The following is an 81651-nucleotide window of genomic DNA, read 5'->3' on the forward strand; positions in this document are numbered from 1 at the left end:
GTCAATGGCCAGCTTGCGGTCCTTCTGATCCTTGTCGCCGTGCAGCACGAAGGCCTTGTAGTCGGCGGCGACCAGATGGCCATACAGGCGGTCGGCCTGCACCCGCGTATTGGTGAAGACGATGGCCTTGCGATAGGTCTCGTTGCTCAGCAGCCAGTGCACCAGGCGTTCCTTGTGGCCCGGATCGTCGGCGGTAATGATCTGCTGGCGGGTGGTCTCGCTCATCTGGTCGATGCTGTTGAGCTTGAGGTGCACCGGTTCACGCAGCACCTTGCCGATCATCTCGCGCAGTACCTTGCCACCGCCGGTCGCGGAGAACAGCAGGGTCTGCTCACGCTTGGCGCACTCGCCGGTGATGCGCTCGATATCCTCGGCAAAACCCATGTCGAGCATGCGGTCGGCTTCGTCCAGCACCAGCACCTGCACCGGCTTGAGATCGACGGTGCCGGAGTTGAGGTGTTCGATCAGCCGCCCCGGGGTCGCCACCAGGATGTCCGGCATGCGCCGCAGCTCGGCGGCCTGCACCTTGAAGTCCTCGCCGCCGGTGACCAGCGCCGACTTGATGAAGGTGTACTGGGCGAAGCGCTCGATCTCCTTGAGCGTCTGCTGCGCCAGCTCGCGGGTCGGCAACAGGATCAGTGCGCGAATTTCCACCCGCGGCTTGGCCTCACCGATCAGGCGATGCAGCAGCGGCAGCAGGAAGGCCGCAGTCTTGCCGCTGCCGGTCTGCGCCGTCACTCGCAGGTCACGCCCCTCCAGCGCCGGCGGAATTGCAGCCGCCTGCACCGGCGTCGGCTCGGTGAAATTGAGCTCGGCCACGGCCTTGAGCAGGCGTTCATGCAGGGCGAATTGGGTGAACACGGGGGAGTTACCTCGGCACAATCGAAAAAACAGCTGCATAGGTTACCCGCTCGCCCGTCGCACCGCACTGTCGGCGTCTGTCGCTGCTCAAGCTTTGCACAAAGTTGACCCAGAAGTTAGAATGCGCGCCGCCGCCAATCCCGGACGGCATGGGTTCCCTAACCCCATCCATCAAAAAGGTGTCTGCGCATGCTTTCCCTTGCTCGACCACAACAGCGCCTGGCGCTCGCCCTGCTGATCGCCTTCCACATTCTGGTGATCATCGCCAGCAACTACCTGGTACAGCTGCCCATCACGCTGCTGGGCTGGCACACCACCTGGGGCGCGTTCAGTTTTCCCTTCATTTTCCTGGCCACCGACCTGACCGTGCGCCTGCTCGGCAAGAGTTCCGCGCGCCAGGTGATCGCCCGCGTGATGCTGCCTGCGCTCGTGGCCTCCTACGCGATTTCGGTGCTGTTCCAGGAAGGCGCCTTCCGCGGTCTGGGCGCGCTGGGCGAATACAACGAGTTCGTCCTGCGCATCTCGCTGGCCAGCTTCCTCGCCTACGTGCTGGGTCAGGTGCTGGATATTCAGGTGTTCGACCGCCTGCGCCAGCTGCGCCAGTGGTGGATCGCCCCGGTCGCCTCGACCGTGCTGGGCAACCTGCTGGACACCTTCGCCTTCTTCTCGGTGGCCTTCTGGCACAGCGACAACCCCTTCATGGCCGAACACTGGGTGGAAATCGCCACGGTGGATTACGGAGTCAAACTGGCGGTGAGCATTCTGCTGTTCGTGCCACTGTACGGCGTGCTGCTCAATGCCATACTTCGCCTCATGCCCACCTCCACGGCGCGTGCGGCCTGAGGAACATTCGGCGGCTGGCGGGCCTCTCAACACTATCTGCATGCGGAGTTCTGCCATGTCCCGTTCTCTTCCCATGTTTCTCGCCGGCCTCGGCCTGGCTCTCAGTCTGACTGGGGTTGATGCCGCCCCCAAGCACGATAAACCGGACAAGGGTCATGGCGGGGGGAGCGACAGCGACGTGCGGGTCGACCTGCGCGGGCCGAGCATCGATATCGGCCGGGTACGCATCATCCTCGGCGACAACCGCGACCTGATCGGCCCCGCCCAGTCCCTGCCACCGGGCATCCGCAAGAATCTGGCGCGCGGCAAGCCGCTACCGCCGGGTATCGCCAAGCGCTTCGACAGTCGCCTGCTGGGCAAGCTGCCCCATTACGACGGCTACGAGTGGCGCCAGGTCGGCACCGACGTGGTGCTGGTGGCCCTGGCCACCGGTCTGATCTACGAAGTGCTCGATCACGTGCTCGACTGAGCCAAGGAAACTTCGCCCCACCGGGCGACTCCAACCTGTGATGGCCGGATCGATGCGCCATCGCGGGGGCTCATGAAACCGACATTGATCTACTGCGTGGCCGCCAGCCTGGACGGCTACATCGCCCGCCCGGACGGCAGCAGCGACTGGCTGACCGGCGATGACGAGGCGCCACCCTGCGATGGCCTGCTATTGGGGCGTGCCACCTACGACGCGCTGAGCGAACACTGGCCACGTTCCGACAAACCCACCCTGCTGCTCACCCGCCACCTGCCCATGCACCTGCCGCCCCAGGTACGCGCACGCCATTGCACGCCCAGCGAAGCACTCGACGAGTTGGCCGCCCTCGGCTGTCAGCGCGTGCGTCTGCTGGGCGGCAGCAGCCTGGCCGGCAACTGCTTCGCCGCCGGGCTACTGGACGAGCTGGTGGTCAAGCTGATGCCGCACCTGCTCGGTGCGGGCGTGCCGCTGTTCGCCAGCGGCATGGAGGGACGCCTGCAGCTGCTCGACTCCTACAACGTCAGCGGAGGCGGCATCCACCTGCACTATCGGGTGCTGCCGGAAGCCGTCCACGCCAGCACCGAGCCAGGCTAAAGGCCGCGCCGGGCCTGCTTGCGCAGCAACCGCGCGCTGTCCCAGCCGATCAGCACGATCGCCAGCCAGATCGGCCCGTAGGTCCACAGCTGCTGTGGATCGAAGACCTCACCCAGCACCAGCACCGCCACGCCGAACAGCAGCACCGGTTCCACGTAGCTGAGAATGCCGAACAGGCCCAGCGGCAACAGGCGGCTGGCCGCCATCATTGCGCCAAAGGCCAATGCGCTGAGCAGCCCAAGCCCCGGCAGCAGCCACCACAGTTGCGGTACCTGGTCGAACACGCCCACCGGGCCATGGGCCTGGATCAGCCAGATCGCCAACGGCGCCAGCACCAGCATCTCCAGCACGAAACCGGACAAGGCATCCAGGCGCATCCAGCGGCGCAGCATGAAATACGGGGGATACCCCAGCGCGGCGACCAGGGTCACCCAGGAGAACGCCTGGGTCAGCCAGAGCTCATGAGCCACCCCAACCAGGGCGCAGAGCACGGCAATGCGCTGCAGCGGGCGCAGGCGCTCGCCATAGAACAGCCGCCCGACCAGCACCATGGCCAGCGGCAACAGGAAGTAGCCGAGCGAAACATCCAGCATGCGCCCGGCCAGCGGCGCCCAGACGAACAGCAGCCACTGCACGCCCATCAGAGCCGCAGCCAGCAGCAGCGCGGGCAACAACAGGGTCTCATGCCGCAGGCGCACGAACGCCGCGCCGAGCACGCGCCACTGGCGAGCCAGAGTCACCATCAGCAGCACCGCCGGGATCGACCAGAGCACGCGCTGGGCGAACACCTGCAAGCCATCCAGCGGCGCCAGCTCGCGCACATAGCCGGGAATCAGCACGAACAGCACCGAGGCAGTCACCGACAGCACCACACCACGACCCGACAACTGCACGGCCGCCTCCAGATAGGCAGATTCAAAGGCGGCTATGGCAACACACAGCGTTCAATATTTCAAACACAGTCACTGAGCGGATCAACCATACAGACGGCGCCAAGGGCGCCATGACAGCCGCCTCTGTACATTCGACGCTACGGCAAGCCACCCTATTGACGATTTCACTGAACGGCCAGGAGCGCATACGACGTGCCGCAACCCCCAACGCCAGCAGCAAACGCCGTGTTCTGGCGCGACCCGGCCATGCCTTATGTCGAGAGCCGCCGAGCCTGTCACAGCCGCGCCTGCTACAAACCGCACAGCCACCCGACAGCCTCGATTGGTGCCGTGGACCAGGGCACCAGCCTCTTCACCGGTGCCGGCGACGCTCCGGTTGCCCTGCACGCCGGCACCCTGGTGTTCGTGCCGGCATCACGGGTGCATGCCTGCAACCCGGCCAGCGGCACGGCCTGGAGTTATCAGATGGTGTACCTGGACCCGGACTGGCTGCACGCCGTACGCCGGGAATATGCCCAATCGCCAGGCGCTGACCTCACCACCGAGCCCGTCAGAATCACTGCCGAACCCGGGCTCTATGCACGTTTCTGCCGCCTGAATACCCTACTGTTTTCAAGCGCCGAGACGAGCGACAAGGAAGCAGCGCTTATCGAGTTCATCGGCGATTGCGACACCGAGCAGGAACAGTGCCTGGAGCTACCCAACCCTGCGCTCGACCTCACCCGGCAGCTGCAACCCATCCTCGAACACCTGCAAGGTACGGCCGCGGTTGGCACTTCGCTGAGCGAGCTGGCCAAGCTGTCCGGCATGAGCCGCTACCAGCTGATCCGCACGTTTCGCGCGGGTACGGGCATGACGCCCCACGCCTGGCAGTTGAACCTGCGGATCAATCTGGCAAAGCCACGAATCCTGGCGGGTGACGCCATCGCGGGAGTGGCCCACGACCTGGGCTTCGCCGATCAGGCGCATTTTCAGCGGGTGTTCAAGGCCCACACGGGCATCACGCCGGGGCGTTTCCGCGCTTAGGCCTGCAATTTTCTTCAATACCCGACGAGGCCTGGCTGACACGCTGCGAAAAATTCGAGCGAGTCGCCATGCAACAGTTTCTCTTCATCGCTGCAGCGCATTTCCTGGCGCTGCTCTCCCCCGGCCCCGACTTCTTTCTGCTCGCCCGAACCTCGCTGGCACACGGTTGGCGAGTCGCCAGTGGTGCCTGCCTGGGCATCGCCGCGGCCAACGGCGTATTCATCATGACGGCCTTCGCCGGCACGGCCGCGCTGCAACCGGACAGCATCGGGTTCATCGCCCTGCAGCTGGCCGGCTGTGCCTACCTGCTCTATCTCGGCCAGCTGTTCATGCGTCACGCCGGGCGCAACAGCCTGACGGTTGCCAGCGCGGAACAACGCCACGCAACCACGGCAACGCCGACAATCCACGCCTGGTGGCGCGCCGCCGGCATGGGCTTTATCTCCGGCATCCTCAATCCGAAGAATGCTCTGTTCTATACCAGCCTTGCCGCCATGCTCAGTGGCCCGCATGCCAGCCTGGGCTGGAAGATTCTTTATGGCAGCTGGATGTTCAGCATCGTGCTGCTGTGGGATGTACTGGTCGCCATGTTGATCGGCAATCGTGCCGTGCTGCAGCGCTTCACGCAGGTACTGCCCTGGCTGGAACGGGCTTCCGGCGGCGTGCTGATCCTGCTCGCGCTAGGCGTCGCCGCCATGCTCTGGATGCGCTGAGCGCAAGGCTCGACAGCAACGTTGTACGGGCACAAAAAACCGGCCTGCCGGGAGGAGCACCCTTGCAGACCGGTGGAGGGGCCGAAAGCATCGGCCCAGGGGGAAGAGTCGATGAATCAGGCGACCTGAGTCAGTTGCTCACGAGCCTTGGCCAGGCCCTTCTCGAGAAACTCGCCGCCCATGTTCAGGCCTTCGGCATGGATGAACTGCACATCGTGGATGCCGACGAAGGCCAGGGCCTGACGCAGGTAGGGCTCCTGATGATCCAGCGCACTGCCGGCGTAGATGCCGCCACGGGCGGTCAGCACATAGGCGCGTTTGCCGGTGAGCAGGCCCTGCGGACCGGTTTCGGTGTACTTGAAGGTGACGCCGGCGCGCAGCACATGGTCCAGCCAGGACTTGAGAGTGCTGGGAATGGCGAAGTTGTACATCGGCGCAGCCAGCACCAGCACATCGGCGGCCAGCAGTTCATCGGTGAGCTGGTTGGAGCGTGCGGCTGCAGCCTGCTCTGCAGCGCTCTGCTGATCGGCGGGCTTCATCCAGCCGGCCAGCAGGGTCTCGTCCAGGTGCGGTACCGGCTCCTTGGCCAGGTCACGAACCTGGACTTCATCCTGCGGGTGGGCGGCCTGCCAGCGGGCGATGAAATCGCTGGTGAGCTGACGGGAAACGGAACCTTGCTGGCGGGCGCTGCTTTCGATTACGAGGACACGGGACATTGGGCTGACTCCATCGGTATTGAGTGGCGATGGAGCAGAGGTTATGGTCAGCCAATAAGATAAAAAAGCGCAAATATCCGCTTCAAATAATCAATAAAATTGATTTATATAGATCCCGGCCCTAGGCTCCACTCTGTTCGCAGGTCAGATCGACACGCAGCTTGATGATGTTGCGGGCGAACCTGATGGTCAGCAGCGTTCTCTCACCGGCCTTCAGTTCGGCGGAACGGGTACGCGGCGCCTCGGGGCCATTGCGGAACCGTGCCTTGCACTTGGCGTCCATTTGCCCGTAGTTGTACAGGATGAGGCCGCCGATATTGGTGTCGATATCCTGGATTTCGGCAGCCACCTCGGCGCCATTCAGCTGCTTCTCCAGCTCGCTCGGGTAGGCGAAGGCAGTCAACGGCAGCAGCAGGGTGGCCAGGGCCAGGCAGGTTTTTTTCATCGGCACTCTCCTTTTTGAAGGTGCCCAGAGTAGAGAAGAGGAAGCGGCGATGAAAGCGCCCCGTGTCACCTTGGAGCAATGGCGCACCCTGCAGGCGGTGGTCGACCACGGTGGTTTTGCCCAGGCCGCCGAGGCCATGCACCGCTCGCAGTCGTCGGTGAGCTACACCGTGGCGCGCATGCAGGAGCAGCTGGGCGCTCCGCTGTTGCGCATCGACGGACGCAAGGCCGTGCTCACCGAAGCCGGCGAGGTGCTGCTGCGCCGCTCGCGGCAACTGGTCAAGCAGGCCAGCCAACTGGAGGAGTTGGCCCACCACATGGAGCAGGGCTGGGAGGCGGAGGTGCGCCTGGTGGTGGACGCCGCCTACCCCACCGCCAACATCGTGCGCGCCCTCAGCGCCTTCATGCCGCAGAGTCGTGGCTGCCGTGTGCGCCTGCGCGAGGAAGTGCTGTCCGGGGTCGAGGAAGTGCTTCAGGAAGGTACCGCCGACCTGGCCATCAGCGCCCTCAATATCACCGGCTACCTGCCCATCGAACTGGGCGAGGTGGAGTTCATCGCCGTGGCCCATCCCGAGCACCCGCTGCACCGCTTACAGCGCGACATCACCTTCCAGGACCTGGAAGGCCAGATGCAGGTGGTGACCCGCGACTCGGGCCGTACCCAGCCGCGTGACGTCGGCTGGCTCGGTGCCGAACAGCGCTGGACGGTGGGCAGCCTGCCCACCGCACGCACCTTCGTCTGCAGCGGCCTGGGCTTTGCCTGGCTGCCGCATCACCTGATCGCCAGGGAGCTGGCCGAGGGTCTGCTCAAGCCGCTGCCAATGGAGCAGGGAGGCACCCGTCAACCGCGCTTCTACCTCTACAGCAACAAGGACAAGGTGCTCGGCCCGGCCAGCCAGATCCTCGTCGAGCTGATCAAGGGCTTCGATGCCGCGCCGCTTGAAGCGCCCTACGCCGCCCCCCTCGCCTCCAGCTGAGAACCGCCCCATGTCCTACTTCGAACATGCCGACTGCCAGTTGCACTATGAAGACCGTGGCCAGGGCGAGCCTGTGCTGCTGGTACACGGCCTGGGTTCGAGCATCCAGGACTGGGAGTACCAGATTCCGCACCTGCTGCAGACTCGCCGCGTGCTGGCCATCGACCTGCGCGGTCATGGTCGTTCCGGCAAGCCGCGCCAGCGCTACAGCATGAGCCTGTTCGCTGGCGACGTAGCGGCGCTGATCGAGCACCTGGGCCTGCAGCGAGTGCATCTGGTGGGCATCTCCATGGGCGGCATGGTCGGCTTCCAGCTGGGTGTCGAGCGCCCGGAACTGCTGCGCAGCCTGACCATAGTCAACAGCGCCCCGGAGGTGAAGGTGAAGAAAGCCGCCGACCTCTGGCAACTGGCCAAGCGCTGGAGCCTGTCGCGCCTGCTGAGCCTGGAGACCATAGGCCGCGGCCTCGGCCGCATCCTCTTTCCCTATCCCGAGCAGGCCGAACTGCGCGCCAAGGTCGAACAGCGCTGGGCGCAGAACGACAAGCGCGCCTACCTGGCTAGCCTGGATGCCATCATCGGCTGGGGCGTGCGGGAACGCCTGAGTGCAATCACCTGTCCTACGCTGGTCATCAGCGGTGACCGCGATTACACCCCGGTCAGCCTGAAGGAAGCCTACGTGGCGGAGCTGGCCGATGCCCGCCTGCTGGTGATCGAACGCTCGCGCCATGCCACGCCTATGGACCAGCCGCAACGCTTCAATGCCGCCCTGGATGATTTCCTCGCCCAGGTCGAGCGCAACCAACCACAATCCCCAAACAAGGACCCACAACCATGCTGAAGCAACTTCTCCTCGCTGCCTGTGGCCTGCTGCTGAGTACCAGCCTGCTGGCCGCGGAAAATCCCCATGTGCTGCTGACCACCAGCTACGGCGATATCGAGCTGGAGCTGAATGCCGAGAAGGCGCCGATCAGCACGCAGAACTTCCTCGGCTATGTCGAATCCGGTTTCTACAACGGCACCCAGTTCCATCGGGTCATCCCCAACTTCATGATTCAGGGCGGCGGCTTCGATGCCGACATGCGCGAGAAGGACACCTTCAAGCCGATCAAGAACGAGGCCGACAACGGCCTGCGCAACGACCGTGGCACCATCGCCATGGCCCGCACCCAGGTGGTCGACTCGGCCACCAGCCAGTTCTTCATCAACCACAAGGACAATGATTTCCTCAATCACGGCGGCCGTGACTTCGGCTACGCGGTGTTCGGCAAGGTGGTGCGCGGCATGGATGTGGTCGACCGCATCGCCAAGGTGCGCACCGGCAACCGCGGCATGCACCAGAACGTGCCGGTGGAGCCGGTGCTGATCCTCAACGCGAAGAAGCTCTAAGCGCGCTCGCCCTGGGACTGCAGAAGTTCCAGGGCTGTTTCGCCATCACCGCGAGCCAGGCGCAGCAGTTCCATACGCCGCGCCAGCTCCTCGGCGGACAGGCCGTAGTTTCCGGCAACGCCGCATGGCAGCCGGCCAGCGCCAGCGACATGCGCACACCCCGCACCTGCGGCTGGCGTCCCTCCCGATACAGCCAGCCGACCATCTCGTTCGACGCCACGCGTACCAGCCCGAAACCGGCCACATCATCCCAGCGCACGGAGTGCGCGCGGAACAGCGAACAGAAGGTAAAACCCTCCTGCTCCAGACGCAGATAATTGGCGCCCGGCAGCAGCGCGATGGCCGCGATCAGACTGCCCAGGCCGAACACCGTCAGGCACAACCAGCCCAGCGCGCGACCGTCGCGCAGCATCAGCACGGCGATCACGCAGAAACCCAGGCACAGCAGCAGGATACCCAGCCACTTCCAGGGCCTGGGGCGCAGCGTGCGGCTCATCGCAGATAGCCCCCGACCTTGCGTTGCAGCAGCTCGACCAGCTCGGGCTGCATGTACTGGTAGTCATCGGGAATGCCCAGGCAGACCACCCGCCGCCCCTTGAGCAGCGCCCCGAAACGTTGTTGCAGGCGGCGCTGGTGTACCCGCTCCATGACGAAGATCAGCTCGGCCCACTCGACTTGTTCGCTGGACAGCGTCACCTCGGCATCCGTGGCCAGGCCGGCTGAATCGGTTTCCACGCCAGGCCAGCCGGCGAACAGCTGCTCGGCCGTGGGGCTGCGCAAGCGGTTGCGGCTGCAGATAAACAGTGCACGCATCTCAGACCCCGTCGCAGCGATACGGCAATAGGCTGCGCGCCTCTTCCATATAGGCCCGCACGCCTGCCCGCTCCTGCTCCAGAAAGTCGGCCACCGCCGCGCGCAAGCCGGGGTGCAGCAGGTAGTGCCAGGAGCGCGTCAGCACCGGCTCGAAACCGCGGATCAGCTTGTGCTCGCCCTGAGCGCCAGCGTCGAAACGCTGCAGACCGGCACCGATGGCGAACTCGATGCCCTGGTAGAAGCAGGTCTCGAAGTGCAGGCGATCGAAGTCATCGAGGCAGCCCCAGTAGCGACCATAGAAAGTGTCGCCGTCGACCAGACTGAAGGCCATGGCCAGCGGCTGGCCGGCGGCACGGGCAAACACCAGGCGAATCGCCTCGGGCATGCGCGCGGCCAGCAGGCTGAAGAACTCCCGCGTCAGATAGGGCGCCCGACCGCGCACATGGTAGGTGTTGGCGTAGCAGGCATAGACGAAGTCCCAGTCCGCTTCCGTCAGCTCGCTGCCCTGGTGCCAGGTGAATTCGATGCCCTGCCCGGCCACCTGCTCGCGTTCCTTGCGCAGCTGCTTGCGCTTGCGCGAGGTCAGGGCATCGAGAAAGTCCTGAAAGTCGCGGTAGCCACGGTTGAACCAGTGGAACTGGCAACCATCGCGCGCCAGCCAGCCCTGGCGCTGCGCCAGCACGGCATCATCTCCCGCCTCGGTGAAATTGATATGCAGGCCCGACAGGCTCTGCGCCGCCAGCTCGACTTCAAGCTCGGCCAGCAGCAGATTGGCCGCTGCTGCATTGCCCAGCAGGCGCGGCCCCGCCACCGGACTGAACGGCACGGCGCCAAGCAGCTTGGGGTAGTAGGCGATACCGGCGCGATGGCAGGCATCGGCCCAGGCCATGTCGAACACGTATTCGCCGTAGGAGTGCTGCTTGCGGTAGGTAGGCAGCGCGGCCAGCGCCCTGCCCTGCGCGTCGCATAGAACGCGATGCGCCGCCTGCCAGCCGGATCCCTCGCCCAGGCTGCCGCTGTCTTCCAGGCTGCTCAGAAAAGCATGACGCAGGAAAGGCTGCTGACGGGGCAACAGAGCGTCCCAGGCGGCGGGAGCGATCTCGTGCAGCGAGTTCAGGCACAACAGGGACATCGGCGCGGCTCGGGCGTGGGCAAAGCGGCACTATATCGCCCGCATGGGCTCGCGGCGAAGCGGCAATGAAAAAGCCCCGCACAGAGGCGGGGCCAAGAAGGAGCAGCGAAGAACTTGTAGTTAGAAGACGTACTGAGCGCGGAAAACCATGCCGTCGCCATCGTCGTCGCCAGCAGTGTTCTCTGCATTGTCGACGCTGGACTTGACGTACACACCGCTCAGCTTGACCGAGTCGTTGACGTACCAGTTCACGCCGATGTTGTGCACCTTGCCTTCGACGTCGTCGCTCGGGTCGATACCCACGCTGTCGTCTTCCATGGTCAGGTAGTCGTAGCGGTAGAAGACTTCCCAGGCGCCAATGGCCTTGTCGGCCGGCTTGATGCTGTCGAACTTGCCCAGCTTGTAGCCGCGAGCTTCGCCGGTCAGGGTGTAGGCCACCTGAGCGTAGTAGCCGTCGCCTTCCAGGTCGTCCACGCCAGCGTCCTTGGAATCGAGGGTACGGCTGATGTACTCACCCTGGATGGAGAACGGGCCGAAGGCGGCAGCGGCTTCCAGGCCGAAGGCTTTGTCGTCGCCCCAGTTGCCTTTGTGGCCACCGAGCACCAGACGGTTGCCGTTGGTACCGGCATCGTTACCACCGTTGGTGACCACGCCACGGATGCCCAGGCGGCTCTTCACGGAGGAGTCGTAGTTCTCGACGTCGTTCAGGTCACGCTGGGCGTAGTTGACGCCGAAGTGCAGTACGTTGCCGGCTTCGTGCATCGGGGCGAACACGCCGCGCAGGTTGAACTGCTTGACGCTCTCACCGTCTTCGTCGTTGGTGTCCTTGGCGAATACACCGGCGGAACCGTACAGGGAATCCATGGCACTGCCGGAAACCTGCAGACCCATGCCATTCTCGCTACCGTTGGCCCAGCCAACCATGTCGTAGGCGGCGTTACGCTCCTGGGCAGTCACCCACTTGGAGCTGGTGGCCTTTTCCAGACCGAATTCCGGGTCGAAACGACCGACCTTGATCTGTACCGGGGAGAAGCCGTTGTAGGCGATGGAGGCTTCGTCGAAGTAGCCGTCGCTCTCGCTGCCAGCGTTGTGCGAGAAGTCGTAGTTGATCTGCCAGGCCCAGTCGCCGTAGGCGACACCGCCCAGCTCGAGGAAGGCGCGGCGGAAGTAGGCGGCGTCGGCGTTATCGCCATCCTTGGTGTAGAAGCCGTCGAAGGTGCTGTAGTCGGCCTGCAGACGGCCGCCGACTTTGAAGCTGAACTGTTTGTCGGTGGTGCCGACTTCCAGGCCACCCTTGGTCTTGATCATGAGATCGGCGCCGTCGGTGGTAACGGTACCGGCGAAAGCCTGGGCGGAAACGGCCAGGGCCAGGGCGCTGGCGACGAAACCGGCAAGGTGCTTACGGATCATTGAAGGATTCCCCTATTGGTCTTTAGAAAACACTGGGCACTGGCCCTTGGTGTTGGGGGGGAATCTTGGCGGGGGGTTATTTCAGACCAGTTTCTTTAGCATGAAAGTTTAATTACAGAGGAACTTTTTACTTCTATTTGAAATAAGCCGTCAGCCCTTGCCGGAGCTGGGCTGACGGCTGTCTGCAGCCTCAGCGTCGACGCCAGACACGCGCCAGCCAGTGATCGATGCTCAACCAGCGCCCGGCACCGACGAAGAACAGGGTCACCAGCATGATCAGATAGGTGGCGGCGAATTCGATGCCGTTGTTGAGCACCACGAACTTGCCGCTGGCGGTCAGCCAGTCGTAGTTGCCGTGCTCCTTGAGAATCTCCCGCGCCCGCTCGATCTTCTCCGCCGAGGCCAGCACCCGCTCGTTGGCAAAGGGCGCGGAGGGATCGGCAATCGCCTGCCAACCATAGGGCCAGTGCACGGCGGCGATGGCCACCAGCATGGTGACGATCAGCGGAATGCTGATCCAGCGTACGGCCAGGCCGAACAGCAGCAGGATCGCCCCGCCCGCCTCGGTCAGCGCCGCCAGCCAGGCCAGCAGGGCCGGGAATGGCAGGCCAAGACCCCAGTCCGGATTGCCGAACCAGGCGATGGTCGACTCCATATCGGCCAGCTTGTGCGTGCCGGCCATCCAGAAAATCGGCACCAGATACAGGCGCAACAGCAACGGGCCGATGAAGTCGAGACGGCGAGTGGCGTCCAGGCAGTCCTGGAGGCGGTTGAACAGGGTCAGCATGGGAGTCTCCATGTGCGGCGAAGCGTCAGGTTGCGGGGGGAAACCAGATGTCCTGGCGCTGCCAGTCATCCAGCAGCGCGCGGGCATTGGCGAAGTAGTGTTTGTCGGCGGCCAGGCCATTACTCTCGGCCAGGTCGAGCAGCGCCTCGCAGCTCGCCTCGCCGGCCTGCAGGCGCAGCGCCAGGTGATAGGCGAAGGCGGACAGCTGCTGGAAGCGCACCTTGTCCGTGCGATCACGCCAGACCAGCAGGCAGGTCGGTTCGGCCGGTGCAACGGCAGGCTGGAAATCCGCAGCGATGCGCTGCACCGGCCAGGCATAGGCCAGTGGCCAGGCCAGCGGTGACCAACCAAGCTCGGGCAGCTCGTCGACCGCCACCTCCAAGGCCAGTTCGACCCGCTCGTAATGCGCCAGCTCGGCAAGAAACGCCGGGTCGCCCGGTTCGGCGACGAAAGCCTCCGCCAGCCAGTCGACGAACTCCGCGCCGATCTGCAAAAAGTACGGTGTGCGGCAGCGATGCTGGCTCAAGAAGGCACGCACCAGCCGCTGCCAGCGCGCGTCCTTAAACAGACTGCGCAACACCGGAAAGCCGCCGCTGAGAAACCCCTCCAGATTGTTGAAGAACAGCGTCTCGTAGACCGCCATCCGCGCAGTGCTGACGCCAGGTAGCAGCTCCACGCCCTGTGGATCGCGAATACGTGCGGCGAAGCGCGTCTGATCGGCACGACTCATTGCCCGGCCTCCTGCTGCAGGCCGCGAATGCGTGCAACCTCGGCGTACAGTTCGGCCACCGGAGGGAAGTTGAAGTCGCGCTCCAGCAGGGTCGGACGCACGCCGTGCCGCTCGTAGCAGTGCGCCAGCAGCGCCCACACCGGGTCGCACACCGGCGCGCCGTGGGTGTCGATCTTCAGCTCGGCGCTCTCGTCGAAGTGCCCGGCCATGTGCAGGTAGGCGATGCGCTCGCCCGGCATGGCCGCGACATAGTCCTTCGCGTCGAAGCCGAAGTTGTGCGCGTTGACGAAGACATTGTTGAGGTCCAGCAACAGCCGGCAATCGGCCTCCTCCAGCACGGCGCGAACGAACTGCACCTCGTCCAGCGCACCGGGCAGGCGCGCATAGGCGGAAACGTTCTCGATGATCAGCGGCCGCTCCAGCACTTGCTCGACGGTACGGATGCGCGCGGCCACCCGGCGCACCGTCTCGTCGTCGAAGGGCAACGGCATCAGGTCGTAGAGCTGGCCGTCGTCGGCGCAGGCCGACAGGTGCTCGCTGTAGCCACGAATGCCGTGCTCGTCGAGAAAGCCCTTGATGGCGCCCAGCAACTCGAAGTCGAGCGGCGCGGTGCCACCCAGATTGAGCGACAGGCCATGACAGAGAAACGGCATGTGCTCGCTCAGCTCGCGCAGCTGGCGACCGAAACGGCCACCTACACCGATCCAGTTCTCCGGGGCGATCTCGAGGAAATCCAGCCGAGCCTCGGGCGGGTCATCACGCAGTGCCGCCAGCAGGCCGCGACGCAGGCCAAGGCCCGCGCCCTCGACGAAGTTCGTGAGCATGGCCGACCTTACTCGGTCTTGTCCGCGCCACACTTGCCTTCGCCGCACTTGCCCTCGGCGACCTTGTCGGTGCCGCTTGCCTCGGCACCGCATTTACCTTCGGCAGCCTTGGCTTCGCCCTTCATCTCGGCACCGCACTTTCCTTCGCCGCAGGAGCCTTCGTGATCCTTTTCGTGAGCCGCCAGGCTGTAGCCGCTGCTCAGCTCCTGGGCCGCGAAGGGATTGCTGCCAGCCTGGACAGCAAAGGCACTGCTCAGCAGGGCGGCACCGAGGGTAATGGCTAGAGTATTGCGTTGTTTCATGGAGTTTCTCCGGTTGTGATTGGCAATCCAGGGGCTTTTCGGCCCCTATGCCTCACTAGACGGAGAAGGTCGCGCGGCGTTACAGCACAGGTGGGATTTTTCTCGCTCAGCCTTCGCGACGCTGCTGCGCCAGGCGCTCGGCCAAGGCGTCCAGCTCTGGCACCGGCCGCTCCGGCAGTTGGCGCAACACCGCCTGGCTCAGCTTCATCTGGCGGATGAAACGTCGGCAATGGCGACACATCGCCAGATGGGCGCGCACGCTGATGCGCTCGCGCAGGCGCAACTGGCCGTCGAGATAATCGCTGGAATGGGCTACCAGTTCCTTACAACTCAGCATTGGCCGGTCTCCTCGAAATGCTCCAGGGTGGCGAACACCTTGAGCCGGGCACGGTGCAAGAGCACCCGGACATTGGAGAGCGAGATGTCGAGAAGATTACAAATCTCCTCCAATTCCAGGCCCTGACGCTCGCGCAGTAGCAACACGCTGGACTGCAGCTCCGACAGGCTGGCGATGGTCTTTTCCAGACACTCGCGCAACTCTTCCTCGGCCAGCAGGGCCTCGGGAGTGTCCTGTTCCCACTGACTGGGCGGGGTCTGCCAGTGGCCATCCTCGGCAAAGCGTTCGGTACCGACACTGCCGTGCGGCGCCGGCAGGTCGTCCAGCAGCGGCTCGCGACGCTGCTGCTTGAGCCGGCTCTTGGCAGTGTTGGCGGTGATGGTCAGCAGCCAGGTCTTCAGGCTGGAACGCTGCTGGAAACCGGCCAGGTTGCGCACCACGGCCAGCCAGGCGTCCTGCACCACCTCATCGGCATTGCGGCTGCCGACGATGGCATAGGCCACCGCGCGCATCGCGCCTTGATAGGTGCCGACCAGCAGGCGGAAGGCCTGCTGGTCACCGGCCAGCAGGCGGGCCAGCAGCTGCTGTTCATCCATGTGGAGCTCCAGGCAAGGCTCGGGCGCCGTGATGGCGCCCGCGTATCAGGCTTTTCGGCGCAGGATCACGCTACCGATCGAGTAACCGGCGCCAAACGAACTGAGCACGCCCAGCGCGCCGCTCGGCAAGTCGTCCTGGTGCTTGTGGAAGGCGATCACCGAACCGGCCGAACTGGTGTTGGCGTAGGTGTCGAGGATCACCGGCGCCTCGTGCGCTTCGGCATCGCGGCCCAGCAGCTTGCGGGCGATCAGCAGGTTCATGTTGAGGTTGGCCTGGTGCAGCCAGAAGCGCTTCACGTCACCGACATTGAGCTGGTTCTCGGCCAGGTGCGCGCCGATCAGCTCGGCCACCATCGGGCACACGTCGCGGAAGACCTTGCGGCCTTCCTGAACGAACAGCTTGTCCTTGGCACCGATGCCCTCTTCCGCCGCGCGGTTGAGGAAGCCGAAGTTGTTGCGGATGTTGTTGGAGAACTGGGTCAGCAGCTTGGTGCCGACGATGTCCCACTGGTGCGCCGAAGTGGCCTGGTCGGCACGTTCGATGATCACCGCGGTGGCGGCATCGCCGAAGATGAAATGGCTGTCGCGGTCACGGAAGTTGAGGTGGCCGGTGCAGATCTCCGGGTTGACCATCAGCACGGTGCGCGCCTGGCCGGTAGCAATGGCGTTGGTCGCGGCCTGGATACCGAAGGTGGCAGAGGAACAGGCCACGTTCATGTCGTAGCCCCAGCCATTGATGCCGAGGGCCGCCTGCACTTCGATGGCCACGGCCGGGTAGGCACGCTGCAGGTTGGAACAGGCGACGATCACCCCATCGATGTCCTCGACCGTACGCCCGGCGCACTGCAGAGCCTGTTTGGCCGCCGCGACCGACATCTCGCAGAGGATGCCCCACTCGTCGTTGGAGCGCTCGGGGATTCGCGGCGTCATGCGCCGAGGGTCGAGGATGCCGTCCTTGTCGGTGACGAAGCGGCTCTTGATGCCGGACGCTTTCTCGATGAAGGCGACACTCGACTCGCTCAGGGCCTCGACTTCACCACGCTCGATGGCGTCGGCATTTTCGGCGTTGAACAGCTGAACGTAGGCGTTGTAGGAAGCCACCAGCTCTTCGTTGGAGATGCTGTTAGCCGGGGTATACAGGCCAGTGCCACTGATTACGGCGTTGTGCACGGGACATTCCTCTTCTTGTATCGCCGCAGGCGGCTGACGGATCGACGGCACCCGGCAGCGAGGCCAGGGCACAAATTCGGTTGCAGGTGCGGCTAGAGAATCAGGCAGCTTGGCACCGTGCAGCAAGGCGCAGAGTTTGCCACAGCCAGACATCTGGTGCTGCCATCACAAACAGGCAGCGGATTGGCGGCATGGACACTTGCGCTCCTGTAAAGATGCTCGTAAAAGCAGCAAAGACACAGGTTTATTACAGTAAAAATCGGCAAACAGGCCGATATCGAACAATAAAGTCGACTCTCGGACAGCGCCGAACAGGCCCGCGCTTTTGTCGACTCAGAATAGCCAGCCCAGGCAATTTTTGACCGACCATTCCAGAACCAGCAGAATCGCCACTCTCACGGCAAGGAGCCCACCATGCTTGGCACCCACGATCTCGCCCTGTTCGTCGTTTCCGGCCTGTTGCTGAACATGGCTCCCGGCCCGGACTCACTGCTGATCATGGCGCGCAGCGCCACCCAGGGTTGGCGCGCCGGCTCGGCGGCGGCGCTGGGCATAGGGGCCGGCACCTGCGTGCACATAGTCGCCGCCGCGCTGGGCATGTCCGCCCTGCTCGCCACCTCGGCCACGGCGTTCATGCTGGTCAAGCTGATCGGCGCCGCCTACCTGCTGTATATCGGCATCGGCATGCTGCTGGCCAAGCGCAAGGAGACGGTCGAGCCAAGCGCGCCCGCGCTGCCGGCCCTGCCCTACGGGCGCATTTTCGTCCAGGGCTTCCTGACCAACGTGCTCAATCCCAAGGTTGCGCTGTTCTTCCTCGCCTTCGTGCCGCAGTTCATCAGCCCGGACGCCGAACACAAGGCGCTGGCCTTCCTCCTGCTGGGCGCCATCTTCAATCTCAACGGCATGCTCTGGTGCCACCTGCTGGCACTGTCCACCACCTTCGCCCAGCAACGCCTGCAGGTCGGCCGGCGCGTCGGCTTGTGGCTGGAGCGCTGCACCGGCGGCCTGTTTACCTTGCTCGGCGTGAAGCTGGCATTGGCCGAGCGGGTCTGAGACTTGTGACATCCATCGACCAGCCGTTAGCGTCGATCCATCCATAAACCGAGAAAAGCACCATGGCCCTGCACACCTGGCTGATCTACCTCACCGCAGTTATCGGCCTGGCCCTGACCCCAGGCCCCAACGGCCTGCTCGCCCTGACTCACGGCGCGCTGTACGGTCACCGCCGTACCCTGTGGACGGTGAGTGGCGGCGTGCTCGGCTTCGTCTTGCTAATGGCGCTGTCGATGTTCGGCCTGGCCGCCCTGCTCAAGGCCTCGGCCCATGCCCTGCTGGTACTCAAGTGGCTCGGCGGCGCCTACCTGATCTGGCTCGGCATCCAGCTGTGGCGCTCGCCGGCGCTGCAACTCACACCCCTGCAGGCGAGCGACCCGCGTCCGGCCGCACAACTGTTTCGCCAGGGCCTGCTGTCGGCCGTGTCCAACCCCAAGGTGATCCTGTTCTACGGTGCCTTCCTGCCGCAGTTTCTCGACCCGGCGCGCAGCCTCTGGCTACAGTTCGCGATCATGGCCACCACCTTCGCCCTGGTCGAAGGCCTGGTGGAGTACCTGCTGGCCCGCACCGCACAGCGCACCCGGCCGTGGCTGGAGCGTGCCGGGCGCAGCTTCAACCGCTGCTGCGGCGGGCTGTTCGCCGCCATGGGCGCTGCACTGCCACTAACCCGCTGAACCGACGAAAGCCAGACGCCGCACGCCGGCACAGGCCAACAGCGCGCCACACTGGCGCGCACTGGCCTCCGACTCATCCAGCCACAACAACCAGCGTCCGCCCTGCGCCTCCAGCCGCCATTCGCGGGGTGCATCCGGCGCCCCGAGGCACCGACGCAGAGCGGGCTCGTCCAGGTTCGTTTCGATCAGCACGGCATGCAGCATGGCGACCTCCCACAGGTAAACGGACAATGACGTGAGGCCATTCCTCACTTCGTCGGCTGCATGGCGAAGCCGACACCGAAGCGATTCCAGGCGTTGATGGTGGCGATGGCCAGGGTCAGCTCGGCGATTTCGCCCTGATCGAACTGCGCGGCCACCTGTTCGTACACGGCATCCGGAGCATGCCGTTCGGCCAGCAGGGTCAGGCTGTCGGTCCACAACAGGGCGGCACGCTCGCGCTCGCTGAAGAACGGCGCATCTTCCCAGGCACCCGGCGCCAGCAGGCGGCGGGCGGACTCGCCGTGGTTCAGCGCCTCGGCGCCGTGCATGTCCAGGCACAGGGCGCAGCCGTTGAGTTGCGAGGCGCGAACCTTAACCAGCTCGCGCAGCGAGGTCTCAAGGGAGAAGGCGGCCTGGGTCTGCTCCAGGGCATACAGGGCCTTGAACACGTGGGGGGCGGTCTGGTGATAGTTGTTGCGCTGGCTGGTCATCATGGCGATTTCTCCGCAAGTGGCCCGATGTCGTATCGGGAATGGTTGCCACTGTATTGATCAGCCATTGCAAGATAAATTAGCCAGCAACGTAAACATTGTGCGGAGAAACGGACAATGGCCTTCGACCGCCTGGAAGCGATGCGCGCCTTCTGCCGTATCGTCGAACTCGGTAGCTTCACCCGCGCGGCAGAGGCCCTGGGCCTGGCCAAGACCACGGTGTCCGGTCAAGTGGCGGCCCTGGAAGCACAGCTCGGGGTCAAGCTGCTGCACCGCACCACCCGCCGCGTGTCGCCGACCACCGATGGCAGTGCCTACTACGAACGCGCGCGCGCCGTCCTGGACGACCTCGACGAGCTGGAAACCACGATGTCGCAGAACCGCGGCCTGGCCCGGGGCCGGGTGCGGGTGGAAATGCCCACTCCGGTCGGCCGCTTCCTGGTCATCCCCGCCCTGCCCGATTTCGTCGCCCACTACCCGCAGATCCGCCTGGACGTCGGCTGCAGCGAGCGGGTCGTCGACCTGGTGCAGGAAGGAGTGGACTGTGCCATCCGCGGTGGCCCGGTGCACGACCCGGACCTGGTCTGCAAACCCATCGGGCAGATGCGTTTCACCGTCTGCGCCTCGGCCGCCTACATGGCGGACAAACCGCCGCTGCAGCACCCGCGCGACCTCGCTGCGCTGCGTTACCTGGCCTTCATCTACCCCGCCAGCGGGCGACAGAAGGTCAATGTGCTGCGACGCGGCGAGGAGCGCTTCGTCATCGAGCAGGAACCGGCCATGCGCTTCAACAGCGGCGGCACCTATGTGGCTGCGGCTGAGGCCGGCCTGGGCTTCGTCACCGTGCCCAGCGCCGAGGCACAGCAACCGCTGGCCGAAGGCCGGCTGGTGGAGCTGCTACCGGATTGGCGCCTGGAGAGCATGAACATGAGCCTGGTCTACCCCTACTCGCGCCACCTGTCGGCGCGGGTACGTGCCTTCGTCGACTGGGCCGCCGCGCTGATGGCCGAAGACCCGCTGTGGCGGACAGCGCCTTGAAAGCGCCCGCATCGCAGCAAGCCGAGGGCGACGTTCTTGGGTAAGCTGTGCACGCCCTGCCCACCCGCTGTACCACCCGGTCCTTGCATGCGCCTATTCGCCGCCATCCTGCTGTTGCTGTGCCACCCGACCTTCGCCGCCGAGCGTGCGCTGCGCTTCTCGGTCACCGAGAGCTGGGCCATGCCGCTGATGCGCTACGAACAGGGACAGGCCGCCGGCGGCATCCTCTACGACCTGCACAAACGCCTGGCGCAGAAGGTCGGCCGACGTGCCGAACAACTCGTGCTGCCGCGCCAGCGCGTGCAGCAGATACTGGAGCGCGGCGAGATCGACGTGCGCTGCTACGTCAACCCGGCCTGGGTCAAGGAGTCCCATTACCAGTACATCTGGAGCCTGCCGTTCATGGTGCAGCGCGACCTGATCGTCACCCGCCAGAGCGAAAACACCCTGCCCGGCAGCCATAGCGGCGAGCGCATCGGCACGGTACTGGGCTTCATCTACCCCACGCTGGAGCCGCAGATCGCCAGCGGCCTGGTGCAGCGCGACGATGCCCGCACCCAGGAACAGGTGCTGGAAAAGCTCGAAGCCGGACGCTACCGCTTCGCCGTGAGCAATCAACTGACCCTGGACTGGTTCAATCGCCGCCAGCAGCAGGAACAGCGCCTGCGTCCGCTCGGCGAGCTCGCCGCCGACCTGGTTTCCTGCCTGGTGCGCGACGAACCGGACGTCCCCACCCAGAAGCTGCTGCGGGCCATGGTGCAGATGCGTCAGGACGGCGAGTTCGATGCCATCCTGGCCCGCTACCGCTGAGCGCCGAACTCCCCCAGGCACTGCTGGGAAACCTGCTGCAGGCGCTTGACCAGCCCCTCGGGCAGCTGCGGTTTCTCCAGCTCGGCGATTTCCGCCGTACTGAAGTCGCGCGCGATGCGCTGCACCGTGCAGTCGCAATAGAGCAAGGCGCGCTGCTTGCCCAGCGGCTTGCTGGCGCTGTCGATGCAGCTCTGGCGAAAGGTGTTCTTGACCTCTGGCGGCCACTCCCCGGCCTTGGCAGTTAGACAGGGCAATAGCAAGGCCCAGAGAACCAATCGCTGGAAGCGCTGCATATGAATATTCCTCGCTATGCGCAATTGGCCAGCAGGGCCAAGCACGCGGCTGCTCGTCACTGCGCCAGAACCTGCGGCGGCTTGTCATCCGGACGCAGATCGAAACCGACCCGGTTTTCGCTGACCACATGGAAGTAATGCACGCTGCCGGGTTCCACCTTCACCGCCAGCTCCTTGTGCAAGCGCCCCATGCCGCACAGGGTGTCGTCCAGCGGGTCGAGGGTCAGGCCCAGCACGCGGGTGCCGGCCGGCACCTGGAAGCTGGCCACCTCGGCCATGCCGATGCGCGCGGCGAGCTTGCGATCCACTTCGATGGCGACATAGCAGCCACCGCCCATCAGGCCCATGTCACGGTTGACGATCAGCTGGCCACCGTTCTGGCGTTCTTCCTGGTAGGCCAGCAAACGGTCGCTGGGGACCGCGGTGATGTTCTCGGGGTCGGGACGGAACGAGGAGCAACCAGCCAGTAGAACCAGGGGAAGTACGGCGAGGAACGAACGCATGGAAGCCCTCCTTGGGCGTGCGTGGGGTCGCTGCAGTATTGGCGCTAAGAAGCCGGTGCTCAAGCCCTGCCAACTTTTGCGTGCGCCAAGCTGCCGCGCAGGTGTAACGGCATATATCGACCGCAGCGATAGCCAATAGCAGGGGCCTCAATTTCTGCGCGCCGCGCCCCAATGGTTTGATTGGCCCCGTGAGAGCGATTCGGGCCGAAGCCCTGCCGCAGCGTCCCGCCCGTCGTCACGACCGGCACATCCGCCGCCAGCTTCCCCGCCTCCCTTGCCCAACCACTGACAGGAGAAATGAGCATGAAAACCACCGCAATCCTTTCCGCCGTAATCGCCAGCCTCTCGCCTTTGGCCTTCGCCGACCAAGCCGCCCCAGTCGGCGCCGGCGTTCCGGTGGTGGACTACCACTACGGCCTGCACCTGGACATCGCCCAGGTATTGCAACGCACCGACAACTCGGCCAAGACCGGCGTGGTAGAGACGGTAATGACCTACCGCGACAGCCAGGGCGAAGTGCACAAGTTGCGCTACCTGGAGCTGGGCGGTCAGTCCAACCAGAATGGCTGACACACCTATCAACGAGGCCGGGGCTGTGCAAGCGACCCCGGCCTCGTTGCGTGTGGGCGTCACGCAACCTGCGCCGACATCGACGCGGTTGATGCCTATTAGCAGAACCATCGATTTCTTCGGCACCGGCGAGCGGTGGTTTGATTAGCCCCGTAGAGCGAATCGCAGAACGCTGCCGCAGCGCCCCGCACCCCGTCCGAGTGTGTACACAGGCTGCAGAGCTTCGCGTTGACCTCATCCAGACAATTGACGGGAGAACACTCGTATGAAAATCGCATCCATCGTTTCCGCCGTGATTTCCAGCCTCGCCCCGCAGGTCTTCGCCGATCCCGTCAAGGACATTGGCGCGCACATTCCGGCCGTGGACTACCACTATGGCATGCAACTGGACATTGCCAGCGTGCTGCAGCGTACCGACAACTCGGACAAGACTGGCGTGGTGCCGACCATCGTGATCTACCGCGACAGCCTCGGTGAGGTGCACAAGCTGCGCTATCTGGAATGGGGCGGCAAGACCAACCAGAACGGCTGAAACCCGCCAGACCAGCAGGCCAGGGCCGCAGCCGCGCCCCTGGCCTGATTGCCTTCAGGCGCCGCGAAAACTGTGGCGCCAGGCGCTGGGCGAGACGCCGAAGGCGCGACCGAAGTGGTGGCGCAGCGAAACCGGCGAGCCGAACCCGGCCAGCGCGGCGATCGCCTCCACGCTCTGCTCGGTGCCTTCCAGCAGGCGCTGGCTCAAGGCCAGACGCTCGGCCAGCAGCCAGTCGCCCAGGGTGCTGCCGGTGAGCTGGCGAAAGTGTCGGGTGAAGGTGCGCCGACTCATCAGCACCCGCTCGGCCAGGCTGTCGAGGCTATGGGCCTGATCGAGATGAGCTCGCACCCAGTCGAGCAGGTCGGCCAGGCGGCCATCCCGCGCGGTGGCCGGCAGCGGCTGCTCGACGAACTGCGCCTGGCCACCCTGACGATGTGGCGGCACCACCAGGCGGCGCGCCACCCGGTTCGCCACTTCGGCGCCCTGCTGCTGACGTAGCAGGTGCAGGCAACAATCGATGCCGGCGGCGGTGCCTGCCGAGGTCAGCAGCCCGTCGTCATCCAGATAGAGCACATCGGCGTCCACCGTCACCCGGGCAAAGCGCTCGGCAAATTCGCGTGCCCAGGCCCAGTGCGTCGTGGCCCGGCGGCCATCGAGCAGGCCGGCCTCGGCCAGCACGTACGCGCCCAGACACAGGCCGACCAGGCGCGCACCACGCCCATGGGCACGCACCAGGGCATCGAGCAACGGCTGCGGCGGGCGCTCGGCCGGGTCATGCCAGCTCGGCACTATCACCGTCTGCGCCCACTCCAGGGCCTCCAGGCCATGCGCCACCTGCAGATCGAAGCCGGCCGTGGTGCCCAGCCTGCCCGGCGTTGCCGCACACACCCGCAACTCGTACAGATCGGCGCCCGGGCCCAACTCGCCGAATACCAGGCACGGCACGGACAGGTGGAAAGGCGTGATCTGCTCGAAAGCGACCACGGCGATACGGTGAGCGGGCATGGCATTGCTCCGGGCCAATGACTTGGCCCGATCTTAGCGCAAGCTGGCGTACGGGCCACTCACACCGAACACCGCGGCGGGCGAACAATCGCTGCCAACGCCAACCCGCACCGAGGAACCCAGCATGCAAGCTCAACCCAAACGCGCCCTGATCGTCATCGACGTGCAGAACGAATACGTCACCGGCAACCTGCGCATCGAATACCCGCCCATCGAACAGTCCCTGGCCAATATCGCCGCCGCCATGGATGCCGCCCACGCCGCCGGCATCCCGGTGATCGTGGTGCAACATCTGCTGCCGGCGAGTGCGCCGCTCTTCGCCAGTGGCGGCCCCGGCGCCGAGCTGCACCCCGTGGTGGTCGAGCGCCCGCGCGACCACTTCATCCGCAAGCAGATGGCCAGCTCCTTCGCCGGCACCGACCTGGCCGCCTACCTGCAGCAACAGAGAATCGACACCCTCAGCGTGGTCGGTTACATGACCCACAACTGCAACGACTCCACCGTGCGCCAGGCCCATCACCAAGGTTGGAAGGTCGAGTTCCTGCACGATGCCGCCGGCTCACCGTCCTACCGCAACGCCATCGGCGCGGCCAGCGCCGAGGAGATCCACCGGGTGTTCAGCGTGGTCATGCACACCGGCTTCGCCGCCGTGCTGAGTACCGCCGACTGGCTCAAGGCCCTGCACACCGGCGAGGTGCCGCAGCCAGACAACATCTATCTGTCCAATCGCCGCGCCCTGGAAACCCGCTGAACCGGGAAGCCCGCACGCACTCGCCGTGCGGGCTTCATCACATTTGCACATTTGCTCCACATCCTGTCACCGCCCTTTAACCTGCCCTCCGTAAGGTCGCCTTGCTCCACCCTTTCCGGGGCCAGGCAAGAGACGCTGGCGTAGTCCCGAACGCACCCACAACCACCTGCACAGGGACTATCCGCATGAGCACCCGTTATCCGCTGGCTCTTTCCATCGCCATCTCCACCGCCATCCTCGGCAGCGCCGCTCCGGCCTTCGCCGACGACGCGCGCGAAGCCAAGGCCTTGATGAACCGTGAAGCCCGTGGCGACATCACCCAGTTCGGCGGCGCCAGCCGCGTGCGCGCCGAGCTGACCGACGCCCTGCGTGCCCAGCTGATCGACAAGACCGCCAAGAACGTGATCCTGCTGATCGGTGATGGCATGGGCGACTCCGAGATCACCATCGCGCGCAACTATGCGCTGGGTGCCGGTGGTTTCTTCAAGGGCATCGACGCCCTGCCGGTCACCGGTCAGTACACTCACTACGCCCTGCACAAGGACAGCGGCCTGCCGGACTACGTGACCGACTCGGCCGCCTCTGGCACCGCCTGGTCCAGCGGCGTGAAGACCTACAACGGCGCCCTCGGCGTGGATATCCACGAGAAACCGCACAAGACCCTGCTGGAGATTGCCAAGCAGATGGGCAAGGCCACCGGCAACGTCTCCACCGCGGAAATCCAGGACGCCACCCCGGCGGCGCAGATGTCCCACGTCACCGGCCGCAAGTGCTACGGCCCGAAGGCCACCAGCGTGCAGTGCCCGAGCAATGCGCTGGAGAACGGCGGCCTCGGCTCGATCACCGAGCAGATGCTCAACGTGCGTCCCGACGTAGTTCTCGGCGGCGGCGCCGCGACCTTCGCCGAAACCGCCACCGCCGGCAAATGGGCTGGCAAGACCCTGCGCGAGCAGGCACAGCTGCGCGGCTTCACGATTGTCGAAGACCTGAGCCAGCTGAAGGCGGTACGCAAGGCCAACCAGAAGCAACCCGTGCTCGGCCTGTTCGCCCAGGGCAACATGCCGGTGCGCTGGCTCGGCCCAAAGGCCAGCTACCACGGCAACCTCGACCTGCCGGCCGTGACCTGCGAAAGCAATCCGGCACGTAGTGCGGACGTACCGACCCTAGCCGACATGACCGGCAAGGCCATCGAACTGTTGAAAGGCAACTCCAAGGGCTTCTTCCTGCAGGTCGAAGGCGCGTCCATCGACAAGCAGGACCACGCCGCCAACCCGTGCGGGCAGATCGGCGAGACCGTCGATCTCGACGAAGCCGTGCAGAAGGCTCTGGCCTTCGCCAAGGCCGATGGCCACACCCTGGTGATCGTCACCGCCGACCACGCGCACTCCAGCCAGATCGTCGCGCCGGATACCGCAGCGCCCGGCCTGACCCAACTGCTGACCACCAAGGATGGTGCGCCGATGGCCATCAGCTACGGCAACTCGGAAGGCTCCTCCCAGGAGCACACCGGTAGCCAGCTGCGCATCGCCGCATACGGCCCGCAAGCCGCCAATGTCACCGGCCTGACCGACCAGACCGACCTGTTCTTCACCATTCGCAATGCGATGAACAGCAAGAACTGATCGGCCCGTGCTAGGCAGGGCTCCCTCCCCTGGCCCTGCCCTCGCACATGAAAAACGCCGCGCCCCTGACGGGACGCGGCGTTGTTGTTTCTGCCGCGACGGCGCTTAGCCGGCGATACGCTTGACCAACCGCGCCTGCAGCGCCTGCAGCTGCTCGGCGTCCGCCTGGTGGGCAGCGTGGATGCCGAGCTGCTCACCGTCATAGCGCGGCACGATGTGCACGTGGATGTGATAGACCGTCTGCCCCGCCGGTGCGCCGTTGAACTGCGCCACCTGCACTCCGGCTGGCTCCAGCTCGTCCACCACGGCCTGGGTCAGCTTGCGCACCACGGCCATCACCTTGGCCAGGTTGGCGTCGTCGATCTCCAGGATATTGCGGGCCTCGGCATGCTTGGGAATCACCAGGCAATGGCCGTAGGACTGCGGAAACAGGTCGAGGAAGGCCAGCACGTCCTCGTCTTCGTACAGCTTGTAGCAGGGCGCTTCACCACGAATGATCTTGGCGAAGATGTTCTGGGGGTCATAGCTGCCATGCAGGCTCATCGGGTGTCTCCAGTGACCTTGGTTCGATGCAGCGCACCATACCGGCTTCTGCCGGCGGGCAGAATCCCGACGCGCGCGAAGAGTGCACTTCAGTCGCCGATATAGCGCCGCACGATCTGCGCATAGCTACCGTCGGCGACGACCTCACCCAGGGCCTTGGCATAGCGCTGGACGAAGTTCGGCTGCGTGCTCTTCTTGCTGAAGGCCACCTCCGCCGCCTCGCTGGAAACCACCACCTCGGTGGGTTCGATCAGCTTGTCCAGGCCCAACTGGCGCAGCTCGTAACGGCCGCTGTGCTCGTCGGCGATCAGCCCGTCGATACGGCGATGCTCGATCATTCGCCACAGGTTGAGACGCTGACTGTTGAACGAAACCCGCTCGGCGAACTGCGGGTCGCGCATCAGTTGCTGGTAGTCCTCGCCGTAGGCCACATCGATCTGCGCGCCCAGACGGAACTCACCGTGGCGCAGCTCCAGCAGGCTGCGCACCGGCCAGCGCTGGTGCGCCTCGCGGCGCATGAACAGGATGTTGCGCGAGGGCGGTAGCACCGCGCCGGAGAAGTAGGCATAGCGCTCGCGTTCGGGCTTCCTGAAAGCTCCGGGGAGAATGTCCAGGCGCCCCAGCTCCAGCTCCTTCAGGGCCCGCGCCCAGGGCAGCTTGCGCAGGTGCGTGGTGCAGCCCAAGCGCCGCAGCACTTCGCGATTGAGGTCGACATCGATGCCGTGCACCGTGCCATCGTCGCTGGCCATGCTGAAGGGCGGATCGCTATCCCAGCGCAGGGACTTTTCACAAGCCAGGGCCATGCCGGGCAAACCGAGCAATAGCAGCGCCAGCATGCGCAAATGCGTCAGCCTGGCGGAACGGCATACAGCGGCTATCTGCAAGATCGGTACTCATCACGGCCCCGGGTCGGAGCTGATTCTAGTGCGCAGAGCAGGAAATGCCATGCGCCAATTGGCGCACTCATGCGGCGCGGCAACCTGCGACGCAGAGCCTGCGCCGCCAGCCCGGCACATGACCTGGCCGGCAATGCCGGCTATCCTGACCGCCCAGCCAGCTCCCGGGAGTTCACATGCCAGACCTGTCCGCCTTCCCCATCACCGGCAAATGGCCGGCTCAGCACCCCGAACGCCTGCAGCTCTATTCGCTGCCCACGCCCAACGGCGTCAAGGTGTCGATCATGCTCGAAGAGCTGGGCCTGGCCTACGAACCGCACCTGGTCAGCTTCGACAGCAACGACCAGATGTCGCCGGAATTCCTCTCCCTCAGCCCGAACAACAAGATCCCCGCGATCCTCGACCCCAACGGCCCGAATGGCGAGCCGCTGGCGCTGTTCGAGTCCGGCGCCATCCTCATCTACCTGGCCGAGAAGACCGGCCGGTTGCTGCCGCAGGACGCCGCCGCGCGTTACCAGTGCATCCAGTGGCTGATGTTCCAGATGGGCAGCATCGGCCCGATGTTCGGCCAGCTCGGTTTCTTCCACAGGTTCGCCGGCAAGGACTACGAGGACAAACGCCCGCGTGACCGCTACGTGGCCGAATCGGCGCGCCTGCTCGGCGTGCTCGACAAGCACCTCGCAGGCCGCGACTGGATCATGGGCAGCGAATACAGCATCGCCGACATTGCCACCTTCCCCTGGGTTCGCAACCTGATCGGCTTCTACGAAGCTGGCGAGCTGGTGCGGTTCGAGCGTTTCGCCAATGTGCAGCGCGTGCTGGCCAGCTTCGTGGCCCGTCCGGCGGTGCAACGCGGCCTAGGTATCCCCGCCCGTGGCTGAAGTCCGCTGGCACAGACTGCTGGCAGCCTCTGTGCTGCTGGCCACGGCCAGCGCCAGCGGGGCCCCGACGGACGCGCTGCAGGCCAGGGTAGATGCGGTGATCCAGCCCCTGCTGGCCGCCCACGACATCCCGGGCATGGCCGTCGCCATCCATCGCGATGGCCAGGCGCACTACTTCAGCTACGGCGTCGCCTCCCGCGAGAGCGGGCAGGCGGTCACCCTACACACGCTGTTCGAGATCGGCTCGCTGAGCAAGACCTTCACCGCCACCCTCGCCGCCTACGCTCAGGCGCAGGGCGCGTTGAGCCTGGACGACCCGGCCAGTCGCCATCTGCCGGCTCTGCGCGGCAGCCAGTTCGATCACATCAGCCTGCTGCAACTGGGCACCTACAGCGCCAGCGGCCTGCCACTGCAGTTCCCTGACGAGGTCAGCGACGAGCCTCGCATGCTCGCTTACTACCGCAACTGGCAGGTGCCGCACGGCGCCGCCGGTCAGCGCCGCTACTCCAACCCGAGTATCGGCCTGCTCGGCCTGCTCAGCGCACGCAGCCTCGGTCAGCCCTTTGCGCAACTGCTGGAACAAACCCTGTTTCCCAAGCTCGGCCTGATGCACAGCTACATCGAGGTGCCCGCCGCGCAAATGGCGCAGTACGCCCAAGGCTACGACCGCGACAACCGCCCGGTACGGGTCAACCCCGGCATGCTGGCCGCCGAGGCCTACGGGGTGAAGACCGATGCCAGCGACATGCTCCACTTCGTCGCCGCCAACCTCGACGCCAGCGCCCTGGAGCCGGCCCTGCGCCAGGCTATCGACACGACCCAGCACGGCTACTACCAGATCGGCGAAATGACCCAGGGCCTGGGCTGGGAGCGCTACCCCTACCCGGTCACGGAGCAACGCCTGCTGGCCGGCAACTCGTCCAGCATGGCCCTGGAGCCGCACAACGCCCGGCGCCTCGAACCGCCACTGGCGCCGACCGAGCAGATGCTGCTGAACAAAACCGGCTCCACCAACGGTTTCGGCGCCTACGCGCTGTTCGTCCCGGCGCGCCAGGTCGGCATCGTGCTGCTGGCCAACCGCAACTACCCCAACGCGGCACGGGTGCGCGCGGCGCTGCAGATACTCGACGGCCTGTGAGACCCGCGCCCTTGTGCCACGCCACCGCGCTGGTTAAGGTCAGCCCCTCGGCAGGAAGCCCACCGCAACAGCAAGGAACCCCAATGCGCCTCGCCCTAGCTCTCACCATCAGCCTCCTCGGCCTGCAGGCGCAGGCGGCCGATTGCCCGCCCCTCACCGATTTCGACGACCTGCACCAGCTCGGCCAGCGGGCCGAACAGGGCGACAGCTGTACCAGCCGCGATCTGGCCCGCTACTACGACAGTCAGGGGGTCGATACCTTCGCCCGCTACTACTACCAGATGGCCGCCAGCCAGGGGGACCGCAGCGTCGACGCACGCCTGCTGGAGATGTACCTCGCCACCGCCGATGCCGGCGAACGCTCCCTGTACCGCGACTGGCTGGAGCAGGCCGCCGTGGCTGGCGTGGCCGCGGCCCAACGCGAGATGGGCAGCTACCTGCTGGCGCGCGACCCGGATGAAGAACAGCGCATGGACGCCATGCACTGGTTCGAACTGGCTGCCAAACAGGCTGACCGGCAAGCCCAGTTCCTCCTCGCCGAGCAGTACTGGAGCGACCAGCGCGGTGGCGAGGACCTGGCCGGAGGCGACGAGCGCGGCGCCCACTTCGCCAGCGACGACAACAAAGCCCTGAGCTGGCTGTGCAAGTCGGCCCTGGCCGGCTACCCCCGCGCCCAGTTCGTCCTCAGCGAGGCCTACAGTTATGGTCGCGGTATGCCCAGCGATCAGGAGCAGCGCCACCTGTGGCTGGAAAAGGCCGCGGCGGGCGGCGATGCAGACGCCATCGTCTGGCTCGACGACAGCGACCGCGCCTGGTACACCCGTGCCGAGAACTGGCTCAAACGGCAACTGAGCGACGCCGAGGCCCGCTGCCCAGACAGTGTCGCCCAGGTGGAACAATGACCCGCCGTATCCAGTAGATGCACACGGGCGCCGCTGCAGGTATCTTCAGCGGCCATCGAGCCCCCAGCCAGAACCACCCGCACCATGAGTAGTACCCTCCTGCGCAGCGCCCTGCTCTGCCTCGGCATCCTCTGCGCCAGCCCCGGCTTCGCCAAGGTCGAAGTCGAAGCCGGCGAACAGAAGCCCCTCGGCCGCGTCCTTGTCGCCAAGATTTCCGAAGACATCGCCCCCGGCGACTACGAAGCCCTGCTCAAGGGCCTGCGCGGCCAGCCCGGCCAGTTCGCCCGCAAGATCGTGCTGCTCGACAGCATCGGCGGCAGCACCGCCGAGGCCATCCGCATGGGCCGCCTACTGCGCGAAACCGGCTTCGATGCCCTGGTGCCCTCGACCGGCGTTTGCCAGGGCAGCTGCGTCTACCTGCTGGCCGCCGGGCGCAAGAAGACCGTGCGCGGCTATGTCGGCATCCATCGCCCGCACTACCCTGCCGGCGAATCGGCCCAGGCCAGCCGCGCCGGCATGCCCTACAACCCGGCCGGCTACCTGCGCGAGATGGGCGTGGCACCCAACCTCGCCGCCGACATGCAGGCCATCGAACCGCAACGCATGAAGGTGCTCAGCGCCCAGGAACTGGCGCGCTACCGCCTCAACTGAACACCCGGGCAAGGAGGCCCGAACATGCATAGAACCCTGCTGGCACTGGCCCTGCTGCCTCTGCTCGGTGGCTGCGAGGTACTCATCCTCGGCTCCTGCCTGCTGCGCCAGGACCCGGTCCTGCTGCCCGAGAGCCTGCCCGCCGGGCAGGTCGGCCAGCCCTATGCCGAAGGTGTCGAACTGCTCGGCGCCACCGCCCCGCCCTATGTGATAGGCGTGGCAGACGAAGGCGCGCTGCCGCCGGGGCTGAGCCTGAGCTACGAGCCGCGTGATCGCCACGCCTTCATCACCGGCACACCGCAACAGCCAGGCCACTACGAGCTGCTGATCCAGGCCCGCACCTACGGCACCCAGTGCACTGGCCAGCAAGCGCAGCGCCGCTACCGGATCGACATCAAGCCCTGACGCACTATCACCGCCACAAGAAAGGATTCCCAATGCGCCTACTGCTCCGCACTGGCGAGGAAAAGAGTGATTAGCTTTTCCATTTTCTGACGATCATTCTGTTGACGCTTGTGGTGGCTGCCCTGAGGGCATTCTTGTCTTCTGCAAAGCGTGCGATCAGCTTTGCTAACGCAATTGAGAGGGTAATCGTGAGAGCAGAGATGGCTAGCGATCTTGGTAGCGAGCCATAGATGTATAGCTGTGATACCCCAAGAACGAACAGCATGATTGGGAAATGTATTACGTACAGCGTGTACGAGTAGCTTGCCTGACCATGAAACCACGCCGGAAACCTGGTCGCCCCGCCCATGATCATCGCTAGGTAGCACGCGAACCATAAGCCAGAGGAGAGACGGAAATAATTGAGCGGATCACTCCACACGTGTTTTGGTGGTGAGCTCTGCAGCCATACCCAGACGACAGTCACCGCCATGACGCCTGTCATGAGGATGAATAGGCGGCTAAACAATCGGTTGTTCATCTCTGGCTTGCTCTGATGGATGAATGCAAGCGCAAAGCCTGCAAACCATACGGGCGCTAGGATGTAAAACAGCGAGACTTTGCGAGTGACGGATAGCGTGACTAGCAACAGAGCAACCGCAAGCCATTTCCGAGTGGGCCATATCGCCAGCGCTCCTGCCAAAACGTAGTACCAGGCTTCGTAAGACAAGCTCCAGAGCGGGCCGTTGACAGTGGGCGTATTGGTTTTGAATCCGTTAAGGAATGCCAGTGCACCGAACAGTTCTTTGGCGACTACCGTGTACTCGGAACGCACGAATGTGACGCCTGGGATGGACAGTAGAGAACGGGTTCCCGATGGAAAGAACAGTGGTACAACGGCCGCGATCAGGACCATCAGTGCCAACGCCGCGATAAGCGGAGGGTACAGCCTGAGCGCTCGGTCTCGACCATACCGCACGATATCAAAAGCGCCGTTCTTGGCTGAATTGTTGTAGACCGATTTCCCGATGAGGAAGCCGCTCAGAACAAAGAAGACCATAACCGAAAGCTGAGTGAAGTAACCAACGACGGTCGCCCCCTTCTGGAGTGTAGGTAGCAGTAACGTCTGATTTGTATGACCGAACAGCACGATGAGGGCAGAGAAAGCCCGGATGGAGTCAAGCTGAAGGGATTGGTCTCGTGTGATGCGTACCACGGTGAGCATCCTCTGCCCATTATTGAGGTGCGCAATGGTCGCACTTTGCCGTCAACCGCGCATCCCTTGATAGGTCAATAGGGGACAGACCACTTTTTTGGCGACCAGTAATCAACTCTTAATCGCCGCACTTTCCTCGGCCCTACCTACAGACTTCGCCTTGCACGGCGAGTTACTTTCTATTTGCACGCGCAAATAGAAAGTAACCAAAGAGAAAGCGCGCCCGGCATCCGGGTCTGGCCGTGCCAGACTTCCCTCCCTCCGGTGCTGCTCCGAGGGTCGTCACGATGGGGTTTGGGCTCCGAGGTGCTTGGGAGCTTGTTCGGAGATGGCAAAGCACAGCTGTAGGAGGGGCCTTGGCCGGGACTGCTGGCAACTGCGGGGCTTGTGTAGCGGCCAAGGCTCCTCCTACCAGAAGCGCTGGCGTCGAGTATTTCTGGCTGTTCGGCAATGGTGCTGGCCTTATCGCGGCTGGAGCCGCTCCCACGAAATCACGCGAGACTGTCAGGCAACTCCAAACGCCCCCTTCAGAAGGGTGAGCAGAATCGTTGTGTAAGGGGCCGGCCGGGCAGGCTTGAGCCGCATGGATGCCGCAAAAGCGACGATGGGCCATGGATGGCCCTTCGACGCGGGGCCCTGGAACATCGATGGAGTGAAACGTAGCGAAGCGGAGTAACAGCCGCAGGCTGGCCCGAAGGGCGAGCGAAGCGAGTAACGCACCCGGAGCGAAGCGCAGGGCCGAATGCAGGGGCAAGCCCTTTTGGTTCCTTTTGGCGGGGCCGGCCATCCGGGCGACTGCCAAAAGGAGCACGCCCAGCAGGGCGGAACTGAAGCAGCCAGCAACTAGGTAAATAGCAGCGGCACGAAGCCCTCAAACAAAGCTCGCGACCCGCTCCACTCCCGAAAATGCCAGAGGGGAGTTACAGTGCCGCCCAATTCCGCACAACCCCGAGCCAAACCCGATGAGCAACGACCCCCTCCACGGCCTAACCCTGAAGGCCATCCTCCAGGCCCTGGTCGACAAACACGGTTGGGAGCGCCTCGGCCAGCTCATTGCCATCCGCTGCTTCACGCACGAGCCCAGTGTCGAATCCAGCCTCAAGTTCCTGCGCAAGACGCCCTGGGCGCGGGAGAAGGTGGAAGCGCTCTACATCAAGGACATCGCCGGCCGCTGAACCTTGGGAACAGACCAGGGTTTGAGCCTTGGCCGTGAAGCAGGCCAGCCCGGCGCTGCTGGTTATCGCGACTGAAGTCGCTCCCACGGAAAGCAGATTTCCTCAGAACGCGGGCGCTCACGGTAAGCAGGAGCCGGGCCCTGCACAAATGTTCTAAACACGCCTCTGGCAAACCCGTTAACGTCGCCTTTGGGCGAACGAACTTTCTCCGGGGCACTCAGTGACGACGCGCAATTGGATCGACCTGACGCAGGATGCCGACACCGGCATCGAGTCGATCCGTGCCCACTTCGAGGGCCACGCCTACGACCCGCACTGGCACGACAGCTACCTGGTGGGCGTCACCGAGCAGGGCGTGCAGCAGTTCAACTGCCGGCGCGAGAAGCACCTGAGCACGCCGGGCAAGGTAATACTGCTGGAGCCGGGCGAGATTCACGACGGCCATGCGCCGACCGCGGAAGGCTTCACCTATTCGATGCTCTACCTCGACCCGCAGTGGCTGGAGCGCGAGCTGCATGCGTTGTTCGAGCACGCGCCGGCGGACAGTACGCCGAGCTTCGCCAATATCCTGAATAACGACAGCCGCCTGGCCGGCGCCATAGTCCGGGCCTTCCAGAGCCTGCATGAGGGCGACCTGCGTATCGTGCGGCAGACCGCCATCGACGATCTGCTCGGCACCATGACCAGCCGCCTGCAGTGGCGCAAACGCGAGAACCCGGACCCGCGCCTGCCGCTGGTGGCGCAGCGAGCGCGCGACTTCCTGCATGCGCATTTCGATCAGGACATCGGCCTGGACGACACCGCCGCGGCCTGCGGGGTGGATCGCTTCCGCCTCAGCCGCGCCTTCAAGAGCGCCTTCGGCGTCGCCCCGCACGCCTACCTGATCCAGCTGCGCCTGGCCAAGGCGCGCCAGCGGCTGGCCCGTGGTGACACGCCGGCCGAGGTGGCCAGCTCCCTGGGCTTCGCCGACCAGAGCCACCTGGGCCGCTGGTTCCGCCGCGCCTACCAGCTCACCCCCGCCGATTACCGTCGCCGCTGCTCAAAGCTTCCAGACTGATTCTCCGCCGCGCCGCAGCATGGGCCTTCCTTATTACGGAGAGCCGCCGGCATGCGCCATCGCAACCCACCACAACGCAGCACAGGGAACTGAATCATGCAGTCCCTGCTGCCCTTCCTGCTGTTCGCCTTCGTCGCCACCATCACACCGGGGCCGAGCAATATCCTGGTGCTCAGCCATGGCGCACGTTTCGGCCTGCGCGCCACCCTGCCGCTGGTACTGGGCGCCTGCCTGGCCGCGGCGCTGATCGTGCTGCTGGTCGGCCTCGGCCTGGGTGAGACGCTGCTGCGCTACCCGCGCGTGCAGCAGGTGATGAGCTGGGGCGGCGCCCTGTGGCTGAGCTGGCTGGCCTGGCAGCTGCTGCGCAGCGCGGCCACACCATTGGGCGCTGCCGGCGACCAGCGCGAACTGGGGCCGCTGGGCGCGGCGCTGCTGCAACTGGTCAATCCCAAGGTGTGGATGATGGCGGTCGCGGTGGTCAGCGTGTTCGCCGCCGGCAGCGCGGACAAGGCCGGGCGGGTGCTGCAGTTGTCGCTGATCTTCCTGCTCATGGCCCTGCCCTGCATGAGCGCCTGGGCCCTGCTCGGCGCCGGTAGCAACCGCCTGTTGCAGTCGCCCCGGCGAATGCAGCGCTTCAACCAGCTGCTGGCCGTGCTGCTGTTCGTTTCGACCTGGCTGGCGGTGCTGCTCTAGCCCGCCGTCATTTCCGCGCTTGCGGGAAACCGGAACCCGTAGCACCTGGGCTCCCGCCTGCGCGGGAGCGTCGGGCGTGGGAGTTCGGGGTCGTCTTAGGACTTGAAAGCCTTCACCGCTTCCAGCCACTCGGCCTCGAGGCGGTTCTGTTCCACCTCCAGCCCCTGCGCCAGCATCGCCTCGCGGTGCGCGTCGATCTCGCGGACCATCTGGCTGAGGTCGCTGCTGTTACCGTCCAGCTGGTGCATCTGGCTTACGCCCAGGTGATAGAAGCGCAGCAGCCGCATGGCGCTGGCATCGCCCGCCGCCACGCCAGCCTTGACCTGGTGCATGACGTTGGTAACGCGCATCAGGCTGCGCTTGAGGCGCCAGCCGTACACCGCCGCCGCCATGAACGGCCGCGCCCAGAGTTGCTGGCGCACCAGCAGCACGCTCAAGGCCAAGCCGAGCAGCACGCCGAGCAGGTTCCACTTGAAGTTATCACCGCCGGGCGTGCCGAACAGCTGGGTGCTGGCAGTGGCACAGAGCATGGCCAGCACCAGGAAGATGGCGGCGAGCACGAAGGTGCTGCGCCGGGTCTGCTGGCGGTACAGCTCGGGGTTCATGGGCTGGATTTCGAACAGGCTGGTCATGGCGATCACGCTGGGCAACGAAAGGTCGCCACCTTGCCTGATCGGCCCTGAGAGGTCGAGCCCGAGGTTGTGGCAAGACGTGCTGCATCCTTTCTGGCCTGCGGGCCGGTACGAGCTGCGGCGCCGCCGCGCCAATGCAGCTAAAGTGCGCAGAACCTTCCCAGGAGGATCCGCGTGAACACCAGGCTATTGCGGCTCGCCTTGCTCGGCGCGGCGCTGCTCGGCGCGCCCGCGCAGGCGGCGACAGACACCGACTACAGCATCACATTCGCCACCCTGCAGGGCAGCCAGCTGCATCTGTTGATTAGCGAGGAGACGGTACGCTCCACCTGCTACTGGGGTCGCCATAGCTGCAAGCAGAAACCCCTCGGTGCCAAGCTGTATCGCCTGGTGCTGCCGGTGGAAAGCCACTGGATCGGCTTTGCCGAGGCACGCCGCAAGTGGCAGAAAATCCGTGAGGCCCGCCGTGCCGATAGCTTCTGGGGCAACGAACTGGCAGGCGATGCGCTAATTCTGTTCGACCAGGAGGGCGCTGCGGTCTGTCCCCTGTCAGCGCAGCCCAGCACCTGCAGCGCCGCGCAGGATATCCCCGCCCCCCTTCAGCAGCGCCGCCCGGCCCGGCACGATCCGCGCCTGCTGGCCGGTGACAAGGTGTATCGACTGCCCAACGCGCAGGTGGAGCACGACCTGCACGGCCGCGAGGGTTACCGCCAATTCCGTGAGGCGATAAGTCGCGACATGCGCCACGACGGCCAGAGCGCCCAGCTCGTCGGGCCGGTCGGGGCGCGTTATCTGGTCGGCATGGAGCAATATGCCGCGGCGGGCGAATCCCCGCTGTTGGCGCAGCTCTACGACATCGCCGATGACAGCACGCGGCCCGTGCGCATCAAAGGCCTGCCGGCCGATGTCACCGTCAGTTCGCTGGATGTGGTGAGCAAGGACGACGATGTGCTGTTTCTGCTCAATCTGTTCCGCTATTCGAAAGACAGCCACGAGCTGGAGTACACGCAGGACATCATCTATTCCGCCCGGAACAACGACTGGATCAAGATCACTGCGATCGAACGCCCGCTACCCCGCCACCTGCTGTGGGACGCCGACCACGCGCGCTTCATTCAGGTGCAGTGGAACCACCAGCGCGATGGCATCGAGATCCTCCCGCGCGCTTACTGAGCTGTTCCGCGCCCAGCCCCTCAGAGCACTTCGATGCGGTCGCGGCCGTTGGCCTTGGCCAGATAAAGCGCGCGGTCGGCACGATCGAGCATGCTCTGGGCGCTGTCGTCGACGCAGAACTCGGTGACGCCGAAGCTGGCCGTCTTGTGCCGCACCGTCTTGAACTCGCACTCGCGCACCAGGCGTTGCAGGGTTTTCGCCACGGCCAGGGCCTGCTGCTGGTCGGCCTCGGGCAGGATCACCAGAAACTCTTCGCCACCCAGACGGCCAACCTGATCGACGACGCGCACGCTGTTGCTCAGCAGCTTGGCGAACTGGCGCAATACGCTGTCACCCACGGCATGCCCATGGCTGTCGTTGACCTGCTTGAAGTGGTCGATATCGATCAGGATCACCGAGAAACGGGTGTCGTAGCGCTGCGCCCGGGCAATCTCGTCGCTGAACAGCTGGTCGATATGGGTACGGTTCCACAGCCCGGTAAGGCCGTCCAGGCTGGCACTCAGTGCCAGCTGGCGCTGATGCAGGAACATGATCTTGTGCGCCTTCTCCAGCACGAAGGCGCAGACGAAGCCGAAGGACAAGGAGGCCAATATCCAGCCCAGGTGCAGCCACTGCAGGCCGTCTTGCAGTTCCGCGCCCAGGCTCACCACCACCAACGCCACGGTGGAAATACTGGCAGTCAGGGTCGCCTGGCGCAGGTTCAGGCCGGAGACGGTGAAGGTCCACATCAGGTTGAGGTAGATCTCCGGCAGGAAGTAGGCGAAATCGGAGTTGCCGCTGTTGAATGCCAGGTTGGCCAGCACCGCACTGATCGGCGCCGCGCACAGCAGCAGGATCATGCGTTGGCGCCAGGCCTCGCTGTAGCTCATCAGGCCGACGGCCAGCAGCACTGCAGGCACCAGGAGGCCATGCACCAACAGGCGCAGCTGTTGGTGATCCTGCGCCACATGCTGCTCGATGGCGGTGTAGACGAAATACAGCAGCATGGTCAGGAAGGCGCCGGAGCGGATCTGCGGCAGCTTGGCCTGGCGATACCAGTGCGCGAACTCCTCGCGCGTGGCAACCGGCGTGCCGCGCAAGGGGTCCAGCGACTGCTTCAGCCTGTCGATCAAGCTCACTGACAACTCCTGTTGATGGTCGAGCACGGCATGCACCGGCGCCGGCCATCCCGAAGCCGACGCACTGTGTGTCGGCCGAGCTTAGGCTGGCATGAGATCAAAATGCCATCAAGTTTCGACTTGACTCCACTGCTTGCTCAGGCGCTTGTCCGACACAGCCATTTTTGTGCCCAGTTGCTGGGCGAACAGCGAGACGCGGTATTCCTCCAGCATCCAGCGGTACAGCACCAGCTCGGGGTCGCGCTTGCCTTCCTGAGCGTGCTTGGCGGTACGCGCCTGGTACTGCTCCCAGGCGGCGCTGAGCTCGCCAGTCCATACGCGGTCGCGCTGCACCTGGGCGCCGACCTTGTCCAGGCGCTGCTCGATGGCCTTGAGGTAGCGCGGGATTTCCTTCAACCACTCGCCCGGCGTCTCGCGCACGAAGCCGGGATAGACCAGGTTGGCCAGCTGCTGCTTGATATCGTTGAGGGCCATGGCCTGGGCCAGGTCGATCTTGCCCTTGAAGCGTTTCTGCAGGCCGTGGGTGAGCTTGAGAATATCCAGGGTGAGCCTGGCGATACGCTCGGCGTGGGCGGTCCAGTCGCCACGCTTTTTCTCGGCCAGGGCTGCCAGCGCTGCGCCATCGCGGGGCAGGCTGGCTTCGCCTTCAAGCACGCAGGCGTCGAGGCTGGCCAGCAGGATGTCCTCGACCAGCGCCTCGGGGCGGCCCAGCTCACGGTACAGCAGGCCCAGCTCGGTCAGCCCCGGCAGCTTGCCGCGCAGGTACTTGGCCGGCTCGGCCAGTTGCTGCAGCAACAGTTTCTGCAGGGCGCGGCGGTGCTGGAAATCGGCCTCGGCCTGGGTCGGGAAGCGTCCTTCCTTGACCACCCCGCCCTCTTCCACCAGTGCCGGGAACACGGTCATGGAGAGTCCGGCGATCTTCTGCTGGGTCTTCTCGGCGACCTGGGCGAAGGCCTTGGCCTCGACCGGCTTCTGTTCCTGCTTCTGCTGCGGAATGGCCAGGGCGGCCTGGCTGGCCTCGGCGAAGCGCGCGGTCAGCTCAGCCAGGTCGCGGCCTTCGCCAAGGAACTTGCCACGGGCGTCGACCACTTCCAGGTTCATCTTCAGATGGCTTTCCAGCTGCTGCGCCGCCTCTTCCCAGGCCTCGTCGGCAACGCGGGCGCCGGTCATGCGGGTCAGCTCACGGCCGAGGGACTCCGGCAGGCTGCCCTGGCCGAAGGCGATCTTGGCCAGCGCGGCGCCGACGAAGTCCGGCACCGGCACGAAGTTCTTGCGCAGGGCCTTGGGCAGGTTGCGCACCAGGGCGATGGCCTTGGCCTCGATCAGCCCCGGCACCAGCCATTCCAAACGCTCGGGGGGTAGCTGCGGCAACAGCGGCGCCGGCACGCGCAGGGTCACGCCGTCGCGTGGGTGGTTGGGCTCGAAGTGGTAGCTCAGCGGCAGCTGCAGTTCGCCGAGCTGGAGAATGTCCGGGTACTGGGCGGCGGTAACCTCCTTGGCATCGCGGGCCAGCACGTCTTCCTCGCGCATGATCAGCAGCTGCGGATTCTTCGCGCTCTCGGCCTTGTACCAGCTCTCGAAGGTGGCGGCCTGATGGATCTCCTGCGGGATGCGCGCCTCGTAGAAGGCGAACAGGGTTTCCTCGTCGGCCAGGATGTCGCGGCGGCGGGCCTTGGCCTCCAGCTCGTCGAGGCGCTCCAGCAGCTCGCGGTTGGCCGCCAGGCACTTGGCGCGGCTGTTGATCTCGCCGCGCACCAGGCCTTCGCGGATAAACAGCTCGCGCGACACCGCCGGATCGACCGGGCCGAAGTGCACCGGGCGGCGGCCGACCACGATCAGGCCGTACAGGGTGACCTGCTCGAAGGCCACGACCTGGCCGCGGCGCTTCTCCCAGTGCGGCTCGAAGTGGTTTTTCTTGATCAGATGGCCGGCCAGCGGCTCGATCCAGTCCGGCTCGATCTTGGCGACCATGCGGGCGAACAGCTTGGTGGTTTCCACCAGCTCGGCGGCCATCACCCAGGTCGGCTTCTTGCGGCCGATCACGCTGGACGGGTGAATCCAGAAGCGCCGCTGGCGGGCGCCGAGGTAGTCGCCGTCCTCGCTCTTCTGGCCGATCTGACTGAGCAGGCCGGACAGGATCGCCTTGTGCACGGCGGCGTAGCTCTTGGCACGCTGCGCCGCTTCGCTGGCCTCGGCCTGCTCGCGGGCGATGACGTTGACCTTGGTGTCCTTGGTTGGTTGCGGGCGCGCATCGCTCTTGTGGGAGGAACCTTGGCCGCGACCAGAGCCCTGCGCAGAAGCATCGCGACTGAAGTCGCTCCCACGAGCATTGCCGAGTTGCAGTTCGCGGGCGATCAGCACCAGCTGGCGGTGGGCATCACGCCATTCGCGCAGGCGCATGTAGTTGAGGAAGTTCTTCTTGCACCAGTTGCGCAGCGGGTTGCTGCCCAGTTCCTGGCGTTTTTCCTCGAAGCCGCGCCACAGGTTGATCAGCGCGGCGAAGTCGGAATCCACGTCCTTCCACTGCGCGTGGGCCTGGTCGGCGGCCTGCTGACGATCCATCGGCCGCTCGCGCGGGTCCTGCACGGACAGCGCCGAGGCGACGATGAGAATCTCGTCCAGCGAGCCGAGCTTGGCCGCCTCCAGCACCATGCGCCCCAGGCGCGGGTCGATGGGTAGGCGCGCCAGCTGGCGGCCGATAGGGGTCAACTGGCTCTCGCGGTTGACCGCCGAGAGCTCCTGCAGCAGGTTGAAACCGTCGCTGATGGCCTTGCCATCCGGCGGCTCGATAAAGGGGAAGTCCTCGATGCTGCCCAGGCGCAGATGGAGCATCTGCAGGATCACCGCCGCCAGGTTGGTGCGCAGGATCTCCGGGTCGGTGAACTCGGGGCGGCCGAGGAAATCCTCCTCGCTGTACAGGCGGATGCAGATGCCCGGCTCGACCCGCCCGCAACGGCCCTTGCGCTGGTTGGCGCTGGCCTGGGACACCGCCTCGATGGGCAGGCGCTGCACCTTGGCGCGGTAGCTGTAGCGGCTGATGCGCGCCGTACCCGAGTCAATCACGTAGCGAATGCCCGGCACGGTCAGCGAGGTTTCCGCGACGTTGGTGGCCAGCACGATCTTGCGCCCGGCCATGGGCGCGAAGATCTTCTGCTGCTCGGCCGGGGTCAGCCGCGCGTACAGCGGCAGCACCTCGGTGAAGCGCAGGTTGGCCTTGCGCAGCACCTCGGCGGCCTCGCGAATCTCGCGCTCGCCGGGGAGGAACACCAGCACATCGCCGGGACGCTTGCCTTCGGCGCGCTCGTGGACGGCGATCTCGTCCAGCGCGGCGAGAATGCCCTGGTCGACGGTGAGGTCGTCGAGCAGGCTCTCGCCCTCCTCGTCCACCTCGGCGGCCAGCGGGCGGTACCAGGTCTCTACCGGGTAGGTGCGGCCAGAGACCTCGATGATCGGGGCGTTATTGAAGTGCTTGCTGAACCGCTCCAAGTCGATGGTCGCCGACGTGATGATCAGCTTCAGATCGGGGCGGCGCGGCAGCAGGGTCTTCAGGTAGCCGAGGAGGAAGTCGATGTTGAGGCTGCGTTCGTGCGCCTCGTCGACGATGATGGTGTCGTACTTCTCCAGGAAGCGGTCGTGCTGGGTTTCGGCGAGCAGGATACCGTCGGTCATCAGCTTGATCAGCGTGCTGTCCTTGCTCTGATCCTCGAAACGCACCTGATAGCCGACCAGCTCGCCCAGCGGCGTGCTGATTTCCTCGGCCACGCGGGTCGCCACGCTACGCGCGGCCAGGCGGCGCGGCTGGGTGTGGCCGATCAGGCCATGCACGCCGCGACCGATATCCAGGCAGATCTTCGGCAGCTGGGTGGTCTTGCCCGAGCCGGTTTCGCCGGCGATCACCAGCACCTGGTGCTCCTGCAATGCCTTCTTGATCTCGTCGCGCTTGGCGGCGATCGGCAGCGCGTCGTCGAAGCGAATGCTCGGGATGCTGCGCTGGCGCGCCTCGACCTTGGCACAGGAAGCCTGGAAACGCTCCAGCCACTGGGCCTGCTTGGCTTCGTCCGGTTTCTTCTGCAGCTCGTGCAACTGGCGGCGCAGGCGATGACGGTCGGCCAGCAGGGCCTGGTCTAGATTCTTCAGCAGGGGGTCACGGGTGTCGGTCATCGGGAGGGCGCGGCGGCTACGGCAAGGCCGGCGATTGTCGCAGCCAGACCGGGGCTTGCCCAGCCCGAAGGGAGCGACGGACGGCTGACGCCAGAATGAGAACCCTTGATCCCGATCAATCCGGGGCGCCATCGTCGCCGGCAGGATATGGCCAAATGCCAGTTAACTCGCGTGCAGAAAAACCATCATGAAAAGCTGGATCCTCGATCTCTCACTGAAATACAAGTTCTGGGCCGTCAATCTGGTGGCTTTCGCCACCACCCTGCTGCTGGTGCTGTTCGCCATGCAGCAGGAGCAGCAGGGCCGCGCCACGGTGGCGCACGAGGCCGCCCAGGCCCAGGCCACACTGTTGGCAGCCTGGCCGGCCGAGGCCGCTCTGCCCACCGGTAGCCAGGCGCAGCGCTTTGCGACCGATGCACAGCCGCCATTTGGCCTGCCGCGCAATGCACGGGGCTGGACGCCCCTGCAGCACGACGAGCTGTGGGGCGACTCCCCGCTGATCGGCGCCTGGGTGCAGGACGGCAGCAATGGCCAGCGGCTGGCCGTGCCGGCAAAGGCAGCCAGCCTATGGCAGGTCTTCACGGAGCGCGCCGGTGCCTATGCCCTCGCCGTGGCCTTATTGATGCTGTTGTTGCTGGGCGCCTCGCAGCTGCTGATCCGTTTCATCCTCGGCCACCTCAACCAGCTGAAGGATGTGATGCTGCACGTGGAGCGCAGCGGCGACCTGGCGGCCCGCGCCGAACTGAGCAGCCGTGACGAAGTGGGCCAGATGGCCGGTGCCTTCAACGCCATGCAGGCCGGCTATCAGCGGGTGGTAGGCACCGTCGCCCAGGCCGCCGCCAGCCTCGATGAAGGTGCGCGACGCCTGGCCGCGAGCATGGAGCAGGTACGCGGCGGCATGCTCGGCCAGCAGGCCGAGACCGACCAGGCCGCTACCGCGATCAACGAGATGTCCGCCACCGTGCACGAGATCGCCCGCCACGCCAGCGACACCCGCGACCAGTCCGCCGAAGCCGACCGCCTCAGCGGCGTCGGCCAGCAGGTGGTGGCACGCGCCGGCAGCGCCATCGCCAGCCTTTCCAGCGGCGTGCAGCAGACTGCCGAGATGATCCAGAAGCTGGCCGAGGACAGCCGCACCATCGGCGGCATGGTCGAGACCATCCACGGCATCGCCGAACAGACCAACCTGCTCGCCCTAAACGCCGCCATCGAAGCGGCACGCGCCGGCGAGATGGGCCGCGGCTTCGCCGTGGTGGCCGACGAGGTGCGCAACCTGGCCAAGCGCGTGCAGGACTCCACCGACGAGATCACCAAAATGATCGGCAATCTGCAGGCGGCCAGCCGCGATGCCGTGGAGTTCATGCAGGAAAGCTCGCTCAAGGCCGATCAATGCGTGCAGGAGGCCAACGCCACCGGCGAGGCCCTGGGTGACATCGCCCAGGCCGTGGCCCTGATGCGCGACAGCAACACGCAGATCGCCGTGGCCGCCGAGCAGCAGACCCAGGTGGCCGAGGAGATGACCCGCTCGGTGGTGGGCATCCGCGACGTCACCGAACAGACCGTGCAGCAGACCCTGGCCTCGGCCAGTACCAGTGCCGAACTGGTGGGCCTGGCCGACGACCTGGGCAAGGCGATTCGCAAGCTCAAGCTCTAGCACCTGGCCATCCGCGGGGCCGCCAGGCAGAATCGGGCTCTACCGACCGATACGAGCCGACCATGACCGCACGCTGGCAATGGGTTCTCGCACAAATCGGCAGGCGCCTGTGGTTCCGCGCCAGCCTGTTTTCCCTGCTCGGCGTGGTCAGCGCGCTGCTGGCACTGGCCTTCAAGGACTATGTGCCGGAAAGCCTGGCCAACAGCGTCGGCGCCGATGCGGTGGACAAGATCCTCAACATCATCGCCACCAGTATGCTCACGGTCACCACCTTCTCCCTGAGCATCATGGTCGCCGCCTACTCCTCGGCCACCAGCACCGTCACCCCGCGCGCCACCCCGCTGGTGATGGAAGACAACATCACCCAGAACGCCCTGGGCACCTTTATCGGTTCCTTCCTGTTCAGCGTGGTCGGCATCATCGCCCTGAGCACGGGCGCCTATGGCAACAAGGGCCGGGTGCTGATGTTCGTGGTCACCATCGCCGTGATCGCCCTGATCGTCCTCGCCCTGCTGCGCTGGATCGACCACCTGGCCCAACTCGGCCGCGTCGGCGAAACCAGCGACCGCGTGGAGCACGCCACCTGCGAAGCCCTGCGCGACCGTCTGCGGCTGCCGAACCTGGGCGGCAACCGCCTGGTCTCACGCGAAGCCATCCCGGCAAACGCGCGCGCGATCCACCCGCACTACATCGGCTATGTGCAACACATCGACATGCCCGCGCTGGCCGAGCTGAGCGCCAGCCCGGACAGCGCTATCTATCTGCTGGCCATGCCGGGCAGCTTCATCACCCCTGGCGAGCCACTAGCAGCGGTACTGGGAATCGACCCCGCCGAGGACGACCGACTGCGCGCCGCCTTCAGCGTCGGCAAGTGCCGCTCCTTCGAGCAGGACCCCCGCTTCGGTGCCGCCGTGCTGGCAGAAATCGCCTCGCGCGCCCTGTCGCCCGCCGTCAACGACCCCGGCACGGCCATCGACATCCTCGGCCGCGGCGTACGTGTGCTGGCCCTGTGGACACAGGTCGACGGCGAAACACCGGACGGGCTCGACTGCAGCCGCATCCACGCACCGGACCTGCTGCTGAGCGACCTGTTCGATGACCTGTTCACCCCGATCGCCCGCGATGGCGCGGCCCTGATCGAGGTCGGCATTCGCCTGCAGAAGGACCTGCTCAACCTGGCCCTGCTCGACCCGCGCTACCGGGCCGACGCCCGGCGCCACTCCAGCCTGGCGCTCAAGCGCGCCGAAGCGGTACTGACGCTGGAGGAAGACAAGCAGCGCCTGCGCGAACTCTCGGCCGAGGTGCTGGCCCTCTAGTCAGCACTCGCAGCAAACTCATACGGGAACCCCGCGGCCCGATACACCTCATCGCCACCAAGCAGAGTCCACAGCACCTTGGCCTGGCCTATCTGCGCTGGCGATAACGTGAAGATGTCTCGGTCCAGCACCAGCAGGTCGGCCTGCTTGCCCACCTCCAGCGAGCCAGTCTGCTTCTCCTGGCGCAGGGTGTAGGCGGCATCCAGCGTGTAGGCGCGGATCGCCGCCTCCAAACTGGGCAAGCTACGTGCGCCGAGGCTAAGGGCGTTTTGCATGATCCCAAGCGGCGACAGCGGATTCACATCCCAATCCGAACTGAGCGTGACCCGTGCCCCGCTGTCATACAACGCACGCAGCGGCAGCAACTGGTAGGCACGCTCACCGATCAGCGGCTGGTTGTCCTTGAGGAAGGACGGGGCGAAATAGCGGCTGGGCTGGAAGTCGGCAATCACGCCCAACTGGCGAAAGCGCGGCAGATCTACCTGGTCGACCAGCTCAACATGGGTCAGACGATGGCGACCGAGTCCAGTCTGCTCGATCACATCAAGCGCATCGCGTACCGCCTGGTCGCCGATGGTGTGAATGTGCAGGTCGAAGCCCACCGCCGACAGCTCACGGGCGTAGCGCGCCAAGCGCTGTGGCGTGAAGTAGTACAGGCCGCGCGGATCGACGCCCGCCAGGCTGTGTTGGTAGGGCTGGCGCAGGCGCGCGGTGGTGTTGTGCACGATACCGTCGACATACAGCTTGATCTGGGTGATATGCAGCAGATCGTCATCATCGCCCGGCTGGTACAGCGCCTTGAGCTGGGCCAGCTGCTCGCCATCGTCCAGCTGCGGGTAGGCCCACAGGCCGAGGCTGGTGCGCGCCTTGAGGCGATTCTCACGCGCCGCCTTCTGCCAGGCCTCTAGGTGGCCACGACGCCAAAACACCCGCGCATCGGCCACCGAGGTGATGCCGTTGCGCGCCAGCTCGCCCTGGCCGTCCAGCACCGCCTGGTAATACACCTGATGCAGCGCCCTAGAGGGTGGCAGAGCCTTATCCATCACCAAGTCGCCAGCGCTGTCGAGTACCACACCGGTGGCCCTGCCCTGCGTGTCGCGCAGGATTACGCCGCCCTCGGGATCGGCTCCTGCGTGGTCGAAACCGGCCAGCTGCAGCGCCTTGCTGTTGAGCCAGTAGGAGTGCGAGGTCTCCTCCATCAGGGCGATGGGCAGATCGGAGGCGATCTCGTCGAGCAACTCGCGCGGGCTCTCGCCGCTATCAAGCAGGGTGTGCAGGCTGAAGCCGCTGCCCAGCAGCCACTCGCTCTCGGTTTGCTCGGCACACTGGCCAACCTCATCCAGCCACTTGTCCAAGGTATCGTCCGCATCCAGCGGGCAGTCGCCCTGGGCCTCGGACGAGGCGTCCAACACATGAGCATGGGTATCCTGGAATCCGGGGAGTACCAGGCGACCGCCGAGGTCGACGACATCGGTATCGTCGTCGACATGCTTGTCGACCTCCGCCCGGTTACCGATGGCCAATATCCTGCCCGTGTGACTCACAGCAAGGGCTTCTGCCCAGGGCTGGGCCGCGTTCACCGTATAGATGCGGGCGTTGTGCAGCACCAAGCTGGCGCCGGTTTCGTCAGCCTGGACCAGTGGTGCTAGCAGGGCCGCACAAAGCGGCAGACAGCGATACATGGAGCGATCCTCAAGCAAAAAAAACCATGCCCGCTCGGGCATGGCACAAGCGGGGAAAGTTGGTCAGATCCCCGATGGAAGCAGGTCATGAAAGGCTAGATCACAGGCGTGGCATGTTCTTGGTCACGCAATGGATACCGCCGCCGCCAGCCGCGATCGGATCGATATTGACCTGCACGATGGCGCGCCCCGGATAGAGCTGAGTGAGCAGATCCTTGCAGTACTTGTCCGCCGCCGCGTCGCCGAACTGCGGGGCAATCACTGCGCCGTTGATTGGCAGGTAGTTGATGTAGCCGGGGGCGAAGTCCGGGTTGTTGCGGGTGTACACATTGCTGCGCACCTTGAGGGGCGGCGGCAGGGTGTGCACCACCAGCTTGCGGCCGTCGGCGTCGGTGGCCGCCTTGAGGATATTCAGGTGAGTGCGGGTCACTGCGTAGTCGTAGGACTTGGGGTCGTTGTCCAGGTTGGCGATGACCACGCCCGGTTTGACGAAGCGCGCGTAGAAGTCGACGTGGGCGTCGGTGATGTCCTTGCCCTTGATGCCGGGCAGCCAGATGATCTTGCGAAGGCCGAGACTAGCCTTCAGCTCGGCCTCGATCTGGGCTTTGCTCATGCCCGGGTTACGGTTGCTGTTGACCCAGCAGCTCTCGGTCATGATCGCCGTACCGTGGCCGTCCACTTCGATACCACCACCTTCGCCCACCAGTTGGCTGCCGATGTAGTCGGCATACAACTCGTAGCTCAGGGTATCGGCGACCAGTGTGTCGTTGCCGGAACGCTGTTTGCCGCCCCAGCCGTTGAAGTTGAAGTCGACCAGGCCGCGACCGCCCTGGCCGTCGACCACGAAGCTGCCGCCGTAGTCGCGTACCCATATGTCATCCAGTGGCATGGTGAGGAACTTGATATTGCTGGTGCCACACTTCTGCTTGGCCTGGCTCAGCTGGTTGGCACGGCATAACACAGTCACCGGCTGGTACCTGGCAATGGTCTTTGCCAACAGGGCGATGCAATTGTTGACCGGCGTGGCCCAGTCCTCCCAGATCGCCGTGGAGGCGGCGAAGGCCAGGATCACCCGCTCCTGCGGGGCATGCTCGTCAGGCATGTACCAGCTGCCGGCCAGGGCCGCGCGCGCCCGTGGCGTGCCGATGCCCAGACCCAGGGTGGCGACGGCGCCGATACCGGCGGCCATAGTCAGGTGTTTCATGAAGTCGCGACGCGTAGACATGCTATGTCCCTCTTCTCGTTGGGGGGTTGTGCGGCGCCATCCATGGCTTGCTGCTCCCTAGCGCGGCACGGGCCGGCGGCCCGCCACCGGCTCAAAAACTCTTGTTGACGCCCAACACCAAGGTCGCCGAGCAGACGTCGTCGAAGCCCATGTAGTTGGCGCATTCGCTGTTCGAAAGATCGGTGTCGACGTAGCTGGCCGACCAGTTGAGGCCGAACAATTCCTTGCTCAGCTTGAGCTGCCATTCGCGGTAGCTGTCGCGGGTGTCGCCGCTGCCACCCTGCAGCAGCGGGTCCTTGAGGTCGACATTGCCGTAGCGCAGGTCCAGGGCCACGTCCGCCGGCAGCGGGGTCTCGTAGCCGACGTAGCTGTACAGGTAGCTCTGGTCGCCGCCGAGGTTGTCGGAGTAGTAGGCACCGAGCTTGGCGCCGTAGGCTGTGAGCTGGCTGAAGTACTCGCCATAGTTGAGTTCGCTCTGGCGCGGGTATTCGTACTGGAAGTAGGCGCTGTCGAGGCTGATGTCGTCGCTGATCTGCCAGTTGTAGCCGGCGTAGTAGTCCAGCTCCTGGCGGGTGTTGCTGCCCAGGCCGAAGTCGACGTTGGAGCTCCACACCCCGACGTACAGGCCGCTGCTATGACTGAGGGTGGCCGAGCCCTGCAGGGCCGGGTCGTTCTGCGTCTGCGAGATGCCGCGGGTGCGGTAGTCGCTGTAGACGCCGGCATCCAGGTACAGGGCGAAGTCGTCGTTCAGTTCGATGGCCTGGCTCAGGCCCCAGGGGGCGAACAGAGTGATGGCTAGGGCGGCCTTGGACGGGTACTGCATGGTGCGGCTCCTTTCTTGTTGTTGTGGGCATGGCTTCGCCATACCGCGCCGGTGACGCGGCGGCGGTTAGCGCTGGTTTAGAACCTGATCAAAGTCTCGCGAGCTAGAGCCGGGCTAGGCGGAGAGAGGCCGAGCGCGCGGAGTTTACGAGCGGTAAATGAGCACCCGAGGCCTCTTTCCAACAACGCCCAGCCGACGCGCAGCAGACTTTGCACAGGTTCTTAGTGGGCGGTGGTCTTGAAGGTGGTCCAGGCGCGCATGCGCGCACGCATGGAGCGCTGCGGGATGTCCTTGCCGGGGATCAGCCGCGCGTAGGTGGCTTCGTCGACGTAGATGTCCGGGTTGTTACGCATGTCGGCATCGACCATCGGCCGCGCCTTAGCACTGGAGGTCGGGTAGCCGGTGAAGTTGCTGATCGCTGCCATGTTCTGCGGGCGCATGACGAAGTTGATGAAGGCGTAGGCGTATTCCGGGTGCCTGGCGTCCACCGGGATGGCCATGGTGTCCATCCACACCGTGGTGCCCTCGCGCGGGATGTGGAAGCGGAAATCCGCTGCCTTGCCGGCACCGCTCGCGGCGCGCTGGGCCTGGGTGACGTCGCCGCTGTAGCCAAGCGACAGGCACAGGTCGCCGTTGACCAGGTCGGTAACCGGCTGCGACTGGAACTTGCGGATATAGGGCTTGATCGACACCAGCAGCTCGGTGGCGGCCTTGAGGTCTTCCGGCTCGGCACTGCGCGGTGAGCGGCCGAGGTAGTTGAGCACCACGGCCATGACTTCGTCCGGCGAATCGATCATGGAGATGCCGCAGTCGGCGAACTTGGCCGCGTTCTCCGGCTTGAACAGCAGGTCGAGGCTGTTCACTGGCGCGTTGGCCATGCGCTTGCCGATCATCTCGGCGTTGTAGGTGATGCCGATGCTGCCCCAGGTGTAGGGCACGGTGGCGTGGCGCGAATACGGGTACTGCGTCTGCAGGCTACGCAGGCCCGGCTCGATGTCGGCCAGGTGCTGCAGCTTGTCCGGATCGAGCTTCTGCAACGCGCCGGCACGCATCAGCCTCTCGGCCACTGTGTCGCCGGGGAAGATCAGGTCGTAGCCGCTGCCACCTGCCATCATCTTGGCTTCCAGCGTCTCGCTGCCTTCCATGACGTCGTAGATCACCTTGATGCCGGTCTCCTGGGTGAAGTTGGCGAGGGTGTCCTCGGCGAAGTAGTCGGCCCAGTTGTACAGGCGCAGGGTCTTGTCCTCGGCGGCGGCCGAAGCCTGGGCAAAACACAGCGCCAGGGCGGCGCACAGCAGGGTTTTCTTTTTGTTCATGGTCAGGCTCCCCGATGGTTCCAGTGGCTATGCAGGTGGCGGCCATCCAGGCCCAGCAGCGCTCCGTACATCTCCGGGCGGCGGTCGCGATAGATGCCCCAGGTCATGCGCTCTTCGCGCATGGCGGCGAGGTCCAGCTCGCGCACCAGCACGCCGCTAGTGTCGCGGTCGGCCTCGGCGAGCAGCTTGCCCTTGTGGTCGGTGATGAAGGACGAGCCGTAGAAGCTCATCTGCAGCGCCGGATCGGTAGTCGCCACCTCGCGGCCGACACGGTTGGCGGCGATCACCGGAACGATGTTGGCGGCGGCATGGCCGCGCTGGGTCAGCTGCCAGTGGTCGCGCGAATCCAGCGCCGCGGCGCCCGGCTCTGAGCCGATGGCGGTCGGATAGAGCAGCACTTCGGCGCCCTGCAAGGCCAGGCAACGGGCGGTCTCGGGGAACCACTGATCCCAGCAGATACCGACGCCGATGCGCCCGACAGCGGTATCCCAGACGCGGAAGCCGGTATCGCCGGGGCTGAAGTACTCCTTCTCCTGGTAGCCGATGGCGTTGGGGATGTGGGTCTTGCGGTACACGCCGAGCAGGCGGCCGTCGGCATCGGCCACGGCCAGGGAGTTGAAGTAGGCGTTGCCGGCCTTCTCGTACCAGCTCAGCGGCAACACCACGCCCAGCTCGCCGGCCAGGGCGGCGAAGCGCTTGAGTAGCGGGCTGTGCTCGTACTCCTCGGCCAGCGCCAGGTGCTTGTGATCCTGCTCGATGCAGAAGTACGGCGTGGCGAACAGCTCCTGCAGCAGGATCAGTCGCGCGCCACGGGCGGCGGCCTCGCGCACTAGCTGCTCGGCGCGGTCGAGGTTGTCTTTGAGGTCCCAGCTGCAGGCGAACTGGGTGGTGGCGACGGTCAGTCTGCTCATGGCCTTACCCCTTCAACGGCCAGCGCGGCTGCTGCTGGGTGATGCAGTGCACCCCGCCGCCGCCATGGGCCAGTTGGTTGATCCGCACGGGTACCACCTCGCGACCGGGGAAGGCCATACGCAGGGTGTCTGCGGCCACCTGGTCGGCAGCAATGCCATAGGCCGGCATGATGATGGCGCCGTTGCAGATGTAGAAGTTGGTGTAGGAGGCGCAGAAAACCTCTGCCTCGGTATCTACTGCGTCGGTGGCCTCGTAGAGTTCGAGCAGCTCGAAATGGCGGCCCTTGGCATCGGTGGCCAGCTCCAGGGCGCGGCGGTTCTCGCGCACCACTTCGGCGTATACCGAGCCGTGGTCGTGAGTGGCGTCCACCAGCAGTGCGCCGGGCTTGGCGAAGGCACACACGCCGTCGACGTGGCCGTCGGTCATGTCGCCGGTGACGTACTGCGGATCGCCCGGCAGCCAGATGGTTTTCTTCACGCCGAGCAGGCGGGCGAAGATCTCCTCCATCTCAGCCTTGCTCATGCCCGGGTTGCGGTTTGGGTTGAGCAATACCGACTCGGTGGTGATCAGCGTGCCCTCGCCGTCCACATGGATGGCGCCGCCTTCGTTGGACAGCGGCGTGCCGAAACACTCCAGACCCAGGCCGTTGAGGATGCGGCGCGCCAGGCTCTCGTCAAGGCCGTGTTCGGACTTACCGCCCCAGGCATTGAAGCGCCAGCTGACGCCGGCCAGACCCAGCTGCGGGTGGCAGACGAAGCTCGGACCGGAGTCGCGGCACCAGCTGTCATCCACCGCCAGTTCGATCAGTTCGATACCTTTGCCGCACAGTTCGCGAGCGCGGAACGCCGCCGACGGGTCGACCACCATCTTCACCGGCTCGAAGCGGGCGATGGCGTTAGCGACGCGAGCGAAGTCGACCTGCACCTCGCTCAGGGTCACGCCCCAGCCAGACTCCCACAGCGGCTGATTGTGCGGCCAGACCATCCAGGTGGCGGCGTGTGGAGCCCACTCGGCGGGCATGAACCAAGCGTTCGAAGCGACTGCGTTCTGTTGCATACAAGTGCCTTTCAGTTAAGTCTTTGTTATCACTGAAAACCGCGAATGCGGTGATGACTTGCATGCTAGGCCTGTAAAAAAGGCACAACAAACGATAGATTTTGCACATTTCTGATTAGCTGAGCTTATCGACCATGTTGAAACACTGGCCTCCTCTGAACGCCCTGCGCGGCTTCGAAGCCGCCGCCCGCCTGGGCAGCTTTCACAAGGCAGCCGAGGAGCTGCACCTCACCCAGTCGGCGATCAGCCAGCAGATTCGCAGCCTGGAAAGCTTCCTTGAACAGCCGCTGTTCTTCAGAAGCGGGCGCAGCGTGGCGCTGACCGATGCCGGCTTCGACCTGCTCAGCACCACCCAAGCGCTATTGCAGCAACTGGCCGTGGGCATTCGCCGCCTGGAGCAGTACCGCAAGCCCAACCAGCTGGTGGTCAACACCACCCCGGCCTTCGCCCGCCACTGGCTGGTGCCGCGCCTGGGTGATTTCCACCGACTGCATCCGCAGGTGGATCTGTGGCTATTCACCAGCGACGAGGTGCCGGACATGGCCAGCCAGACCATCGATATCGCCGTGCGCGACGACCTAAGCGCCCAGGCCGAGTGCAGCTTCCGCGTGCTACTAGAGGACCGCCTCTACCCGGCCTGCCACCCCAGCCTGGTGGCCACACCAGCGGGCGAACGCACCACCCTGCATGGCGAGCGCGAAATGGACTGGGCCCACTGGCAAGTGCAGGGCGGCGCCGATATCGGCCAGCACAGCCAGGGCCTGAACTTCTCCGATCCCGGCCTGTTGCTGGACGCCGCCAGCGCCGGTCTGGGCATCGCCCTGGTCAGCGAGCTGCTAGCCAGCCCGGCGCGGGAGCAAGGCCTGCTGCAGCCACTCAGCGAACAACGGGTACGCGGCCCACGCTGGACCTGGCTGGTGCACCGCGACAGCGAGAACGACCCGCTCACCCGCCAGTTCTGCGCCTGGCTGGAGCAGCGCCTGAACCCCGGCAGCAGCAGCTGAAACCACTCGTCAGCCGTTATGATCGCGACATCGCTCAACAGCTCAACCAGAAACGGAGCAGTCATGCCCTTCATCACCACCCGCACCGTTCTGTTCGGCGACTGCGACCCGGCCGGCATCGTCTACACGCCGCGCATTGCCTACTTCGCCATCGAGGCGGTCCACGAATTCCTCTCCCACCGCCTCGGCGGCGAGGGGCTGCGCAAGGTGTTCGCCATGGGCATCCTGCCGCCGGCACGGGCGCTGTCGATCGAGTTTGTTTCGCCCATGACCTGGGACGAGGTGATCAGCATCGAAGTGCGCAGCGAACCACCGGGCGCCACCTCATTCTGCTTCGCCGTGGAGGGTCGCCAGGCATCGGGAGAGGTGACCTTCCGCGCCTCGATGACCCAGGTGAGCATCTGCCCCGAGAGCAAGCAGCCGACCGCCCTCCCCGCTGCATTGCGCCAGGCGCTGAGCAACGACTGAGTCACCACTGAAACGAAAAAGCCCCGCCGAAGCGGGGCTTTTCAGGCTGCAGAGGATCAGGCCGTGGCGGCGATCTTCTTCAGCTCTTCGTCACGCAGTTCGCGGCGCAGGATCTTGCCGACGTTGGTGGTCGGCAGGCTGTCGCGGAACTCGACCGAGCGCGGCACCTTGTAGCCGGTCAGGTTGGCACGCATGTGCTCCATCACCTGCTCCTTGCTCAGGCTCTCGCCCGGGCGCACCACCACGAAGACCTTGATCGCCTCGCCCGACTTCTCGTCCGGCACGCCGATGGCGGCGCACTGCAGCACGCCCGGCAGGGTGGCGAGCACGTCTTCCAGCTCGTTCGGATACACGTTGAAGCCGGACACCAGGATCATGTCCTTCTTGCGGTCGACGATGCGCAGGTAGCCGTCGTCCTGAATCACCGCGATGTCGCCGGTACGCAGCCAGCCGTCCTGGAGAATCTCGTCGGTGGCTTCCTGACGCTGCCAGTAGCCCTTCATCACTTGCGGGCCCTTGACGCACAGTTCGCCACGCTCGCCCAGCGGCAGGTCATTGCCCTCGTCGTCGATCACCTTGCACAGGGTCGACGGTACCGGGATGCCGATGGTGCCGATCTGGATGTTCTGGTACGGGTTGACGGTGGCGACCGGACTGGTCTCGGTCATGCCGTAGCCTTCGCAGATGGAGCAGCCGGTGACTTCCTTCCAGCGCTCGGCAGTGGCCAGTTGCAGAGCCATGCCGCCGGACAGGGTCAGCTTCAGGCTGGACAGGTCCAGACGACGGAAGTCTTCGCTGTTGCACAGGGCGACGAACAGGGTGTTGAGACCGACGAAGGTGGTGAACTTCCAGTTGCCCAGTTCCTTCACCGTGCCCGGCAGGTCGCGCGGGTTGGTAATCAGGATGTTGTGGTTACCGGTCAGCATCATCGCCATGCAATGGAAGGTGAAGGCGTAGATGTGGTACAGCGGCAGCGGGCAGATGACGATCTCGCAGCCTTCGCCCAGGTTGGAGCCCATCAGCGCCTTGGACTGCAGCATGTTGGCCACCAGGTTGCGGTGGGTCAGCATGGCGCCTTTGGCCACACCGGTGGTGCCGCCGGTGTACTGCAGCACGGCGATGTCGCCATTGCTCGGGTTGGCTTCGGTGAGCGGCTTGCCACGCCCCAGGGCCAGGGCCTTATTCAGTTTGACGGCCTGCGGCAGGTTGAAGGCCGGCACCATCTTCTTCACATGCTTGACCACGGCATTGACCAGCAGGCGCTTGAGCGGCGGCAGCAGGTCGCCGACTTCGGTGACGATCACATGCTTGACGCCGGTCTTGGGCAGCACTTCCTCGGCCAGGTGGGCCATGTTGGCCAGGCAGACCAGGGCTTTGGCGCCGGAGTCGTTGAACTGGTGTTCCATTTCCCGCGCGGTGTACAGCGGGTTGGTGTTGACCACGATCAGGCCGGCACGCATGGCACCGAATACCACTACCGGGTATTGCAGGACGTTGGGCAGCTGCACGGCGATGCGGTCGCCGGCCTTGAGGTCGGTGTGATTCTGCAGGTAGGCGGCGAAGACGCCGGAAAGTTCGTACAGCTCGCCGTAGGTCAGGGTCTTGCCCATGTTGCTGAAAGCAGGCTTATCGGCAAAGCGTTGGCAGGACTCTTTCAGTACGGCCTGGATGTTGGGGTACTGGTCGGCATCGATTTCGGAGGAGATCCCGACAGGGTATTTGTCCTTCCAGAAGTTATCAGTCATGGAAGCCTACTCCTGAGCAACAGCTTGTCTACACCGCGCGTAATGGCGGTTGTTTGTTGTGATGTTTTGACCTTGACGCGAGGTGGGGACTGGCGCAAAGCGTGCCGAGAGTAGCAGCTTTGCCAGGGAGCGCCTAGCACCAAACATGGTCGCCCTGGTCAAAAAAATGACCGATCATTACTGATCGGTCACTTCCTGATTACCTGGGCGAAAACTCGATCTGAAGCAGATCAGGCGATGTCGCGCAGCTCGCGACGGAGGATCTTACCGACCGGGGTCATCGGCAGTGCGTCCTTGAGGACGATGTGCTTGGGCACCTTGTAGCCGGTGAAGTTTTCCCGGCAGAAGGCCTTCAGCTCGTCCACCGTCACACCGCCTTCGCGCGGCACGACGAACAGCTTGACCGCCTCGCCGGACTTCTCGTCCGGCACGCCGATGGCCGCGCAGCTGGCGACTTTCGGGTGGGCCATGACCACGTCCTCGATCTCGTTGGGATACACGTTGAAGCCGGAGACTATGATCATGTCCTTCTTGCGGTCGACGATGCGTACATAGCCGTCCGGGTCGATCACCGCGATGTCGCCAGTCTTGAACCAGCCTTCGGCGTCGAGCACCTCGGCGGTGGCCTCTTCGCGCTGCCAGTAGCCCTTCATGACTTGCGGACCCTTGATGCACAGCTCGCCGCGCTCACCAATGGGCTGTTCCACTCCGTTATCGTCGATCACCTTGAGCGCGGTGCCAGCCACCGGAATGCCCACGGTGCCCAGGCGCGCCAGTGTGCCGTAGCAGTTGGTGGTAGCAACCGGAGAGGTCTCGGTCAGGCCGTAGCCCTCGACTACCGGGCAGCCGGTGATCTGCTCCCAGCGCTCGGCCGTGGCCTTGACCAGTGCAGTGCCGCCCGAGTTGGTCAGCTTGAAGTTGGAGAAATCGAGGTTCTTGAACTCGGGATGATCCATCAGCGCGACGAACAGGGTATTGAGGCCCAGCAGCGCGGAGAACTTCCACTTGCCCAGTTCCTTGATGAAGCCAGGAATGTCGCGCGGGTTGGTGATCAGGACGTTGTGGTTACCGTTGACCATCATGCACATGCAGTTCGCGGTGAAGGCATAGATATGGTAGAGCGGCAGCGGCGCAATCATGATCTCGCCGCCCTCCTTCATCAGCGGCAAGCCATCATCGCCAAGCTGCTGCATGCAGTTGTGGATCTGCTGCATGTTGGCCACCAGGTTGCCGTGGGTCAGCATGGCGCCCTTGGCCACACCTGTGGTGCCACCGGTGTACTGCAGCACTGCCACGTCATCCAGGCCAACCTTGGCCGGCTTCAACGCATGGCCCTTGCCGGCGCGCAGTACATCCTTGAAGGACAGCGCCTGCGGCAGGTGGTAATCCGGCACCAGCTTCTTGACCTTCTTCACCACGGTATTGACCAGCCAACCCTTGAGGCTTGGCAGCATGTCGCCCATGCGTGCCTCGATCAGGTACTCGATCTGGGTGTCGGGCAGCACTTCCTGCACCGACTTGCCGAAGGTGTTGAGGTACACCAGGGCGCGCACGCCGGCATCGTTGAACTGATGACGCATCTCGCGCACGGTGTACAGCGGGTTGGTGTTGACCACGATAAGGCCGGCGCGCATGGCGCCGAACACGGCGATGGGGTACTGCAGCACGTTGGGCATCTGCACGGCGATGCGGTCGCCGGGCTTGAGGTCGGTGTTCTGCTGCAACCAGGCACCAAAAGCGGCCGAGTAGCGCTCCACTTCCGCGTAGCTGAGGGTGACCCCGAGGTTGCTGAAGGCTGGCCGGTCGGCAAACTTCTTGCACGACCGCTCGAACACCTCGACCACCGAGCGGTAGGCGGTCAGATCGATCTGGTTGGAGACTCCGGTCGGGCGCTTGTCGTCCCAGAAATCAGGTTGCATTGTTGTTATTCCCCTTGCCCTGAATGTGCTGGCCAGCCGCCTGCGAAGGCGACCGGGCTGTGCCGGAACTTAGCAGCTCACCAGGCGTTGGCAAATAGCCGAGGCCGCTCATTGACCACGTGAATCTTTGCCATGCATTACGGCGATTCTCCGGGGCCTGAGCTATAGCTAGGATTCCCCCTCTGCCAAACCCATCATGACCCGACTCGCTTTACTTACGCTGCTTGCCCTGCTCTGCCCAGCGACGCGGGCCGAACCGCGCCTGGCGACGCTGGAATACCCGCCCTACAGCTCCACCCAACTGGACGGCGGCGGCAGCATCGTCGAACTGACCCGACGCGCCTTCGCCACCCAGGGCTACACGCCACAGATCGACTTCCTGCCCTGGGCGCGAGTACGGGCCGAGCTGCGCAGCGGCAGCTATCAGGGCGCCCTGGCGCTATGGCCACAGGAAATAAAGGAAGAAGACCTGACAGCCTCGCGGCCATTGTTCTATAGCCAGCTCGGCCTGTTCGCCCGCAAGCAGGCCCCGGTGAGCTTCACCAGGCTTGAGGATTTGCGCGGGCAGAAGGTCGGAATCGTCCGTGGCTACGGCTATCCGCCGCGCATCCTCGCCTCCGGCATCGTCGCCGAAGAAGCGGTGGACGACATCAGCAACCTGCGCAAGCTCGCCGCCCGGCGCTTCGACCTGGTGCTGCTGGAACGCATCGTCGGCGAGCATCTGATCGCCGGCGAGCGCGAGCTACGCGGCCAACTGGCGTGGCAGGAACCCGCCCTGGAGCGCATTCCGCTGGTCGTCGGGTTCACCACGCGCAATGCCGGCCAACCGGACTGGGCCGCCATCTATGAGCGCGGCCTGCGCGAGCTGCACGCCAATGGCGAGTACACCCGCATTCTCAGACGCTACGCGGTGCCGCGCTGAACCACCCTTTGCGCAATCCGCTGAGCCATGCACAATGCCGCGACCTCCCGGGCACAAGGACCCGCCATGCAGCAAGAACACACCTGGATCGGCGCCAGCGACGGCACCACCTTGCACCTGACCCGCTGGCACTCGGGCAGCACACCGAAAGCGGCGCTGATGATCGCCCACGGCATGGCCGAGCACTCGGCCCGCTACGCCCGCCTGGCCGGCGAGCTGGTGGAGGCCGGCTACGAGGTGTACGCCATCGACCAACGCGGCCATGGCCAGACCGCGCAGCGCGGCATCCAGGGCCATTACGCCGACCGCGATGGCTGGAACAAGGTGGTCGGCGACCTCGCCACCCTCAACCACCACATCCGCAAGCAGCACCCGCAGGCACCGATCTTCCTGCTCGGCCACAGCATGGGCAGCTACATCGGCATGGCCTATCTGATGCAGCACAGCTGCAGCCTGCAGGGCGCCATCCTGTCCGGCTCCAACTACCAGCCGCTGGGCCTGTACAAGGCAGCCGCGTTGATCGCCCGCTTCGAGCGCTGGCGCCTCGGCCCGACCGGACGCAGCAAGCTGATCGACTTCCTCTCATTCGGCTCGTTCAACAAGGCCTTCAAGCCCAACCGAACCGCCTTCGACTGGCTCAGCCGCGACCCGGACGAGGTCGACAAGTACGTCAACGACCCGCAGTGCGGCTTCATCTGTACCACCCAGCTGTGGTGCGACCTGATGGAAGGCTTCCAGCAGATCACCCCGGTACGCAACCTGGCGCAGATCGACAGCGATCTGCCGCTGCTGGTGATCGGCGGCGCATGCGACCCAGTCAGCGACGGCAAACGCCTCGGCGACCTGGCCGGCGCACTGCGCACGGCAGGCATCCAGGACGTCGAACTGAAGATCTATCCCGAAGCCCGTCATGAGCTGCTCAACGAGAGCAACCGCGACGAGGTCACCAACTACCTGCGCGACTGGCTGGAGCGGGCCCTGGCCCGCAGCCGCCAGTGCCCCACTCCCTAGTAAGGAACCGACCATGAGCCAGATCACCAACATCCCCTACGACAAGCTTGAAGTCGGCCAGCAGGCCAGCTTTGCCAAGACCGTCGAAGAGCGCGATATCCAGCTGTTCGCTGCCGTATCCGGCGACAACAACCCCGTGCACCTGGACGCCGCCTTCGCCGCCGAGACGATGTTCAAGGAACGCATCGCCCACGGCATGTTCAGCGGCGCCCTGATCAGCGCGGCCATCGCCTGCAACCTGCCCGGCCCGGGCACCATCTACCTCGGCCAGCAGCTCAAGTTCACCCGCCCGGTGAAACTCGGCGACACCCTGACGGTGAAACTGGAAGTGCTGGAAAAACTGCCCAAGGGCCGCGTACGCCTGGCCACCCGCGTGTTCAACCAGAACGACGAGCAAGTGGTGGACGGCGAAGCCGAAGTCCTCGCACCGCGTGCCGAGCAGACCCTGAACATGCCGGAGATGCCCAAGGTCACCGTCGGCTGATCCAGGCTAAGGTCGCGTTCTAAAAAGGCCGCTCAATGAGCGGCCTTTTTTATCTCTAGCCCTGTGGGATAGGGGAAAGCACTACTGCGACTCCTGGCGAGCGACCCGCACGCTGGCAGTCATGCCTGCGCTCAAGGGCAGGTCCTGCGGGATGTTTTCCAGTTCGATACGCACCGGGATGCGTTGGGCCAGGCGCACCCAGTTGAAGGTCGGCTCGACATTGGCCAGCAGTTGCGCGTCCGCCACCGCGTTGCGGTCGGTGATGCCGCGGCTGATGCTCTGCACCTTGCCCTGCAGTCGTTCGTCGCCGCTCATAAGGATCACCTCGACTGGCGCGCCGACACGGATGCCGGGCAACTTGGTCTCCTCGAAATAGGCCTGCACGTAGAACGAGTCATCGGCCACCAGCGCCATCACCGCCTGGCCGGCCTGAACGTAGTTGCCCTGGGCCAGATGCAGGTTGGTGATCTGACCATCGCGCGGGGCACGCACCTCGCTGCGCTTGAGGTTGAGTTCGGCCAGCTTGACCTCGGCCTCGGCCTGCTGCAGTTCGGCGCGAGCAATCGCGGCGTTGATCTGGGCGTTCTCACGCAGCTCGGCGCTGATCGCCTGCGGCCCCAGGTGGGCACGCCGGCTGGCCTCGTGCTCGCGCAGGTTGAGCTGCTGGCGCTGGGTTTCGGCCAGGGCTCGCGCCTTGTCCAGCGCGGCCTGGTAGCGCTCGCGGTCGATGCTCATCAGCAGATCGCCCGCCTTGACCTGCTGGTTGTCCTGCACCTTGAGTTCGACCACCCAGCCGGACACATCCGGGGCAATGGTCACCACATCGGCTCGCACCCGCGCGTCGCGGGTCCAGGGCGCAATCATGTAGAAGTGCCACAGCCACCAGCCGGCCAGCACGGCCACCAGCACCACGACCAGGGTCACCACAACACGGGGAAACGCATTCATTGCCAACTCCTCACCAGGTGGCCAGCGTCGCGAGCAGCGCCGCCAGCACACAGACATACAGGGCACAGTCGAACAACGCCTCGTGCCAGATCCAGCGCGCCAGGCCGGCACGCTGCAACACCAGGCGCAGCGCACCGGTCAGCAGCAGCGCCAGCAGCGCATACAGCAGCATCGGGCTGAGCAGCACGCCGCCCAGGGCCCACTCACGCAATGCCATCGGGTTCTCCTTGGCGCTCGCACCACTGGCGCCAGCTATGAGTCAATTGCAGCAAAGCCGCCTCGGCCAGGCGCAGTTCGATGGCCGGGGGCTGCTCACGCAGCGCTTGCGTCAGCGCCTGGGCAGGTGCATTCAGCGCCTGTGCACGCTGCAACGCTGGCCCCTGGCGCAACTGCTCACTCACCGTGGCAAGAAAGCGCTGCTCGGCCTTGTCCGCAGCATTGCCGGCCGCCGCCAGGCAGGCGCGCAGATGCAGCAGTTCGTCACCCAGGTCGAGGCTGTCGACCCCGTCATCCCAGCGGCTACGCCCGGACTCCGGCAGCTGCGGGTAGTAGCGCGCCAGCTGCAACAGGCGATCGGCCATGCGCCCGCCAAACCAGTTCTCGGCACCGCTCAGTGCCCGTGAACACAGGCGCGCCAGGTCATCCAGGGTCGCCTTGAGCAGGCGACGCCCATGCCAGAGCGGGTTGCGCAGCACGATCAGGCGCAGTGCCAGCACCGCACAGCCCACGCCGATCAGCATGGCCAGCGCCTCGTTGAGGAAGAAGGCGACGTCATAAACCATCGCGTTGCTCGGCGCGCAGAGCACGATGAAATGCATGCTGAAAGAGGTGGCAGTCCCGGCCAGAGCCGGCCGGGACATGCCCAGCAGGCCGAAGAACAGCGGCACGCCCATCGCCAGGCAGAGCATGGCGAAGCTGCTCAGCTGCGGCAGCAGTATCTGCCCGACCAAGAAGGCCACCGGCAGTGCATAGAAGATGCCGCGCAGAAAGGACATGCCGATCAGGTCGGCATTCTCGCGGCTGGCAAACAGGCTGCACACCACCGCACCCAGAAGCAGCGCGCCACTGGCAGCAGGCCAGCCGGTGGCCAGCCAGAAGGCCGACAAGGCCAGCAGCGTCAGGCAACTGCGCATGCCATATACGGCGGCCGTCTGTATGTCGCGGTGCCAGGACAATGCCGGCGGCGCATCGACAGGCGCCTGGCCGGCCTCCACCGCCGCCTGGGCCTGCTGCGCCCGCAGCAACTGCCGCACCAGCAGGCTCAGACGGGCAAGGCAGTAATGGCGGGCCGAGCTCAGCTCGCCGCCATCGGCTTGCGCACGCAGGTGGTCCCGCAGCGCTTCCAGCTGGGCCGGATCGGCAGCGGTCAGTTGCGCCTGCACCTGATCCAGGTAAGGCGCCAGCTCACCGGCATCGCGCACGTCCAGTTGCTGCCACTGGCGAGCGACCCCACGAGCCAGCCGCAGCAGGCCGAGCAATTCCCGGCTCAGCGCACGCAAGGCGCGGGCTCGCTGGCGGCCGCGACTGCCCTCGAACCAGGCGTGCTCACGCTGGGCATCCACCGCCACGATGCGCCCCAGGGTTTCCAGCAGCCCCTGGCGCCCCGCCTCACGGCCCTGCAAGGCCGCCGCCGCGGCCTGGCAGCCACCGAGCCAGGCTGCGCGTGCCTGCTGCACCAGTTGGTGCTCCACCCGCTGCGGCCAGAGCACGGCGCTGATGGCCATCGAACAGAGGATGCCGAGGCAGATCTCGGTACAGCGCGCCACCGCCTCGTCGAACACCAGCAAAGGCTTGCCGACGATGGGCAGGCAGATGATCGCCACTGTGTAGCCGGCCAGCACGAAGGAATAGGCCCAGGCGCTGCGCAACAGGGTCGAGGCGGCGGTACACAGGCCCAGCCACAGCGCCATCACCAGCAGAAAGAGCCAGGGCGCTTGCGCGAACAAGCCCATGAACACCACCGCCATGACGGTGCCAACCAGTGTACCGAGCAGGCGCGCCAAGCCTTTCTGCACCACCATGCCAGCCAGCGGCTGGGCCACGATAAAGGCCGTCATCAGCGCCCACTGCGGCTGTTCGAGCCCGAAACGCATGGCGCACCACAACGCCAACCCAGCACTGAGCAGGGTTTTGACCGCGAACTGCAGAGCCATGCGGCTGGGAATCAGAAAGGCCGAGAGGGAATCACGCACTGCGGACACCAGGAAGGGCATTGATGAGAAAGGTAGTTGTATGCGCTGAATTCGACCAAGCAAACAAAGCTAATTATTAGCCAGCTATCTTTTATTCGTCCAGCCGAATTCATGACGGCTAGGGGTTGCCATTAATTAATTGATCGGTTAATTAATGGCACATGAACGAATTACCTCCTACTCCGCGCGCACCGGGCCGACCAACCGCAGCAGCCACCGTGCCGCGCGCACAACTGCTGGATATCGCCACCGACCTGTTCGCCCACCAGGGCATCCGGGCCACCAGCCTGCGCGCCATCGCCGAGCGCGCTGGAGTCACTCCGGCCCTGCTCAACTACTACTTCGGCGGCAAGGAAAAGCTGGTCGACGCCATGGTCGAAGAGCGTTTCCTGCCACTGGTGGTCCGCGCCGCCGAAGGCCTGCAGCGCGCCGGCGAAGACCCGCAGGCACTGGTCGAGGCTTTTATCCGCGAGATGGGTCGCAACGTTGCCGAGCAACCCTGGCTGCCCCAGCTGTGGGTGCGCGAGATCCTCTGCGAAGGTGGCGTACTGCGTGAGCGCCTGGTCGATCGCGTCGCCCCCCTAGTGCCACTGCTGCTGGCCCAGCGCTTTGCCGCCGCGCAGGCACGCGGCGCGCTCAATGCCGAGCTCGACCCACGCCTGCTGGTGGTTTCGCTGATCGGCCTGACCCTGCTCCCCTACGCCGCCGCCCCTATCTGGCGCGGTGTCTTCGCCAACCCGCAGATCGGCGATGACGCGCTGATCGCCCACACCCTCGCCCTGCTCAAGGGCGGGATGGAGCCCTGAGATGCATCGCCTCCTCCTGAGCTGCCTGCTGCTCGTCTGCCTGGCTGGCTGCGATTCGACCGAAGAACGGCTGCTCGGCGCCCTGGAATGGGATCGCGTGGGCCTGCCTGCCGAAGCCTCGGAAACCATCCTCAGCTGGAAGGTGGCCGAGGGCGAGCGGGTCGAGGCTGGCCAGTTGCTGCTGGAGCTAGACCCGCGCCGCCAGGAGGCGCGTCTGGCCCAGGCTCGCGGCGAGGTTGCGCAGGCCGCCGCGCGCCTGGCCGAACTGAGCAACGGCGCGCGCAGCGAGACCATCGATTCGGCCCGCGCCACCTTGGCGCGCAACCGCGCCGAACTGACCGATGCCGAGCGCAACTTCCAGCGCATCGCCGCCCTCTACCAGCGCAAGCAGGTGGCCATCGCCGAACTGGACCGCTCACGCGCTGCCCGCGACCAGGCCAGTGCCGCCACCCGCAGCGCCGAAGCGCAGCTGCTTGAGCTGACCAACGGCACCCGCCCGGAACAGCTGGAACAGGCCGCAGCCGCGCTGGATGCCGCCCGTGGCAACCTGGCCCAACTGCAGGTCGGCCGCGAGCACCTGAGCCTGCGCGCCCCGCGGGCTGGCCTGGTCGACGCGCTGCCGTTCAAGGTCGGCGACCAGCCACCGGTCGGTGCCGAACTGGTCAGCCTGCTGGTCGGCGAAGCCCCCTATGCACGCGTGTTCATCCCTGCCAGCGTGCGCGCGCAGATACAGGTCGGCGACGCCATGCAGGTCTTCATCGAAGGTATCGAACAACCCTTCGCTGCCTGCGTGCGCAGCATCCGCAGCGAAGCCAGCTTCACCCCCTACTACGCCCTCACCGGCGACGACGCCAGCCGCCTGATGTACCGCGCCGAGTTGCTGCTCGAAGGCGAGGCCGCGCGGCAACTGCCCGCGGGCCTGCCGCTGTATGCGCAGCGTATCCGCGAAGAACAAGCACGATGAACGGTGACCCGCTGGTTATCCGCGCCCGCGGCCTGAGCAAGCGTTTCGGCGAACTCACGGCGGTGGACCAGCTGGACCTGTCCGTGCGCCGCGCCGAGGTCTTCGGCTTTCTCGGCCCCAACGGCTGCGGCAAATCCACCACCATTCGCATGCTCTGCGGTCTGCTGCAGCCCAGTGCCGGCGAAGTCGAGGTGCTGGGCTACCAGATACCGCGCGACGCCGAGGAGCTGAAACGGCGCATCGGCTACATGACCCAGAAGTTCTCCCTGTACGAGGACCTCACGGTGCAGGAAAACCTCGAGTTCCTCGCGGCCGTGCAAGGCATCGGCCGCCGCGAAACGCGCCAACGCATCGAGGAACTGCTGGAGCGCTACTGGCTCGCCGACCGTCGCAACCAGATGGCCGGCACCATGAGCGGCGGCCAGAAGCAGCGCCTGGCCCTGGCCGGCGCCGTGCTGCACAAGCCCGACCTGCTGCTGCTCGACGAGCCCACCAGCGCCGTCGACCCGCAGTCGCGGCGTGAATTCTGGGACTCGCTGTTCGAGCTGGCCGAGGCCGGTACCACCCTGCTGGTCTCCACCCACTACATGGACGAAGCCGAGCGCTGCACCCGCCTGGGCATTCTCGACGCTGGCCGCCTGGTGGCCGATGGCAGCCCGCGCGAACTGATGGATGCCCTGCCACGCAACCCGCTGCTGATCGAATGCGCCCAGCCTCGCCAGGCCCAGCGTGCCCTGCAGGGGCACCCGGCGGTGCTGGCCACGGCGCAGATCGGCGCGACACTGCGTGTGCTATGTGCCACCGACGATGCCCGCACCGTGATCGCCAGCGCCCTGCGCCAGGCCGGCGTCGAAGCCACGCTGAAAGATGGCGAAGCCAACCTGGAAGACGTGTTCGTCGCCGTTACCCACAAACCCGTGGAAGCCCGACCATGAACCTGCGCCGCATGGCCGCCATCGTCCTCAAGGAGCTGCGCCAGCTGCGCCGCGACAAGCTGACCTTCGCCATGATCGCCGGCATTCCCCTGCTGCAACTGGTGCTGTTCGGCTACGCCATCAACATGGACGTGCGCGGCATCGAGGCCGCCGTACTCGACCAGGCGAACACCATGCGTTCACGCGAAGCGGTGGCCGAAATCGCCTCCAGCCAGGTGATCGATGTGCAATACCACCTCGACGACCCGCAGCAGATCGATCATCTGCTGCGCCAGGGCAAGATCAGTGCGGCGCTGGTGGTGCCCCAGGATTTCGAAGCCCGCCTGCAACGCCCGGACCCCAGCCGCCCACCGCTGCAACTGGTAGTGGACGGCTCGGACCAGAGCGTCCAGGCCTCAGCCCGCCAGCTGGCAGCCTACCCCCTGCCCGGCTGGGGCGGCCAGCCAGGGGTGGAAGTGGTGAACTTCTACAATCCGGAACGCCTGGCGCCGCTGAATACCGTGCCGGGCCTGCTCGGGGTGATCCTGACCATGACCATGGTGATGTTCACCGCCGTGGCCCTGGTGCGCGAGCGCGAGCACGGCAACCTGGAGCTGCTGATCGCCACCCCGGTGTCGCCCTGGGAACTGACCATCGGCAAGGTGCTGCCCTTCGTCGGCATCGGCCTGATCCAGGTCAGCGTGATCCTGGTCGTCAGCCACTGGTTGTTCGCTGTGCCGGTACGCGGTTCGCTGCTGGAGCTGTATGGCGCGTCGCTGCTGTTCATCGTCGCCAGCCTGGCCCTCGGCGTATGGCTGTCGACCCTGGCCAGCACCCAGTTCCAGGCCATGCAGATGGCCTTCTTCACCTTCCTGCCGCAGATCCTGCTGTCCGGTTTCATGTTCCCCTTCGCCGGCATGCCCAGGGTGGCGCAGTGGATCGCCGAGTTCATGCCGCTGACCCATTACCTACGCCTGTCGCGCGGCATCATGCTGCGCGAGGCCGGGCTGCACGAACTGTGGCTGGAGGTTCTGGTGCTGCTGCTGTTCTGCGCGGTACTGCTGAGCCTGGCGGTGGCACGCATCCACAAGCGCCTGGACTGACGCGATGTTTTAGCGGATATGTCGCCACCTCCCGCCTGACGGCAGCGCGCACTATGCTGGCGGCAACCGCTGTGGAGAATCGCCATGCGTCCACACCTAGCCTTGCTGGCAGTGCTCAGCACCTTCGTCCTGCTGACGGCCTGCAGCCGTTTCGACCTGGCCTACCGCAACCTCGACTGGCTGCTGAACTGGCGCATCGCCAGCTACCTCGACCTAAACCAACAGCAAAAGGCCTGGCTCGAACCACGCATCGACCAACACCTGGCCTGGCATTGCAGCACCCAGCTGCCACAGCTGGCCGACTGGCTGGAGCAGGACCGCGCCGACCTGGCGGCCGGCACACTGGATGCCACTCACCTGCACAGGCGTTTCGCCGACCTGCACGAATCCCTCGGCATCCTGACTGGCGAAATCGGCCCGACCGCCGCCGGCCTGTTGCAACAGCTCAATCCGCTGCAGGTGCAGCAGCTACGCGAAGCGATGGCGGAGGAAAACGCCAAGCTGCACCGCGAGTTCGTCGCGCCGCCGCTGAGCGAGCAGATCGCCAAACGCACCGAGAGCACCGAGGAGCGCCTGCTGCCCTGGTTCGGCGAGCTCGATAAAGACCAGCAGGCCCGGGTCCAAGCCTGGTCCGTGCGGCGCGGCGAGCAGAATCGCCTGTGGCTGGACAGCCGCGAGCGCTGGCAAACAGCGCTGCTGCAAGCCCTGGACGGCCGTCGCAGCGCCGACTTCGCACAACGCATCGACACCCTGCTGCGCGACCGCCAGCGCTACTGGAGCGAGGAATACCGCCAGGCCTTCGCCGCAGGCGAGCGCGACCTGGCGCAGCTGCTCGGCGATCTACTCGCCAGTGCCGATGCCACGCAGCGCCAGCACTTGCAGCAGCGACTCGACGACCTGCACGAGGACATCGCCGGACTGACCTGTACTCCGACTACAGAGCCGGCAGTCGCCAGTCGATAGGCGTCAGGCCGCACTGCTCCAGGTATTTGTTGGTGCGGCTGAAATGGCCGTTGCCGAGGAAGCCCCGGTAGGCCGACAGCGGCGACGGGTGCGCCGACTTCAGCACCAGGTGGCGGGTGGTATCGATCAGTTTCTGCTTGCTCTGTGCATGCGCGCCCCAGAGCAGAAACACCAGCTTGCCCGGACGCGCGTTGACCGCCTCGATCACTTTGTCGGTAAACGGCTCCCAGCCCTTCTTGGCGTGCGAGCCCGCATTGGCCTGCTCCACCGTCAGCGAGGTGTTGAGCAGCAGCACGCCCTGCTCGGCCCAGCTCTGCAGGTAGCCGTGCGCGGGAATATCGATGTTCAGGTCGCGCTTGAGCTCCTTGAAGATATTCACCAGCGACGGTGGCGCTGGCACGCCCGGCTGCACCGAGAAGCACAGACCGTGGGCCTGGCCGGGGCCGTGGTATGGGTCCTGACCGATGATCACCACCTTGACCTGCTCCAGCGGCGTGGAGTTGAGCGCATTGAAGATCAGCGGCGCCGGCGGAAAGATCACCTTGCCGGCGGCCTTCTCGGCCCGCAGGAACTCGCCCAGTTCGCGCATGTATGGCTTGTCGAACTCCTCGCGCAGGGCCGCCTTCCAGCCCGGTTCGAGTTTGATGCGGTCGTCGGTGGTCATGCGCGGGTTCCTGCGGCGAAAACGAAAGCGGCACGCTAGGCAAGGCACCGGGGCAAGTCAAGGCAACGCTGCTTAGCCCTGAAAGGAATGAGCCGAACCTCGACACTAACCCGCCGTTACATCGCACTCTATGTATGGGCTCCCATAAGCCACATGCGCCGCCATCACGCCGCTGGATGCGCCTTGCCGGGGCCAGGAGCGCGACCAAGACTGCAGACTCCAACCCACGGAGCACCACCATGGACAGCACCAGCGGAATCAGTCGCGCACGCCTGGAACAGGCGCTGGAACACTCCACCTTCGCCCAGTTGCTGGGCGCCGAACTGCTCGACTTCGAGCCGGGCAAGGTCAGCCTGCAAGTCGCCAACCGCCCGGACCTATGCCAGCACCACGGCTACATGCACGGCGCGGTGGTCGGCTTCATGGTCGACAGCGGCTGCGCCTGGGCCGCCGCCTCGCTGGTAGGCGACGTGGTCACCAGCGAATACAAACTCAACCTGCTCGCCCCGGCACTGGGCGAGCGCCTGATCTGCCGCAGCGAAGTGCTCAAGGCTGGCCAGCGCCAGGCCGTGTGCCGGGCCGATGTGTTTGCCGTGAAGGATGGCGCGGAAAAACTGGTCGCCACCGGCCTGGCGACCATCGCGCGGGTCTAAACCCGCGCAATACCCTGCATCAGCGGTTGCGCCCCAACGCATCATGGCTGCTGACCCAGTCGCCGGCCAATATTGCCGAGGTCAGCGACACGTCGCCGGCCAGCACCACCGCCGCGATGATCTCCGCCAGCTTGTCGGCCTTGCCGGCACCCACGCAGCCGAGCATGTCCAGGCATTCGCGCTGGGTCGGCAGACCGGTGCCGCCGCCGTGGGTGGCGCAGATCACCGCCGGCAGGGTCACTGACCAGTAGTAGTCGCCGTTGTCCAGCAACTGGCCATAGGTGATGCCGCCATGTGATTCGGCGACGTTGGCCGCATCCTGCCCGGTGGCGATGAACATCGCCGCCAGACCGTTGGCCGCATGCGCACCGCTGTAGGCCGAGCCGGCCTGAAAGGCGCCCACGGCGGCAATCTGTCGATAGCGGTAGAGGTTGGCGGGGTCGACCCGCAGCAGCTCGTGGGCCACCTCACGCTTGAGGGTGAACTCGGCGATCACCCGCTTGCCGCGCGTCTGGATCATGTTCATCGCCGAGTGTTTCTTGTCCGTGTCGATGGCGCCGGAGAGGATGTAGCGCGGCTGTAGCGGATGGTTGGCCTTGATCCACTCGCAGGCGGCGAAGGTGGCCTTGCTGGTCATGTTCTGCCCTGCGGCATCGCCGGTGGTGTAGCAGAAGCGGGTGTAGAGCATGTTGGCCACAGGGTACTGCTCGATCTCGAACAGCTTGCCGCTGCGCGTGGTGGTCTCGGTGATCGCCTTGATCGTCTCGAACTCGCTGACCAGCCAGGCGCCGAATTCGCGCGCCTGCAGGGCATCCTCGAACATGAATACCGGCGCACGCTGCATGGAATGCTTGACCACAGTGGTCTTCACCCCACCGGACGCGCTGATGGCGCGCATGCCCCGGCTGTAGCTGGCCAGCAGCGTGCCTTCGGTGGTGGCCATGGGAATGTAGAAATCGCCCCGCGCATGCTCGCCCTCGATACGCAGCGGCCCCGCCACACCCAGCGGCATCTGCACCACGCCGATGAAGTTCTCGATATTGCCCTGGGTCACAGCCGGGTCGATGACGTACTGGCCGACCACATCCAGCGCTGCGCCGGTCTGCTCCTTGATGAAGTCGCGGCGCGTAGTGGCCTGCTCCTGGGTGTAATCGTTGGCGGGGTTACGGGGAATCGAGGCGCCTCGTGACATCTTGCTCTCCTGCACATTCGGATGGGTCGCGGAACGGATGAGCTTAGGTGGTAATCCGTCGTTCCGAGTATGCCCATGACCCGCAACCGAGGCTTGCCCAAGGACGCCAAAGAGGTGATCGAACGTGTCAGCCAGGGCGGGTCTGGAAGATGCTCCACATGGCCAGCTCTGGCCGTCTGGATTGGCTAAACCCGACCATAGCTTTCGAGCGGTCACGGGCGAAAAGTAAAGGAGCCGCCGGCGTGGCCGCCTTTAACACATGCTTACTATGAGGCAACTCCGCCTCGGCATCCTGGTGATGAACCCACGGGATAACGTCGACTTCATCCAGGGTGACTTCACCGAAGACAGCGTGCTCCGAAGATCCTGGCCAAGTTCAACAGCCGTCAGCCCGACCTGACCATCTCCGACATCGCGCCCAACATCAGCGGCGTGGCGGAGACCTTCCTCAAGGACGTGCGCAGCTCGTTCGAGAAAGTGATGATCCGCAAACCTGAAGCCTCCCGCCCACGCTCCCGCAAGGTGCACCTGGTCAGCAAGGGCTTCAAGGGCTTCAAGGGCTAGGCGCCGCGACAGCGCCGGCATTTGCTCAAAGCCGGCGCTTTACCTCAGGAACGGGCGCCTGCGGCGCCGCGAGCGTTCTTCTTCTCCAGGATCAGCGAAGCCTCGTTGTAGGCTTTCTGGAAAGCCTCGCCGCCGACCCAGTTCACTGCCGCGTCTTCGTCTTCATCGTGGAAGAGCCCGCGATAGACGATCAACAGCCCCATCATGAAGTCGATCGCCGACTCCTGCGATTCCTCGGCCACCACCAGCTCCAGCACCGGGTATTGCAGGAAGATCAGACACATCGCCAGCAGGCTGATGTCTTCCCCCAGCTTCATCGCCTGAAACAGATCGTCGAAGTCGGCCGGATCGAAGCCGTTCTCCTCGATGTCCTTGAAGTCGAAGGCGCTCAGGTCGATTGCCACATCATCGAACGGCTCGTTGACCAGCGGATTGGCCAGCAACGGATGCACGACGTTTGCCTTGGACTTACCCACGCGATTCTGCTTGGCCTTGGCTTTGGCCCGCTGGGCGCGTTTTTGCTGTTTATCAGGGGACGCCATGGACGAGGTCCTTGTTCAGACAGCCAAGTTCATGGCCAGGAAATAGGGCACAGATTGTATTCCGTCTTGGTCAGAAGCGCCGTGACGATTCAGTTGGTCGCTATCGGCCAAAAGCTGACGTTCAGGGCAGGGAAATAAATCTGAACCTTTTCGCTTAGGCCATCATTTTCTCGTAGTGCTGCTCAAAACCAGTACGCACGAACACCTGTCTGAATCGCTCGATATAGTGACCAGGCTCAATCTCACCAAAGTCCGTAAGATTCACGGCATCTGAGTGAGATTCGCGATTGACATAGCGGTACAGAGCCTTGAACTCATTGTCTTCCTCAGCCAGCTCCTGCAATGCCTTTGCGAGCTCATCCTGCCTGTGCACAAAGTTGAAATAGTGCTCAAGAATGTTTCGCATCATGTTGGGGATAACAGATACTGAGGTTCGACCTGACTGGGCGTCTTTTATCGCCTGCCAGAACGATTGGTAATCGTTCTGTACATCTGATGCCTTCATTGGGATGACGCTGGTGTATTGCGCCTTGGTGATTCTGAATAACGAAAAGTCATCAGCCTTCTTCAGATGCTTGAGCATCTCATGAAAAAAGAACAGGTTGTGGGTCAGGATGAAAACCTGCTTGAACCGATCTTTTGGGCTTAGCACCCTTCGGTAGATCAACGATGCGATATCGTAAACATAGTTGTGTGACAGGCTGGAGATTGGATCATCGATAACAATGACGCGATTCGTCTTGAGCTTACCGCTCTTGCTATCGAGGTCTCCATTGCAAACCTCTAGAAAGTACAGGAATGAAATCAGCGTCTTCTCGCCCTCACTCAGGGTTTTGAAGACCCCCTGCTGCTGAACCGGCCTTTCCAGGCGATAACGGGGCAAGTCGTCCTCTTCCCGCACCACTAAGAAACCTTTGAGACCCAGCGTACTGAGCGACGCGTTGATACTGTCTATCGACTGGTCAATATTGGTTATTTTTGCCCTGTTCTCAGTGATGATTTGCTTTTGTTCTTGAGCCTGGCTTTTGATCAATTCAATGGCCTGACGCTTCGCTGAAATCTGTGTATCCAGGTCGCCCCGCACTGCTTTGGCACTAGAAAGCATGGGGTCGCTGGCAGATCTGAAACACTTCCAGAATCGGGACTTAATCTTCTCCAAGTGAGCCTTTTTGTCCTTTACCTTGAGATTGAAGGCGGTGGTCTTATCCTGCTCAACCTTCACTAAAGAGTTCAGGTTATCCACTATTTCGGTCGACGATTCTAAGACGACTGGGAGTGAGGGGTTAGCAAGCTTTTCGGCAAGCAAACGGCAATTTTTCTGCAGAAGAACCTCAAGTGCAGCGATGCCTATCGCGAACTCCGGCATTTGATAATCAGGTCGTAGGTACTGTGCCTTCAGCCGGGCTGCACCTGCTTCATACCTGTCTTTCAACGCAATCAAACCCTCCATTCTTCTCTGGTAGGTCTGATCGAAAACTTTTCCGAGCTCTTTGTAGAAATCAGCCTGGAGCTTCTGCTGGCAAAAAGGACATGTATCGTTATTTTTATCAGCGAACTTAAAGGCCTGTTTTATCCAGTCGGAATTACCAAGGTCGTTAATTATCTCGCTAAGGTAAGAACTATCAGAACCAGTTATCGCTTCCTCTAGCAAGGTGCTGAACTCAACATCCCGCTCCGGAAAACTGAATGAGGGAAGCACTGGGCGCTCTTGATCACTTGCAGACAGTAGTTCACTCGCCTCCAGAGCTAACGTCTCGAATGTGTCTGACACAGGCTCCAGATTCAGGCTTTCGACCTTTTCCGCTAAGCGCTCCTTAGTGTTTAAGGCTGTGAAACAGAACTTCAAATCTGAGCTGTCGTGCTGCTTTCTCAAGGCCCAAAGATCATCTAGCAACGTTTCTCTATTCGCTTTCAGGGTCGCAGCTAAGGCCTTACCAGCGTCCAGTTCAGCTTGCCGCTGTTCGGCCAGCTTCTTTAGCTCCGCTTCCGCAGCTAGTAATGCATTTTCTGCATCAATGTTCCCTTCGTTGAGGGTGAAGACACCGGGCTGCGAGCTCTCCTGAAAATGGTTTTCCATGAAATTGTGGTTGTAGACCACCAGTTCACGGTCAGGATTTGAAGGCTGAACGTCGCAGTCGGAATAAATCAGATCGCCGGGATCCTGGAGGTAATTGCCGATAGTGGTCTTACCCGTGCCATTGTGGCCGTAGAACATGTTGACCTTGGTCAGCGGCTCGATCGTCAAACTCGCAACCGGGGAATAGCTGGTCACGCCTCGCAGAATGATTTGCTTTATCACTGACAGTCCCTATCGAGAAACGGCTATCAAGGCTTCATCCTAGGTCTGAGCAGTGAGATTAGGAAGCCATCATTACAAAGCACATCTTCAGTCGAAGATCACTGCGTAGGAAAAGGGACAAATTTATTAGTAGGCGGACTGATGACTGCTTTTGGCCGATAGCTGCCAGCGTGATACATCTGCTTTCCGTCGAAATCGCCCTTTCTCTCAGCCCCGATGCAACGCCCGGTAATGACTGGGCGCCATACCCACCACCTTCCTGAACAGCCGCGAAAAGTAGTACGGGTCCTCATAGCCCAGTTGCTCGGCGATCTGCCGCACTTCCAGCGCGCCTTCGTCGAGCAGGCGGCAGGCCTGGGCCATCTTCAGCTGGATGAAGTCCTGGATCGGCGCGTGGCCGGTCAAGGCGCGGTAGGTCTTGGCGAAGTGGAAGCGCGACAGTTTGAACTGTGCGGCCAACTCGTCGAGGTTGAGGCTACCGTGCAGGTGGCTGCGCATCACCGCCTGCACGGCGTCCACGTCCAGCACGCGACCGGATTTCAGCGTGGCGCGCACCGGCAGCACGGCGAGGGAGCTGAGCAGCGCCTGCAACTGGTGGGCAGCATGGATGAAGTGCGCGGCATTGAGGCCCTGGCGGTGCAGGCCGAGCAGCGCCTCGAAGTCGGCCAGCAGGCGTGGTTGCACGCCGATGCGGCGTACGCCGGGCTTGCCCAGCAGGCTGACAAAGTCCTCGCCGAGGCTGCCGTCGAAATGCACCCAGTACAGGGTCCAGGGTCTGGCGGCATCGGCGCCGTAGCTGTGCACGTAGCCCTTGGGCAATAGCAACAGATCGCCACCGCCCACATCGAATCGTCCATCCACCGTCTCCAACCAGCCACGCCCGGCGCGACAATAGATCAGCAGGTGATCGTCCGGCGCGGGGCGTTGCATGCGGTGCCCGACAGCCTCGGGATAGAAGCCCAGGGCCAGTGGATAGCAGCCTGCGGACAAGGGATGACGCGCCAGAACCCGGCGCAGGCGCGGCGGTACGACGAAGCGCAGGCCATTGGCCGGCAGCGGCCAGTTGGAGGTTTCCACCGCGACGTTCATGGCGCCCTCTTTCTTGTTCGAATGCCAAGATCGTCCATCCAATGAACAAGATCGTCAATCCACAGCATGCTTTTCTGCGGCTATAACAGGGGCACACAAGAACAACAGGAGGCCCCCGATGCCCCAGGTGATCCCGCAGCTGATCGACGGTGAGTGGCAAGCCAGCCAGGCCCGCGAACTGATCGAAGTGACCGACCCGGCCACCCAGGAAGTCCTGGCCCTGGCGCCCAAGGCCACCCATGAGGAAATCGAGGCGGCCATCGCCAGCGCCAAGGCGGCCTTCCTCGCCTGGCGCGAAGTGCCGGTACCGGAGCGCGCACGGCTGATGCTGCGCTACCAGCACCTGCTCAAGGAACATCACGACGAGCTGGCCGAAATCCTCGCTGCGGAAACCGGTAAGACCTTCGCCGACGCCAAGGGCGATGTCTGGCGCGGCATCGAGGTGGCCGAGCATGCGGCCAACATCTGCAGCCTGATGATGGGCGAAACGGTCGAGAACGTCGCCCGCGAGATCGACACCGCCAGCTATATCCAGCCGCTGGGCGTGTGCGTCGGCATCACCCCGTTCAACTTCCCGGCGATGATCCCGCTGTGGATGTTTCCGCTGGCCATCGCCTGCGGCAATACCTTCATCCTCAAGCCTTCCGAGCAGGACCCGCTGACCCCCAACCGCCTGGCCGAGCTGTTCCTAGAGGCCGGAGCCCCCAAGGGCGTGCTGCAGGTGCTGCACGGCGGCCGCGAAGTGGTCGATGCCCTGTTGGTGCACGAAGACATCCGTGCCATTTCCTTCGTCGGCTCGGTGCCGGTCGGCCAGCACATCTACCGTACGGGAACGCAACATCTGAAGCGCGTACAGGCCTTCGCCGGGGCCAAGAACCATATGGTGATCATGCCCGACGCGCCCAAGGACCAGGTCATCAGCAACCTGCTTGGCGCCAGCTGCGGCGCCGCCGGCCAGCGTTGCATGGCGATCAGCGTGGCGGTGTTCGTCGGCGAATCGAAAGCCTGGATCGACGAACTGGCGGCGCAGATCGCCGAGCTGAAACCCGGTTACTGGAAAGACCCCAGCGCCGCCTACGGCCCGTTGATCAGCCAGCAGGCCAAACAGCGCGTGCAGCGCCTGATCGCCGAAGGCAAGGCCGAAGGTGCCGAGTGCCTGGTCGATGGCTCACACTGTGAAGTGCCCGGCTACCCCAACGGCAACTGGCTGGGCCCGACCCTGTTCCGTGGCGTGACCAGCAAGATGAGCCTGTACCGCGAGGAGATCTTCGGCCCGGTGCTGGTGTGCATGGAGGTCGACACCCTGGAGCAGGCCATCGAGCTGGTCAACGCCAGCCCCTACGGCAACGGCACCAGCATATTCACCCGCTCCGGCGGCGCGGCACGGCACTACCAGCACGCGGTGGAAGTCGGCCAGGTGGGCATCAACGTACCGATCCCGGTGCCGCTGCCGTTCTTCTCCTTCACCGGCTGGAAGGGCTCCTTCTATGGCGACCTGCACGCCTACGGCAAGCAGGCGGTGCGCTTCTACACCGAGACCAAGACGGTCACCAGTCGCTGGTTCGATGACACTCCGGTCAGCGGACCGAACATGACCATTCAACTGAAATGAGAACTGAGTAGTCACTTCTTAGACCAATAGACGATCACTAGAACTGGACGAGCGGCGTAAAAGGGTCTTCTGCAGAACAACAATAAGGAGACTGCAATGCGCCGATTGACTGCCACCCTGGCCCTCTGGGCCGGGATCACCGCCTGTGCGCAGGCCGCCGAGCCGATCACCCTCGGTCTCAATTACCCGCGCACCGGCCCGTACAAGGAAGAGGGATTGGCACAGATGCGCGGCGCCCTGCTGGCCATCGACGAGATCAACGCCAAAGGCGGTGTGCTCGGCCGCTCGCTGCGCCTGTCCAGCCAGGACACCGCCTCGCGCCCGGCCAAGGCGGTGAAGAACGTCGACAAGCTGGCCGACGAAGGCGCGGCGATGCTGTTCGGCGGCGCCTCCAGCGCGGTGGCCATCGCTGCCGGCAAACGTGCGCGCGAGCGTGGCCTGCTGTACTTCGGCACCCTCACCTACTCCAACGACACCACCGGCAAGGACGGCCAGCGCTACCTGTTCCGCGAGTGCAACAGCGCCTGGATGAGCGCCAAGGTGCTCGGCCAGTACCTGAACAAGACGCAGCCGAACAAGAACTACTTCTACGTCACTGCCGACTACACCTGGGGCACCACCAGCGAAAGCTCGCTGCGCCAGACCACCGGCACCGACGATATCGCCCGCCACCCCGGCCTCAAGGTGCCCTTCCCCGGCGCGCGCCTGGCCGACTACCAGAACGCCCTGACCCAGGCGGCGCAGAGCAAGGCCGAGGTGCTGGTACTGGTGCTGTTCGGCGAGGACCTGGTGCGCGCCATGCGCGTGGCCGAGGACCTGGGCCTGACCCAGCGCATGCAGATCGTCGCACCCAACCTGACCCAGGCCATGGTCGAGCAGGCCGGCCCAAGCCTGATGGCCGGGGTGATTGGCACCGAGCCCTGGACCTGGCACGTGCCCGAGCTGGTCGGCTCGGAGCCCGGCAAGGCCTTCGTGCGTAACTTCACCGAACGCTACGAGGTCTACCCCTCCAGTTCGGCAGCCTCGGCCTACAGCATCGTCCAGCAATGGGCAGACGCTGCCGGCCGCGCCAAGAGCCTCGACAGCGAGGCGCTGATCAAGGCCCTCGAAGGCCACAGCTACCGCCTGCTCAAAGGCGAACAGCAGTGGCGCGCCTTCGACCATCAGAACGTGCAGAGCGTCTACGCGGTGAAGGTCAAGCCGCGCGCCGAAGTGATGAAAGACGCCCTGCGCCAGGATTATTTCGAGATCGTCCACCAGCTGGGTGGCGCCCAGGCCGCGCCGAGCCTCGCCGAATGGCAGGTCGAGCGCAGCGCCGCCAACCAGCCCAACACATTGCAGTGAGGAACCATGGACTTTGAGCTGAACGAAGAACAACGCCTGCTGGTCGACAGCGCCCGCGCCTTTGCCGCCCACGAGCTGGCGCCGCACGCGGCCGACTGGGATCGCGACCACCACTTCCCGGTGGATGTGATCAAGCGCGCCGCCGAGCAGGGCTACCTGGCCCTGTACATCAAGGAAGAAGACGGCGGCCTGGGGCTGTCGCGCCTGTCCAGTTCACTGATCTTCGAGCAGCTCTCGGCCGGTTGCGTGGCCACCACGGCCTTCCTCACCATTCACAACATGGCCAGTTGGATGCTCGCCTCCTTCGCCGACCAGTCCTTGAAGGACGCCTGGCTGCCACGCCTGACCAGCGGCGAGCTGCTGGCCTCCTACTGCCTCACCGAGCCGGACGCAGGCTCCGACGCCGCGCACCTGCGCACCCGCGCCCGGCGCGATGGCGACGACTACGTCATCGACGGCAGCAAATGTTTCATCTCCGGCGCCGGCAGCACTGATGTATTGATCGTCATGGCGCGTACCGGCGAAGACGGTGCCAAGGGCGTGTCCTGCTTCCTGGTACCGGGCGACGCCGAGGGTGTGAAGTACGGGCGCAACGAGTTGAAAATGGGTTGGCGCGCCCAGCCGACCCGCACCATCGCCTTCGAGGGCGTGCGCATTCCGGCGGGCAACCGCATCGGCCCGGAAGGTCAGGGCTTCGTCTACGCCATGAAGGGCCTGGATGGCGGGCGCATCAATATCGCCAGCTGCTCGCTGGGCGCGGCGCAGGCGGCGCTGGAGCAGAGCCTGCGCTATGTCGAGGAGCGCAAGCAGTTCGGCAAGGCCATCGGCGAATTCCAGGCCCTGCAGTTCAAGCTGGCCGATATGCTCACCGATCTGACGGCGAGCCGGCAGATGGTGCGCCTGGCCGCCCACAAGCTGGACCACGGCCACGCCGAGGCCAGCCTGTACTGCGCCATGGCCAAGCGCTTCGCCACCGACCACTGCTTCACCCTGTGCAACGAGGCCCTGCAGCTGCACGGTGGCTATGGTTACCTCAACGACTACCCGCTGGAGCGCTGGGTGCGCGACAGCCGCGTGCACCAGATTCTGGAAGGCACCAACGAGATCATGCGGGTGATCATCGCCCGCCGCCTGCTGGACCAGGGCGGCATGCTCGATCGCCTGCTGTAGTTTTGCTTTTAGTCCCCTCTCCCCTCGGGAGAGGGTTAGGGTGAGGGCCAAGCAGGCAACGCAGAGTGGCCTGATACAGCCTCACCCTACGCGGGCCGCCCCAGCCCCTCTTCCAAGATGAGAGGGGAGTTTCTATTACGAGGAGCGTTATGAGCACTGCCATCGAAGCCTACAAACCCGGGGTCTTCGACCTGACCCACAAGCTGACCGTGGAGAAGCACGGCCATACCGCGCTGATCACCATCAACCACCCGCCGGCCAACACCTGGGATCGCGACTCGCTGATCGGCCTCAAGCAGGTCATCGAACACCTCAATCGCGATGACGATATCTACGCCCTGGTGGTGACCGGTCAGGGCAGCAAGTTCTTCAGCGCCGGCGCCGACCTCAACCTGTTCGCCGACGGCGACAAGGCCCGCGCACGTGAGATGGCCCGCCGTTTCGGCGAGGCCTTCGAGACCCTGCGCGACTTCCGCGGCGTGTCCATCGCCGCGATCAATGGCTACGCCATGGGCGGCGGCCTGGAGTGCGCCCTGGCCTGCGACATCCGCATCGCCGAGCGCCAGGCACAGATGGCCCTGCCGGAAGCCACCGTCGGCCTGCTGCCCTGCGCCGGCGGCACCCAACATCTGCCCTGGCTGGTCGGCGAAGGCTGGGCCAAGCGCATGATCCTCTGCGGCGAGCGCGTCGACGCAGAAACCGCCCTGCGCATCGGCCTGGTCGAGCAGGTGGTGGATACCGGCGAAGCCCGTGGCACTGCCCTGCTGCTGGCGGCCAAGGTGGCGCGGCAGAGCCCGGTGGCGGTACGCACCATCAAGCCGCTGATCCAGGGCGCCCGCGAGCGCGGCCCGAACAGCTGGCTGAGCGAAGAGCGCGAGCGCTTCGTCGACCTGTTCGACGCCGACGACACCCGCGAGGGCGTCAACGCTTTCCTGGAGAAACGCGACGCCCAGTGGCGCAACAAATAAGCAAACCTGTGCGGTACGTGTGGGAGCGGCTGGGCGGCAATCCGCTCTAGCCGCGATTGAGGCCCCATCGCGGCTAAAGCCGCTCCCACAAAAACAGGCCCGTAGGGTGGATGTCGCCGTTTACATCCGCCAACACATCGCACGGTAGATGGTGCAAGCGCACCCACCCGACGCCGGATATGACCATGAATGTAAGTTTCGAAGAACGCCCCGCCCCCCACGGCTACCGCATCGGCATCGCCATCCTGGACGCGGAGAAGAGCCTCAACGCCCTGACCCTGCCGATGATCGAGGCGCTGGATGCCAAGCTGCGCGAATGGCAGGACAACCCCGCCATCGCCTGCGTGCTGCTGCGCGGCAACGGCCCCAAGGCCTTCTGCGCCGGTGGCGACGTGGTGCAGCTGGTCCAACAATGCCGCGAACATCCCGGCGAGGTGCCGCCGCTGGCGCGGCGTTTCTTCGCCGACGAATACCGTCTCGACCACCGCATCCACACCTATCCGAAACCGCTGATCTGCTGGGCCCACGGCCATGTGCTGGGTGGTGGCATGGGCCTGATGCAGGGCGCAGCCATCCGCATCGTCACGCCGAGCAGCCGCCTGGCCATGCCGGAGATCAATATCGGCCTGTATCCGGACGTGGGCGGCAGCTGGTTCCTCGCCCGCCTGCCGGGCAAACTCGGCCTGTTCCTCGGTCTCACCGCCAGCACCATCAACGCCGCGGATGCTCTGGAGCTGGACCTGGCCGACCGCTTCCTGCGCGACGACCAGCAGGAGGCCCTGCTCGACGGCCTGGCCCAGCTCAACTGGCAACACCAGCCAGCCGAACAGCTCACCAGCCTGCTCCGCGCCCTGGAGCACGAGGCCCGTCCACAGCTGCCGCAGGCCCAGTGGCTGCCGCGCCGCGCGCGCATCGACGCGCTGCTCGACGTGGCCGACCTG

86 protein-coding genes (1 of these 86 only partly in view) are annotated in these 81651 nt (G+C 64.7%); 44 read left to right on the plus strand and 42 right to left on the minus strand.

Going from position 1 to position 81651, the window contains the following annotated elements; all coding sequences use genetic code 11:
- A protein-coding gene (locus AYB31_RS03015; protein WP_068825653.1) for a DEAD/DEAH box helicase crosses the window boundary here: on the minus strand, positions 1-861 show its 5' portion. 474 nt of this gene lie to the left of the window's left edge; 861 of the gene's 1335 nt are visible here — the first part of the coding sequence; the start codon lies at positions 859-861; its stop codon lies off the left edge, out of view.
- A 189-nt stretch (positions 862-1050) separates the two neighbouring features.
- Here AYB31_RS03015 and AYB31_RS03020 point away from each other — a divergent pair, with 189 nt between their 5' ends.
- From AYB31_RS03020 to AYB31_RS03030, 3 genes are all read left to right on the plus strand, one after another.
- Complete coding sequence (locus tag AYB31_RS03020; RefSeq protein WP_068825654.1) at positions 1051-1704, plus strand: 7-cyano-7-deazaguanine/7-aminomethyl-7-deazaguanine transporter; 654 nt, start codon at positions 1051-1053, stop codon at positions 1702-1704.
- A 55-nt stretch (positions 1705-1759) separates the two neighbouring features.
- Positions 1760-2173, plus strand: a complete 414-nt coding sequence (locus tag AYB31_RS03025; protein WP_068825659.1) for an anti-virulence regulator CigR family protein — start codon at positions 1760-1762, stop codon at positions 2171-2173.
- A gap of 72 nt (positions 2174-2245) precedes the next feature.
- A complete protein-coding gene (locus AYB31_RS03030; protein ID WP_068825660.1) occupies positions 2246-2767 on the plus strand; it encodes a dihydrofolate reductase family protein in 522 nt (173 codons plus the stop codon).
- Here the strand turns inward: AYB31_RS03030 and rarD are convergent.
- Positions 2764-3660: an EamA family transporter RarD gene (gene rarD / locus AYB31_RS03035; protein ID WP_068825662.1), complete on the minus strand. Its 897-nt coding sequence runs from the start codon at positions 3658-3660 to the stop codon at positions 2764-2766. The two genes, AYB31_RS03030 and rarD, sit on opposite strands and share 4 nt — an antisense overlap.
- A gap of 246 nt (positions 3661-3906) precedes the next feature.
- Between rarD and AYB31_RS03040 the strand changes: the two genes are divergently transcribed.
- Positions 3907-4686 (plus strand): AraC family transcriptional regulator, encoded by a 780-nt coding sequence (locus tag AYB31_RS03040; RefSeq protein ID WP_068825815.1) that lies wholly within the window; start codon positions 3907-3909, stop codon positions 4684-4686.
- A gap of 68 nt (positions 4687-4754) precedes the next feature.
- A complete protein-coding gene (locus tag AYB31_RS03045) occupies positions 4755-5399 on the plus strand; it encodes a LysE family translocator (protein WP_068825663.1) in 645 nt (214 codons plus the stop codon).
- Between the two features lie 116 nt (positions 5400-5515).
- Here AYB31_RS03045 and AYB31_RS03050 read toward each other — a convergent pair whose 3' ends face one another.
- Positions 5516-6115, minus strand: a complete 600-nt coding sequence (locus AYB31_RS03050) for an FMN-dependent NADH-azoreductase (protein WP_068825665.1) — start codon at positions 6113-6115, stop codon at positions 5516-5518.
- A gap of 121 nt (positions 6116-6236) precedes the next feature.
- Positions 6237-6560, minus strand: coding sequence for a 3-phosphoglycerate kinase (locus AYB31_RS03055; protein ID WP_068825666.1), 324 nt, complete (start codon positions 6558-6560; stop codon positions 6237-6239).
- 49 nt (positions 6561-6609) lie between these two features.
- On the opposite strand from AYB31_RS03055, the gene AYB31_RS03060 reads away from it, so the two are divergent.
- Genes AYB31_RS03060 through AYB31_RS03070 form a run of 3 tightly spaced genes read left to right on the plus strand, consistent with a single transcriptional unit; the run spans position 6610 to position 8922 of the window.
- On the plus strand, positions 6610-7536 hold the full coding sequence (locus AYB31_RS03060; protein ID WP_068825667.1) for a LysR family transcriptional regulator: 927 nt from the start codon (positions 6610-6612) through the stop codon (positions 7534-7536).
- 10 nt (positions 7537-7546) lie between these two features.
- Complete coding sequence (locus tag AYB31_RS03065; protein ID WP_068825668.1) at positions 7547-8374, plus strand: alpha/beta fold hydrolase; 828 nt, start codon at positions 7547-7549, stop codon at positions 8372-8374.
- The gene (locus tag AYB31_RS03070; protein ID WP_068825669.1) at positions 8368-8922 is read left to right on the plus strand and encodes a peptidylprolyl isomerase; all 555 of its coding nucleotides are present in this window, start codon (positions 8368-8370) and stop codon (positions 8920-8922) included. Before AYB31_RS03065 ends, AYB31_RS03070 begins: the two co-directional genes overlap by 7 nt.
- Here AYB31_RS03070 and AYB31_RS03075 read toward each other — a convergent pair.
- The 11 genes from AYB31_RS03075 to AYB31_RS03125 all read right to left on the minus strand — a co-directional run bounded on the left by AYB31_RS03075 (position 8903) and on the right by AYB31_RS03125 (position 17023).
- A complete protein-coding gene (locus AYB31_RS03075; protein WP_068825670.1) occupies positions 8903-9418 on the minus strand; it encodes an STM3941 family protein in 516 nt (171 codons plus the stop codon). The genes AYB31_RS03070 and AYB31_RS03075 overlap by 20 nt on opposite strands.
- Positions 9415-9735: a low molecular weight protein tyrosine phosphatase family protein gene (locus tag AYB31_RS03080; RefSeq protein WP_068825672.1), complete on the minus strand. Its 321-nt coding sequence runs from the start codon at positions 9733-9735 to the stop codon at positions 9415-9417. Before AYB31_RS03080 ends, AYB31_RS03075 begins: the two co-directional genes overlap by 4 nt.
- A 1-nt stretch (position 9736) precedes the next feature.
- Positions 9737-10867 (minus strand): GNAT family N-acetyltransferase, encoded by a 1131-nt coding sequence (locus AYB31_RS03085; protein WP_068825674.1) that lies wholly within the window; start codon positions 10865-10867, stop codon positions 9737-9739.
- 120 nt (positions 10868-10987) lie between these two features.
- The gene (locus AYB31_RS03090; protein ID WP_068825676.1) at positions 10988-12277 is read right to left on the minus strand and encodes an OprO/OprP family phosphate-selective porin; all 1290 of its coding nucleotides are present in this window, start codon (positions 12275-12277) and stop codon (positions 10988-10990) included.
- Between the two features lie 190 nt (positions 12278-12467).
- The gene (locus AYB31_RS03095; RefSeq protein WP_068825678.1) at positions 12468-13064 is read right to left on the minus strand and encodes an HvfX family Cu-binding RiPP maturation protein; all 597 of its coding nucleotides are present in this window, start codon (positions 13062-13064) and stop codon (positions 12468-12470) included.
- Positions 13065-13089: 25 nt separating this feature from the next.
- On the minus strand, positions 13090-13794 hold the full coding sequence (locus AYB31_RS03100) for an HvfC family RiPP maturation protein (RefSeq protein WP_068825680.1): 705 nt from the start codon (positions 13792-13794) through the stop codon (positions 13090-13092).
- A complete protein-coding gene (locus AYB31_RS03105; RefSeq protein WP_068825681.1) occupies positions 13791-14618 on the minus strand; it encodes an HvfB family MNIO-type RiPP peptide maturase in 828 nt (275 codons plus the stop codon). The genes AYB31_RS03100 and AYB31_RS03105 overlap by 4 nt, the downstream gene beginning before the upstream one ends.
- Before the next feature lie 8 nt (positions 14619-14626).
- Positions 14627-14920 carry an HvfA family oxazolone/thioamide-modified RiPP metallophore gene (locus AYB31_RS03110; RefSeq protein WP_068825683.1) on the minus strand — a complete coding sequence of 98 codons (294 nt, stop codon included), beginning with the start codon at positions 14918-14920 and terminating at the stop codon, positions 14627-14629.
- Positions 14921-15026: 106 nt separating this feature from the next.
- Positions 15027-15257 carry an anti-sigma factor family protein gene (locus AYB31_RS03115; protein ID WP_068825685.1) on the minus strand — a complete coding sequence of 77 codons (231 nt, stop codon included), beginning with the start codon at positions 15255-15257 and terminating at the stop codon, positions 15027-15029.
- Positions 15251-15853: an RNA polymerase sigma factor gene (locus AYB31_RS03120; protein ID WP_068825687.1), complete on the minus strand. Its 603-nt coding sequence runs from the start codon at positions 15851-15853 to the stop codon at positions 15251-15253. The genes AYB31_RS03115 and AYB31_RS03120 overlap by 7 nt, the downstream gene beginning before the upstream one ends.
- Positions 15854-15898: 45 nt before the next feature.
- Positions 15899-17023: a beta-ketoacyl-ACP synthase III gene (locus AYB31_RS03125; RefSeq protein WP_068825689.1), complete on the minus strand. Its 1125-nt coding sequence runs from the start codon at positions 17021-17023 to the stop codon at positions 15899-15901.
- A gap of 414 nt (positions 17024-17437) precedes the next feature.
- On the opposite strand from AYB31_RS03125, the gene AYB31_RS03130 reads away from it, so the two are divergent.
- Together AYB31_RS03130 and AYB31_RS03135 are read left to right on the plus strand one after the other, a co-directional pair.
- Positions 17438-18076, plus strand: coding sequence for a LysE family translocator (locus AYB31_RS03130; protein WP_068825691.1), 639 nt, complete (start codon positions 17438-17440; stop codon positions 18074-18076).
- Between the two features lie 62 nt (positions 18077-18138).
- Positions 18139-18750, plus strand: coding sequence for a LysE family translocator (locus AYB31_RS03135; protein WP_068825693.1), 612 nt, complete (start codon positions 18139-18141; stop codon positions 18748-18750).
- On the opposite strand, the gene AYB31_RS03140 is transcribed toward AYB31_RS03135, so the two are convergent.
- Together AYB31_RS03140 and AYB31_RS03145 are read right to left on the minus strand one after the other, a co-directional pair.
- Positions 18739-18954 carry a hypothetical protein gene (locus AYB31_RS03140; protein WP_068825695.1) on the minus strand — a complete coding sequence of 72 codons (216 nt, stop codon included), beginning with the start codon at positions 18952-18954 and terminating at the stop codon, positions 18739-18741. The two genes, AYB31_RS03135 and AYB31_RS03140, sit on opposite strands and share 12 nt — an antisense overlap.
- Before the next feature lie 44 nt (positions 18955-18998).
- On the minus strand, positions 18999-19442 hold the full coding sequence (locus AYB31_RS03145) for a carboxymuconolactone decarboxylase family protein (protein ID WP_068825817.1): 444 nt from the start codon (positions 19440-19442) through the stop codon (positions 18999-19001).
- A gap of 117 nt (positions 19443-19559) precedes the next feature.
- Between AYB31_RS03145 and AYB31_RS03150 the strand changes: the two genes are divergently transcribed.
- Together AYB31_RS03150 and AYB31_RS03155 are read left to right on the plus strand one after the other, a co-directional pair.
- Positions 19560-20480 (plus strand): LysR family transcriptional regulator, encoded by a 921-nt coding sequence (locus AYB31_RS03150; RefSeq protein ID WP_068825697.1) that lies wholly within the window; start codon positions 19560-19562, stop codon positions 20478-20480.
- Positions 20481-20567: 87 nt separating this feature from the next.
- Positions 20568-21290 carry a substrate-binding periplasmic protein gene (locus AYB31_RS03155; RefSeq protein ID WP_068825700.1) on the plus strand — a complete coding sequence of 241 codons (723 nt, stop codon included), beginning with the start codon at positions 20568-20570 and terminating at the stop codon, positions 21288-21290.
- Here AYB31_RS03155 and AYB31_RS03160 read toward each other — a convergent pair.
- On the minus strand, positions 21281-21583 hold the full coding sequence (locus tag AYB31_RS03160) for a hypothetical protein (protein ID WP_068825702.1): 303 nt from the start codon (positions 21581-21583) through the stop codon (positions 21281-21283). The genes AYB31_RS03155 and AYB31_RS03160 overlap by 10 nt on opposite strands.
- Before the next feature lie 56 nt (positions 21584-21639).
- Positions 21640-22086, minus strand: a complete 447-nt coding sequence (locus AYB31_RS03165) for a 3-isopropylmalate dehydratase (RefSeq protein WP_068825704.1) — start codon at positions 22084-22086, stop codon at positions 21640-21642.
- 303 nt (positions 22087-22389) lie between these two features.
- On the opposite strand from AYB31_RS03165, the gene AYB31_RS03170 reads away from it, so the two are divergent.
- A complete protein-coding gene (locus tag AYB31_RS03170) occupies positions 22390-22656 on the plus strand; it encodes a DUF2790 domain-containing protein (protein WP_068825706.1) in 267 nt (88 codons plus the stop codon).
- Between the two features lie 265 nt (positions 22657-22921).
- A complete protein-coding gene (locus AYB31_RS03175) occupies positions 22922-23188 on the plus strand; it encodes a DUF2790 domain-containing protein (protein WP_068825708.1) in 267 nt (88 codons plus the stop codon).
- 54 nt (positions 23189-23242) lie between these two features.
- Here AYB31_RS03175 and AYB31_RS03180 read toward each other — a convergent pair whose 3' ends face one another.
- On the minus strand, positions 23243-24193 hold the full coding sequence (locus AYB31_RS03180) for a GlxA family transcriptional regulator (protein ID WP_068825710.1): 951 nt from the start codon (positions 24191-24193) through the stop codon (positions 23243-23245).
- Between the two features lie 124 nt (positions 24194-24317).
- Between AYB31_RS03180 and AYB31_RS03185 the strand changes: the two genes are divergently transcribed.
- Complete coding sequence (locus AYB31_RS03185; RefSeq protein ID WP_068825712.1) at positions 24318-24944, plus strand: cysteine hydrolase family protein; 627 nt, start codon at positions 24318-24320, stop codon at positions 24942-24944.
- Between the two features lie 185 nt (positions 24945-25129).
- Complete coding sequence (gene phoA, locus AYB31_RS03190) at positions 25130-26566, plus strand: alkaline phosphatase (protein WP_068825714.1); 1437 nt, start codon at positions 25130-25132, stop codon at positions 26564-26566.
- Between the two features lie 105 nt (positions 26567-26671).
- Here phoA and AYB31_RS03195 read toward each other — a convergent pair whose 3' ends face one another.
- Together AYB31_RS03195 and AYB31_RS03200 are read right to left on the minus strand one after the other, a co-directional pair.
- A complete protein-coding gene (locus tag AYB31_RS03195) occupies positions 26672-27109 on the minus strand; it encodes an HIT family protein (RefSeq protein ID WP_068825716.1) in 438 nt (145 codons plus the stop codon).
- An 89-nt stretch (positions 27110-27198) separates the two neighbouring features.
- On the minus strand, positions 27199-27945 hold the full coding sequence (locus AYB31_RS03200) for a substrate-binding periplasmic protein (protein WP_068825718.1): 747 nt from the start codon (positions 27943-27945) through the stop codon (positions 27199-27201).
- A 236-nt stretch (positions 27946-28181) separates the two neighbouring features.
- Here AYB31_RS03200 and AYB31_RS03205 point away from each other — a divergent pair, with 236 nt between their 5' ends.
- From AYB31_RS03205 to AYB31_RS03225, 5 genes are all read left to right on the plus strand, one after another.
- The gene (locus AYB31_RS03205) at positions 28182-28886 is read left to right on the plus strand and encodes a glutathione S-transferase N-terminal domain-containing protein (protein WP_068825720.1); all 705 of its coding nucleotides are present in this window, start codon (positions 28182-28184) and stop codon (positions 28884-28886) included.
- On the plus strand, positions 28879-30024 hold the full coding sequence (gene ampC, locus AYB31_RS03210; protein ID WP_068825722.1) for a class C beta-lactamase: 1146 nt from the start codon (positions 28879-28881) through the stop codon (positions 30022-30024). The genes AYB31_RS03205 and ampC overlap by 8 nt, the downstream gene beginning before the upstream one ends.
- An 83-nt stretch (positions 30025-30107) precedes the next feature.
- Positions 30108-30926, plus strand: a complete 819-nt coding sequence (locus AYB31_RS03215; protein WP_068825724.1) for a tetratricopeptide repeat protein — start codon at positions 30108-30110, stop codon at positions 30924-30926.
- Positions 30927-31010: 84 nt separating this feature from the next.
- Entirely contained in the window at positions 31011-31577 is a 567-nt protein-coding gene (locus tag AYB31_RS03220; protein ID WP_153020629.1) for a hypothetical protein, read from the plus strand.
- A 24-nt stretch (positions 31578-31601) separates the two neighbouring features.
- Complete coding sequence (locus AYB31_RS03225) at positions 31602-31982, plus strand: Ig domain-containing protein (RefSeq protein WP_068825726.1); 381 nt, start codon at positions 31602-31604, stop codon at positions 31980-31982.
- Between the two features lie 70 nt (positions 31983-32052).
- Here AYB31_RS03225 and AYB31_RS03230 read toward each other — a convergent pair whose 3' ends face one another.
- Positions 32053-33186 (minus strand): acyltransferase family protein, encoded by a 1134-nt coding sequence (locus AYB31_RS03230; protein WP_068825728.1) that lies wholly within the window; start codon positions 33184-33186, stop codon positions 32053-32055.
- 953 nt (positions 33187-34139) lie between these two features.
- Here AYB31_RS03230 and AYB31_RS03235 point away from each other — a divergent pair.
- The 3 genes from AYB31_RS03235 (at position 34140) to AYB31_RS03245 (ending at position 36102) form a co-directional block, all read left to right on the plus strand.
- Positions 34140-34352, plus strand: coding sequence for a VF530 family DNA-binding protein (locus AYB31_RS03235; protein ID WP_068825730.1), 213 nt, complete (start codon positions 34140-34142; stop codon positions 34350-34352).
- Positions 34353-34572: 220 nt separating this feature from the next.
- A complete protein-coding gene (locus AYB31_RS03240; RefSeq protein WP_068825733.1) occupies positions 34573-35409 on the plus strand; it encodes an AraC family transcriptional regulator in 837 nt (278 codons plus the stop codon).
- 96 nt (positions 35410-35505) lie between these two features.
- The gene (locus tag AYB31_RS03245) at positions 35506-36102 is read left to right on the plus strand and encodes a LysE family translocator (protein ID WP_068825735.1); all 597 of its coding nucleotides are present in this window, start codon (positions 35506-35508) and stop codon (positions 36100-36102) included.
- Positions 36103-36197: 95 nt separating this feature from the next.
- Here AYB31_RS03245 and AYB31_RS03250 read toward each other — a convergent pair whose 3' ends face one another.
- Complete coding sequence (locus AYB31_RS03250) at positions 36198-36725, minus strand: DUF3087 domain-containing protein (protein ID WP_068825821.1); 528 nt, start codon at positions 36723-36725, stop codon at positions 36198-36200.
- 183 nt (positions 36726-36908) lie between these two features.
- Between AYB31_RS03250 and AYB31_RS03255 the strand changes: the two genes are divergently transcribed.
- Entirely contained in the window at positions 36909-37907 is a 999-nt protein-coding gene (locus AYB31_RS03255) for a hypothetical protein (RefSeq protein ID WP_068825736.1), read from the plus strand.
- Between the two features lie 20 nt (positions 37908-37927).
- Here AYB31_RS03255 and AYB31_RS03260 read toward each other — a convergent pair whose 3' ends face one another.
- Together AYB31_RS03260 and hrpA are read right to left on the minus strand one after the other, a co-directional pair.
- On the minus strand, positions 37928-39025 hold the full coding sequence (locus tag AYB31_RS03260; RefSeq protein WP_177332270.1) for a GGDEF domain-containing protein: 1098 nt from the start codon (positions 39023-39025) through the stop codon (positions 37928-37930).
- Between the two features lie 108 nt (positions 39026-39133).
- Positions 39134-43186, minus strand: a complete 4053-nt coding sequence (gene hrpA, locus AYB31_RS03265; protein ID WP_068825738.1) for an ATP-dependent RNA helicase HrpA — start codon at positions 43184-43186, stop codon at positions 39134-39136.
- A 187-nt stretch (positions 43187-43373) separates the two neighbouring features.
- On the opposite strand from hrpA, the gene AYB31_RS03270 reads away from it, so the two are divergent.
- On the plus strand, positions 43374-44840 hold the full coding sequence (locus AYB31_RS03270) for a methyl-accepting chemotaxis protein (RefSeq protein WP_068825741.1): 1467 nt from the start codon (positions 43374-43376) through the stop codon (positions 44838-44840).
- Positions 44841-44902: 62 nt separating this feature from the next.
- Positions 44903-46156 carry a DUF2254 domain-containing protein gene (locus tag AYB31_RS03275; RefSeq protein WP_068825743.1) on the plus strand — a complete coding sequence of 418 codons (1254 nt, stop codon included), beginning with the start codon at positions 44903-44905 and terminating at the stop codon, positions 46154-46156.
- Here AYB31_RS03275 and AYB31_RS03280 read toward each other — a convergent pair.
- The 6 genes from AYB31_RS03280 to AYB31_RS03305 form a co-directional block, all read right to left on the minus strand.
- Positions 46153-47838 (minus strand): amidohydrolase, encoded by a 1686-nt coding sequence (locus AYB31_RS03280; RefSeq protein WP_068825745.1) that lies wholly within the window; start codon positions 47836-47838, stop codon positions 46153-46155. The two genes, AYB31_RS03275 and AYB31_RS03280, sit on opposite strands and share 4 nt — an antisense overlap.
- 100 nt (positions 47839-47938) lie before the next feature.
- Positions 47939-49063 carry an agmatine deiminase family protein gene (locus AYB31_RS03285; protein WP_068825747.1) on the minus strand — a complete coding sequence of 375 codons (1125 nt, stop codon included), beginning with the start codon at positions 49061-49063 and terminating at the stop codon, positions 47939-47941.
- A gap of 91 nt (positions 49064-49154) precedes the next feature.
- A complete protein-coding gene (locus tag AYB31_RS03290) occupies positions 49155-49886 on the minus strand; it encodes a TorF family putative porin (protein WP_068825749.1) in 732 nt (243 codons plus the stop codon).
- Between the two features lie 221 nt (positions 49887-50107).
- Entirely contained in the window at positions 50108-51202 is a 1095-nt protein-coding gene (locus AYB31_RS03295; RefSeq protein WP_068825751.1) for an extracellular solute-binding protein, read from the minus strand.
- Positions 51203-51204: 2 nt separating this feature from the next.
- A complete protein-coding gene (gene aguB, locus AYB31_RS03300) occupies positions 51205-52113 on the minus strand; it encodes an N-carbamoylputrescine amidase (protein WP_068825753.1) in 909 nt (302 codons plus the stop codon).
- A gap of 4 nt (positions 52114-52117) precedes the next feature.
- A complete protein-coding gene (locus tag AYB31_RS03305; protein WP_068825755.1) occupies positions 52118-53170 on the minus strand; it encodes an agmatine deiminase family protein in 1053 nt (350 codons plus the stop codon).
- Between the two features lie 134 nt (positions 53171-53304).
- On the opposite strand from AYB31_RS03305, the gene AYB31_RS03310 reads away from it, so the two are divergent.
- Entirely contained in the window at positions 53305-54174 is an 870-nt protein-coding gene (locus AYB31_RS03310; protein WP_068825757.1) for a LysR substrate-binding domain-containing protein, read from the plus strand.
- A 63-nt stretch (positions 54175-54237) separates the two neighbouring features.
- On the plus strand, positions 54238-54642 hold the full coding sequence (locus AYB31_RS03315) for an acyl-CoA thioesterase (protein WP_068825758.1): 405 nt from the start codon (positions 54238-54240) through the stop codon (positions 54640-54642).
- Between the two features lie 56 nt (positions 54643-54698).
- On the opposite strand, the gene fadD1 is transcribed toward AYB31_RS03315, so the two are convergent.
- The gene (gene fadD1, locus AYB31_RS03320) at positions 54699-56387 is read right to left on the minus strand and encodes a long-chain-fatty-acid--CoA ligase FadD1 (protein ID WP_068825759.1); all 1689 of its coding nucleotides are present in this window, start codon (positions 56385-56387) and stop codon (positions 54699-54701) included.
- A 230-nt stretch (positions 56388-56617) separates the two neighbouring features.
- On the minus strand, positions 56618-58306 hold the full coding sequence (gene fadD2 / locus AYB31_RS03325; RefSeq protein ID WP_068825761.1) for a long-chain-fatty-acid--CoA ligase FadD2: 1689 nt from the start codon (positions 58304-58306) through the stop codon (positions 56618-56620).
- 196 nt (positions 58307-58502) lie between these two features.
- Between fadD2 and AYB31_RS03330 the strand changes: the two genes are divergently transcribed.
- From AYB31_RS03330 to AYB31_RS03340, 3 genes are all read left to right on the plus strand, one after another.
- Positions 58503-59228 carry a substrate-binding periplasmic protein gene (locus tag AYB31_RS03330; RefSeq protein ID WP_068825762.1) on the plus strand — a complete coding sequence of 242 codons (726 nt, stop codon included), beginning with the start codon at positions 58503-58505 and terminating at the stop codon, positions 59226-59228.
- Between the two features lie 66 nt (positions 59229-59294).
- Positions 59295-60239 (plus strand): alpha/beta hydrolase, encoded by a 945-nt coding sequence (locus AYB31_RS03335; protein WP_068825764.1) that lies wholly within the window; start codon positions 59295-59297, stop codon positions 60237-60239.
- A gap of 13 nt (positions 60240-60252) precedes the next feature.
- Entirely contained in the window at positions 60253-60723 is a 471-nt protein-coding gene (locus AYB31_RS03340) for a MaoC family dehydratase (RefSeq protein WP_068825765.1), read from the plus strand.
- An 81-nt stretch (positions 60724-60804) separates the two neighbouring features.
- On the opposite strand, the gene AYB31_RS03345 is transcribed toward AYB31_RS03340, so the two are convergent.
- Genes AYB31_RS03345 through AYB31_RS03355 form a run of 3 tightly spaced genes read right to left on the minus strand, consistent with a single transcriptional unit; the run spans position 60805 to position 63863 of the window.
- Positions 60805-61671: an efflux RND transporter periplasmic adaptor subunit gene (locus tag AYB31_RS03345; RefSeq protein WP_068825766.1), complete on the minus strand. Its 867-nt coding sequence runs from the start codon at positions 61669-61671 to the stop codon at positions 60805-60807.
- A gap of 10 nt (positions 61672-61681) precedes the next feature.
- Complete coding sequence (locus AYB31_RS03350) at positions 61682-61888, minus strand: DUF1656 domain-containing protein (RefSeq protein WP_068825768.1); 207 nt, start codon at positions 61886-61888, stop codon at positions 61682-61684.
- A complete protein-coding gene (locus tag AYB31_RS03355; RefSeq protein WP_068825825.1) occupies positions 61875-63863 on the minus strand; it encodes an FUSC family protein in 1989 nt (662 codons plus the stop codon). Before AYB31_RS03355 ends, AYB31_RS03350 begins: the two co-directional genes overlap by 14 nt.
- Before the next feature lie 218 nt (positions 63864-64081).
- Here AYB31_RS03355 and AYB31_RS03360 point away from each other — a divergent pair, with 218 nt between their 5' ends.
- From AYB31_RS03360 to AYB31_RS03380, 5 genes are all read left to right on the plus strand, one after another.
- Positions 64082-64669 (plus strand): TetR/AcrR family transcriptional regulator, encoded by a 588-nt coding sequence (locus AYB31_RS03360; protein ID WP_236715493.1) that lies wholly within the window; start codon positions 64082-64084, stop codon positions 64667-64669.
- A gap of 1 nt (position 64670) precedes the next feature.
- Positions 64671-65633 carry an HlyD family secretion protein gene (locus tag AYB31_RS03365; protein WP_068825771.1) on the plus strand — a complete coding sequence of 321 codons (963 nt, stop codon included), beginning with the start codon at positions 64671-64673 and terminating at the stop codon, positions 65631-65633.
- Complete coding sequence (locus AYB31_RS03370) at positions 65630-66568, plus strand: ABC transporter ATP-binding protein (RefSeq protein ID WP_201787417.1); 939 nt, start codon at positions 65630-65632, stop codon at positions 66566-66568. The genes AYB31_RS03365 and AYB31_RS03370 overlap by 4 nt, the downstream gene beginning before the upstream one ends.
- Positions 66565-67650, plus strand: a complete 1086-nt coding sequence (locus AYB31_RS03375; protein WP_068825772.1) for an ABC transporter permease — start codon at positions 66565-66567, stop codon at positions 67648-67650. The genes AYB31_RS03370 and AYB31_RS03375 overlap by 4 nt, the downstream gene beginning before the upstream one ends.
- 84 nt (positions 67651-67734) lie before the next feature.
- Positions 67735-68613, plus strand: coding sequence for a DUF6279 family lipoprotein (locus AYB31_RS03380; protein WP_068825774.1), 879 nt, complete (start codon positions 67735-67737; stop codon positions 68611-68613).
- On the opposite strand, the gene ung is transcribed toward AYB31_RS03380, so the two are convergent.
- A complete protein-coding gene (gene ung / locus AYB31_RS03385; protein WP_068825776.1) occupies positions 68585-69277 on the minus strand; it encodes a uracil-DNA glycosylase in 693 nt (230 codons plus the stop codon). The genes AYB31_RS03380 and ung overlap by 29 nt on opposite strands.
- A 239-nt stretch (positions 69278-69516) precedes the next feature.
- Here ung and AYB31_RS03390 point away from each other — a divergent pair, with 239 nt between their 5' ends.
- Positions 69517-69930, plus strand: coding sequence for a PaaI family thioesterase (locus AYB31_RS03390; protein ID WP_068825778.1), 414 nt, complete (start codon positions 69517-69519; stop codon positions 69928-69930).
- A gap of 19 nt (positions 69931-69949) precedes the next feature.
- On the opposite strand, the gene AYB31_RS03395 is transcribed toward AYB31_RS03390, so the two are convergent.
- On the minus strand, positions 69950-71122 hold the full coding sequence (locus tag AYB31_RS03395; RefSeq protein WP_068825780.1) for a hydroxymethylglutaryl-CoA reductase: 1173 nt from the start codon (positions 71120-71122) through the stop codon (positions 69950-69952).
- Positions 71123-71554: 432 nt separating this feature from the next.
- Here AYB31_RS03395 and AYB31_RS22220 point away from each other — a divergent pair, with 432 nt between their 5' ends.
- Complete coding sequence (locus tag AYB31_RS22220) at positions 71555-71686, plus strand: SAM-dependent methyltransferase (protein ID WP_236715494.1); 132 nt, start codon at positions 71555-71557, stop codon at positions 71684-71686.
- Positions 71687-71730: 44 nt separating this feature from the next.
- Here the strand turns inward: AYB31_RS22220 and AYB31_RS03400 are convergent, their stop codons facing one another.
- The 3 genes from AYB31_RS03400 to AYB31_RS03410 all read right to left on the minus strand — a co-directional run bounded on the left by AYB31_RS03400 (position 71731) and on the right by AYB31_RS03410 (position 75616).
- The gene (locus AYB31_RS03400) at positions 71731-72228 is read right to left on the minus strand and encodes a hypothetical protein (protein ID WP_068825782.1); all 498 of its coding nucleotides are present in this window, start codon (positions 72226-72228) and stop codon (positions 71731-71733) included.
- A gap of 154 nt (positions 72229-72382) precedes the next feature.
- Positions 72383-74527, minus strand: a complete 2145-nt coding sequence (locus tag AYB31_RS03405) for an AAA family ATPase (protein WP_068825783.1) — start codon at positions 74525-74527, stop codon at positions 72383-72385.
- 207 nt (positions 74528-74734) lie between these two features.
- Positions 74735-75616 carry an AraC family transcriptional regulator gene (locus AYB31_RS03410; protein ID WP_068825785.1) on the minus strand — a complete coding sequence of 294 codons (882 nt, stop codon included), beginning with the start codon at positions 75614-75616 and terminating at the stop codon, positions 74735-74737.
- A 118-nt stretch (positions 75617-75734) separates the two neighbouring features.
- Here AYB31_RS03410 and AYB31_RS03415 point away from each other — a divergent pair, with 118 nt between their 5' ends.
- From AYB31_RS03415 to AYB31_RS03435, 5 genes are all read left to right on the plus strand, one after another.
- Positions 75735-77228, plus strand: coding sequence for a CoA-acylating methylmalonate-semialdehyde dehydrogenase (locus tag AYB31_RS03415; RefSeq protein WP_068825787.1), 1494 nt, complete (start codon positions 75735-75737; stop codon positions 77226-77228).
- Between the two features lie 96 nt (positions 77229-77324).
- Positions 77325-78572, plus strand: a complete 1248-nt coding sequence (locus tag AYB31_RS03420) for an ABC transporter substrate-binding protein (protein ID WP_068825789.1) — start codon at positions 77325-77327, stop codon at positions 78570-78572.
- A 6-nt stretch (positions 78573-78578) separates the two neighbouring features.
- Positions 78579-79742 (plus strand): acyl-CoA dehydrogenase family protein, encoded by a 1164-nt coding sequence (locus AYB31_RS03425; RefSeq protein WP_068825791.1) that lies wholly within the window; start codon positions 78579-78581, stop codon positions 79740-79742.
- Positions 79743-79891: 149 nt separating this feature from the next.
- Positions 79892-80710 carry an enoyl-CoA hydratase gene (locus AYB31_RS03430; RefSeq protein WP_068825794.1) on the plus strand — a complete coding sequence of 273 codons (819 nt, stop codon included), beginning with the start codon at positions 79892-79894 and terminating at the stop codon, positions 80708-80710.
- 185 nt (positions 80711-80895) lie between these two features.
- Positions 80896-81651: enoyl-CoA hydratase/isomerase family protein (locus tag AYB31_RS03435; RefSeq protein WP_068825796.1), on the plus strand; the 756-nt coding region annotated here is incomplete at its 3' end.

It is taken from the genome of Pseudomonas sp. BMS12 (assembly GCF_001592875.1).
In the GTDB taxonomy this organism is placed as follows: domain Bacteria; phylum Pseudomonadota; class Gammaproteobacteria; order Pseudomonadales; family Pseudomonadaceae; genus Aquipseudomonas.

Excerpts from the sequence above, each read along its gene's own strand:
- AYB31_RS03020 (WP_068825654.1), top strand. The coding sequence starts at position 1,051 with ATGCTTTCCCTTGCTCGACCACAACAGCGCCTGGCGCTCGCCCTGCTG.
- AYB31_RS03025 (WP_068825659.1), top strand. The coding sequence starts at position 1,760 with ATGTCCCGTTCTCTTCCCATGTTTCTCGCCGGCCTCGGCCTGGCTCTC.
- AYB31_RS03030 (WP_068825660.1), top strand. The coding sequence starts at position 2,246 with ATGAAACCGACATTGATCTACTGCGTGGCCGCCAGCCTGGACGGCTAC.
- AYB31_RS03040 (WP_068825815.1), top strand. The coding sequence starts at position 3,907 with ATGCCTTATGTCGAGAGCCGCCGAGCCTGTCACAGCCGCGCCTGCTAC.
- AYB31_RS03045 (WP_068825663.1), top strand. The coding sequence starts at position 4,755 with ATGCAACAGTTTCTCTTCATCGCTGCAGCGCATTTCCTGGCGCTGCTC.
- AYB31_RS03050 (WP_068825665.1), bottom strand. The coding sequence starts at position 6,115 with ATGTCCCGTGTCCTCGTAATCGAAAGCAGCGCCCGCCAGCAAGGTTCC.
- AYB31_RS03055 (WP_068825666.1), bottom strand. The coding sequence starts at position 6,560 with ATGAAAAAAACCTGCCTGGCCCTGGCCACCCTGCTGCTGCCGTTGACT.
- AYB31_RS03060 (WP_068825667.1), top strand. The coding sequence starts at position 6,610 with ATGAAAGCGCCCCGTGTCACCTTGGAGCAATGGCGCACCCTGCAGGCG.
- AYB31_RS03065 (WP_068825668.1), top strand. The coding sequence starts at position 7,547 with ATGTCCTACTTCGAACATGCCGACTGCCAGTTGCACTATGAAGACCGT.
- AYB31_RS03070 (WP_068825669.1), top strand. The coding sequence starts at position 8,368 with ATGCTGAAGCAACTTCTCCTCGCTGCCTGTGGCCTGCTGCTGAGTACC.
- AYB31_RS03075 (WP_068825670.1), bottom strand. The coding sequence starts at position 9,418 with ATGAGCCGCACGCTGCGCCCCAGGCCCTGGAAGTGGCTGGGTATCCTG.
- AYB31_RS03080 (WP_068825672.1), bottom strand. The coding sequence starts at position 9,735 with ATGCGTGCACTGTTTATCTGCAGCCGCAACCGCTTGCGCAGCCCCACG.
- AYB31_RS03085 (WP_068825674.1), bottom strand. The coding sequence starts at position 10,867 with ATGTCCCTGTTGTGCCTGAACTCGCTGCACGAGATCGCTCCCGCCGCC.
- AYB31_RS03090 (WP_068825676.1), bottom strand. The coding sequence starts at position 12,277 with ATGATCCGTAAGCACCTTGCCGGTTTCGTCGCCAGCGCCCTGGCCCTG.
- AYB31_RS03095 (WP_068825678.1), bottom strand. The coding sequence starts at position 13,064 with ATGCTGACCCTGTTCAACCGCCTCCAGGACTGCCTGGACGCCACTCGC.
- AYB31_RS03100 (WP_068825680.1), bottom strand. The coding sequence starts at position 13,794 with ATGAGTCGTGCCGATCAGACGCGCTTCGCCGCACGTATTCGCGATCCA.
- AYB31_RS03105 (WP_068825681.1), bottom strand. The coding sequence starts at position 14,618 with ATGCTCACGAACTTCGTCGAGGGCGCGGGCCTTGGCCTGCGTCGCGGC.
- AYB31_RS03110 (WP_068825683.1), bottom strand. The coding sequence starts at position 14,920 with ATGAAACAACGCAATACTCTAGCCATTACCCTCGGTGCCGCCCTGCTG.
- AYB31_RS03115 (WP_068825685.1), bottom strand. The coding sequence starts at position 15,257 with ATGCTGAGTTGTAAGGAACTGGTAGCCCATTCCAGCGATTATCTCGAC.
- AYB31_RS03120 (WP_068825687.1), bottom strand. The coding sequence starts at position 15,853 with ATGGATGAACAGCAGCTGCTGGCCCGCCTGCTGGCCGGTGACCAGCAG.
- AYB31_RS03130 (WP_068825691.1), top strand. The coding sequence starts at position 17,438 with ATGCTTGGCACCCACGATCTCGCCCTGTTCGTCGTTTCCGGCCTGTTG.
- AYB31_RS03135 (WP_068825693.1), top strand. The coding sequence starts at position 18,139 with ATGGCCCTGCACACCTGGCTGATCTACCTCACCGCAGTTATCGGCCTG.
- AYB31_RS03140 (WP_068825695.1), bottom strand. The coding sequence starts at position 18,954 with ATGCTGCATGCCGTGCTGATCGAAACGAACCTGGACGAGCCCGCTCTG.
- AYB31_RS03145 (WP_068825817.1), bottom strand. The coding sequence starts at position 19,442 with ATGACCAGCCAGCGCAACAACTATCACCAGACCGCCCCCCACGTGTTC.
- AYB31_RS03150 (WP_068825697.1), top strand. The coding sequence starts at position 19,560 with ATGGCCTTCGACCGCCTGGAAGCGATGCGCGCCTTCTGCCGTATCGTC.
- AYB31_RS03155 (WP_068825700.1), top strand. The coding sequence starts at position 20,568 with ATGCGCCTATTCGCCGCCATCCTGCTGTTGCTGTGCCACCCGACCTTC.
- AYB31_RS03160 (WP_068825702.1), bottom strand. The coding sequence starts at position 21,583 with ATGCAGCGCTTCCAGCGATTGGTTCTCTGGGCCTTGCTATTGCCCTGT.
- AYB31_RS03165 (WP_068825704.1), bottom strand. The coding sequence starts at position 22,086 with ATGCGTTCGTTCCTCGCCGTACTTCCCCTGGTTCTACTGGCTGGTTGC.
- AYB31_RS03170 (WP_068825706.1), top strand. The coding sequence starts at position 22,390 with ATGAAAACCACCGCAATCCTTTCCGCCGTAATCGCCAGCCTCTCGCCT.
- AYB31_RS03175 (WP_068825708.1), top strand. The coding sequence starts at position 22,922 with ATGAAAATCGCATCCATCGTTTCCGCCGTGATTTCCAGCCTCGCCCCG.
- AYB31_RS03180 (WP_068825710.1), bottom strand. The coding sequence starts at position 24,193 with ATGCCCGCTCACCGTATCGCCGTGGTCGCTTTCGAGCAGATCACGCCT.
- AYB31_RS03185 (WP_068825712.1), top strand. The coding sequence starts at position 24,318 with ATGCAAGCTCAACCCAAACGCGCCCTGATCGTCATCGACGTGCAGAAC.
- phoA (WP_068825714.1), top strand. The coding sequence starts at position 25,130 with ATGAGCACCCGTTATCCGCTGGCTCTTTCCATCGCCATCTCCACCGCC.
- AYB31_RS03195 (WP_068825716.1), bottom strand. The coding sequence starts at position 27,109 with ATGAGCCTGCATGGCAGCTATGACCCCCAGAACATCTTCGCCAAGATC.
- AYB31_RS03200 (WP_068825718.1), bottom strand. The coding sequence starts at position 27,945 with ATGCTGGCGCTGCTATTGCTCGGTTTGCCCGGCATGGCCCTGGCTTGT.
- AYB31_RS03205 (WP_068825720.1), top strand. The coding sequence starts at position 28,182 with ATGCCAGACCTGTCCGCCTTCCCCATCACCGGCAAATGGCCGGCTCAG.
- AYB31_RS03215 (WP_068825724.1), top strand. The coding sequence starts at position 30,108 with ATGCGCCTCGCCCTAGCTCTCACCATCAGCCTCCTCGGCCTGCAGGCG.
- AYB31_RS03220 (WP_153020629.1), top strand. The coding sequence starts at position 31,011 with ATGAGTAGTACCCTCCTGCGCAGCGCCCTGCTCTGCCTCGGCATCCTC.
- AYB31_RS03225 (WP_068825726.1), top strand. The coding sequence starts at position 31,602 with ATGCATAGAACCCTGCTGGCACTGGCCCTGCTGCCTCTGCTCGGTGGC.
- AYB31_RS03230 (WP_068825728.1), bottom strand. The coding sequence starts at position 33,186 with ATGCTCACCGTGGTACGCATCACACGAGACCAATCCCTTCAGCTTGAC.
- AYB31_RS03235 (WP_068825730.1), top strand. The coding sequence starts at position 34,140 with ATGAGCAACGACCCCCTCCACGGCCTAACCCTGAAGGCCATCCTCCAG.
- AYB31_RS03245 (WP_068825735.1), top strand. The coding sequence starts at position 35,506 with ATGCAGTCCCTGCTGCCCTTCCTGCTGTTCGCCTTCGTCGCCACCATC.
- hrpA (WP_068825738.1), bottom strand. The coding sequence starts at position 43,186 with ATGACCGACACCCGTGACCCCCTGCTGAAGAATCTAGACCAGGCCCTG.
- AYB31_RS03270 (WP_068825741.1), top strand. The coding sequence starts at position 43,374 with ATGAAAAGCTGGATCCTCGATCTCTCACTGAAATACAAGTTCTGGGCC.
- AYB31_RS03275 (WP_068825743.1), top strand. The coding sequence starts at position 44,903 with ATGACCGCACGCTGGCAATGGGTTCTCGCACAAATCGGCAGGCGCCTG.
- AYB31_RS03280 (WP_068825745.1), bottom strand. The coding sequence starts at position 47,838 with ATGTATCGCTGTCTGCCGCTTTGTGCGGCCCTGCTAGCACCACTGGTC.
- AYB31_RS03285 (WP_068825747.1), bottom strand. The coding sequence starts at position 49,063 with ATGTCTACGCGTCGCGACTTCATGAAACACCTGACTATGGCCGCCGGT.
- AYB31_RS03290 (WP_068825749.1), bottom strand. The coding sequence starts at position 49,886 with ATGCAGTACCCGTCCAAGGCCGCCCTAGCCATCACTCTGTTCGCCCCC.
- AYB31_RS03295 (WP_068825751.1), bottom strand. The coding sequence starts at position 51,202 with ATGAACAAAAAGAAAACCCTGCTGTGCGCCGCCCTGGCGCTGTGTTTT.
- aguB (WP_068825753.1), bottom strand. The coding sequence starts at position 52,113 with ATGAGCAGACTGACCGTCGCCACCACCCAGTTCGCCTGCAGCTGGGAC.
- AYB31_RS03305 (WP_068825755.1), bottom strand. The coding sequence starts at position 53,170 with ATGCAACAGAACGCAGTCGCTTCGAACGCTTGGTTCATGCCCGCCGAG.
- AYB31_RS03310 (WP_068825757.1), top strand. The coding sequence starts at position 53,305 with ATGTTGAAACACTGGCCTCCTCTGAACGCCCTGCGCGGCTTCGAAGCC.
- AYB31_RS03315 (WP_068825758.1), top strand. The coding sequence starts at position 54,238 with ATGCCCTTCATCACCACCCGCACCGTTCTGTTCGGCGACTGCGACCCG.
- fadD1 (WP_068825759.1), bottom strand. The coding sequence starts at position 56,387 with ATGACTGATAACTTCTGGAAGGACAAATACCCTGTCGGGATCTCCTCC.
- fadD2 (WP_068825761.1), bottom strand. The coding sequence starts at position 58,306 with ATGCAACCTGATTTCTGGGACGACAAGCGCCCGACCGGAGTCTCCAAC.
- AYB31_RS03330 (WP_068825762.1), top strand. The coding sequence starts at position 58,503 with ATGACCCGACTCGCTTTACTTACGCTGCTTGCCCTGCTCTGCCCAGCG.
- AYB31_RS03335 (WP_068825764.1), top strand. The coding sequence starts at position 59,295 with ATGCAGCAAGAACACACCTGGATCGGCGCCAGCGACGGCACCACCTTG.
- AYB31_RS03340 (WP_068825765.1), top strand. The coding sequence starts at position 60,253 with ATGAGCCAGATCACCAACATCCCCTACGACAAGCTTGAAGTCGGCCAG.
- AYB31_RS03345 (WP_068825766.1), bottom strand. The coding sequence starts at position 61,671 with ATGAATGCGTTTCCCCGTGTTGTGGTGACCCTGGTCGTGGTGCTGGTG.
- AYB31_RS03350 (WP_068825768.1), bottom strand. The coding sequence starts at position 61,888 with ATGGCATTGCGTGAGTGGGCCCTGGGCGGCGTGCTGCTCAGCCCGATG.
- AYB31_RS03365 (WP_068825771.1), top strand. The coding sequence starts at position 64,671 with ATGCATCGCCTCCTCCTGAGCTGCCTGCTGCTCGTCTGCCTGGCTGGC.
- AYB31_RS03370 (WP_201787417.1), top strand. The coding sequence starts at position 65,630 with ATGAACGGTGACCCGCTGGTTATCCGCGCCCGCGGCCTGAGCAAGCGT.
- AYB31_RS03375 (WP_068825772.1), top strand. The coding sequence starts at position 66,565 with ATGAACCTGCGCCGCATGGCCGCCATCGTCCTCAAGGAGCTGCGCCAG.
- AYB31_RS03380 (WP_068825774.1), top strand. The coding sequence starts at position 67,735 with ATGCGTCCACACCTAGCCTTGCTGGCAGTGCTCAGCACCTTCGTCCTG.
- ung (WP_068825776.1), bottom strand. The coding sequence starts at position 69,277 with ATGACCACCGACGACCGCATCAAACTCGAACCGGGCTGGAAGGCGGCC.
- AYB31_RS03390 (WP_068825778.1), top strand. The coding sequence starts at position 69,517 with ATGGACAGCACCAGCGGAATCAGTCGCGCACGCCTGGAACAGGCGCTG.
- AYB31_RS03395 (WP_068825780.1), bottom strand. The coding sequence starts at position 71,122 with ATGTCACGAGGCGCCTCGATTCCCCGTAACCCCGCCAACGATTACACC.
- AYB31_RS03400 (WP_068825782.1), bottom strand. The coding sequence starts at position 72,228 with ATGGCGTCCCCTGATAAACAGCAAAAACGCGCCCAGCGGGCCAAAGCC.
- AYB31_RS03410 (WP_068825785.1), bottom strand. The coding sequence starts at position 75,616 with ATGAACGTCGCGGTGGAAACCTCCAACTGGCCGCTGCCGGCCAATGGC.
- AYB31_RS03415 (WP_068825787.1), top strand. The coding sequence starts at position 75,735 with ATGCCCCAGGTGATCCCGCAGCTGATCGACGGTGAGTGGCAAGCCAGC.
- AYB31_RS03420 (WP_068825789.1), top strand. The coding sequence starts at position 77,325 with ATGCGCCGATTGACTGCCACCCTGGCCCTCTGGGCCGGGATCACCGCC.
- AYB31_RS03425 (WP_068825791.1), top strand. The coding sequence starts at position 78,579 with ATGGACTTTGAGCTGAACGAAGAACAACGCCTGCTGGTCGACAGCGCC.
- AYB31_RS03430 (WP_068825794.1), top strand. The coding sequence starts at position 79,892 with ATGAGCACTGCCATCGAAGCCTACAAACCCGGGGTCTTCGACCTGACC.